Annotated in this window: 97 protein-coding genes and 1 tRNA gene (2 of these 98 only partly in view); 49 read left to right on the plus strand and 49 right to left on the minus strand. The window is 45.9% G+C overall.

The window, feature by feature from the left end; translation table 11 throughout:
• From DF182_RS22590 to DF182_RS22635, 10 genes are all read right to left on the minus strand, one after another.
• Positions 1 to 10484, minus strand: partial view of a LysM peptidoglycan-binding domain-containing protein gene (locus tag DF182_RS22590; RefSeq protein WP_113618056.1) — the 5' portion only. Its footprint begins 1567 nt before the window's first position; only the first 10484 of its 12051 coding nucleotides appear in the window; the start codon lies at positions 10482 to 10484; its stop codon lies off the left edge, out of view.
• Between the two features lie 39 nt (positions 10485 to 10523).
• Complete coding sequence (locus tag DF182_RS22595; RefSeq protein WP_113618057.1) at positions 10524 to 13931, minus strand: hypothetical protein; 3408 nt, start codon at positions 13929 to 13931, stop codon at positions 10524 to 10526.
• Between the two features lie 102 nt (positions 13932 to 14033).
• Positions 14034 to 14777, minus strand: a complete 744-nt coding sequence (locus DF182_RS22600; protein ID WP_113618058.1) for a hypothetical protein — start codon at positions 14775 to 14777, stop codon at positions 14034 to 14036.
• 51 nt (positions 14778 to 14828) lie between these two features.
• Complete coding sequence (locus tag DF182_RS22605; protein ID WP_113618059.1) at positions 14829 to 15509, minus strand: hypothetical protein; 681 nt, start codon at positions 15507 to 15509, stop codon at positions 14829 to 14831.
• 292 nt (positions 15510 to 15801) lie between these two features.
• Positions 15802 to 16218 (minus strand): SRPBCC domain-containing protein, encoded by a 417-nt coding sequence (locus tag DF182_RS22610; protein ID WP_113618060.1) that lies wholly within the window; start codon positions 16216 to 16218, stop codon positions 15802 to 15804.
• 150 nt (positions 16219 to 16368) lie between these two features.
• On the minus strand, positions 16369 to 17187 hold the full coding sequence (locus DF182_RS22615) for an alpha/beta hydrolase fold domain-containing protein (protein WP_161964224.1): 819 nt from the start codon (positions 17185 to 17187) through the stop codon (positions 16369 to 16371).
• A gap of 77 nt (positions 17188 to 17264) precedes the next feature.
• The gene (locus DF182_RS22620) at positions 17265 to 17726 is read right to left on the minus strand and encodes a hypothetical protein (RefSeq protein WP_113618062.1); all 462 of its coding nucleotides are present in this window, start codon (positions 17724 to 17726) and stop codon (positions 17265 to 17267) included.
• A gap of 26 nt (positions 17727 to 17752) precedes the next feature.
• Positions 17753 to 18502, minus strand: a complete 750-nt coding sequence (locus DF182_RS22625; RefSeq protein ID WP_113618063.1) for an SDR family NAD(P)-dependent oxidoreductase — start codon at positions 18500 to 18502, stop codon at positions 17753 to 17755.
• Positions 18503 to 18586: 84 nt separating this feature from the next.
• Positions 18587 to 18871 (minus strand): winged helix-turn-helix domain-containing protein, encoded by a 285-nt coding sequence (locus DF182_RS22630; protein WP_113618064.1) that lies wholly within the window; start codon positions 18869 to 18871, stop codon positions 18587 to 18589.
• A gap of 10 nt (positions 18872 to 18881) precedes the next feature.
• Complete coding sequence (locus DF182_RS22635; protein ID WP_113618065.1) at positions 18882 to 19454, minus strand: hypothetical protein; 573 nt, start codon at positions 19452 to 19454, stop codon at positions 18882 to 18884.
• A gap of 185 nt (positions 19455 to 19639) precedes the next feature.
• Here DF182_RS22635 and DF182_RS22640 point away from each other — a divergent pair, with 185 nt between their 5' ends.
• From DF182_RS22640 to DF182_RS22655, 4 genes are all read left to right on the plus strand, one after another.
• Entirely contained in the window at positions 19640 to 20239 is a 600-nt protein-coding gene (locus DF182_RS22640; RefSeq protein WP_113618066.1) for a Crp/Fnr family transcriptional regulator, read from the plus strand.
• Positions 20240 to 20313: 74 nt separating this feature from the next.
• Complete coding sequence (locus DF182_RS22645) at positions 20314 to 21501, plus strand: DUF418 domain-containing protein (protein ID WP_161964225.1); 1188 nt, start codon at positions 20314 to 20316, stop codon at positions 21499 to 21501.
• 24 nt (positions 21502 to 21525) lie between these two features.
• The gene (locus DF182_RS22650; protein ID WP_113618068.1) at positions 21526 to 22569 is read left to right on the plus strand and encodes a bifunctional transcriptional activator/DNA repair enzyme AdaA; all 1044 of its coding nucleotides are present in this window, start codon (positions 21526 to 21528) and stop codon (positions 22567 to 22569) included.
• A gap of 45 nt (positions 22570 to 22614) precedes the next feature.
• On the plus strand, positions 22615 to 23151 hold the full coding sequence (locus DF182_RS22655) for an RNA polymerase sigma factor (RefSeq protein WP_113618069.1): 537 nt from the start codon (positions 22615 to 22617) through the stop codon (positions 23149 to 23151).
• A gap of 85 nt (positions 23152 to 23236) precedes the next feature.
• Here DF182_RS22655 and DF182_RS22660 read toward each other — a convergent pair whose 3' ends face one another.
• A complete protein-coding gene (locus DF182_RS22660; RefSeq protein ID WP_113618070.1) occupies positions 23237 to 23578 on the minus strand; it encodes a carboxymuconolactone decarboxylase family protein in 342 nt (113 codons plus the stop codon).
• Between the two features lie 80 nt (positions 23579 to 23658).
• Between DF182_RS22660 and DF182_RS22665 the strand changes: the two genes are divergently transcribed.
• Both DF182_RS22665 and DF182_RS22670 read left to right on the plus strand, forming a co-directional pair.
• The gene (locus DF182_RS22665) at positions 23659 to 24222 is read left to right on the plus strand and encodes a Crp/Fnr family transcriptional regulator (protein WP_113618071.1); all 564 of its coding nucleotides are present in this window, start codon (positions 23659 to 23661) and stop codon (positions 24220 to 24222) included.
• A gap of 52 nt (positions 24223 to 24274) precedes the next feature.
• On the plus strand, positions 24275 to 24853 hold the full coding sequence (locus DF182_RS22670) for an NAD(P)H-dependent oxidoreductase (RefSeq protein WP_113618072.1): 579 nt from the start codon (positions 24275 to 24277) through the stop codon (positions 24851 to 24853).
• Positions 24854 to 24859: 6 nt separating this feature from the next.
• Here DF182_RS22670 and DF182_RS22675 read toward each other — a convergent pair whose 3' ends face one another.
• The 3 genes from DF182_RS22675 to nudK all read right to left on the minus strand — a co-directional run bounded on the left by DF182_RS22675 (position 24860) and on the right by nudK (position 26761).
• The gene (locus DF182_RS22675) at positions 24860 to 25234 is read right to left on the minus strand and encodes a VOC family protein (RefSeq protein WP_113618073.1); all 375 of its coding nucleotides are present in this window, start codon (positions 25232 to 25234) and stop codon (positions 24860 to 24862) included.
• Positions 25235 to 25313: 79 nt separating this feature from the next.
• Positions 25314 to 26108, minus strand: a complete 795-nt coding sequence (locus tag DF182_RS22680; RefSeq protein ID WP_113618074.1) for an AraC family transcriptional regulator — start codon at positions 26106 to 26108, stop codon at positions 25314 to 25316.
• A gap of 74 nt (positions 26109 to 26182) precedes the next feature.
• Positions 26183 to 26761, minus strand: coding sequence for a GDP-mannose pyrophosphatase NudK (gene nudK / locus DF182_RS22685; protein WP_113618075.1), 579 nt, complete (start codon positions 26759 to 26761; stop codon positions 26183 to 26185).
• Positions 26762 to 26815: 54 nt separating this feature from the next.
• On the opposite strand from nudK, the gene DF182_RS22690 reads away from it, so the two are divergent.
• Together DF182_RS22690 and DF182_RS22695 are read left to right on the plus strand one after the other, a co-directional pair.
• Complete coding sequence (locus DF182_RS22690; RefSeq protein WP_113618076.1) at positions 26816 to 27574, plus strand: DeoR/GlpR family DNA-binding transcription regulator; 759 nt, start codon at positions 26816 to 26818, stop codon at positions 27572 to 27574.
• 21 nt (positions 27575 to 27595) lie between these two features.
• On the plus strand, positions 27596 to 31621 hold the full coding sequence (locus DF182_RS22695; RefSeq protein WP_113618077.1) for a DEAD/DEAH box helicase: 4026 nt from the start codon (positions 27596 to 27598) through the stop codon (positions 31619 to 31621).
• Between the two features lie 8 nt (positions 31622 to 31629).
• Here DF182_RS22695 and DF182_RS22700 read toward each other — a convergent pair whose 3' ends face one another.
• Both DF182_RS22700 and DF182_RS22705 read right to left on the minus strand, forming a co-directional pair.
• On the minus strand, positions 31630 to 32385 hold the full coding sequence (locus DF182_RS22700; protein ID WP_113618078.1) for an SDR family NAD(P)-dependent oxidoreductase: 756 nt from the start codon (positions 32383 to 32385) through the stop codon (positions 31630 to 31632).
• Between the two features lie 15 nt (positions 32386 to 32400).
• Positions 32401 to 34116, minus strand: coding sequence for an IlvD/Edd family dehydratase (locus DF182_RS22705; protein WP_113618079.1), 1716 nt, complete (start codon positions 34114 to 34116; stop codon positions 32401 to 32403).
• Positions 34117 to 34492: 376 nt separating this feature from the next.
• Here DF182_RS22705 and DF182_RS22710 point away from each other — a divergent pair, with 376 nt between their 5' ends.
• From DF182_RS22710 to DF182_RS22730, 5 genes are all read left to right on the plus strand, one after another.
• Positions 34493 to 37273, plus strand: coding sequence for a TonB-dependent receptor (locus tag DF182_RS22710; protein ID WP_113618080.1), 2781 nt, complete (start codon positions 34493 to 34495; stop codon positions 37271 to 37273).
• Between the two features lie 4 nt (positions 37274 to 37277).
• Complete coding sequence (locus tag DF182_RS22715; protein WP_113618081.1) at positions 37278 to 38024, plus strand: GLPGLI family protein; 747 nt, start codon at positions 37278 to 37280, stop codon at positions 38022 to 38024.
• A gap of 120 nt (positions 38025 to 38144) precedes the next feature.
• Positions 38145 to 38393, plus strand: a complete 249-nt coding sequence (locus DF182_RS22720; RefSeq protein ID WP_113618082.1) for a hypothetical protein — start codon at positions 38145 to 38147, stop codon at positions 38391 to 38393.
• 399 nt (positions 38394 to 38792) lie between these two features.
• On the plus strand, positions 38793 to 39344 hold the full coding sequence (locus DF182_RS22725; protein ID WP_147243508.1) for a hypothetical protein: 552 nt from the start codon (positions 38793 to 38795) through the stop codon (positions 39342 to 39344).
• A 277-nt stretch (positions 39345 to 39621) separates the two neighbouring features.
• Positions 39622 to 40158 carry an AAA family ATPase gene (locus tag DF182_RS22730; RefSeq protein WP_113618084.1) on the plus strand — a complete coding sequence of 179 codons (537 nt, stop codon included), beginning with the start codon at positions 39622 to 39624 and terminating at the stop codon, positions 40156 to 40158.
• Here the strand turns inward: DF182_RS22730 and DF182_RS22735 are convergent.
• Positions 40153 to 40593 carry an acyl-CoA thioesterase gene (locus DF182_RS22735; protein ID WP_113618085.1) on the minus strand — a complete coding sequence of 147 codons (441 nt, stop codon included), beginning with the start codon at positions 40591 to 40593 and terminating at the stop codon, positions 40153 to 40155. The two genes, DF182_RS22730 and DF182_RS22735, sit on opposite strands and share 6 nt — an antisense overlap.
• 271 nt (positions 40594 to 40864) lie before the next feature.
• Between DF182_RS22735 and DF182_RS22740 the strand changes: the two genes are divergently transcribed.
• Together DF182_RS22740 and DF182_RS22745 are read left to right on the plus strand one after the other, a co-directional pair.
• Positions 40865 to 40949, plus strand: a tRNA-Ser gene (locus DF182_RS22740).
• 87 nt (positions 40950 to 41036) lie between these two features.
• Positions 41037 to 41597 (plus strand): hypothetical protein, encoded by a 561-nt coding sequence (locus DF182_RS22745; RefSeq protein WP_113618086.1) that lies wholly within the window; start codon positions 41037 to 41039, stop codon positions 41595 to 41597.
• Between the two features lie 51 nt (positions 41598 to 41648).
• Here DF182_RS22745 and DF182_RS22750 read toward each other — a convergent pair whose 3' ends face one another.
• Together DF182_RS22750 and DF182_RS22755 are read right to left on the minus strand one after the other, a co-directional pair.
• Entirely contained in the window at positions 41649 to 42887 is a 1239-nt protein-coding gene (locus DF182_RS22750) for a trypsin-like serine peptidase (protein ID WP_113618087.1), read from the minus strand.
• Between the two features lie 8 nt (positions 42888 to 42895).
• Entirely contained in the window at positions 42896 to 44281 is a 1386-nt protein-coding gene (locus tag DF182_RS22755) for a hypothetical protein (protein ID WP_147243509.1), read from the minus strand.
• Between the two features lie 293 nt (positions 44282 to 44574).
• Here DF182_RS22755 and DF182_RS22760 point away from each other — a divergent pair, with 293 nt between their 5' ends.
• From DF182_RS22760 to DF182_RS22790, 9 genes are all read left to right on the plus strand, one after another.
• Positions 44575 to 46107: a glycosyl hydrolase family 28-related protein gene (locus DF182_RS22760; protein WP_113618089.1), complete on the plus strand. Its 1533-nt coding sequence runs from the start codon at positions 44575 to 44577 to the stop codon at positions 46105 to 46107.
• A gap of 142 nt (positions 46108 to 46249) precedes the next feature.
• Positions 46250 to 46429, plus strand: coding sequence for a hypothetical protein (locus tag DF182_RS32470; protein WP_161964226.1), 180 nt, complete (start codon positions 46250 to 46252; stop codon positions 46427 to 46429).
• A 409-nt stretch (positions 46430 to 46838) separates the two neighbouring features.
• Positions 46839 to 47168, plus strand: coding sequence for a helix-turn-helix domain-containing protein (locus tag DF182_RS22770; protein WP_113618091.1), 330 nt, complete (start codon positions 46839 to 46841; stop codon positions 47166 to 47168).
• Positions 47169 to 47659: 491 nt separating this feature from the next.
• Positions 47660 to 49183 carry a hypothetical protein gene (locus DF182_RS22775; protein ID WP_113618092.1) on the plus strand — a complete coding sequence of 508 codons (1524 nt, stop codon included), beginning with the start codon at positions 47660 to 47662 and terminating at the stop codon, positions 49181 to 49183.
• A gap of 36 nt (positions 49184 to 49219) precedes the next feature.
• A complete protein-coding gene (locus DF182_RS22780) occupies positions 49220 to 49717 on the plus strand; it encodes a peroxiredoxin family protein (protein ID WP_113618093.1) in 498 nt (165 codons plus the stop codon).
• A gap of 443 nt (positions 49718 to 50160) precedes the next feature.
• Positions 50161 to 50391, plus strand: coding sequence for a hypothetical protein (locus tag DF182_RS32150; protein ID WP_147243511.1), 231 nt, complete (start codon positions 50161 to 50163; stop codon positions 50389 to 50391).
• A 1008-nt stretch (positions 50392 to 51399) separates the two neighbouring features.
• Positions 51400 to 51633 (plus strand): hypothetical protein, encoded by a 234-nt coding sequence (locus DF182_RS32155; RefSeq protein WP_147243512.1) that lies wholly within the window; start codon positions 51400 to 51402, stop codon positions 51631 to 51633.
• An 850-nt stretch (positions 51634 to 52483) separates the two neighbouring features.
• Complete coding sequence (locus tag DF182_RS32890; protein ID WP_113618094.1) at positions 52484 to 52771, plus strand: integrase catalytic domain-containing protein; 288 nt, start codon at positions 52484 to 52486, stop codon at positions 52769 to 52771.
• A 379-nt stretch (positions 52772 to 53150) separates the two neighbouring features.
• Positions 53151 to 53393, plus strand: coding sequence for a hypothetical protein (locus DF182_RS22790; protein ID WP_147243513.1), 243 nt, complete (start codon positions 53151 to 53153; stop codon positions 53391 to 53393).
• A 128-nt stretch (positions 53394 to 53521) separates the two neighbouring features.
• On the opposite strand, the gene DF182_RS22795 is transcribed toward DF182_RS22790, so the two are convergent.
• The 7 genes from DF182_RS22795 to DF182_RS22825 all read right to left on the minus strand — a co-directional run bounded on the left by DF182_RS22795 (position 53522) and on the right by DF182_RS22825 (position 65110).
• A complete protein-coding gene (locus tag DF182_RS22795; RefSeq protein ID WP_113618096.1) occupies positions 53522 to 56176 on the minus strand; it encodes an alpha/beta hydrolase family protein in 2655 nt (884 codons plus the stop codon).
• Between the two features lie 170 nt (positions 56177 to 56346).
• The gene (locus DF182_RS22800) at positions 56347 to 57621 is read right to left on the minus strand and encodes a thioredoxin family protein (RefSeq protein WP_113618097.1); all 1275 of its coding nucleotides are present in this window, start codon (positions 57619 to 57621) and stop codon (positions 56347 to 56349) included.
• 36 nt (positions 57622 to 57657) lie between these two features.
• Positions 57658 to 59106: a RagB/SusD family nutrient uptake outer membrane protein gene (locus tag DF182_RS22805; RefSeq protein WP_113618098.1), complete on the minus strand. Its 1449-nt coding sequence runs from the start codon at positions 59104 to 59106 to the stop codon at positions 57658 to 57660.
• Positions 59107 to 59117: 11 nt separating this feature from the next.
• Complete coding sequence (locus DF182_RS22810; protein ID WP_161964228.1) at positions 59118 to 62408, minus strand: SusC/RagA family TonB-linked outer membrane protein; 3291 nt, start codon at positions 62406 to 62408, stop codon at positions 59118 to 59120.
• Between the two features lie 246 nt (positions 62409 to 62654).
• Positions 62655 to 63767 carry a FecR family protein gene (locus DF182_RS22815; RefSeq protein WP_113618100.1) on the minus strand — a complete coding sequence of 371 codons (1113 nt, stop codon included), beginning with the start codon at positions 63765 to 63767 and terminating at the stop codon, positions 62655 to 62657.
• 199 nt (positions 63768 to 63966) lie between these two features.
• Positions 63967 to 64509, minus strand: coding sequence for an RNA polymerase sigma factor (locus tag DF182_RS22820; RefSeq protein WP_113618101.1), 543 nt, complete (start codon positions 64507 to 64509; stop codon positions 63967 to 63969).
• Positions 64510 to 64909: 400 nt separating this feature from the next.
• Positions 64910 to 65110, minus strand: coding sequence for a hypothetical protein (locus DF182_RS22825; RefSeq protein ID WP_113618102.1), 201 nt, complete (start codon positions 65108 to 65110; stop codon positions 64910 to 64912).
• Positions 65111 to 65208: 98 nt separating this feature from the next.
• Here DF182_RS22825 and DF182_RS22830 point away from each other — a divergent pair, with 98 nt between their 5' ends.
• Both DF182_RS22830 and DF182_RS22835 read left to right on the plus strand, forming a co-directional pair.
• Positions 65209 to 65985 (plus strand): helix-turn-helix domain-containing protein, encoded by a 777-nt coding sequence (locus DF182_RS22830; protein ID WP_113618103.1) that lies wholly within the window; start codon positions 65209 to 65211, stop codon positions 65983 to 65985.
• A 74-nt stretch (positions 65986 to 66059) separates the two neighbouring features.
• A complete protein-coding gene (locus DF182_RS22835) occupies positions 66060 to 67043 on the plus strand; it encodes a S41 family peptidase (RefSeq protein WP_113618104.1) in 984 nt (327 codons plus the stop codon).
• Here the strand turns inward: DF182_RS22835 and DF182_RS22840 are convergent.
• The 4 genes from DF182_RS22840 to DF182_RS22855 form a co-directional block, all read right to left on the minus strand.
• Positions 66990 to 67562, minus strand: coding sequence for a dihydrofolate reductase family protein (locus DF182_RS22840; RefSeq protein ID WP_113618105.1), 573 nt, complete (start codon positions 67560 to 67562; stop codon positions 66990 to 66992). The genes DF182_RS22835 and DF182_RS22840 overlap by 54 nt on opposite strands.
• Positions 67563 to 67646: 84 nt before the next feature.
• Positions 67647 to 69020, minus strand: a complete 1374-nt coding sequence (locus DF182_RS22845) for an MFS transporter (protein ID WP_147243514.1) — start codon at positions 69018 to 69020, stop codon at positions 67647 to 67649.
• On the minus strand, positions 69010 to 69615 hold the full coding sequence (locus tag DF182_RS22850) for an isochorismatase family protein (RefSeq protein WP_113618107.1): 606 nt from the start codon (positions 69613 to 69615) through the stop codon (positions 69010 to 69012). The genes DF182_RS22845 and DF182_RS22850 overlap by 11 nt, the downstream gene beginning before the upstream one ends.
• Before the next feature lie 12 nt (positions 69616 to 69627).
• On the minus strand, positions 69628 to 70056 hold the full coding sequence (locus tag DF182_RS22855; RefSeq protein ID WP_113618108.1) for a MarR family winged helix-turn-helix transcriptional regulator: 429 nt from the start codon (positions 70054 to 70056) through the stop codon (positions 69628 to 69630).
• A 334-nt stretch (positions 70057 to 70390) separates the two neighbouring features.
• On the opposite strand from DF182_RS22855, the gene DF182_RS22860 reads away from it, so the two are divergent.
• Positions 70391 to 71170, plus strand: coding sequence for a hypothetical protein (locus DF182_RS22860; protein WP_113618109.1), 780 nt, complete (start codon positions 70391 to 70393; stop codon positions 71168 to 71170).
• Between the two features lie 58 nt (positions 71171 to 71228).
• On the opposite strand, the gene DF182_RS22865 is transcribed toward DF182_RS22860, so the two are convergent.
• The 8 genes from DF182_RS22865 to DF182_RS22900 all read right to left on the minus strand — a co-directional run bounded on the left by DF182_RS22865 (position 71229) and on the right by DF182_RS22900 (position 78826).
• Positions 71229 to 71804: a collagen-like protein gene (locus DF182_RS22865; protein ID WP_153260010.1), complete on the minus strand. Its 576-nt coding sequence runs from the start codon at positions 71802 to 71804 to the stop codon at positions 71229 to 71231.
• A gap of 28 nt (positions 71805 to 71832) precedes the next feature.
• Positions 71833 to 72300, minus strand: a complete 468-nt coding sequence (locus DF182_RS22870; RefSeq protein ID WP_113618111.1) for a hypothetical protein — start codon at positions 72298 to 72300, stop codon at positions 71833 to 71835.
• An 86-nt stretch (positions 72301 to 72386) separates the two neighbouring features.
• Positions 72387 to 75170 (minus strand): CHAT domain-containing protein, encoded by a 2784-nt coding sequence (locus DF182_RS22875; RefSeq protein WP_113618112.1) that lies wholly within the window; start codon positions 75168 to 75170, stop codon positions 72387 to 72389.
• A 3-nt stretch (positions 75171 to 75173) separates the two neighbouring features.
• Entirely contained in the window at positions 75174 to 76598 is a 1425-nt protein-coding gene (locus DF182_RS22880; protein ID WP_113618113.1) for a S8 family serine peptidase, read from the minus strand.
• 2 nt (positions 76599 to 76600) lie between these two features.
• Positions 76601 to 77311, minus strand: coding sequence for a tetratricopeptide repeat protein (locus DF182_RS22885; protein ID WP_113618114.1), 711 nt, complete (start codon positions 77309 to 77311; stop codon positions 76601 to 76603).
• Positions 77304 to 77906, minus strand: a complete 603-nt coding sequence (locus DF182_RS22890) for an RNA polymerase sigma factor (RefSeq protein ID WP_113618115.1) — start codon at positions 77904 to 77906, stop codon at positions 77304 to 77306. The genes DF182_RS22885 and DF182_RS22890 overlap by 8 nt, the downstream gene beginning before the upstream one ends.
• Before the next feature lie 187 nt (positions 77907 to 78093).
• A complete protein-coding gene (locus DF182_RS22895) occupies positions 78094 to 78453 on the minus strand; it encodes an META domain-containing protein (RefSeq protein ID WP_147243515.1) in 360 nt (119 codons plus the stop codon).
• A 121-nt stretch (positions 78454 to 78574) separates the two neighbouring features.
• Complete coding sequence (locus tag DF182_RS22900; RefSeq protein ID WP_245957630.1) at positions 78575 to 78826, minus strand: ADP-ribosylglycohydrolase family protein; 252 nt, start codon at positions 78824 to 78826, stop codon at positions 78575 to 78577.
• Positions 78827 to 78954: 128 nt separating this feature from the next.
• On the opposite strand from DF182_RS22900, the gene DF182_RS22905 reads away from it, so the two are divergent.
• On the plus strand, positions 78955 to 79797 hold the full coding sequence (locus DF182_RS22905; protein ID WP_113618118.1) for an alpha/beta hydrolase: 843 nt from the start codon (positions 78955 to 78957) through the stop codon (positions 79795 to 79797).
• A gap of 12 nt (positions 79798 to 79809) precedes the next feature.
• Here DF182_RS22905 and DF182_RS22910 read toward each other — a convergent pair whose 3' ends face one another.
• Together DF182_RS22910 and DF182_RS22915 are read right to left on the minus strand one after the other, a co-directional pair.
• Positions 79810 to 80496, minus strand: coding sequence for a LytR/AlgR family response regulator transcription factor (locus tag DF182_RS22910; protein ID WP_113618119.1), 687 nt, complete (start codon positions 80494 to 80496; stop codon positions 79810 to 79812).
• Positions 80474 to 81535: a sensor histidine kinase gene (locus tag DF182_RS22915; RefSeq protein ID WP_113618120.1), complete on the minus strand. Its 1062-nt coding sequence runs from the start codon at positions 81533 to 81535 to the stop codon at positions 80474 to 80476. Before DF182_RS22915 ends, DF182_RS22910 begins: the two co-directional genes overlap by 23 nt.
• A gap of 177 nt (positions 81536 to 81712) precedes the next feature.
• Here DF182_RS22915 and DF182_RS22920 point away from each other — a divergent pair, with 177 nt between their 5' ends.
• Positions 81713 to 83131, plus strand: coding sequence for an alpha/beta hydrolase family protein (locus tag DF182_RS22920; RefSeq protein WP_113618121.1), 1419 nt, complete (start codon positions 81713 to 81715; stop codon positions 83129 to 83131).
• A 6-nt stretch (positions 83132 to 83137) separates the two neighbouring features.
• Here the strand turns inward: DF182_RS22920 and DF182_RS22925 are convergent, their stop codons facing one another.
• Positions 83138 to 83722 (minus strand): histidine phosphatase family protein, encoded by a 585-nt coding sequence (locus DF182_RS22925; RefSeq protein WP_211327189.1) that lies wholly within the window; start codon positions 83720 to 83722, stop codon positions 83138 to 83140.
• 96 nt (positions 83723 to 83818) lie between these two features.
• Here DF182_RS22925 and DF182_RS32355 point away from each other — a divergent pair, with 96 nt between their 5' ends.
• On the plus strand, positions 83819 to 83995 hold the full coding sequence (locus DF182_RS32355) for a hypothetical protein (RefSeq protein ID WP_153260011.1): 177 nt from the start codon (positions 83819 to 83821) through the stop codon (positions 83993 to 83995).
• Between the two features lie 2 nt (positions 83996 to 83997).
• On the opposite strand, the gene DF182_RS22935 is transcribed toward DF182_RS32355, so the two are convergent.
• On the minus strand, positions 83998 to 84888 hold the full coding sequence (locus DF182_RS22935; RefSeq protein WP_113618123.1) for an NAD-dependent epimerase/dehydratase family protein: 891 nt from the start codon (positions 84886 to 84888) through the stop codon (positions 83998 to 84000).
• 117 nt (positions 84889 to 85005) lie between these two features.
• Here DF182_RS22935 and DF182_RS22940 point away from each other — a divergent pair, with 117 nt between their 5' ends.
• Both DF182_RS22940 and DF182_RS22945 read left to right on the plus strand, forming a co-directional pair.
• Positions 85006 to 86079 carry a class I fructose-bisphosphate aldolase gene (locus DF182_RS22940; RefSeq protein ID WP_113618124.1) on the plus strand — a complete coding sequence of 358 codons (1074 nt, stop codon included), beginning with the start codon at positions 85006 to 85008 and terminating at the stop codon, positions 86077 to 86079.
• 459 nt (positions 86080 to 86538) lie between these two features.
• Positions 86539 to 89925: a M43 family zinc metalloprotease gene (locus tag DF182_RS22945; RefSeq protein WP_113618125.1), complete on the plus strand. Its 3387-nt coding sequence runs from the start codon at positions 86539 to 86541 to the stop codon at positions 89923 to 89925.
• A 187-nt stretch (positions 89926 to 90112) separates the two neighbouring features.
• On the opposite strand, the gene DF182_RS22950 is transcribed toward DF182_RS22945, so the two are convergent.
• Positions 90113 to 91360, minus strand: coding sequence for a glutamate-5-semialdehyde dehydrogenase (locus DF182_RS22950; protein WP_245957518.1), 1248 nt, complete (start codon positions 91358 to 91360; stop codon positions 90113 to 90115).
• A gap of 12 nt (positions 91361 to 91372) precedes the next feature.
• Positions 91373 to 92407, minus strand: a complete 1035-nt coding sequence (gene proB / locus DF182_RS22955) for a glutamate 5-kinase (protein WP_113618127.1) — start codon at positions 92405 to 92407, stop codon at positions 91373 to 91375.
• A gap of 190 nt (positions 92408 to 92597) precedes the next feature.
• Here proB and bla point away from each other — a divergent pair, with 190 nt between their 5' ends.
• The 7 genes from bla (at position 92598) to DF182_RS22990 (ending at position 102325) form a co-directional block, all read left to right on the plus strand.
• Entirely contained in the window at positions 92598 to 93485 is an 888-nt protein-coding gene (bla, locus tag DF182_RS22960) for a class A beta-lactamase, subclass A2 (RefSeq protein ID WP_147243516.1), read from the plus strand.
• 37 nt (positions 93486 to 93522) lie between these two features.
• A complete protein-coding gene (locus DF182_RS22965) occupies positions 93523 to 94203 on the plus strand; it encodes a response regulator transcription factor (protein ID WP_113618129.1) in 681 nt (226 codons plus the stop codon).
• A gap of 2 nt (positions 94204 to 94205) precedes the next feature.
• Positions 94206 to 95573: a HAMP domain-containing sensor histidine kinase gene (locus DF182_RS22970; protein ID WP_113618130.1), complete on the plus strand. Its 1368-nt coding sequence runs from the start codon at positions 94206 to 94208 to the stop codon at positions 95571 to 95573.
• A 733-nt stretch (positions 95574 to 96306) separates the two neighbouring features.
• Entirely contained in the window at positions 96307 to 97413 is a 1107-nt protein-coding gene (locus tag DF182_RS22975) for an efflux RND transporter periplasmic adaptor subunit (protein ID WP_113618131.1), read from the plus strand.
• A 7-nt stretch (positions 97414 to 97420) separates the two neighbouring features.
• Positions 97421 to 100501 carry an efflux RND transporter permease subunit gene (locus DF182_RS22980; protein ID WP_113618132.1) on the plus strand — a complete coding sequence of 1027 codons (3081 nt, stop codon included), beginning with the start codon at positions 97421 to 97423 and terminating at the stop codon, positions 100499 to 100501.
• A gap of 5 nt (positions 100502 to 100506) precedes the next feature.
• A complete protein-coding gene (locus DF182_RS22985) occupies positions 100507 to 101766 on the plus strand; it encodes a TolC family protein (protein ID WP_113618133.1) in 1260 nt (419 codons plus the stop codon).
• Positions 101767 to 101770: 4 nt separating this feature from the next.
• Entirely contained in the window at positions 101771 to 102325 is a 555-nt protein-coding gene (locus tag DF182_RS22990; RefSeq protein ID WP_147243517.1) for a PorT family protein, read from the plus strand.
• 82 nt (positions 102326 to 102407) lie between these two features.
• Here the strand turns inward: DF182_RS22990 and DF182_RS22995 are convergent, their stop codons facing one another.
• Together DF182_RS22995 and DF182_RS23000 are read right to left on the minus strand one after the other, a co-directional pair.
• A complete protein-coding gene (locus tag DF182_RS22995) occupies positions 102408 to 102920 on the minus strand; it encodes a hypothetical protein (protein WP_147243518.1) in 513 nt (170 codons plus the stop codon).
• Positions 102921 to 102984: 64 nt separating this feature from the next.
• Positions 102985 to 104073 carry an alkene reductase gene (locus DF182_RS23000; protein WP_113618136.1) on the minus strand — a complete coding sequence of 363 codons (1089 nt, stop codon included), beginning with the start codon at positions 104071 to 104073 and terminating at the stop codon, positions 102985 to 102987.
• Between the two features lie 87 nt (positions 104074 to 104160).
• Here DF182_RS23000 and DF182_RS23005 point away from each other — a divergent pair, with 87 nt between their 5' ends.
• From DF182_RS23005 to DF182_RS23015, 3 genes are all read left to right on the plus strand, one after another.
• Positions 104161 to 105039, plus strand: coding sequence for a helix-turn-helix domain-containing protein (locus DF182_RS23005; RefSeq protein ID WP_113618137.1), 879 nt, complete (start codon positions 104161 to 104163; stop codon positions 105037 to 105039).
• 20 nt (positions 105040 to 105059) lie between these two features.
• Positions 105060 to 105359: an ArsR/SmtB family transcription factor gene (locus DF182_RS23010; protein ID WP_245957519.1), complete on the plus strand. Its 300-nt coding sequence runs from the start codon at positions 105060 to 105062 to the stop codon at positions 105357 to 105359.
• A gap of 146 nt (positions 105360 to 105505) precedes the next feature.
• The gene (locus tag DF182_RS23015; protein ID WP_113618138.1) at positions 105506 to 106270 is read left to right on the plus strand and encodes a glucose 1-dehydrogenase; all 765 of its coding nucleotides are present in this window, start codon (positions 105506 to 105508) and stop codon (positions 106268 to 106270) included.
• Positions 106271 to 106500: 230 nt separating this feature from the next.
• Here DF182_RS23015 and DF182_RS23020 read toward each other — a convergent pair whose 3' ends face one another.
• Positions 106501 to 107931 carry an aminotransferase-like domain-containing protein gene (locus tag DF182_RS23020; protein WP_113618139.1) on the minus strand — a complete coding sequence of 477 codons (1431 nt, stop codon included), beginning with the start codon at positions 107929 to 107931 and terminating at the stop codon, positions 106501 to 106503.
• 49 nt (positions 107932 to 107980) lie between these two features.
• The gene (locus DF182_RS23025) at positions 107981 to 109420 is read right to left on the minus strand and encodes an aminotransferase-like domain-containing protein (protein WP_147243519.1); all 1440 of its coding nucleotides are present in this window, start codon (positions 109418 to 109420) and stop codon (positions 107981 to 107983) included.
• Positions 109421 to 109518: 98 nt separating this feature from the next.
• Between DF182_RS23025 and DF182_RS23030 the strand changes: the two genes are divergently transcribed.
• The 4 genes from DF182_RS23030 to DF182_RS23045 all read left to right on the plus strand — a co-directional run bounded on the left by DF182_RS23030 (position 109519) and on the right by DF182_RS23045 (position 111837).
• On the plus strand, positions 109519 to 109878 hold the full coding sequence (locus DF182_RS23030; RefSeq protein ID WP_113618141.1) for a nuclear transport factor 2 family protein: 360 nt from the start codon (positions 109519 to 109521) through the stop codon (positions 109876 to 109878).
• Between the two features lie 6 nt (positions 109879 to 109884).
• Positions 109885 to 110325, plus strand: coding sequence for a carboxymuconolactone decarboxylase family protein (locus DF182_RS23035; RefSeq protein WP_245957520.1), 441 nt, complete (start codon positions 109885 to 109887; stop codon positions 110323 to 110325).
• A gap of 113 nt (positions 110326 to 110438) precedes the next feature.
• Positions 110439 to 111350: a DNA-3-methyladenine glycosylase family protein gene (locus tag DF182_RS23040; RefSeq protein WP_113618142.1), complete on the plus strand. Its 912-nt coding sequence runs from the start codon at positions 110439 to 110441 to the stop codon at positions 111348 to 111350.
• 7 nt (positions 111351 to 111357) lie between these two features.
• Positions 111358 to 111837 (plus strand): methylated-DNA--[protein]-cysteine S-methyltransferase, encoded by a 480-nt coding sequence (locus DF182_RS23045; protein WP_113618143.1) that lies wholly within the window; start codon positions 111358 to 111360, stop codon positions 111835 to 111837.
• 96 nt (positions 111838 to 111933) lie between these two features.
• Here DF182_RS23045 and tnpA read toward each other — a convergent pair whose 3' ends face one another.
• Positions 111934 to 112377: an IS200/IS605 family transposase gene (gene tnpA / locus DF182_RS23050; protein WP_113618144.1), complete on the minus strand. Its 444-nt coding sequence runs from the start codon at positions 112375 to 112377 to the stop codon at positions 111934 to 111936.
• A 241-nt stretch (positions 112378 to 112618) separates the two neighbouring features.
• On the opposite strand from tnpA, the gene DF182_RS23055 reads away from it, so the two are divergent.
• The 3 genes from DF182_RS23055 to DF182_RS23065 all read left to right on the plus strand — a co-directional run.
• The gene (locus tag DF182_RS23055; RefSeq protein ID WP_113618145.1) at positions 112619 to 114034 is read left to right on the plus strand and encodes a pyridoxal phosphate-dependent decarboxylase family protein; all 1416 of its coding nucleotides are present in this window, start codon (positions 112619 to 112621) and stop codon (positions 114032 to 114034) included.
• Positions 114027 to 114932 carry an EamA family transporter gene (locus DF182_RS23060; RefSeq protein WP_113618146.1) on the plus strand — a complete coding sequence of 302 codons (906 nt, stop codon included), beginning with the start codon at positions 114027 to 114029 and terminating at the stop codon, positions 114930 to 114932. Before DF182_RS23055 ends, DF182_RS23060 begins: the two co-directional genes overlap by 8 nt.
• Positions 114933 to 115053: 121 nt before the next feature.
• Positions 115054 to 115343, plus strand: partial view of a GNAT family N-acetyltransferase gene (locus DF182_RS23065; RefSeq protein WP_113618147.1) — the 5' portion only. Its footprint extends 151 nt past the window's final position; 290 of the gene's 441 nt are visible here — the first part of the coding sequence; the start codon lies at positions 115054 to 115056; its stop codon lies beyond the right edge, outside the window.

A 115343-nucleotide genomic window follows, 5' to 3' on the forward strand; every position in this document is an offset into this window, starting at 1 on the left:
ATACCTTCGGTACGATGGCTCACATCAATCTCATTGGTTACCACTGTATCTTTCCGGGGCATTAAATCATCGCCGTTGGTATCGAGGTAAGGCGGCAGTACATTGACCATCGTTTCACCAACGATTGGCTCTGCAGCTAACACCAATACTACTACCTGTGCGTTGCCTGGATCTACCATGGCGGAATTAACGGTTATTCCGCTTACCACATATTTAGCAGGGTTGGTGGCGTAGGATGGATCAGGAACTTCAGAGAAGAACAACAGCAGCTTCTTCGGATCTTCCGCACTTTTAACGGCACCGAGCAAACGGAATACCTGTATCACATTACCCATCAGTGATGGTGTGGCTGCGGCGCCGGCACTTACAGGCATAGTAAGCGGACCGGTGATGACAGCTCCTCCTGCACTGGTGTAGGTGGATTTTACAGATAACTGTGTATTGCCAGCCACAGGCTGCGCGCTTAACTGCAGCGCTACAAACTGTGCGTTCTGCGTATCTGCTGTTGCTGTTACTACCTTGATGCCGCCCGTCAGTTGATAGTTGGATATATCTTCTGCTACCGTTTTACCGATGTCGCTTGTAAATTGTACAAGGATGGTATTGGTTGTTTTCGGATCGATGTTTACGAAGAAGAGGCGGAAGTCACCGGCTACTACTGTCGCAGCATATTGAACACCGGCTTTCACGGTATACGCATTACTTAACCTTACCAGCAGCTGCTGCCGGAATGCTTCCTGTATCTCCAGCTGGCTACCGGATTCTCCATCAAAGACAAAGGTCATCCATGATTTTACCAGGTTTGCCAGGGCTGATTTGTTGTCCAGCATGGTCTGCAGGAAGGTCGCCTGCTGCTGATTGTCTACCAGCTGTATCGCTGCCACATATTCTGATGTCAGCAGATTATCTATATCTCCGAAAACGCTCTGGGTCCATACATCCATATCAATGCCGGCAAAGTCCAGCGTTCTGTCTGGCGGGGCATTGAAGTCGATTCCCTTGTCGGGGTTGAAGTCCCATATGGGTACCGCCTTTCTGGTCTGGAGTTGTGTAGACACCGGTTTAGGTGCGAAGAGCAGCGGTGGCGTTTTTTGATTGATGGAGTAGGAGATGCTGGTATCCTTGTTCAGGCCAAGTCTTACTACCCACAACTGGTTGCCGGCAGCGTTGGTGAGACTGGCTTCCCGGTCAGTACCTGCGGCCACTTTGAGTTGATATACACCTGTCTGCTGCATGGTGGCTTCGAAGCTCGCTGCAAATTCAGCGAGGCCTGCAGCCATGTCGCCGGCTTTACCTGCAAACGGTGACAGCACACTGCTCACCAGCCGGATATTACCGGTAGTAGAGAGATCGCCCATTACTACGCCGCCGGTGCGTTCAATAGTAAAGCTGAGCTGCAAAGGATAGGTTTCTGCTTTGTTCAGCTTACTGGTGTTCATCGGCAACAGGATGTTGTGTGTAGCGGAAGGAGGAGCTACATTCGTCTGTGCCTGTGCGCGGTCATTGACAAACTTCCAGATGTCTGCAAGCCATCCATCTACCAGTGATGTGACGTCGCCGGTACCTAGGTCAAACACTTCTTCCGTCATGCTGGTGATCACACGGTAACGGATACCCGCAGGGTCGGTGAGCTGATACCACAGCTGGGTGTAGGTTTGCAGATCTCCCGCTGCCTTGTCACGGATGGAAGACGTGGAAGCGCCTGCATCGGAAGGATGGAAGAAAGTGGCTGTACCCTGGAAAGTAAGCTGACTGCTTTGGTCGGTGATATTGTTGATGCTGAGCTGGATCGGTGTTTTTTCAGGGATGTTGCTCACGGTGAGAGTAACAGTCACTAGGTCTGTGTCCAGTACGGCACTCACGACTGTAATGCCATGATCCAGCTGGTAGTTATCTTTTGTTTCGGCAGATACTTTATTCAGCGGTTGTGTAAACACCGCTTTGATAATGGTGCTGCTGGTGGCTGATGCGCTGATCATGCCCTGGTATACAGTGGCATCGAATGTCAGCGCCAACAGGATTGCAGGCTGTGAGGTGTTGGGGACCTTCTGCACATTGTATACTGATGATACAGACGGCCATTGGGTTAATGCCAGCAGGGCATCATTGTAGCCTGTGATCACCGGTGGCCGGTTTAATGGTGTGGCGGCGCCGGCAGCAGGATTGGAAAGTTCGGTGATGAGCCGGTTACCATACAGGTCCTGCCATGCAAAATCTATCTGAAGCAGATAGCCCAAACCTTTATAGGGGCTCTGGCTGGCATCCGGGAGGTCTGCAGCCCGGTTGGCCATCGCCTTTTTGGTGAACTGACTGTAAGGTACCTGTACATTAAACAACCAGTCCTCTCCTTCAGCCAGCAGTCTGGGTGTTCTTACCTTAGAGAGTGTTTGCTGTTCATCCTGTGGCGTAGCCGGATTGGCAGGTAAGCCCAGCTTGCTCTCCCCAAAATATACGTTGTCGTATACCTGGTAAGACAACAGGCTGAACATATTCAGCAGGAAGGTCTTGCCGTAGTCCGGTGCATTAAGATTGTCCGGAATATCCGCTGGTTTGGGCCTTACAGCCTGCCAGCTGATCACGCCCTGTGGTACTGTGGAGGAGGTGATGAATGGACCACTGTTGATTTTTACCTGCTGGTTGTCTGCAAACAGACCTGCTACATCACTGTTGCTGTTAGCCAGGGAAGTAAGGTTTACGCCATACTTGTGAACGATATCAGCCAGGGTCATATTGATATTGACTGAAACAGTGATGGCGGGCAGATAAATGGCCGTATACATGGGCAGCGGGTCCGGCCAGTTTTGCTGGGCTGGGTTGGCTGCCTTGATAGCATCCACCGTAGTACCGAAGAAAGCGGCAATAGAGCTCAGGCTGCCGCCGGGTGCATCAGGCCCTACTTCATAGGTGCCTGCTGTTACCTGGATCTGGATGCGCTGTCTTAATAACAGCCGGTCATTGTCTTTCGCTAATGTTGCTGCATTGGCGTAATAGGCCTGAGACAGCAGTGCCAGCGTCTGTACGTTGTCTGCAGCGATGCTGAGATTGGCTACCGGGTTTGCTTCTGCGTACAATACAGCCCTGTTGGGATCGATGCTTTGTGTGGTCACCACGGCATTCATATAATTGGTGACCGTATTCTGTGTGTTGGTATCCGCTTCTTTTTCGTATAGTACTATCAGTGATAATGAGGCTTCTCCCTTGTCATTGAAGATCCTGTCCGGCAGGCCGCTGTTATTATCGCTGTTATAGTAATACAGATAGAACCCGCCGGCCCTGGTAATGGAAGCTTCCCATAACAACCGGATAAAGCCTGTTTTATCATTCAGCAACGTCATGTTGTCGCCGGGGGCCAGACTCAGTTTGCGGGTGAGCAGTGTTGTATCCGGCCGGGTATCAGTAGACAGGTTTACCTGTGCCAGCCCCATGGTGATGGCGCCGGCATTGTCTGTTTGTATACCGTTGGCCGTAGTGCTATTGGGGTCTGCATTATAGGCGAGTATCAGAGAATGGATCTTTTGATTGTTGTTACCGATACCACTTACGATACGCTCGAGTATATTGGCGCTGCTGCCATCGGCACCCATTACCTCATAGGTAGTCTGGGTAGCAGGGGCTGCTATGTTGACTGGTACCTGTTTCACAGTAAAGGCTACTACAGATGCATATCCATATGCTGTCAGTGGTGTGTCTACCATGCCTCTCAGCGCATCATTATATTCGCCAACCTTCATGGTTATCCGGGGATTTATTTTTCGTGTATCCGGGTCCGGTAGTTCCATCAGTGGGTCGGGCATCATCCATAACTGCATACCTGGTGTGCCCGGAGGCTGTATGCTATAAGGCATGCTGAAAAGAGAGGCGGCACTCCATACAATTTCGGTGGTAAACGACCAGGTGGCTTTTTTCGTGTTGAACATGCCTTCCGTGCCGTTAAACACCATGCCTGTCTGCAGTTTATTGGCAACAGCATAATTTTTAACCAGCGTTATCTGCTTGGCTTCATCGCTGTTAGGTTTGATGGAGATGGTCAGTTTTTGCGGATCTGTTCCGGTGAAGCTGACCCAGTCAACACCATTCTTCAGCATGCTGATATCAAATGCATCGGTGCTGTTGAGGCCAGGGATAGGGAATTGCTGGCCTGTCAATGCATAAAGGCCTGCAAAGTCCGGCAGTTGGTAACTGCCCTGGTTTCCGCTAACCCACATACCTTTTTTCTCCGGCGTGATACCACTGGTGGGCAGACGTAAACCGGCCATATAATACCTCGATGTCATACCGGACAACTGCTGTAAACCGCGGGTATCCTGTATTTCCTGCAGCAGATCACCCACCTTATAGCGTGTGAGATTGGCGATGTCGAGAGTAGGTGTTGTGCTGCTGTCGAACAGGGCCACTATCTGGCTGTTGGCTGCCGGAGCGGCCAGCAGAGCAGGGTCCAGGTGGAACTTAGCGGCAATGCTTTGCAGTGTATCGCCGGCCTGGGTATTATAGGTAAAGTCCGGCAGAAGCAGCGTGGCCACTGGTAAAGGCAGATCAGCCAGACCAGGGACACCGCCTTTGCTGATAAGATCTGAAGTAGAAACCTTCATCGAGGCCGCAACCGTGTTGAGCGACTGGCTGGGCAATACTACATAAGGATCTTTACCGGGATAGCTGATCACTACACCGGGATTTAAAGTATTGTCGATAGCCTGATTAAGTGTGGCCAGCGCGGTACCGGTGAAGGAAGCGGCGAAGTTACTGTTGCCGGCAATACTGTTGAATGTATCTTTCGCCTGCACCAGATAAGTGGCTCCGCTGATGACGATTTTTTTGTTTGCATTCAGCACTACGGTGTTGTTGTCTGCAAACAGTTCTTCTACGGTGAAAGACTCGCTACCGGAAAGACCGGCACCTCTGTTGATCGTATTGATAATATCCTGTACCGATTGGGTATCCTTCAGTAAATATTTGAATTCCTGTAGTGAATCAATGGCTGTCTGAATGATCTGTCTGGAGATCATCAGGAAATAATCATTAAATACGAAGCTGCCCATAGATGGACTGTTGGCGTCATTCAGCGCCAGCAAGGCTGTCCGGTCGCTTTCCTTCCTGGCGTTTACTGCCAGCTGGTCGAAGTAGTTGCGCAGGAATTTACGGTAGTCGGAAGATGTTTTGTTGTATTCTTCAAACGTATAGCTTAATTCCGGATAGCTGCTGCCATAAGCGGGCAGGGAAAGTTTCATGTCAGGCGCCAGCGGGAAGTAGGTCGCATCTGTTTCCTGGTTGCCTGTAGCAGGAGATATTTCCATGTTGAACCGGCTCTTCAGGAAATAACTGATATCATCATTACTGAAGGCGGCAGTGGTATCAGGATCATTCAGAATAGCCAGCACCTGCTGCAGATCGGTCGTGTGGATGAGTAGCTCATCTACTTGTTCCGGTGATACAGGGGTCGGCTGCATGGCTGCTACTACCCAGCGGAAGACCATCTTTGCCAGTGTTTCAAAAGAAGTGTCTCCGGCAGCGGCGGCAACCTTGGTTTCTCTTTCAGGTCCTGGTACTGACTGGATAAACAGCATGGCTACGTAACAAGCCAGTTGCTGTGATACCTGGCTCGCCTGATCACCGGCCATAGTAAGGCCCAGCCCCAGATAAGCAGTCAGCTTATAAGGAACAGTGGCGGCTGTGAGATTACGCCAGTTAAGGGTAACCACACTTTGCAACATGCGGGCCTGACGTACACGGATACGGCGGTTGGCCAGCAACACAGCACCATTGGTGGTTGCAATACGCCATGGCGGAGTGCCACCAATACCTTTAACCTTAACGGTCTGAGATATTTTCGCGGAGAAGCTGAAGCTGATCTTGATTTTGAAGAGACCAAGATTGATGGATATAGATACCGAGATCTCCACTGATGCTGAAAGATTCAGCACAATATCTTCGTAGGGTGCAAAGGTGAAAGATGCCAGTATACGGATGTCTACGTTTACTTCCGCTTTGATGATGGCAAAGTCCACGGTACCGAACAACTTACCGATAATGCCTACGGTACCGGTTACCTTAAAGTAATAACTGGTTTCCAGCTGATCGGTGGTGCCACCTCCTGCGGTAAGGCTGTATGGGTTGAATTTGGCCAGCAGGCCTTCCACGATAGCCACGAGTGTGAGACTAAATCCTGCTTTCAGGATACCGGCATCAAAGCTATATCCCAGCCCGAACTGTATACCGAAGCCAAATACCAGTACAGGGTTGAAGGTACCGTCATCGGTTTTGGGTACCCTGTTGGTAGTGGCGCTGGACAGTTTCCCGAAATAGATACCCACAGAACCCATCACGGGAATGGGTATACCGATGGGCGTCCAGATGAGCGCCTGGAAGGAAAAGGAACGGGAGAAATCGGCTTTCCACGGAAAACCAAGATCTACCTGAAAATCACCATTGGTATAATATTCTATGCCGAATATAGGTAGTGTGATATTGAACTGCCCCATGCGGATAAAACGCATCTTATCCGGCAGGGCTATTTCGGCCTTGTATAATCCGATGGTATCCGTCACCTTTTTGTACATGATCTGGAAGTCCAGACCCTGGAACACTTTGGCGGCTTCACCATCGAGTTTGATCCTCAGTGCGTACAGGTTGGGATCATTGAAGATGATCTGCATGGTGAGCAGATAACCGGTTTTGGCGGGTGGGGCGCCGTTATCTTTTTTGTCATCGCCAAAACGCAGAATGCCGAAGTCCATACCGGTGATCCAGGAGCTATTGGCATCAAGGGTTACCGGCGGAATGGTGATGTTATTATTATCGGGTGTGGGCAGTTTTTTCATGCAGTCAATGGCCATCTGGACATTCTCTGCTGTAGCAAAACAGGGAAGTGTAACATGTTGCCCCATGGCAAGGAGGCGCAGGTCGAGGTATTTGTTGCCCTGTCCTTGCGGCGCCGGTGTGGTTTCCGGGCGGGCAGCATCCCAGCCGAGTGGTTTTTTGGGGTCGTCCTGCCAGCGGAAAGAGCCTGTGAGCTCTACAATCACACCATTATCTTCGGGTTTGGGCTGATTGGATTTATAGGTCACCTTAATCGCTTCAATTCTGGCGAAGCCCATTTCAATAGGACCAATGTTTACATTGATGCCGACTTGTTTGTCCGTGAAATTGTATTCGAGCGACAGGTTGTTGAGCGGTATGGCATTGAGGATATTCCAGGGGGAGCTGAGGCTGAAGGTAGAGCCGGTAGCCCATCCTATCATCAGTTCCACGATACTGCCGATGGAGGTGGATTCTGTAAACGAAAGGGTGGCTATCTGTTTTCCGTTCTTATCTTCGATCTTGCCTTCCAGTCTGCCCCAGCGGATACCATAGGAGGTATAACCGGGTTTGAAATTATAGAATACCGTGAGAGCGATGTTCTGCCATTTGACTTCAGCGCTGAGGGCGCCGAAGTAACCGATGTCTTCCGGTTTTGGGCCCCCGTTGTAACCAGCTGTCAGTATCAGGTTGATGTCTATATCGAGACCGGGAATACGTATAGGCGTGGCCGTTTTCCCGGTGAACATCCAGGAATTGGTGATGGTGGCAATGGTGATACCCAGTCCGTTGATGGCGATATCAAACTGGCTGGTATCCGGCTTCCAGGCTGGTGGCAGGTAAAAGGTAAACAGTTCTATCAGGCTGATTTGTCCGGCCGTTTGTGTAGCAGTAAATGTCCAGCCTTTACCAGTACCCAGATAGGCGGCGGCAACAGTCAGCGCGGTTTCGCTGGCGGTGCCGGGAAGTATTGTGATAGCTCCGCCGAACTTACCGGTGATATCGGTGGTTTTCTGATTGCTGACAGCCAGGGCCATGGCGGAGGCAGCGCTGTCGTTGTCTATCAGCTGGGAAACGGCGGATATGGAAAAAGCCAGTTGTGTGATGGTGAAAATATCGACACCTGCCACCGGGATAGTCCAGTTGGCAGCCACGCCCATCGCAAAATTGTAGGATCCTGCAGGCTGGTCCAGTCCGAATGATAATTCTATAATGGCGATATCTCTGATGGATGCCGGTAATGCTGTTGCAAAGTCTTCTCCAAGGTATTCGGCGATAATGGTTTTAATGGCAATGGGTTTACTATCGGGGGCTATCTGTCCGGTAATCCTTACGGGCGGGAATCTGGCATCTACCGTTACGGTTCCATCTCCAATGCCAAATTGGCCTCCAAGCCCGTAACGGGTCTTTCTTGTTTTTAGATTACCCGGGTTGGATATCCCTATGTTCATCGACATTTTCTGCAGTTCCACACCAGGCACCAGTTTCCAGGTAGCAGTATCGGGAGTGGAAGCCCCTATGGAAATATCTTCCAGGGTATTGGTTTTGTAGTTATATTGAAAACCGAGGTTGGTCAGTTTGATCGCTGTAATGGCAGCCAGCTGGGTGGGTAATAAAGCACGCAGGTTGATACCTCCAACAAACTGGAAGATATCATTGAGGTCGGGCATATCATCCGCAAATACGGTCTGCATTGTCCAGACATCTTTTTGAGACGGGATATCGAGTGATATCGTCATCGTAATCCCGGCTTTCAACGTAGTGCTTAATTTCCCCTGTGCAGGCAGGAGAGAGGTAGGGTCCAGCGTCATTTTGACGGTGGAGTTGTTGGGGAACTGGAACCACTGTGCACCGGAGAAACTGATACCAGGCATATGCATGGTAAGCACCATGACCAGTTCATCGTTGTTTTCTGTAAAAACAAAATCAACCTGTAGTCCGGGGATGGTAAAAGAGGATGTCTTGCCGTTCAGGGTTACTTCTGTTTGCGTATCGTTGATGGCAGACACGGCCTCGTTAACGATCACCGCATTTTTACTACTGGCTTTGAGTAACCAGTTGGTGAGGAATCCGGGGCCCAGCGCTGCCGGAAGGTTTACAGTGGTTTGTCCTTCCAGTTTGCCATATAGTTCAATCAGTTTGGCATTATCTGCTGCGAGCTGCATCGCGGTGGCAAGTATACTTTTTCTTCTGCCCAGCAGCTTCAGCACCATGTCCATCGCTAGTAAGAGTTTATCGTTCTTTACATTGTTAAAGAACTCTTTCAGTGCCTGGAAATAGATATCTGGTTCGTCATCAAAGGCGGCCACGATAATGTCGAAGATCTGTATCACCGGGAAAAAATCACCTGAATCCATTATCCATTGGGAGGGGCAGGTGAAAATAGCTGCAGCGGATTCTCGCCGGTTCCCAGCTCCTACAGATGACTCATCCCGTGAGAGGGGTAAGGTAGGATAATCAAACCTGATATCATCCTGTCCTTTCGAATATTTAAAAAACGGGCAGCCAAAATTAAACACAGTGGCTGCAGTAGCCTGCCCTTCCAAGAAGGGGGGAAAGGTAGACTTAAAAAAACAGTAATCGAAAAGTACCTGTGGCACTTTACCAAAATATATTATCAGCGTTTGACCGTTTTGCAAAGCGTTCACCCGTTGCTGCACCGTATTAAGATCAGGAATATTTTCTGGTCCTCCGAGAAAAAATACCCGTTGGCTGATACGGTATTGTGCGTGAAAGGCCTTGAAAGGTTGTGAGGGAGCGTCTGTTCCCTGTAGTAAATTCCAGTTTTGATCATTAACGAGATTTTGGCAGATGTTCCATTGTGTCAGTGATTCTTCCTGAAATAGCAGTAATACGCAAGGCAGCTGCACGGAAGGCATCAGATCCTGTGCATCCTGCGCAAACGAAATGGATGCACAGAGATTATATAGTGGTCCTGCACTTTCACCGAGGGTGCCGATGCCGTATACCGAACAAAGATTGAGTAAATTGTTATCGATCCTGCCAGCCAGGTATTGCACAATCTGCAGTTTCACCTGGTAGGGAGAGTTGTTTAATACCTGCAGATCAAAGGGCGACAGTGTGACAGGGGTTGGGCAAAAGTAGGAAGACCGATGTAGGTATACTCCTTGCTCCTGACCGTACACGTTTAATCGGGTGGCTTTTTGTGTATTTACATTTATAAACTCTTCCTCTCCCAAATACCAAAGGTATGGCTGTAACTGCATGAAGTATTGCACACGGCAGGCTTGTATGGCTGGTAGCTGGTCATGGCGTTCGTCTTCATCAAAACCACCTGTCAGCCCAAAAAAGATTTCCTGCGGGATATTGGTAATGACATCAATGACCTGTATGTTATTACTGTCGTTAGCTGACAGTAATTTAAATGGTTGGTCCAGCGCCACAAATTGCGGCATTAACAACTGCAATGTATCAATCAGTATTAGCCTTTCCTCTTCGCTACGGTAATACAGACAGAAACTATATAGTATGTTTTCACTATAGCTGACCAGTCTTTTTACAATATTCACACAGGTAGCCTGGTGCCCGAAATTGCGGCTGCCTGTAATGAGTATTCTTATTTCCTGTTGTTGATCAAGAAATGCTTCAATATCATCCAGCAATCCATCAAATATCTCCTGGTTGGAGTCCTCTGATGCGTCCGATAGGCTATCTATTTCTTCAGAAGTCATAGTTAACGATTTATAGTGTTAATCATGTCTGTATTAAAATTATGCTTTGGCATACATGGCGTACCAGCCCAATCCTGAGGCTTTTCCGCCGGCATCTGGGTTGCCGAAAAGATAAAACAGCGTATTGCCGTTGGGAGGTATCTTTAATAATCCCAGGAAACGTAAGGCGATATCTGTAAACAATAAAAGGAAGGATTCTTTGTCCAGGATATATAACAACCGTATCTGCCCGATCGACAGTTTCATCACATTCTGCAAACTGATCATCCTGGCTCCGCTTTCAGTACCTGGCAAAGAAATACCAATAGCCGTGTTGAATCCTGTATTGATCACACTATCAGGTGACCAAGCTACCAATAGCCAGGAGTTGAGATTGATCTTACCGGCCAGCTCACCGGGACTGCCCATGTTCAGTTTCATGCGTAGCCCCCACCAGGGTTTACCTGATACGCCGTTCATACGCAGGTCCGGCAGCACTTCCAGATAACCGCTTTCCTTGGGTGTGGCCTGATCTGTGCCAGCTACCAGTGAATCCAGGTCCAGCAACAGATTGTTGTATAAACTGTTTCTTCTGGCTGTACTCAAAGAAAGATCGAAGGCTATTTCCGAAGCATTAAACACCAGCGTGCTGATAGCAGGGTTGGCAGCTGCAAAAGTCATCAGCAGGCCAAGGTTGGAGAAATTAAGTCCTTTGCGCAACAGGTCCTGTTCCGGTAAATTTCCAAAGGAGAAAATGTCAAAAGGAGCACCCGTGTCCGGATCTTTGAGCGGATAATAATCAATGAAACCAGCTATCGAAAACCAGCAGGTGGTGATGGCATCGTTCCTGCCGGAACGGGTAGACATGGTAACGTTGTTGACTTCTATTTTTGAGATGATATTACTGTCGAGATAGAATGCATCATCACTGCGGCTGCTGAGGATATATAGCGGCACCCCGTTGGTGATCTGCATGGTGCCGGTGAGTAATACATTCCTGTATATGTTTTCGGGGTCGCGCATTCGGCTTACGGGCGAACCGAAAATTTTATTGAGAGTCAGCTGGGCATTGCTTTCGAAGCTCTTTACCGTTGTATTTTCAAACAGCACTTTTAATGATAACAGCCGGTAGTTATAGTCCTCATTGCTGGAAGGGGCAATGGTTTTTACCGGTTGTACATCCCGGAAATCGGGATCTACATAGTAGATCAGGCCGAATATAGAAGATGGTTTGTCTACTTCAGGGCCGTCAGTCCCTTTGCGGACGGGGCTGATATCTATTCCCAGGTGGTGTACATTAAAACCGGCAGGGTAAACAATCCCGGCCAGCATCCCGCTGAGGTTGACCGGTACATGGGTTACATCTACACGGAGAAACAGCACACCTGTCCAGCTATCAGATTGTGCGATGTCATTGAACCGTTTGAAATAAGGGTTACCGGTATTAGCGGCAGCCTTTTCGAAATAAGTTTGCAGCCATTGAGAAAGGATGGTCAGCTCAGCTTCGTCATCGTTGCCGGAGATGGTGGAGGGGATGGCGAAATCCCTGGCCTGTGTCCATTTCAGCGGATTAGCCACCAGGCTGTTCTCCGGTTTTTTAGCATCATATAATTTACCTTTACGGCCTTTGATGATGATCACGTTACGATAGTCGTTGTACCGCTGATTCAGGCCGGTATTGATCTTCATGCCCCAGTCGTTGATGCTCATATCATTCTGGAAATTGCCGGTATAACTGTTATTGGCAATAACGAGCATCACTTCGCTGGACTGAAAGGCCGTTACCAGCTGATCTGCCGGTTTTATGAAGGAGAGTGTGTATTTGATATTGTTGTCGATGTTCCAGCCCAGCAGGATCTCATTCCATTTGGGAGTACCGCGGCCTGGAATGGGTGTTATATCGACAATTATTCCATCGGGAGTGGTATCTTTTTTCTTATCCTCGCCGGGGTTACCTGGGGGCGCGGTACAACCGGCAATGATCTTTCTCCTCATCGGAGCTATGATTGTTTTTTCAATATCGTTGACGGTGGCTGCCGGCATGGTACTACCGGTCTGGATCATGCCAGCGTAAGGAAACATGGGGAAGAACGCTTTCTCACACGACATAAAATCAAATCCTGGTGCTGTGTGTCCCAGCAGGTCGTTGAACTGTGGTTCTATCAGCGCATCCATTCCATAGAATGCAGCACCATCGGGTTGGGAAACGTACATCAGTTTGTTGCCCGAGTTGTTGACGAGCATGGCCCAGGAAGTACGGAATTGTGTATTTAGCGGTGATTGGTTGAAGTCTGTCGGAGCTGCTACCGGAGAGGCAGAAGGGATCGGGAATACAGGAGCATAAGCCGGTTTGCGGGATAAGAAGCGTAGTACATCTCCTTTTTGACTGGTTGTTTGTGGTGTAAAGTTGAAAAACTCTGTGCCAGACATACCACAAAGCAGACAATGGTTGGAAGCGGTTTGCGTGGCCGGTATTGTAATGATGAAGTCTCCTTCCGGGCAGAGATGAAATTCATCGAAAGCATTAGCATTACGGTCACTCAGACTGAATACCAATCTCGCATTGTACGCAGCATTGGCAGGCGTACCCGGTATCAATACCAGAATTTGCCCGAATACGGTGGTAAAGTAGCTGGTTAAGGCAACATCCTGCTCCAGGAAGTTCTTACCGGTAAAGTCAAAAAATGTTCTTCGTGTGGGATAGGCTGTAGCGATGCTGCAATCTTCAGTATTGCAGGGATCAAATACTTCATTCCAGGTATCGGTAGCGTCCAGGGTGATATTAAACCCGATGTATTCGGTAGGTCCTATATTGGGGTTGGAAAAAGGCATCCATTCGGAGCGGGTTTTGGTGACCCCGTCTGATGGTATCAGCAGCTGGAATCCCCATTGCAGGTTAGTGAGCAGGGAGGTGCGTTCAATAAAACCAGTAAACTGTACACAGCCACGATAGCTTCCTATACAGGGTATGGCAGCATTCACTACTTTTTGCATCTGCGGGGTGCTGGGGCCGTCGAAGGCCAGCCGGCCGTTATCCAATAGGAGATTGTTGCCATCATCATCCGGCCTGATATTAACACCACTGCTGATCACAAAATTAAGGGAAGGCGTAAGAACGAGATTGACGGAGGTATCGAAGATTGCGGAGTTGCCGTTTGCCGTAAACCGGCCGTTATACACCACATCTACCAGCTGCATATCCGGTACCCAGAGAAACTGCCGTGTAGTGCCTACGATATTAAATATCTTCTCCAGGAACTTGTCAGCATCGTCTTTGTTTTTGAGATCAGGTCCTTTGGCACCTATTACAAAGGAGCCGGCCCAGCTGTTATTGGTGAGTGCCTCGCTGAGGCTGATCACGTCTTTATCTGGTGGGGTGTCTGGTGTGACAAAGGCCATGAAGCCCCTGTCGTTTGCTGCGTCAATGGCAACAAACAGTTTATCCGTCAGCGTTTTCCTGAAGTCCATCAGTATAAAAAATTGATATGTAGGGGGCTGTACAATAGTATGTACAGCCCCGGATTAGTTTTCATCAGGGGAATTTCCTGTCTGAGAGGATGTTCAGCGTGCTCAGGAGGGCGCTGTAAAGGTAAAGGTGCAGGCCATAGTGGTGAGGGTATTGGGTCTGCCGCCTCCTGCCCATCCGCTCATAAACAAACCGATGGTGTAAGTAGCTCCACGGCCGATGGTGATGCCATTGATATAGGCACTGCCTCTGGCCTTGTCTACCTGAATGTTGTTACTATAATCCGGCTGACGGGTGTAGGAAGCTTGTGATGATTCCCATACGCCGATCCAGGCGCCATTTGTTTTAGGAAATACTCCCGGAGGCAGAATAAAATCAGCGGTCAGAGAGTTACCGCCAATATAACCCACCTTCACGGAAGAAGAGAAGGGTGCTATTGGATCTCCGCCAATGGCAGGCACAAATGCGGTAGCACAAACGTTACCGTATTTCTGTTGACCGGAACCCAGTTCCGGGCCTACTGAATAACCCAATACATAGCTGTACAGGTCGAGGTTGAGGCCTTCAAAGATAGCATCACCGTTGGGGGTGTCTTTGTCTATTTTTTTAGTCTTATAGGCAGGACTGTCCCAGGGAATGGTTTCATCCGCGTTTTGCCAGATGGAGACAGTGTTTCCGTAAGTGGAGGGTTTGTTGCCAGGGAGGGTGTCAAAGTAAATGGAAACAAAGTTTTGTCCCACCTGACCTATGCCCAGGGTAATCCCTTTACCAGAGACGGCCTGAACACGAATAGAGTCTTTGGCCAGCTGGGCCTTTTTCTGCTCCAGGGTTTCCTGTGTTAGTTCCATGATTAAGATAGTTTAGTTGTGAGAAATAAAATATTCCTGTTTGTTACCAGTTTACGATGTTGTGAAATAGAGCATGGCGGCGGCATTGCAAATACACTGTGGCCAATTGGATGATCCTAAAGGCCCCATGAAATAGATAAGTGTATAAGCTGCGTTCGGGTCAATAGTTACATTGGTGATTCCTGCAGAACCCTGGCTGGCGTTGCTTGTGATCACGGTTTGCCCTAATGGCGGTACTGCGAAATAGGGAGAAGCAAATCCTTCCCATAGCCCTACCCAGTTCTGATAGAACCCGGGTAGATAACCAGGTAATGTCACGTAGTTCAACGTGATCGAATTGGTGTCCACTCTGCTTATGGAAATAGTAACAGTGTACGGGACTATTTCCATATAGTCTACAGATAGGATCTGGGCACAAGTGCAGATATCCGATATCATGTTGCCTACACCATAACCCAGGGTATAATTGGTTGGCTTTATAGTTAAACCGTGGATTACAAAATCACCTTGTTCATTGTCACCCGGGACAAGTACATGCTTTATTGGAGTTATATTCCAGGGTATCGTTGCAGAGGGCCACAGCGATACATAGTTCTCATATAAATTAGGCTGGTTACCAGGTAAGCCTTTGTACTTGACAGCGATGGTGTCAGCTGTAACATCCTTTACTTCCAGGGAGCAAGTATACAGCTCAACAGGGGTAGCTATTATTTTACCTGCCTGATATGACATCTTTTTGAAGTGAAAAATGGGGCCATGCTGGTTATCTGAGGTTGTTGCAACATACTATTGGTGACAGCTATTCTGAAGAAGTCTAGCAACTAAAACCATGAGCCTGTATACGAAAGAAGATTATAGCATACAGGCTCCTTTTTATGAAGTTAATACATTATTCAAATAAAAAAGCGGAGTTTCAAAAAAAAATATAGTCCACATGACCCGAGTGTGGATGAGGCTTGCTACTGGTGTGTTGAGATATGTTGAGTCTGATTTTATTTTGATTATGTTAGAAATCCTTATAGTATTATAGTTGCTCTACATATCCTTTGAAGGTGTTTAATACACCTGCACAGAATTCCTGTTGTGCTTCTGCCGGCATGTTGGCATCCGGTTCAAAGAGCTCCGTGATTTTTACGCCGTTTTCGGCGACTTCAAACAAGTCAGTTGTTTTTCTGCCATCAGTAGTGGTGTAGCTGAGTTTCTTGTACAGGACCACTTCATCGTAAGCTCCTTCAAAGTTGAAACCATCGCTGTCATCTTTTGCTTTCATTACAAAAAGGAATCTGCCACCAGGACGAACATCGTTCTCTGCATGTGGTGTATGCCAGTCATTCGATGGGGTGTTCCAGTTTCTGATGTGTCCGGGATCTGTCCAGCAGGCCCATACTGTTTCGATCGGCGCCTGTACCAGCGTTGTTGCGGAAATTAAATGCGTGTTCATATATTAAAGATATATTTACTAAAGTACATGTTTCAATCTGAAAATCCAGGGTGGGATACGACAGAAAAAGGGGCTTTAACGACAACACTATAACAAGACCAGGCCTTTCCATGACAGGAAAGGCCTGGATAAGCATGGCGGAAGGAAAGATTATTTTTCAACGAATATTTTAATGTTTTCCAGCGCGTTGATAGCCGCAACAGAATGGATATCTGTGAGCATCCATACATGTGTCTGATTTTCGAATACCATCAGGTTTGTTTGTGGCTGTATCTTTGACGCTTTTTCATAAAAGGAAAAGCTATCATCAAAGAGTACTTCCTGTGTACCCACCATGATCAGCACAGGCGGTAGCTGTTTAAATATCAGCTGGCTGGGATCTGCTTCTCTGATACGATCTTGTCCGTAATAACCAGCATATTTTTTCATTTCCTCCTGTGTAAGGATGGGATCTTTCCTGGTATGGTAGGATTCGTTTTCACAACTGAGGTCCAGCCATGCAGAGATCAGCACGATGCCGGCAGGAGTTTTCACATGGTTGTTGTAGATATCGTAAAGGCTGGATAACAGAATACCGCCACCGGCGCTGTCACCTATGAGAAACAGGTTAACATCGGGGTGGGCGGCAGCGATAGCAGTATATACGCTGGTGGCATCATTCCTGCCTTGCGGAAAGGGATGTTCAGGTGCCAATGCATATTCTACAAACAGGATTTTCCGTTTTAACGAAGCGGCGAAATGAGTGATCATGGCTTTGTGCGACTGAAAGGAGCCCAGTGCATAAGACCCGCCATGAAGGAATAAAATAATATCCCGACTGTCGATAGTGGGTGGCGTAAACCAGTAACAGGGAACGTTATCAATTAATTCATTTGTTATGGTGACTGTTTCATTCGGAGGGTATATATTTCCCAGCTGATCGAAGAATTTTCTGGTCTCCTGTATTTGAGGAACAAGTGATGTATCCATGTTATGATTGATAGTTTGGGATATTCCGTGTAAGATAGAAATTTTCAAGAGCAAGCTCGTAATGATACTGGTCATGATTATTTATACAAGGCTTTTAATGCCATGATCAATGTTAGCAGAGAGATGAGTTGCAGCAGGTTTCTGGAGGTAGTCCATGTCAGCCATGTTTTACTTCTTTTCAGGAGTTCGGGAGTGGCGGGTGTATCTGCGGACATCTTAGCAAAAGCGAGTATCTCCCTCACAAAATAGGTGGCGGTAGGTATTGCTACCAGCAGAAAAGAGGCGAGGGTAAAGAGCAGGTAAAGCCGTACTGCCGGTAAGGTCCAGTTGGTGATCAGGGTGGTGATGAAGGATAATAAAAATGAGATCTGTAGTGGTATCCAGAACTTCGATGAGTTTTTGGTTTGTTGGTTGATCAGCCCGAAGGAGTGGGGCGGATTTTCAAACCATTTGGGTATCCGGAACAGTCTTTCATAACTGCCGGCGATGAAGATCAGTGTAGCCACGATGGTGGCTGTCCATAGTGCAATGGTGTTCATAAAACTATTGTTGATATGAAGATGGATTATCCGGCGGTGATGCCACCGTCGATGGCCAGTGCGGCGCCGGTAATAAATGCGGAGGCATCAGTCGCAAGAAAAGTAATCATTGGGATGATGTCTTCCATCGTTGCTATTTTTCCGGTAGGCATGGCTGCTGCTATTTTTTCAAACATGCCTGGCTGGGCCGATACACGCTGTAGCCATTGTTCTGTTTGAATAGCGCCAACTACCAGTGCGTTGATCCGTAGCTGATTTCTGGCCTGTTCCAGTGCGGCTGCTTTGGTGAGGCCGATGATGCCGTGTTTGGCAGCCACGTAGGCGGCTATACCCTGGCCAACGCCTTTTACTCCTGCTATGCTGGCGGTATTGATAATACTGCCGCCGGTTTGTTTCATGGCCTGGATCTCATATTTCAGTGCGTGGAAGGTGCCTGTCAGGTGCAGGTTGACCGTATCAATAAACTGTTCACTGCTCATCTGCTCCAGGGGGCCTGTGTACAGGTTGGCGCCTGCATTGTTAAAGGCCACGTCAATACAGCCGTAAAGGCGGATTGTTTCCGATACCAGCTGTTCCACCTGTTGTTCTATAGTCACATCTGCCTGTATAAAGGTGGCCTCCAGTTTTTCGGCTCTGATGGCGGCTTCCAGCGCTTTGCCCTGTTCGGCGCGTCTGCCGCAGAAAACCACCCTGGCTTGTTGTGCTGCGAAAGCTTTTGCTGTGGCGGCACCCAGTCCTGATGTGCCTCCGGTGATTAATACTACTTTATCTTTCATTATTTATGTGTTAATATAGTTTGTGTTGCAAACTAAAAAAATAAAAAACAACTGCAGCTGTTTCCCGGATGAAAAATCATCCTGTTACAGGTGCAGGTACTTTTTGATGTCTTCCACGTATTTTTCGAAGGCTTTTCTCCCCTTGGGGGTTAGTTTGCAAATAGTATGCGGATAATTGCCCTTGAATGTTTTGATCACTTCTATATATTCTGCCTCACTCAGTTTCTTTATCTGATGGCTCAGGTTTCCCTGTGTTGTTTTTGTCACGTCCATCAGATGTCCGAAATCTGCCTGTTTTAGCTTCACCAGCACAGATATTATGGCCAGCCGCACAGGCGTGTTTAAAACAGGATCTAACTCATTATACATCAGTTCCTGATTATGCGTTTGAATGTTTAAGTAAATAGCCGGGAATAAGGTAGCCGGTAAGTACCGCTATCGCCTGAAGCAGTGGCTGGTATTGGCCGGGTACAAATACGCAGGCTGCTGAAAAAGCAAAGAATAATATCCCTCCAATCATCAGTGGCTTGAAACGTAATACCAGCCCGGACACCAGCGTTCCCACACCTCCTATCAGCAGAGTGTAGGTAAAAGGAGGATATTGTTGTTTCAGATTGATCAGCACACTTAGTATAAAGCCAATGCCCAGTACCAACCAGAGGTTTTTCAGATAAAAGCCCAGGTAGGTTTGGGAAACCTGTTGCCCTGATCTGTAATTAACAAGAGAGACAACAATGCCTATTGTCACAAATACCGGAAACGGGAGAAAGAATAATTTAAAAGAAGTAAAAGACTGCAAAACAAAAAACAGCAGGCTGGCAGCGGCAATCAGCCATCCCCATAAAAGAAACAGATAACTGTGTCCTTTAATATTCTCCTTCGTTTGTGCAATCGCCTCCGTAATAATTTTTAATCCCTGTAAGGGTTCCAGGTTATGCTCCATTGTTTCCATCTGAATGCAGACATTTATGACAAATGTAAATGTAGTTTGTGATACAAACCAAATTATTTTATAAGCGGTTCATAATAGCGGGAAATGCAGTACAAAGATCTTCCTCCATCTATGCCTACCTCCATGCTAATACGAATGTTGTCTATAGATAATCCCAGTCCATACTCTTTGGTATTCTAAAACAAATGTTACACTTAATCCCTTATCTTGAACCCATGAAATACCAGGAAGCAGAAATTGTGCAATTGCTCACCACGGCCTTTCAGGACAAAACTGTGCATAACGCCTATTATGAAGCGGCTCAGGAGAAGGCGTTTAAAAAAGGAGACCTGTTGCTGGAACAGGGACAGATATGTCGTTACAGTTATGAAATCCTGTCTGGCTCAGTGAGGGGATATTACCTGAAAGACGGTCGGGAAGTGACTACTGCCTTTTGTTTTGCGGGCGACCCGGTCTTGTCGCTGGAAAGCGCCACCCGGCAAACACCCAGCCAGGAAACGTTTGAAGTGCTGGAGGACGCTGTGATAGAAGTGGTGTCTATAGAGAAACTGTTACAGTTGCGCCAACGTTTTCCGGTATTTGAAAAAGTATGGACACTAAGTATAGAAGCTTATGCCATCTGGCTGGAAGAGAGACTGGCCAGCCTACAGTTTGCCACCGCTAAAGAGCGGTATGATCAGCTGGTAGACAGATATCCGGAGATCATCCGTAAAGCTCAGCTGCAACACATCGCTTCCTACCTGGGCATTACGCTGGAAACACTCAGCCGGATCAGGGCCCGCTGATTATTTGACATATGTCAAATGCCTTGTGGTAATTACCGGGGAACTTTGCCGCATCGAAAAAATGAATGTTTTTTATGCAGTTATCAGTTCCCGTCATTCCGGCACAAGCCGGCCGCATCGATTCACTGGACGCTATCAGAGGGGTAGCGCTCGGAGGTGTGTTGTTGGTAAACATGGGGCTTTTTTCTTTCCCGGCACTTTATCTCGACCCGTTGCAGTATTGGTCTGGCAACTGGAACAAAGGAGTGGCGCTTTTTATCAGCTTTATCGGAGAAGGAAAATTTGTTTCCATGTTTTCTTTCCTGTTTGGCCTGGGTTTTACACTCTTCCTGCGCAGCGCTGAAAAAAAAGGACTTCCGCCGGTAACCTTGTTTTTACGCCGCCTGCTGGTATTGCTGGGGATAGGGATGATACATGCTCATTTTATCTGGTTCGGAGATGTATTGTGCTTTTACAGTGTGTTTGGGGCCATATTGCTGCTTTTCAGGAATAAGTCTCCGGAATCCTTGCTGAAGTGGGCTTTGGGATTGCTGGTGATACCTGTTGTGTTGTTTGTACTGGCAGGCACTATCATAGGACCTGTTTTTTTTGAAGATGTATCTAATGCAAAAGTGGGGTATACTGCCCTTGATATCTATCGCTCCGGCTCTTTCCGCCAGCTGTGGGCTCAGAATGGAATAGACCTGCTAACCACTCGTATCGGTTATCTGATGGAAGGCCCGGTTATATTTGCCATGTTCCTGCTGGGTGCGTATAGCGGGAAAAGGCAGCTTTTCCGTCATCCGGATGTACACATGACTTTTTTCAGACAAGTACAACTTTGGGGTGCTGTTATCGGATGGCCCGTGGCGGTGGCAACGTTGTTGTATACCCCACCAGGACCTGGTGATGCTATGTTCAACTACCTGCAGGTGGCCAGTACCTATATTGCCGGTCCGGCTATTGGTATCTTTTATATTGCCACCCTGACCCGTCTGCTGCAATCTCCCCGCTGGCAGGAGTGGATGCGTCCCTTTCAGGCTGCCGGCAAAATGGCGGCTACCAATTACCTGATGCAGTCGGTTTGCTGTGTGTCTATCTACTATAGCTTTGGCGGCGGCCTCTATGGCTATGCCGGTCCGGCTACCATTTTCCTGATATGGCTGCTGTTGTTTTCGATACAGCTGGTGATCAGCTCCTGGTGGATGTCTCATTTCCGTTTTGGCCCGGTAGAATGGATATGGCGGAGATTGACCTATGGCAAATGGTATACTGAAAAATAATCAGGCATCCGTTAACTTTATGGTATGCTCACAAACGAAGTCATGTATAAAGCGCTGGTGGATAAAGATCCTGTTTACGAAGGGGCTTTTATTGCAGCGGTGAAAACAACCGGTATATTCTGCAGGCCTACCTGTACCGCCAAAAAACCTAAGCTGGAGAACGTAGAGTTCCTGACAACCATCAAAGAGGCTGTTCAGAAGGGATACCGGCCCTGTAAGGTGTGCAGACCCCTGGAAAAACCGGGAGAAACACCGGCATTCATCAGCGGTATCCTGAAGGAGCTGGAAGCCGATACCGGACTGCGGTTCAGGGATGAAGACCTGGTCAGTAGAGGAATAGAACCCAGCAGGATCAGAAGATGGTTTCTGAAAAATCATGGTATCACTTTTCATGCCTTTCAGCGGATGTCGCGTATTAATGCGGCTTTTAAGAAGATACAGGATGGTGCCACAGTGACCGATGCGGCCTTTGGCAGTGGTTATGAATCCCTGAGTGGTTTTGCGGAGTCCTTTAAGACGCTGATAGGGGTGTCGCCTTCTCATAGCCGCGACAAACGTATCATTCATGTTACGCAGCTGGAGACACCGCTGGGGACCATGTTTGCCGGTGCGGTAGAAGAAGGGGTGTGTTTACTGGAATTCGCTGACCGTAAAATACTGGAGCAGGAGCTGAAAGCGCTGAAGCAACTTTTGAATGCCAATATCATCCCGGGTGATCATCCACATTTTGCCGTACTGCGGCAGGAGTTGGAGGAATATTTTGAGGGAAGAAGAAAAGTGTTTTCGGTACCCTTGCTGATGCCAGGTACGGAGTTTCAACAGGCGGTATGGCAACTGTTGCAGACAGTGGCTTATGGAGAAGTCCGGACCTATAAAAAGCAGGCGACCATCCTGCAGCGCCCGGATGCAGTACGGGCTGTAGCCCATGCCAACGGTATGAACCGTATTTCCATCCTGGTACCCTGCCACCGCATTATCTCAGAAGATGGCAGCCTGACGGGCTATGGCGGCGGTATCTGGCGCAAGCAGTGGCTGCTGGACCTGGAAAAAAAATATCTTCATGGGTGATAATCCGTTGATTCCGGTATGAATAGCTGAAAAAACCTTGTTTTAATGAACACAACAGCCGACGGTATTTTAGTAGAGCAGTTGAAAGCCGGTGACAGGGCCGCTTCAGCTGCCTTATATCAACAGTATTTTCCAATGGTGGCCATATATGTGCAGCAAAACAGCGGTAATCAGGCAGATGCCGAAGATATCTTCCAGGAGACCTTACTGGTATTGCTGCAGCAAATTCAAAAGCCTGGGTTTGTGTTATCATCTTCCCTGAAAACGTTTGTATACGCCATCGCCAGAAACCTGTGGTGCAAGCGGCTCAGAGACAATCGTGTGTTTTTGCCGGGAGATGATGCCATCCCTGAAGAATCCTGTACAGCGGAACTTTTCCCCGAGAAGCCTGCTACAGACAATATTAATGGTTGGTTGGACCGTATCACCTACAACTGTAAACGTATACTGAAAGCCCTCTTTTTTTATCAGCAGCCGATGGCACTGCTGGCACGCAGGATGGGCTGGAAGAACAAACATACGGCAGACAACCAGAAATATAAATGCCTGCAGCAGCTGAGAAAAGTTGCAACCCAACGGTAAATGGCTGTCCCGGAGCTGTATCCTATAGTGGTTCTTGAATTCCGGATATTGTCTAAGCAGCTTCGGGACAGCCATGTCCGTTCGTTTATTTGATTTCCGTTCCGGCGGAAAACAACTTCATGGTCAGCAGCCCATAGCCCAGTGTAGCACCCGACCGTACTGCGGCTGCGATCATAATCACTTCGGCCATTTCTTCCTTGGTAACTCCCAGCATACCGGCTTTGCCGGTATGCTTTTCCAGACAATAAGGGCACTGTGTTGTCAGTGCTACCGCTATAGCAATCATCTCCTTGTATTTGGAGGGGATGGCAGATGGTTCCTCCAATGTGCTATGGTCAAAGTCCAGCCAGGCCTTGCCCTGCCGCGGTGCTCCCTGCAAAAGATCTTTGGCAAACAGCTTGTCTTCCGGTGTGGCATAATGTTTCATACAATTCTGTTTCTTCCTTAATACCCGGTGGCAGTAATTATCACCCAAAAACAAAAAAATAAATGTGATCTTTACCCATCATGGATATCAGAAAACTATCACAGCTGGCACTGCTGAATGAAGCCGACTTTGACCAGCTGGACGGCCTGTTGAAACCTGTTCACCTCGGAAAACAGGATTACTTCCTCCGCGAGGGGGCTGTTTGCAAACAGCTGGCTTTTATTCAATCAGGAGCCCTGCGTTCCTATTATGTAAAGGATAATGGAGAAGAGATCACCGACTGTATTCTTTTTGAGGGACAGATCGTAACTGCCTACACCAGCCTCATTATGGGAGTGCCTGCCTATGAACATATACAAGCCATCACCGATTGTGAACTACTGATCCTGGAGCGGGAAGATCTGTATCAACTGTATGATAATAATATCCGCTGGGCCAATACCGGCAGGGTTTTCGGCGAAATGGAATTTGTGATGATGGAACACCGGATCCGTTCCTTTCAACAGCATTCGTCCAAAGAACGTTATGCTGAGCTGGTCCGGAAACATCCGCGAATGATACAGCAGGTGCCCTTACAATACCTCGCTTCCTACCTGGGCATTACCCCGCAGCACCTCAGCCGCCTGCGCAAAAGCATTCTTTGATTTCTTAACATTTGTTCAGTGCCGGAAGTGAGGCTGCTGCTAGCTTTGCGGTATGAAAAAGATATTAATCATCAACGGGCATCCCGATACAGAAAGCTATAACTATGCCCTGCACAATGCTTATAAAACAAGTGCGCTGGAAGCCGGTGCCGAGGTATCAGAGATTATGCTGGGTCAGCTGCAGTTTGATCCCAATCTGCGCTATGGCTACCGTAAACGCATGGAACTGGAGCCAGACCTGCTGGAAGCCTGGGAAAAAATAAAAGCTGCCGAACATATTGTGTGGATATTCCCGCTGTGGTGGGGCTATCTGCCTGCTCTCACTAAAGGGTTTATTGACCGGCTTTTCCTGCCTGGTTTTGCATTCGCGAATAAGGAAAATAGTATGATGATAGAAAAGAAACTGCGTGGTAAAACTGCCCGTATCATCTGTACGATGGACACACCTATCTGGTATAATCACCTGTTTTACCGGAACACGGGCATGCGCGCTTTCCGTAGCCAGACCTTAAGTTTCTGCGGCATCAAAACGATAGGCACCACCTACATTGCCCCGGTAAAATATTTTAAGGACAGCCAGAAGGAAAAGGCTTTACAGAAAGTAGCTACTCTCGGACGAAGTTTGCGTTAACACGATCTATTTTACACTGGTAATCCACCAGATATTACCGCAGGGATCTTTTACACCACAGGTGCGGCCATAGCTCTGGTCGCTGAGTGGCATTACGCTGGTGGCGCCATTGTCAAGTGCGGTCTGGTAGCTGCTGTCGGCATCTTCTACATAAACAAAAAGATTGCCTGGCTGTGCCTTCCATTGTTCCCGGGCTTCACTGGTCATAATGGTGCTACCGCTGATCTGTATTTCTGCATGCCTGATGGTTTGGTTGTCATCATGCAACTCACGAAAGCTGACAGTTGCCTGAAATACTTGCTGGGTAAAGGTTAGAAAGCCATTGGCATTTTCGAGTGTCAGATAAGGCATAACGGCCTGATGTCCTGTGGGGATGTTCATAATATATGTGATTTACAGTGAAATAATAATGCGAAGCTATACCTGTTGCGGCAGGCAAAATTGGAAAAATCCGACATCTTTAGTCCATCCAGGCGGTAGCACCGGAACGGCCGGAGAAAAAAGTTTTGGGATGTTCTCCTGAAAATTCCCGGAAATCATGGATAAAATGGGACTGGTCGTAATAACCACATTCCAGCGCAATCTGTGTAAGAGAAAGAGGGGTAGGGCCATATTGATTGATCGCTGCATGAAAACGAACTATCCTCGAAAACATTTTAGGACTGAAACCTGCGTACTGCAGAAACTGTCTTTCGAATTGCCTTTCTGAAAGGAAATGGTCCTGTGCCAGCTGTTTTACCCTGATGAGGCCCCGGCTGCGAATCACAGTTTGTATCGCCTGGAAAACCGGTGGCTGCGCGTTGTAATGCCTGGATAAGCGCGTCTCCAGGAAGTCTTCTATTATTTTTATCCGTTGATGGTGATTGTCAGCGTGAAAGATTTTTTCTTCCAGCTGCCGGCCGGAGGTCTTCAATAAACCGGAGAGGTCAGGCATCTGGTTGGTCAGTTCGCTGGCAGGGATATCAAACAGCAAAGGAATTGCCTGCGGATAAAGATAAGCACCAAATAAACCAAATCCCTGATCTATATGGAACTTTCGGGTGGAGCTCGATTGTGCGTGTATGCCGGCGGTAAAGGATGATTGAATACGACCGTCTTTCAGGTATTCATTAAAACAGCCGTTGTAGTGAAACAACAGCTCAGGGCACATATCGGCCATGGAATAATGTGTATAAGGCTCGTTGCTTTCAAGTGCCCAGAAAAACCGCACGATGTCCCGGAATTTTTCGGAAGGGGGAAGGGTTTGGTATTTCATTGAATAAACCGTTTAGTGCCGGCAGATAAAGGTAATAAAGTTGTACCTATCTGCCAGCACCTTAGGCATCGGGGTTACAATAGCTGATGCAGCTGTGCGTACTGCAGCAGCATGATGGTTTTGCCATCGCGGATACGGCCGTCTTCAATCATAAGCAGCGCTTCTGTTGCTGATATTTCCAGTACTTCAATTTCTTCCTGTTCTTGCTCCAGCCCGCCGCCATTGGCCACTTTCATAGAGCCGTCGTAGGCTGCTACAAAAAAGTGCAGGATCTCAGTGACAGAACCAGGCGACATATAAGCTTCAAAGATTTTTTTTACTGCAGTGATCCGGTAGCCGGTTTCTTCTTCCGCTTCCCTGCGGATACAGTCTTCAGCATTGTTTTTGTCCAGAAGGCCGGCACAGGCTTCTATCAACATACCATCCTCATTACCGTTGATAAAGGAGGGCAGGCGGAACTGCCGCGTGAGAATAACAGTGTGCTGTACACTGTTGTACAATAATATGACTGCCCCATTGCCCCTGTCGTATGCTTCCCTTTCCTGCCTTTGCCAGGTACCATTTCTCTTCTTATAATCATAGGTCACTTTCCTCAGTGTGTACCAATTGTCCGACAATACTGCTGTATCAATGATTTTTACTTCTGGTGTCATAAAAATGATTATATTTGATCAATATTGATTGTTTTGATCAAAAGTATGTAAAAAATGGGATTTGAGGAAAGAAAACGCAAAATTTTAAAACTGCTGGACCAGGAAGAGAGTAAAGAAGTGCAGGAGATAGCAGACAAGCTGGGCATCTCGGCCATTACCATCCGGCGTGATCTGCAGCAACTGGCTACAGAAGGGCTGTTGGTACGCACTCACGGAGGAGCGATGAAAGCGCCGCCACTGCATCCGTTTTCTGCCTTTGTTGATAAAGCCGGTGTGGCACAGGAAAATAAGCAGCATATCGGTAAACTGGCCGCTGCACAGGTAAAGCCGGGTGATACGCTCTTCATGGACTGCGGCAGCACCGTGTTTGCCATGTGTCCCTACCTGAAAAAAACAGGCCCTCTGAGGATCATCACTAATTCATTGCCAGTACTGGCAGCGTTTATGGATACTGACCAGATCACCGTAAACCTGATTGGTGGCGAGGTAGACAGGGAAAGGAAAGCAGTTCACGGACAGCGGGCATTACAGCATATTGAAAGTTATCATGCTGTCAAAGCTTTCATCGGCACTGATGGGCTATCGGTCAAAAACGGTCTCACCGCTTTCAGCGAAAAAGAAGCCGGTATCAGCAAAGCCATGGCCACACAGGCGGACACGGTCTATCTCCTCTGTGATTCCTCCAAAATCGGAAAAGACAGCTATCTGAAATATGCACCCCTCAGCCTGGTTGATTTTCTGGTGACAGACCATCAGCTACCCGCTACTATGGCCGCACAACTGAAAGCAGGAGGGGTACGGCTTATTTCCTGAAAAACACGCTATTTTTGACGGATGATTAATGAAGCCTGGTACTTGCAGCGGTATCAATCACAGCAGGACGATGTGCGGCTGGTGATAGATGTGCTCTCCATATATCTTTATCCGTTAGATAAACACGCATTGTATGATGCCATTCAGCTGGTAGCGCCCATGACACGGCTGCGGCTGGATGAGGTTATACAGGAACTCCGGGAACAGGAACTGTTACAGTTGAACATCAACGGTCATTTCAGCCTGGCCGCAGCGCTCAACTTCGGCCTGTTCCCTTCCAATATCATACGCCCGGAATATCAGACCGTGCTGGACCGCTCCCGCCGCGCGCTGCATGCGTTTTATTCACTCAATGCACGGCTGCAGGATTTACAACAATTACTCACTGCTTATTTTACAGGCGATCGTTATCTGTTGTCGCCACCAATCAGAAGGATGGAACTGGAGCTGTCGGAGTATCAGCCATGGCTGTCCTATCTGCTCTTTTTCCCTGCTTATGAAGGATTGCTGCAGCTTTTCAGCGAAACTTCCATAGACAGCATCTTTACTTTTGCAGTGAAATATCATCTGTTACAACTGCCTCCCATGGAGGATTTGCAGGCTTTTGAACAAAGGCAGTCGTATCGTTTTCCGGAGTTACAGCTGTTGCAGGGCGATCTGCATACACCTTTCGGAGATATTACAGCTGATGATCTCTATGGAAATGCTGTCGTAGCACTTTACAAGGGAAATCCGGCAGAAGCACTGACCATCTTCGAAAAAGGTATCAAACGTCAACGGCAGTACGATAAAAAGAACACGTTGCCAGTGTCTCCCTTGTTTGCCTTTTATTATGCGCTCACGCTCATACTATTGCCGGGAGAGAAAAGTAATCCCCTCATCACTAAAATCCTCACGGCCTACGAAAGAAAACTATTTCCGGCAGTCACACCTGCCATCTGCCTGTTGTATCTGCATGCCGGCAAAAAGGAAAAGGCCGACAATCTGTTGCTGGTACTGCTGGAACGGAATGATCAACCACTGCTGAGCTATCTGTCTGTTATCACGCTGCAATTGTTGAACTCACGCAGCAAACTGCTGATCACTTTCCGGGTGAATGCCGATGTGTTGTTGCGAAAAGGTATGGAAAGACATTACCGCCTGCTCACTTACGAATACCTGTATTTATTCAGGGATGCCGGTTACGCGGGTTACGCGCCCGCATTTACGGCGGCTGCGGCTGTTGTACGTTATGCACCCGCGCTGTCATTGGTGCGGCATACAGCTGACTGGGAGCGTTTGCTGAATACATTGCTTACACCGGATGATCCTGGAGCTAAGGCGAAAGTCGCGCCTGCCCAGCGATTGATATATCTTGTAGACTTCGATCATTATAAGCTGCAGCCTGTATTGCAAACTGCCTCTGGTGATGGTTCCTGGAGCAGCGGCCGTCAGGTACCACTGAGGAAACTGAAAGAGGGAAGGGCGGAAGCGATGACAGACCAGGACCGTCGTATCGGTTCCGCGGTACAGAAGGACCATTATTACAATCACGATGGTGAAGCTTTTTCTTTTGATAATACTGTATGGGAAGAAATTGCAGGTCATCCTTATCTTTTCCTGGAAGATAATCCCGCTGTTCCGGTAGAGATCCTGAAAGGCGGGCCGGAACTAATAGTGAGTAATAACGGTAAGGGATATACGTTTAGTGCCAATATAGAAGATTATGTCAGTGATATAGTTTTTGTGAGAGAAACACCTACACGTCTAAAAATCATACGGCTTACACCGCAGCAACGACGGGTGTTACAAACACTGTCGCAGGTGCCGGTGGTGCCGGCAGAAGGCCGCGACAAACTCATGCAGGTACTGAAAAGTATCGGCGCACATCTCACTATTCATTCTGATCTGGGCGACGGCGCTATTAACATCCGCAGGAAAGAAGGTGATCCCCGCATAGTGATACAGCTGCTGCCGCTGGGGACCGGCCTGAAGGCGGCCCTGTTTGTAAAGCCTTTTACCATGGATCCGCCTTATTGCAAGCCTGGTGCAGGTGCTGCTCATATTATCGGTGTGAGCAATGGTGAACGCTGGCAGGCAACCCGCGATCTGGAGCTGGAAAAAAACAATGAGGCGCGGCTCACGGAAATGATACAACAGATCGTACCACAGGAACTGCTCGCTGATACACTTGTTTTTGAAGATCCGGTCGACTGTTTGGAGCTGCTGGACCTGATCCGTAGTCACCCCGACCTGGTAAGGGCGGAATGGCCGGAGGGCGAACGGTACAAGGTGAAGGAAGAAGTCAACTTCTCTCATGTGGCCATCTCCCTGAAAGAAAAAGGACATTGGTTCCTCTGTGACGGAGAAATAAGGGTAGATGAAAACCTGGTGTTTACCTTCCGCGAACTCCTGGATACCCGGCGTATTGTAAAAAAACGTTTTCTCGCATTACACAATGGTGAGTTTATCGCACTGACGAATGACTTACGTAAACGCCTCAACGAACTGGCCAGTTTCGCCATCCAGGACCCGAAAGGAGTAGGCATCCCCCGTTATGCGGCCCCCATGCTCGACGACTGGCTGGGAGAGGTTGGCAGAATGGAAGTAGATGCTGCCTGGAGCGCGTTTATCCGTAAACGTGATATGGCCATGGAATTGAACCCTGCAGTGCCTGTCACCTTACAAACTACCTTACGCCCTTATCAGGAAGAGGGCTTCCGCTGGATGGCCCACCTGGCAGCCTGGGGCGCCGGCGCCTGCCTCGCGGATGATATGGGACTTGGAAAAACCGTACAGGCTATCGCGTTATTATTGCACAGAGCCGCAGAAGGACCTGCGCTGGTGATATGCCCTGCATCGGTATTGCCCAACTGGATGAGTGAAATCAACCGTTTTGCTCCTTCTCTCAACATTATACAACTACCTACCGGTAAACGTGCCGCCCTGATCAAAAATGCTGGCGCCTTTGATGTGGTGATCACCACTTATGGTATTTTACAGTCAGAAGCTAAACTATTCGCCGCTGACAAGTGGACTACGGCAGTACTGGATGAAGCACATACCATCAAAAACTACCAGACCAAAACCTCTAAAGCTGCCATGGCCCTGCAGGCCGGTTTCAGACTGATGCTAACGGGAACGCCTATACAAAATCATATGGGCGAAATATGGAATCTCTTTAACTTCCTCAACCCCGGTCTGCTTGGAACATTGGATCATTTCAATGAACAGTTTGTATTCCCCAGCGTGCGTAATCCGGAGAGCACTGTAAAACAGCATCTCAAAAGATTACTGGCGCCGTTTATGCTGCGTCGTACCAAAACGGCTGTGCTGGACGAACTGCCTTCCAAAACGGAGATCACCCGGCTGGTGGATCTGTCTTACGAAGAGATGTCTCTTTACGAAGCTATCCGTCGTAAAGCTGTAGAGGCGCTCAAGATACCTGAAGATAATCTGGGCCGCCGGCAGATGAAAGCCCTGGCGGAAATCAGCCGGTTGCGTATGGCTGCCTGTCATCCTCAGCTGGTAGATGGAGAAAGCAATATCACCTCTTCCAAACTCAATGCTTTTATGGATATTGTACAGGAGCTGGTGTCCAATAACCACCGGGCGCTGGTGTTCAGTCAGTTTGTGCGCCACCTGGAGCTGGTGAAAGCCGCGCTGGATAGGGAAGGGATCACCTACCTGTATCTGGACGGTTCTACACCGATATCACAGCGAGAGCAGCGTGTAAAGGATTTTCAGGCCGGCAAAGGACAGCTGTTCCTGATCAGCCTGAAAGCCGGTGGGGTAGGGCTTAACCTCACCGCAGCCGATTACGTGGTACATATGGACCCCTGGTGGAACCCTGCCATTGAAGAACAGGCCTCTGATCGTGCACATCGTATCGGACAAACCAGACCTGTTACTATATATCGCCTGGTAGCACGACAAACTATCGAAGAAAAAATCATTGCCCTGCATCATAACAAACGTGATCTGGCCGACAGGCTGCTGGAAGGCAGTGATCAATCGGGTCGCCTTTCTGCGGAAGAGCTGATGGACCTGATTGCGGTAGGATACTGATATCCTGTTTAGGGTTGTGGGCTGGTGCTGGTCCATCCGCCGTCGATCACGAGGCTTTGGCCGGTAATATGCCTGGCCTGGTCCGAAACGAGAAACAGCGCGGCCTGGGCTATATCAGCCGTATAAGCGGGTCGGCCCATCGGTGTCAACCTCGACCAGGTATCGGCATAACCAGGTTCGGATAAGGTCCGTTCTGTGAGCGTAGCTCCTGGCGCAATCGTATTGACGGTAATCTTAAAAGGAGACAATTCAATTACCAGGTTTTTAGCCAGCATTTCGAGGGCTGCCTTGCTCATACCATAGGCGGCAAGGTCTTTATGAGCCTGGTGGCCGGTTACGGAGGAAGTAAAAAGTATAGCACCACCTTGTTGTTGTTTTTTCATTTGGTTGGCAGCTGCTTGTGCCAGGAAAAAGGTGCCTGCCAGATTCACCTGCATCACCCGGTTGAAGGCTTCCGGTGTATAGGTGAAGAAATCGCCGAACAATGTGATGCCGGCATTGGCGATAACAATATCCAGGCGGCCATACTGTGTAACGGCGGTGTTGACCATTTGCTGTATAAACACGAGGTCACTGGCGTCGCCCGGAAAGGACATGCACTGGCCCTTTTCAGCTGTAATGGTCTGCGTGGCCTGTTGAGCAAGTGCGGCATCCATATCATTTAAAATGACTGCAATGCCGGCTGCTGCCAGCTGACGGCATATTTCAAATCCAATACCCTGGCCTGCGCCGGTCACAATGGCCACTTTTTGTGCTGTTTTCATAACGGGAATATTTATTTAGTGAGAATCCCGGGCGACATCGCTACCGGAACTTCCTTTCAGAAAATCGAGGTCGGCGCCCAGGTGGGCCTGTTCTACATGTTGCTGGTACAGCTGTACATAACCCCGCTGTGCTACCGGATAGGAAGGTTGCCAGGCTGCTTTTCTTCTGGCTATTTCTTCAGGAGAAATAGCAGCATTGAGTGTTCGTCCGGCTACATCGATGGTGATCATATCACCATCCTGCAGAATGGCCAATGTACCGCCGGCTGCGGCTTCCGGAGATACATGCAGCACTACCGTGCCAAAGCCGGTGCCACTCATACGTCCGTCTGAGATCCTGACCATATCAGTAACCCCTTGTGCCAGCAGTTTGGCAGGCAGCCCCATATTACCTACCTCCGGCATGCCCGGATACCCTTTCGGACCAACGTTTTTCAACACCAGCACACTGTTTTCATCTACCTCCAGCTGAGGATCATCGATGCGGCGTTTGTAGTCATCTATATCTTCAAAGACCACCGCCCTGCCGGTATGCTGCATCAGCCGTGGAGTGGCCGCCGATGGCTTGAGTACTGCGCCCTGCTCGCAGATATTGCCTTTCAGGACCACAATACCGGACACATTGTTGAAGGGTGTTTCAAGAGAAGTGACAACCTCTTTATTATAGCTCACAGCATGGCGGTAATTGTCACCGATAGTATTGCTATTAGCGGTCAGACAGTCTTTATGCAGATGGGGGAGCAGGGCATTCATCACCGCAGGTAGTCCGCCCGCATAATACAGGTCTTCCATAAAATATAGTCCTGACGGCTGGAGATTGGCCAGCAGGGGGATATTGGTAGACCAGCAGTCGATATCTTCCAGGGTTACGTTGACGCCTATACGTCCGGCGATAGCCAGCAAATGCACTACAAAATTGGTAGATCCACCGATGGCGGCATTAACCATAATAGCATTCTCAAAAGCCTCACGGGTAAGGATATCCGAAGGCCGGCGATTGTCCCGGACCATCTTCACGATCTCCATGCCCGACAGATGGGCCAGCACCTTACGGGCCGCATCCGGCGCCGGAATAGCTGCATTTTGTGGCAGCGACAGTCCCAGCGCCTCCACCATACAAGCCATCGTAGACGCAGTACCCATCACCGCACAATGCCCGTCGCTTCTACACATGCCAGCCTCCGCCATCGCCAGTTCCTCGGTGCTCATCTTCCCGGAACGCAACTCTTCGCTGAACCGCCATATGTCACTGGTGCCAATACTTCTTCCCATATGCCTTCCCGTTAGCATCGCACCACCTGATACTACTATCGTAGGCAGATTGACACTGCAGGCTCCCATTACCAGCGCGGGCGTCGTCTTATCACATCCACAAAGTAGTACCACCCCGTCTAACGGGTTGGCACGTACGGACTCTTCCACATCCATGCTCACCAGGTTGCGATACAGCATTGCCGTAGGTTTGATCAGTGTCTCCCCCAGTGACATCACCGGAAACTCCAGCGGATAACCACCCGCCTCTATAACCCCCCGTTTTACCGATTCCGCCAGCTCCCTGAAATGGGAATTGCAAGGCGTTAGTTCAGACCAGGTATTACAGATGCCAATTACAGGTTTCCCTTCCAGCTCGTGGGCCGGAATGCCCTGTTTCTTCAGCCATGCGCGATATATAAAGCCGTCTTTGCCTTCCCGGGCAAACCATTGGCTGCTTCTTAATATTTGTTGCTCCATGATGCTTAATATACAAATTTCCCAGGACTAAAGTCCTGGGCTATATTGGATGGGTTGGTACGGAGGATTTTATTTAACAGGGGGGTAAGTTAAAGTAATGGACTGGATTAGATTTTATCTCAACAAGACATTCATCCATAACTTCCAGCTAATAAATAGCTAGTACATTCTAATAAATTTAAGCTAGCAAAATACCCCTTGCCTAATAAAAACCCCCGTACTAACCCATCCAATATAGCCCAGGGCTTTAGCCCTGGGACAAGATAAATAGGATTTGTATTTAACAGATGTTTATCAGATGGTATATATTATTTTCCATTTTTATTATGGAATTTGGTTTCCCTATCATTTAGTACCAAACCCATAGTAGCCCACGATGAAAAAACTATTGGCATTCATTATTTGTATGTCTGCTATCGGCCTGTGTAAGGCACAGCACGCAACTGTCAGTGGTCATGTGACCGACACATTGAATCACGTCCAACTCCCCAACACGGTAGTAGCCCTTCTTCACGCAAAGGACTCCATTCTGTACCGGTATACCCGTACCAGTGAGTCGGGTAATTTTAAACTGGATAACCTGAAGGCGGGCAAATACCTCCTCATGATCACGTATCCCGCTTTTGCTGATTACGTAGAGCCGGTAACGTTATCAGATACCAGTGTGATAAATTATGCTAAGATCATGCTGACACTCCGCTCCAGACTATTGCAGGAGGTAGTGATTCAGCAGAAAGTGGCTGCCATCAAGATTAAAGGCGATACTACCGAATTTAACGCAGATAGCTATAAAACACAAGCCAATGCTACAGTGGAAGAGCTGTTGAAGAAACTACCAGGTATCCAGGTAGATAATAAAGGCCAGATCACCGCCCAGGGTGAGAGCGTCAAAAAAGTATTGGTAGACGGAGAAGAGTTTTTTGGTGATGACCCTACACTGGTCACCAAAAATATCCGTGCTGATATGGTGGATAAAGTACAGCTATACGATAAGAAAAGCGATCAGGCTGCGTTTACCGGCGTAGACGACGGTCAGAGTACGAAGACACTGAACCTCAAACTAAAAGATGGCAAGAAAAACGGTTACTTCGGTAAGGTAGCTACTGGTGCCGGTCCGCAGGGATTCCACGATAGTCAGGCCATGATCAATATGTTTAAAAAGAAGATGAAGATGGCTGCCTTTGGTATCGTGTCCAATACCGGCAAAACAGGACTTACCTGGCAGGAACAGGATAAATACGGACAGAGCTTGGCCGACAATGCCGTGGCAGACCCTTCTGGAGAAATCTATTTCAGTGGCGCCGGTGAAGAATTTGTGGGGTGGGATGGCAAATATGACGGTAAGGGATATCCGCTGGTACAAACCGGAGGCCTGCACTACAATAATAAATGGGATCAGGATAAAAAGAACGTCAACGGCAACTATAAGTTTATGCAACTGTTTATGGATGGCGATAATACTACCGCTACCAAAAATCTGTTGCCTAACAATACTTCCAGCTACCGCAACATGAAAGAGCATTTCAATAATTATCTCCTCCGCCATCGGATGGACGGTCGGTATGAGGTACAGCTGGATTCTTCCTCTTCCATCAAATTCGACTTCAACGGAGGGTTAAATAATAAAAAAAGCAATAGTACTTTCCTCTCGGAATTTCTCGACGGTGACAGCGCCCTGGTAAACCGCAACAGTCGCAGGCTCACAACAACAGATGATGCCCGTGAGCTGAACAGTAACCTGCTGTGGCGTAAGAAGCTGAAGAAGAAAGGACGTACCATCTCTGTTAATCTGTCTGAAAACTATTCCCGTAATAACGGTGACGGCTATCTGTATTCTTTTACAGAATACTTTGATCATGCTGCAGTAGATTCCACCCATCTGACCGATCAGCGGAAAGTATTTAATGGAGAAAGCCTCAATCTGATTGGTAATGTTACCTATACAGAGCCGTTATCGAAATTGTCCAGCCTGGTGGTGAACTATGGCGTTAACATCACCAACAGCAGGTCGGACCGTACCTCTTTTAATATGAGTACTCCCGGTAAATATGAACTGCAGGACTCTGCTTTTAGCAATAATTATTCCTTTAACATGCTGACACATAAAGGAGGACTATCTTATGTTTTCGTCGGTAAAAAAGTGCGTATCAATGTAGGTAACAATATCGGACTCACAAGCTACCGTCAGGAAGACCGGTATCTTCATACCACAAATGACCGGAACTTTGTGAACTGGTTCCCCTCTGCCGGCTTCAAATACATTTTCAGTCAGCGTCGTCGTTTTACATTCAACTATACCGGTAATACGCAACAGCCTAGTATGTTCCAGTTGCAGCCGCTGCGCTCAAATGAAGACGATCAGGACGTGCGGGTCGGTAACCCCGGTCTGAAACCCTCTTTCAACAATAGTTTCAGGATTTCCTACAGCGACTATAAAGTCATTACAGATCGCAACCTGTGGGTGAGTATGTTCTATAGCAGTACCAGTAATGCTTTTGGCGAGTCAGCTACCATCGATGCTAAAGGTAAAAGGATAACACAGATCGTTAATATTGATGGGAATGAAAATGCCGGCATGAACCTCAATATGGGATGGAAGGTTAACAAAATCAATATTGGGTATTATCTGCGGGGTTACTATTACCGCAATGCCAACTATATAGATCATCAGCTGAACATCACCCGCAGCCTGAATTCTACGCTGGGGCTCAATGTATATGCCAGTAAAGAAAAAAAATACGATCATTATTTCGCAGCAGATGTTACCTATAATGCCAGCAAATCTTCTGTGCAACGCGGTATCAGTACTAACTACTGGACTAGTAACATCGTTTATGCCGCCAATATATTCCTGCCACTGAAGTTTGAGCTGCGTTCTGAAATGAATTACAACATCCGGCAGCAGACAGCAGTATTTACCGGTAATAACAATGCTTTTATCTGGAATGCCAGTGTGAACAAAAAAATTGGCAAAAAAGACGCACTGGAAGTGAATGTATCGGTAAATGATATGCTTAACCAGAACATTGGTTTCAGCCGGTCTGTCAACAGTAACTTTATTTCCCAGAACACTTATTCCACTATCGGCCGTTATGGCCTCGTAACGCTCATCTGGAACTTTAACAAAGCAGGCGGTGGCGCCGTCGCAAAAAATTAAGCTCATGAAAAAATTACTCTTATATATCTGTTTATTGCTTTGCAGCGCAGCACAGGCACAGCATACCATCTTTCTGGATAAGGGAAGAATAGAGTTTGAAAAACGACAAAACGTACACTCGCTGCTGGATGAGATGTGGTCCGGAGAAGTGGATAGCTGGGGTGAAATGCAAAAAAAGCAATTGTCTAAATTCAAGACTTCCTATTTCGATCTTTATTTCTCCGGTAATATCACCTATTATAAGCCCGGACGCGAAGTGGAAGATAACTTCAAACAACAGGAATGGCCTGCCGAACAAAATATTATTTATACCGATCTTGGTCAGCAGCACAGTATCTCCCAGAAGAAGGTATTTGATAAGTTGTTTCTGCAGGATGATTCTACCAGAAATATACGCTGGAAGATCACAGACGAAACACGCAAGATCGCTGGTTTTGACTGTAGAAGAGCGAATGCAGTAATTATGGATTCCATTTATGTAGTGGCTTTTTATACGGATGCAATTGTTACTCCTGGTGGTCCGGAATCCTTTACTGGTTTGCCTGGAATGATACTGGGTCTGGCGCTGCCTCACGAACATGTTACCTGGTTTGCTACCAAAGTGTTGGTAGATGAGCAGAAGCCGGAAACCCTGAAGCCACCTGTAAAAGGCAATAGAGTAAGCAGCGCTGGTCTGACAGACGTTATTACTAAAGCCATGAAGGATTGGGGTAATTTTGGAAAGGTATATCTGAAATCTATTTTGTTGTAGCAGGCTGTTGCGTTAGGATTCCTTAACAAAATTTTATGATAAGGAAATCTTAAAAACGCAGATCTGGCTATAAAAGGCTTCATTTTTGTTTTTCAGCCATCGTACTAAAAAATTTTAACCATGGCTAGACAAACAGTGCAAGCAGTAAAAAGTGAAATACAGGAACTGGCAATCGGTAATTACAGAAGTTATCCGGAGGAGTACAGTTCTACCGAAATCAGCACCCTCAGCAGTATTCAGTCATTGGCGAAAGGGTACTGGGATTGCAGAGAATATAAGGAAGTAGTGCGGGATGAAAAGCTGGGAATTCATCTGGAAGATTATCAGCTCTGGACAAGAGAAGCGCATGCTTTTTTTATAAAAAACTAAGGCTCTTATTATAAGAGAAAAGCGATAAGTCGGGCACTACCGGGCTTATCGCTTTTTTATTTTTTTTATTTTTTTTCTCCGAAACTATTTGTTCATTTGTATTGTTATTCTACTTACCTTCGTAACCTTGTCTTCTTTTACGTCTTCATAACTGATTGCCATCCTCAAGGGCCGGTGTTCTGACAGATACAGTCGGTACATCTTCAAGAAATTTAAATGAGATATTGTTAAATAACTACTGCAGCCGCAACGCTAGGAATATACCAGCCGTAGGTACGTACGGAACAGGGATATTTGTCGAGATGTGCATTTGTTACTATAATGAAAAACCACCTGAGAAATGAACGTTTCGCAGCGAGCGTGCAGTTATTGCCGATAACACTTAAAAATCCAGGTAACATGAAAAAATCGATTTGTTTGTTGATGGTCCTCATTGCAGGACTAGAATCCTTCTCCCAAACGTCATCGCCATCCTACGCCGACTCATTGGTGTATAGTGAGCCCGATCTGGTTACAAAGATCTTTGGAAAAGACAAAGGTGCATTATTTGATGAGTTCCTGCAGATCTCACCTGTAGAACAAAAAGCTTTTACTGCCGCTTTCCTGGAGTACGAAGATGAAAAACGTCCCTGGCTGACTGAACGTATTGCTTTACTAAAGATGTACAACGAAGAATTCACCTGTCTTGATGAAAAGAAGATGAATAGTCTGACCAAACAACTAATTAATAATGATCTTGAATTTGGCCGACTGCAGATGCGTTATTTCCGGCGGATGAACAAGCTGCTGGGTGCTACCAGAGCCGCTAAATTTTTTCAAATGGACAACTACCTGGAACAGTCTTCCAGAGCATATCTGCAAAACGATCTGCCTTTTATCAGAGCGCTGGAATCAGATCGTCAGTTTTCCAGTACCAAACCAGTAACATCCGGCAAACCGGGTATTTACTAATGAACGCAGAGCAGCAAGGACCCACCCGTCTGTTGTTTTTAACTCACCGTTATTTGTTCCCCGATTGTTTCCATTATTGTTCCCCAAAGCTATCATCTGCGGATGATTGATGTTCGTCCATTGTTTGTTTCCTTTTTCCCAGGGCTTTAGCCCTGGGCTATATGGGCTGAAGCCCTGAGCTAACGTGGATGTTACTGTAGTAATTGTTTGTTATCTTTGAGAATATTATAATGTCCTACTGAATTAGGCTTTCTCTTTTTTAATTCACAATTTATTTATGACTAAACAAAACGGGTATGTATTTACCGGTGGCCCGGGTGCGGGCAAAACATCGGTGATTACAGCTCTACAGCAATCAGGATATCCGGTAGTGCCGGAATCCGGAAGGCAGATTATACAGGAACAGATGGCTGGTGGAGGGCAGGCGTTGCCTTGGGTAGATAAGGTATTGTTCCGCGACAGGATGCTCAGTACAGCCCTGCAGGACTTTGAATCAGTAACAGCCGGCGACAGGCCGGTGTTTTTTGACCGTGGCATCCCGGACCTGGTAGGCTATTCCAGACTGGAGCAGTTGCCGGTGCCGGCAGCATTACTACAATATGCTGTACAGCTACGGTATAATCAGCGCGTATTCATCTTTCCACCCTGGGAAGAGATCTACCAGGGGGATACAGAGCGGCGGCAGGATTATGCTACGGCAGTGGCCACCTACGAGGCCATGACCGCAGCGTATACCGCCAGCGGTTATGAACTGCTGGTGGTCCCTAAAACCAATATTGCCGGAAGGGTAACTTTTATCCTTGAAAGATTATGAATTGATTTCCACAAAATCCTCACTGCGGGGGATGGCTTTGAATTTTTCCATCAGCTCAGGTGGGAGCGTGCCCAGTTTGCGGGCGCGGGTGTCCATCCAGGCGCCATCTACATTGACAATAGCGGATTTGGTGCCGTCGCCCCGGAATATTTCGTGGCGGATAGACCAGCGGGAGCCGTCGGGCCTGCATTTGGTCATCTCACAGGAGACCTTTACAGTATCGTTCGGGTTTATTTCGCGTAGGTATAACAGTTCTTCACGAAACAGAATAGGCCCTATCTGCAGTTTCAAAAATTGTTTAGCATCCATGCCCGCTTGATCCAGCAGGGCCAGCCTCGCCTGTGCTGCAAAGTCTGCATAGGCGGAGTGGCGTAGGTGCATATTGGCGTCGATTTGCGACCATAATACAGGTCCTTCAAAGAATATGTTCTTCATCCGCTAAATTTAAGGAAAATGAAAATGCGGACATTCGCCTGCCAACAGCTATAAAAAGGAGCTTTCCGTCTATCAGAAGGTAATTGACTGTAATTCAAGTTTCTATATAAGGATAAAAATGTGGTCATGGCCAAATTGGCTACCATGGCTGTATTGGTTGTATTTTAGCCGCTATTTGTTAGCAGGGGCGGATGATCCAAGCAGAAAATTTTTTAAAAAACCGGGAAGAAAATTTTTTTTAAATCATTTCCTTTTATACATTTGCGCCACTGGAGAGTTGGCAGAGCGGTCGATTGCGGCAGTCTTGAAAACTGTTGACTGTAACAGGTCCCGGGGTTCGAATCCCTGACTCTCCGCTAAGCTTTAAGCTCAGTTGTTGCAAAACAGCGGGGCTTTTTTCTTTTATACCATATCCCGGAAAAATTTTAACCCAAATAGTCACGATGAAAAAAGTTTTACCATTCTTACTCGTATTGTTATCTACCTTTTTATTTTCCTGCAGTAAAAAAAACGATGGTGATAATGCTCCCAACAACGGAGATGGTAGCTGGAAGATGGGCTCTTATACCTATGTGAGAGGAACATCTTCCCAAACATCCGGGCCCGGTGGCAACGGTAACACTATTACCGCTATTGCTGCCAGTACCGTTGGTACCGGTGGCAGCTACGGCGTTTTCTCCGGTAGTGCCCTCACCATCACCTTCTACAGCAACCTGGGTGAAGGAAAGTATACCCTCGGCACCACCGAAATGATGGTAGCCAGTCCTGCTGCAAAAATCATCAGCATCAGCTGCACTATTGGTACAGCAGTGAACACCGGAGCTGTGCTCTATGCTATTGCCGGCGGTGCCGCCACAGTTACCGTGGATGTTACCAAAGACAGCAATGGCAAGTATCATATCAATATGCCCGCCGGGGCTACGCTTACAAAAAAAGTAGTCGTACAGGGCGGTATCGCAGATGCCAAAGACACCTATGATCTGACGATTAACAACGTTTATTGATAACAGTTACTTGTAATAAGGAAAATCCCCCGGTTATTGCCGGGGGATTTTTTATGGAAGTTGCTGAAGGCACTTTGATGTTTGCCGGATGACATCTATGCGAACGGCCTGATTGGCGGCTATTCGGCCGGTACAATCACCATTAAAATGAATACCGGTGAGTTTTTTACTTTTACAGGAAATGACCGGAGAACCGGAAGAGCCTTCGTTGGTGTTGATATTGCTGTAATTGATGGTTGTTTCATCTAGAAAATTCACGGTGCCTCCCCCTATTACTTTAGGCATGCCGTCGGGATGCTGGATAATAAAGATGGGATCATTTTCTATGAGCTCACTATTGCTGCACAGCGGAATGACGCCAAACTTAATACCTGGCCAGGAACTGTCAGCCCCTTTCCCAAGACGCAGGATGGCATAATCGTAACCTCCCGCTTCATTGGGGCCATATTCTACTAATTCCAATATCGGATAACTACAAGTATCGGACCTTATCCTTCCTTCACCGTTTACGTTTAGTGGAAAACGTTGGTCGTATTCGTAATTAAACTGCACCCGCATCAGTTTGCATAACTCAGCTGGTGGCAGTGGCCTGTTTTTCTTCATGGGCATTTCCCAGTTCGGCTGGTGGCTGCTGACACAGTGCGCGGCGGTCAGATACAGGTCTTTGGCAATCATACAACCGCTGCCCCAGCGCAGTCCCTGCATTTTACCAACTTTATCTGTCCTGGGATCAAAGCCACTAAAACGCTCCAGCCACTGCAGTTGCCCTACCTGCCCCATACGCTCCTGTACAAGAGCTTTGGGCACACCCAGTGAACCGTCGTAGAATTCCACCGGTTGATTTGGTGCCTGCTGTTTGCATTGGGTATATCGTTTATACAACAACAATTTCAGGTTGACAATATCATAGGCTGATTTTAGTTCCCGGGTGAACTGCATTTTGATGTCAGGGGGAAACAGTGTATCGAATTGTATGCTTACAATACTATCTCTTAGTATCAGTCGTTGTCTGAGTAATTGTTTGACAGGCAGTGCGGCAATGTTCATGTTCTGGTATTCCTGAGGAATGATGACAGGCGGTTTTCCGAGGTCCAGCTGGTTCAGTATTTCAGCGATATCGGCAACAAAATAGTTATCCCGGAATTCCTTTTCAGTAATTGTTTTGTTTTGCTGTTTGCTGATATAATCCCTGGGCGTCATCGTCTTGCCACCTTTTTCCGGCACTATTTTCTGGGCAGCTGCTGAAAAAGTCAGTAGGAAACAGATATTGCTTAAAAGGAAAATCTTCATATGCCTGTTTATTTACCGGTAAGGTTATACGTAAATGCAAAGAACCATCCCAACCGGTAGAAGTTATCTGTAGGAACCGGGTCCAGCTGCAGATCTGCTTTGACAAGCTGGTCTACTTTATATTGAGAGCTGATCAGTTTGGCCTGTGTTAAAGTAACGCCGGTAGACAGTACAATACGCTGTGCGCTTCCGATAATGGCAGACAGACCGCCATGGTAATTCAGTCTCGTCTGATTAGTGAGGCTCAGACCAAAGGTGCCACCCCAGTTAAAATCCCGTCCTGACCGGCGGTATACATGCAGTAATGCCCCAATAGAAGGGATCGTAATGTTCTTATTGCTGTTTTGAATAATCTTCTTCTGAGAAGGGTCGCCGGGTACAGAATCGAGCCGGTAAGACTGATCAAAGAACTGATTATCCCCGAAACTGAAGTTGAGTAGCAGTCCTGTGCTGAAATCAAATTTCCATCCGCCTTTGACGCTGGCGGTTACTGTCTTTTTGAAATTGGCATAAGGGGAGAGGCAGGGCATAGTTTCTTTAGGATCTATGGAAAAGGAAACGGTCATGTCATCTCCATTAGCAGTGTATTCCGGTGAATAAATGGTGAAGTTGCCTGCATTAATACTCAAAAGCTGATTACATAAAGCCTGGATACCTCCTGTTGTTTCGTACTTAACCACCGCCTCGTGGATCGTGGTAGCCTTGGTCATGGCGTCTTTCATGCGGGAGAAGTCATCGTTAAGGGCATCCGGTTTGGCGTTCTTTTCTTTTTTGGCGATGGCTAAATTGATCTGGGCGGAATCAAATGATGATGCCAGGGAGTCATAGGATTGCTTCAGTTCCTGGACGCTGGAGGTCAAAAAGTTCCTTAATGTATGAATGGCTTCCAGATAAGTAGGTTGTCTGCGTCCCAGAAGGAAGGTATTGGTCTTTTTCAGTGCCAAGGCTTCTATTACAGAAAAGGAGTCAGCGCAGTTTTTCTGCAGGAAACTGATATCGCTCTGAAAAGTAGATAATTCATCCAGCAACGCTGCTTTCTTTTTGTAGTCAGCCATTCTGTCCCAGAATCCGTTTTGTACAGGTGCTTGCTTACTTTCGTTGCCAGACTTGGCCTCACCGGGGAGGGCCTGGCTGTTGAGTGTTGAGAAGATCGCAGGCGGAGTGGTGTTATAGTTGTTGGTGGCTTGTTCCCAGCTAAAAGTATATAACGAGCGGTTCACATTGATAATCCTGAACCTTACCTTTTTCTTGTGCAGGATCAGAAAGTCTCCGGGGGCTTTAGTCGCATCCAGAAAATCATAAGTGATCACCGTGTCTTTTGAGATCAGTGTTTTCTGACTGTACCCGGAAAGGCAGGTCACCAGCGCAGCTAACAGTAGCATAGAGTGTTTCATAAATAAGGAATAAAGGTTAGAGATGGGGCTTGTAGACAGGACAGGGTTAAAACTACTATTACAATAGTATCAGTTATATGCGGGAAATACAATACCTATTAGTGGGTAATTTATAAGGAGTGTAGTGGTTGGAGGATGCGGGAAGGTTGCTGTGATGGCAGGTGTTCACAGAGTGAGGCCTGGGTGATATACTACTATTGGTAATGAGGGTTTTATGTGAATAGTACGTAGATAGAACACGTATTGTACGTGTATGTTTGCAGCGATTATTTGTTAACCTTAAATGATTTGTGATGACATTTACTTCTCTTAGTGCGATGAAAAATGCTGCTGTTGTACCGCAACCTAATGATGTCTGTACATTGCTGGGATATTATGAGCTGGGTGATGCAGGTGCAGGCACTTTTTATTGGGACAGCTTGTCCGCAGAGCAGCCTGAATCAGGCCTTATTGTACCTGTTACCGGACAGCCCACCGGCAGGTGGAAACGTTTGTACAGTGGGCCTGTCAATATTTGCTGGTTTGGTGCGAGGGCTGTTTCCAGTTTTGATAATGCTCCGGCTATTCAGGCGGCGATTAACTATTGTTCCCGGCCCTGGTTTGACCCATCTAATGTGGAAGGTAGCATGTGGGCATGGATATCTCCCATTCAGCTAACATCGGTTTATGTTCCGAAAGGGGTGTTTGAAGTACATCAAACCATTATCCTCAATCCTTATACAAAAATATTCGGTGAGAGCTCTCCATCAACTATTACTACCTCTAATCAGGCATCGGTGTTGCTGGCGGTTAACTTCAACGGCTATATGTTTGATACGGCTAATATGAACTGGCAAACCCGGCAACGTGAGACAGGTATCTATATTAACGGTGGAGACCTGGACAGCCATAAGTATTCCTATGTCACTAATATTGAATTTGACAGCATCAGTTTTTTCAAACAGGAAGGAGCCAATATTATGGGTTATCTAAAACTCTCTGGCGCCACTAACTCGAGAATCCGGCATTGTATGTTCCGCCATGGTAATTTTCCGGTCGTGATCAATGCCAGCTGGGATTGGGTGATAGAAGATTGTTTTATTCAGCCGGAAATATGTGGTATTGTGCTCTACAGAACTATTACCGCAGGCGTGGTTACCAGGACGGAGGTAGCGGGACAATATATCAAAAAGGGAGCTTTTGAGCCAGGATTGCCTTTTGGATTCTCCCTGCCGAATGGTACCGGTACCGGAGCATTTTTTATTGGCCAGGAAACCTGCGGTATTTATCAGGAAGAATCCAATGCCAGTATAAACAATTGTGTGATTGAAATGGGGCTGCATAATGGCATTGCATCCAATAATGCCGGTGGGGCCATCGAACATAACTATATCGAAAGTATTACCAGGGTAGCTTATACGCATATTAATTGTCCTCATCTTGACTACAGACTCGGATACCTGGCCATACCCGATAAGCCACTGTTGGATCTACACGGGTTTTCCCGAGGTAGTATCTATTTCGGAGGCTTGAATCAGCTGTTGCTGTCACTCGGGACTGTTGATCCTTCTTCTGCCATTAAGTTGTACAATCTGCCGGATGCCGGGTTGTTCATTCCCAAGGGGATTGAAGTGGCTGGATTTTATGAAACAACGGTATCCGGAGATATCCATGCAGCTTTGAAACCTTACCAGATAGATAAAAAACTCATTGCCATCAGCGATATTTCCCTGGCATCCGATGATATCAATCTCTCCAAGACCGTTGTCATTCGTAACGGCACTAGTGGTCAGATTAATTTCCTTCCCACAAAACATATCTTCTATCGGAACAGACCTTTTTTTTGATGGATTACATATTACCCTGAATAATCTGCCTGAGCTGTTATCCTTTGTGGCCGGAACAGCCAGTGTAACCTTTAATAACTGTACGATCCAGCTGAATGGAAATTCACATTTGTTTGGGAATCTTTATGCCACCCGATCCCTGGTGAAGATATACTTTAATGACTGTGTGGTGTCCAGCCCGGTACCCACGAGCCTCTTTAATGTAATGGGCCCTAATTGGGAGGGTATGGATGTGGAGATCTATAAGGTGCGGAGCACTTTTATCAATATTATGGTGTCATCCCAGTCGCCGCTGCTGGAGGTTCGGTATAAGAATTTCTAAGTTACTGTTACACTAATGTCGGGCCGTAAACGCTTGTTTTCGGTCCGATCTGTTTTTGTTTATTTTATAAGCTTTCCTAACGAATTTATGTGAGTGTTTTTTGTGGAGTATACATTGTTAATATGAAGAAGGATCTAGTCGTTTGTATTTGCTAGATGTTGTTTAGGTATACGTAGACAGTTGCGCGTATATAGGGCAGGATTTATTCCTATCTTATATACGCGTTTTGTTTAAACTACTGAAATGCCTTATGCGACTATAGTGCAGGCGGAAATGGTTGCTTAAAAAAGTTGTGCCTGATTGTTGAAAATCCACAAAAAAAGCATTAACTTTTAATTGCGATTTACAGCCAGGCTTTAGAGTAACGTTCATCGCGGATTTATTGCCAATACCCTCATAACCATAATTGATGAAACTTACAAAGTTCCAGGAGAAAGCTATTGTTAAGACCAAATCATTTATAGACGAAAATCCCCAAAAAAGAATAGATATACAACACCTGGTCAGTTATTCGGGTCTTAGTGAAAGCAAACTTACAAAAGGATTCAAAATGCTCTACCAAACTACTATCTATCAATACCAGCTTGAGAAAGCTATGAACTATGCCAAGACATTATTAGATGAAGACCATCAGGTAAAAGAGGTGGCGATAACACTGGGATATAGTACATCCGGTAGTTTTGCCAGGGCCTTTTATCGGGTGTTCCAGGAGAGGCCTGGTGAATATAAGTTGCAATGAAAAGGCAGCTGTTCCACGGTTTCGGTGAGAAGGTTACGGTTTTTGTTGTCGGGTTGTTGTTGGAGTATATTGCGGAGTTTCTTAATTTGCATGAAGAAAATAACCATTGAACTGATAAAGAATATTCCATGTAATGACGCAACCTTTTATGCTGCTTTAGTAGTTGTTTGAATGGAAAATTCTTATCCGGATTGTTGTAGGAAACCCGTTATTATTTGTTGCATAAACCTCAATAAAACTGTGTTATTAGATTAATCTTTAAAACTTTAAATCACCTTCTGATTATACATTATAGGCTTGTGTGTATTACCGGATTTTTGATATAAGTATGTTTCTATCCTGGCTTCGGGGATGTTTCTTCCGAGTGCGGATTAAATGATTATTTATTTATGAATCCTGTAATCTTAACAACTGTTAATGTTGATATAATAAGACTTCTTTTCCCGTTAAGATAATGTAATTCCCTATTCGTAAAATCTGATGATACTATTATGCAAGAAACATTAGAATTTATACGTACAAGCAGCAATGCTGCACCTTCTGTTCCGTTTAAGGATTTTCTTCTGAAGGATAAGTTTAATCGGTTTGCTCTTGTGTTGTGCGCGGCAATCATTATTATAGAGTTCTGTGTATTTAAGTATTATTACCCTTATGCTGCGTTTATAAGTGGGGATTCTTTTGCGTATCTGGAAACGGCTTTCTATAACCTTTCAATTAATACTTATCCGGTAGGGTATTCGATGTTTTTGCGGCTGTTTAGTGTCTTTACATCCAGTGATACTGTGCTTGTTGCATTCCAATATATTTTTATGCAGGCAAGCGTATTATCTCTAATCTTTACCATTACCTATTTTTATGAACCCAGGAAATGGATCAAGGTGATTATGATTGGAGCCGCTGTATTGAGTCCGATATCTTTGTATATGGCGAATTACGTGTCAAGTGATAGTTTGTTTTTCTCACTAAGTGTCACCTGGTTTGTTTTGCTGATCTGGATTCTGCATCGTCCTTCTATGTGGCTGATTGCGATACATTCTATTGTTATTTTCCTGGCTTTTACGGTGAGATATAATGCTATGTATTATCCCGTTATTTCGGTTTTGGCATTCTTTCTCAGTAAAGAGAAAATTAAAGAGAAAATCATAGGCGTGGGAATTATAATGATGTTGATCGGATCATTTGTAGTGAATACTTCTTTACATTATAAGAAATTGACTGGGAAATTTCAGTTTTCTCCTTTCACAGGTTGGCAAATGGCAAGTAATGGATTGTTAGCATATAGGCATATTGACTCTGCACAGCGAAAGAACTTGCCAGTTAAATTTAAAAAACTGGATCAGGACGTAAGGAGGTATTTTGACTCTACTCGTAAAAATCTCTTTGAGCAGTTTCTTGTACATACTATGTATATGTGGAAGCCTCAATCCCCACTAAGGGCATATATGAGAGATGAATTTAAAAATGATAGTACAAAGCAGGAATTTCAGAAGTGGGCAAGCGTTGCTCCTTTATTAAAAGAGTACGGATCTACTTTGATTAAAGAGTATCCGTTGACCTTTACAAAGAAATATCTGTGGCCAAATTTTCTTAAATATTATGCTCCTCCTGTTGAGTTTCTTGAAACATATGGGTTTAATGTTGATACAGTAAGCCCCATTACGAAGAGATGGTTTGGATATAGCACTAATAAGGTTTATCGTCGATTGGCAGGTAAAAATGTCGAAATCCTGAGTTATTATCCGATGATATGTGGGGCCATGAATGCAGTTTTTGTGATGGTAGGATTATCTTTTTTGATTTTGGGAGGAAGAAAATCCGAAGGTAAATTCTTTCAAAACTGGGTGTTATTCGTTTTATTCTGGCTAGTGAACTTGGCTTTTAGCGTATTTGCTGCACCGATAGCATTGAGATTTCAGGTTTTCCCGCTCGTTATATGTTTTACTATTAATTGGATTCTAATTGATTTTATAATTAAGAAGGCCTTCGCCGCAGAAACTAAGGATGTAAGTGCTTGAGCTGACTATATTCGTAAATAAACTAAAAGTTTTATAATGAACGTAAAGTTGATTTTGCTTTTGTCCTTCTTTGTTCTTTTTTGCGCCTGTAGAGAAAAGTTGCTTGACAATGGACATGTTGTAGGAGAAGATATGCCGTCAATAGAACTACAACTTACGGATAGTATTACATTGGTGAATTTAAGAAGTGTTTCACAAAATAATTCAGTAGTTGCTATCTACTTTGATCCTTATTGTGATTTTTGCAGAGCGGAAACCGAGAGTATACTTAAAAATATAAATAGGTTTGGGAGTACTCAGATTGTCTTCATAACCAGTTCTTCATTAGATAATATGGTTATGTATTCAAAGAAGTATGGTCTTGAGAAATACTCAAATATTCATATTGGAAGAGATAGAGAACGTAAATACTCTAAAGTATATGATGTAAAAGGCTTTCCTCATATTAGTATATTCTCAAAAGATCACAAGTTGAATACCCTTTATTTTAATGCTGTAGGAGTTGAAAAAATATTAGCGGGTTTAAGTGAATAAGGAGTTTAACTTTTTGAGTAATTGAATTGATTAAAAATGGCTTTATTTTAACGGGTATATGCCTTTGCGATATTACGTCGAGTACTTTAGCCTATAAAAAGGGATGTTGGAATATGTATGAGTTGTGGATGCCTTTTCCCAGATTCTGAATGTATCATACGGTTAAGTGGTTATGTAGATAAAGTCCAACCTAGCCTGTAGTTGCCAAGTGCATGCTGTCTATGCTGGAGAGTAATTGATATGCTTCAGGATTAAAATTAAAGCTTTGTATAAGATCAGTAATGATTGTTTAGTTACAAAATATATGTGGTAGTTCAATAAAGTATATATATAGAAATTCAACACTGAAAAGGTACCATCATTGTTGATTCTATTATAAAGGGAAGTGCCGAAAACCCTCAAAAAAGAGTAGGCTATTATTAATACCTTCAAATATTACAATTATGAACAAGGCTAAATTTTTATTGTCAGCTGTTGCTTTAGTTGCAGTTATTGGTGCGATTACATCTAGTGTAGCTCAGCCTAATCAGAGAATTCATACCACCGATGTGCCTGGTCCTTGCACTGCTACTATCGCTGCAACATTGGCTCCAAATTCGAATTTCCTTTTTAATACTTATGCATCATTGGACGCTGTTTGTCCTGATAAGAATGATGTTTACATAAGTCTGTAATATTGTGTAATTCAAGCAGGGGAAACGGTTACGTTTCCTCTGCTTATTAAGTAGGTTTGAACGGTCAGGTATGGGAATGGTTTTGTAGTCTGACAACTTAAAAGTATTGGAAGTATCCCTCAGCAAATAGAAGGTTATTGTCTTTTCCAACTCTTCCAAGGAAGTACATCAAAATAGATACTCTTATTTCCCTATTGTTTATTGGCTGTTTGCCAACCGATCTGTAAGAAGCCTGTCTTTTTAAGACCTTGTGCAACTGAGTGTGGTTATATTCTAGTTGTCATCATGAATATTTGACATATTGTTTATGTGTTTGAAAATGCCTGCAATCTCCAGACATTTTGCTATCATTCTTGATTCTATATAACAAAGGGAATTACCGAAAATCCTCAAAGAAAGAATAAGCCATAATAATACCTTCAAATATTACAATTTATGAACAATGTAAATTTTTGTTGTCAGCTGTTGCTTTAGGTGCAATTATTTTCACTAATTATCGAATAGATTTGAACGGTCGGGAGGAGCTAATGGTTTGATAATTGAAAAATTATTGGAAGAATCCTACTTAGTATATAGAGGGTCGCTGAATTTTTGCTAATTCTTCCAAGTTTGTTGTTTGCTTCTAAAGCTACTGGCGTTGTAAGTGAGATTCCCTTTTCCCTTATAGAATTTATTGGTTGTTTGCCAGCCGCGTCCGTATAAAACCTGTTTTAGGACCAATGAGAATGGTTGTGATATTCTAACTGTTGACATAAAAATTTCTCACATCATCACATCATTGCATCATCACATCTCTTACCTAATACATCATTCTTAAATACAGGATTAATTTGAAGTATATACAGATAAGCTTACTAATGATTAACCAGTTGTAAGTTCTGTATATGTATCGCTGATAGGAATTTGACATTAAATAGGTACTGTCATTGTTGATCCTATAATAGGGGGAAGTGTCGAAAACCCTCAAAGAGAGTAGAATATCATTAATATCATTCAAATAATACAATTATGAACAAAGCTAGAGTTTTACTGTCAGCTGTTGCTTTATCTGCAGTTATTGGTGCGATTACATCTAGTAAGGCTATGCGGCCTGGAGATAAAGTTTTTATAACAGATGAGGCTGGTCCCTGCTCTAAAGGTATCGATGGAACATTGACGACAAATCCAAATTTTCTTTTTAATACTTATGCATCATTGGTCACTGTTTGTCCTGATAGAAATGATGTTTATCAGGCTCTGTAATGTTGTATAATTGAATTAGTGAAAACGGTTGTTTTCACTAGTTATCGGGTAGATTTGAACGGACTGGTAGAGAGGTGCTGATTTTTGTTAATTCTTCCAGGTTTGTTGTCTGCTTCTAAAACTGCTGGCATTCATTAATATTGAATAATTGAGGTGAAGAAATAGTTATATTTTCTCTATTTCTCAAATGGATTTGACTGATACTAGGTTCTTAGTGGATTTGTCGGACTCTATAATTTTAGTGGTTGTGAAAGCTTCCCATTAGAACGTAACGGTTAAAAAAATTGAATAATCGTTAAATTTAATAGGTGTGGAAAGATCAAAATTCAGAAATCGGGCAAATCAGTAGTTGATATCTGTCGTGATCATGGTATAAGACAGGGGGCATTTTATCAGTGAAAGTCCGAGTATTCGGGGTTTGAAGTTAATCAACTAAATAAACTGGATGAGCTGGAAGCAGAGGAGGAGCAGTACGAGAAAATAGTTTCTGAACAAACCTTTCGGATCACGATAATGAAAGATGTTATGGAAAAGCTTTAACGTCTGGGATTAAACGAGAGTCGGTAAATTATGTTCGCGATAGTCATAAAGCGAGTGTCCGTCAAGAGCTTCAGTGGTTTAAGGTTCATCTATCGAGATATCGTTATAAAACGTTACCAGACAGCGATGGTGTAATTGGGGAGAAACTATCTGATTATCCCAATTACATAGTGGTTGGGGCTTCTGGATGATGCTTCATTATCTACGTAATCTGAATCACAAATGGAGCCATAAAAAAGTTCACCGGATTTATACTGAAATGAGATTGAACCATGAGGCACAAGCATAGAAAGGGGGACCAGCCAGGATAATGGAGCCTTTACTCCAGCCAATACAACCGAGCATAACCTGGTCTATGGATTTTATGCATAATACAGTCGACGAAAGTATCACATTTAGATCATTCAATATTATCGATGATTGCAGCAAGGTGGCATTGAACATCACAATTAATACTAGTCTAACCAGTAAACGGGTAATCAAACAACTGGACCAACTGATTGCATGCCGCGGACAACCGTTAAAGATCAGAGTAGATAATGGGCTTGAATTTGTAGCGAAGGACGCTTGCCAACTGATTAAACAATCGTGGCATTGAGCTTAAATTCATCTAGAAAGGTAAGCCTTTTCAGAATGGATACATGGAACGCTTCAACAGATGTTACCGAGAGTAAGTACTGGATGCCTTCTGTTTTATGTATTTAATGAAGTTCAATTGCTCTCAAATGTCTGGATTTAAAGACCTCATCGGGTGTCGGAATACAAATCCCCATTGATTTTTGCACCAGCGTCAGAAAACAGAGCACTTCCCGATCCTTCAAAAAGACGAAGGATTTGAATGGAATACTCTGATAAAAAATCTTGCGGTCTGAGGGAAGCTTTTAGTACCCCTCTTGGTGGTTTTTTTATAAAGGGAAGTGCCGAAAACCCTCAACAAAAAGTAGGCAATTAATTTGATACCTTTAAATTTTGCAATTATGAAAAGGGCTAAGCTTTTATTATTGGCTGTTGCTTTGGCAGCTGTCGGTGGTGCAGTTACAGCTGCTAAATCTACGCCTGCGCAGAAAATTTATACTAGTAATATTCCTACTTTCTGGCCTTTTTGTGTTCAAATCAACGCAACACTTGAACCAAATTCTAATCGTATCGGAGAGGCTTATGCAACAGAGATACCAGCTGGTCCTTGTTCTGTTTTTACCGAGTTTTATCAGGCGCTGTAATATTGATTCATATAAGTAGAGGAGACAGTTATGTTTCCTCTACTTAGCGTTTGATCGCCTAATAAGGTAATGTTTGGGTAACTCCTTCTTAGGTCGTTAGAGGCTTCTATTAAGCTGAAATTTTATGATCAATCTGTTGGTTTTATATATTGTTTCATCCAGCCTGGCTCTGATGAGTCTCTTAAATGATAATCTAAAAATGATTTAAGTTTTACTTTGTAGTCAAGACAATTGTCAGGATTCATGAAACCATGCCCTTCCCCTTTATAAGAAAGTAGCCAAACTGGCTTGCCAAGATTTCGTAGTTGAATGAAAAATGCTAGCGATTGATAAATAGCGACATTTTTGTCCTCTGGGTTATGCCACATTAATAGAGGTGTGTTTACGTTTTTGGCATAAAAAAGCGGAGAGTTTTCAATATATAATTCAGGGCTTTCTGCAAATGATTTTTCTAGTTTAATTGGACCATACCGAACATAAGGAAACATATCATTCCCATTAGTGTTTGGGGTAAAGGCAAGCGATACAATATCACTGATTCCTGCTCCAGAAACAGCTGCTGCTAACGGTTTTTTTATGTGTGTGATTATATAATTTGTTTCCCATCCTCCAAAACTTTCTCCTATTAGCGCAATTTTATTCCGATTTACCCATGTAAATCGGGATAAGTATTCAATTGCTGAGTTAATTGTGTTTACAAGACCTTCTCCAGGTTTTATTGGGAAGTATTGCATATCTGGTTTAAATATTAGGTATCCCTGACTTACCATATAAGCTAGGTCAATTGTTCCCCCTCCCAGCTCGACTTGGTGGAACGTATTTAATTCGTGACTGAATTGCTCATAATAATTAATGATGAGAGGATAGTTTTTCGAGGAATCGAAATTTTCAGGTTTATATAATACGCCTTGGTATTTGTTCCCAAGGCTGTCCGTATAGGTATACAGTTCTGATTTTATCCAATTGTAAACTGCTTGTGGCTGTAAATTTGATAATGGTTTAAATGTCTTTAGGTCTTTACTATAATAATAGTTCGGGGCTTTTTCGCATGATTCTCTTCTCATTAAATAACCATTTCTCCTCTTTGATTCTATTAAATCTCCTGGACTTATAAAATTGTATTTATGCATTATTGTTCTTATGGCAACATCGTCCATCGAAAGCTCGATTAGATTAAATGGATGTTTTAATGATAGTTGATAGAATCCAAATTTTTTGTTATTGTTATTGAACGCCTTTAAAATAATGTTTTGACCACTTTGATAATCGGGATTCTGCCTAGGGGTGTTTTGCATGGAGTTTTCCATTGGGTAAAAGGTTATATTATTCTTTTTCCCAATTCCATTTGTTATGTTTATGGGATGACTATCTCCAGTAACATCTAGTGCCCATATGTCATACGAATCACTAATTAGTGCTTTTACACCATGATCTAACCAGCCAACAACTTCCGATGGGTCTCTTTCAGGAGCGGCAGAACTTGCGCCTCTTTTATCGAGGAAGAGAATCGGGATGTCTTTATTAATGCATAGTTCCTGATTGGTTTGTATATTATAAGAATAAAAGTTGTGGGTTGATACTTTGTAGTATATTACATGTTTTTGATCTGGAGAAAAAGTAAATCTTAATACAGGTTTTGTACATTGATTGTCTATAATTGTTTTTTTACCGGTTTTAATATTACAGATTCCAAAACTAAATCTTTTGTGTTCTAGTGAATTCAAATCAAATTCTATATTAGATGTATAAATGAAGTAGTTTAAATCATCTGTTCTGAAGCTAAAGGGGTCAAGATTTTCTCCTTTATTTTGAAGCTTTCTTATAATACAGTCTTCAACATTAATGGCTGATAAGTAAGTTAGTGGCCTAAAGTTAGGGATCGGTCCAAATGCCCCTTTAAATAAGCTGGATAAATATAAATCCCTATAGTTCCATATCTCTGGGTTGCTTGGTAAAGTGGAGGGTCTATTACGTTCTGCCAGGTTAAACAAAATTAGTTTACTATCAGGGCTGAATCTCCAAGGGCCAGGCTCTATTAACAAAGTCGTGTCAATCTCATTGTTGATGGGGGGGAGTAATTGTTTGGTGGTATTGCTATTGATTGAAAAGAGCCAAATAGACCTTTTTTGTTTTTCTCGCACGAAGAAGGCTATCTTCGACATGGTTTGGTCAAAAATAAACATTTCTGCACCAATACCTTTATATATATCCTGAGTCCTAAAATTCGCCAAATTAAGGTAGCTGACTGTTTCTGAGTTAGCATTTTCCGGAGTGCTTTGTTTTAGAATAATCGACTTTTTATCCGGACTTAAGTAGTAGGCGATAACAGATGTGATTTTATGATTAATTTTACTATTTAAACTTTTAATAATTAAGTTGTTGTTTTTTTCTTTATATATCAAAATATTTGTGTTTTCGAAAGGAATCAAACTATAGGGTCCTACAGTTGTTATTTTTTCTTCTTTTTGGTTGTCTAAATGAAAAATTATGAGTGTGTCGCCTCGTTTACCCGTAAATATTTTGCTGTCATCTGAAAAACTTTCGGTACTTAAGTTTTGAAATTTAATTTCCCATTTTTTTCCTGTTGATACTAGAGTTGTTGTGCTTTGACCTATTGGTTGATTTGTTATTTTATAAGAGACATATTCCCCATTGCTGGAAATGGATCCCCCCTCAACTTGAGGCCAGGTTTTATAAGCATATAAATCCAATGGGGGCTTTTGTGATTTTAGTTCCAAATGGAGTGAGATGAATGTTATGATTAAAATCGTGTATTTTTTCATATAGCTATTTTTAACTTCTGAGAGGGCAACAAAAGTTAATATTTTTTATTTATTTTTTTAGGTGTTTTATTTACGTTACTGTAGTGTACTTACAGTAATAAATACTTTCTTTTGATGAAAGATTGTAGCCTGTAATGAAGCAATGGCTCTGATTGGAAATACCTGGAATTTCATTCTAACCATGAAGGATCTTCCTTTTGCATTTTTTTAAGCCTGATTAGGAACGTTTTTTTTGCTTCCTGGTCATTACTTTTTTCTGCCATAGTTAAAGCTTTTTGCTCTGTTGCTATTGCAAGTTTTTTTTCTCCTGATTTATATAATATCGATGCATAAGTGTCTAATTGATCATAGTTATTTGGATTGCGATCTGTATCTTCTTTCATGCATTTCCCTGCTTGCTGTAATAGATTGGGATCATCGCAATGGAGAACAAATGTTTCCCAGAATATATTATTATCGAAAATTGTAAATCCTGATTTCTGAGTCTTTTCAATTTGATATTTTGCAGCCTCATTCCAGTAATTGTTTTTTTTGTACCAGTTTATCTTGGAGTCTAAAACAGTACGATGTGCTATTCGAGAATCCCATTGTTTTGATATTTTGTACTCTATTTTATCCCAGTCTGGTTTTGTCGGTTGGCGGATGGAGTTTAGTTCGGGGGTAATCATATCTCTTTTAATATAGGCTTCAAGTATTCTGTCTGTAAATGAAGGAAATTTCAGTGCAGAATCAGTTTCTCTCTTATTTTGATATATATACTTTGTTAAAGAATCATTTATTGTATATAGCCTCGAGAAATTTTGGAATACAGGTAAGATATCAGCAGTAAGTATCGTTTTAAAGTCTCGTTTCTCAAGGTAACTATCCTTATACTTTTTCGCCACCCAATATGCTAAAGAATCATTTCTAAAGATAGTTAGATCAACAGCGAATTGTAACAGTTCTTTCTCTTTTAAAGAGTTGTTTTTTACGCTATTTAATCTTCCTGTGAAATTATCGTTATGATCTAGAGCGATTTTACCATTCTTAATAAGTTGATCAGTTGATAAATATCCTTTAGTCCAGTGTGTCAGGTTTCCTGCTGTATCCCAGAATAAGAACAAAGGAGAAGCTGTAATTTTTAACTCTTCTTTTATTTTATTCATGAGTTGTGATTGCTTATAAGTAGAGTCATTGGTTGGAATGATTTGAATTTTAATGGAAGTAAAATGAGCATTCATGTACTTTGCAACTGAGTCATTTGAATAAACTGATTGATCCATTTTTCCGCACGCATCGCAGGGAGGAGAAGATACTTCCATGAATATTGATTTTTTTTCTTTTCGGGCAATGTTTGTTAGTTCATTAAAATTTAAACCATCTAAAAATTTAATGACGCTGTAATTCTGGGAGTTTGTATTGGTTGCAACCAGGAGATATGTTAAGAATAATATGCATGCTTTCATGACTGTTAATAGTTTTATTGTTACGAACTTATTGCCCTAGTACCCTGGATTTTGCACTAGTTTATTGTTTAGTAGGATTCCATCATTGGGTATAGGATATAGTGCTTTGTAAGATGCCCAGCTTCCTCCTTTGTACAGTTCTGCTTTTTGCATTTCAGTATCAATATTCCCTCCTCTCTTAAGATCTAACCAACGATGGCCCCATTCTGTGAATAGTTCTACTCTTCTTTCATGTGAGATAATCAATCTCAGGTCATTGATGTTATTGGCTGTTGAAATTGAAAGCCCGGCTCTTTGCCGTATTACGTTTATGTCAGAAATTGACCCAGGAATATTATTTTGTTCTGCTCGCGCCTCTGCTCTTATTAAATACTGTTCAGCTAAGCGAAATACCACATTGTATTCTGTTACACTTGCTGTGGTACTGACATCTGCTTTGTATTTAGCGATATATGGGTAAGTAATGTTCCCTATTATTGTGATACCAATCCAATTAGATTTTCTTAGGTCTCCTACTTCGAAGCTATTTATTAGGAGAGGGGAGGCGTAAAATAATTTTAGGTTATTGTCAGGACCTTTAGGCATTAAAAATACATTGGCCTCGTTAGTGTTATACCCAGTCTTTACGGGTTGAAGGGCCCATATGGTCTCTTTGCTGTTTTTTAAGAATACTTCATTTAAGGGTAAAATTTTGTACAAATTGTTTGCGTTAATTACTGTAGTGGCCGCAGATTCAGCTGCAGAATAATTTTTCCTGAACAGCTCGACGCGGGCTAATAAAGCGAGGGCGGCAAATTTATTTGGCCGTACTCGCTCTGTTGTTGTATTGAGGATACTACCGTCAATATAGTTTTCGTTTAGTTGGGATATTGCTTGCTGTAGATCTGATGCTATTTGGTTGTATACCGTATTTACAGGGCTGCGTTCCAAAGTACTATTAATCTGGTAGGGGGTAGTCAGTGCTAATGGAGTGTCTCCGATTAGATTTACCAGATAGAAATAATAAAGAGCTCGTAGAAAAAATGCTTCACCCAATAACCTTGTTTTTACAGTTGAAGTGAGGGCCGTAGATTTTGTTAGCCCCTCAATTGCTGCGTTAATTGTATATAGTCTCGGGTAGAAATTACTGAAATAATCTCCATTCCCAAATAATTTTGTGTTTGTGTTATTCGCATCTAAAATGTTTCTATAATAGGCCAAGTAACTCAAGTTAGTAAGATCATATAAAACAAGATTGTCTGCAGATAACTCTGTAAGTAGTGAAATTGATGTTATTCCTCCGGCGTTGAAGTCAGAGTTCATCATTTGGGCATATAATCCTGTTAATACTGCTGCTGCTGTATAATCTGACTGATATACATTTTCGCTGCTGATGCTTGTCGGGGAAGTCCCGACGTCTAAAAATTTTTTACAACTTGTAAGTCCCAAGATAGAAAATACCCCAATGGTAAGGTATAGATATGTTAAGTGATTATTTCGTTTCATTTTTTTTTTTTTTAAAGATCAATATGCGCTCCTATGGTAATTGTCCGAAGTGGTGGTATTGAGTTAATATTCTGGCTTTCCGGGTCAATTCCGAAGTAGTTGGTGATTGTGAACAGATTTTGTCCTTGTATAAAAAGCCTCATTGAGCTTATTTTGATTGTTTGCAACCATTTAGGATCTAATTCATAGGTTATTGACGCGTTTTTTAGTCTGATAAATGACGCATCTGCGTATTGTGCTTCGCTGCTAAATAGCGCGTTGTATGCAGTGTAACTGTCGGCTGTGGTGGAGGCCTTTTGGTATATAGCATTGTCTCCAGGAGACTTCCAGCGGTTATTGTCTATGATGGTTGGTATATTTGCCATTTGGCCTGGTACTGTGCCTGTTAAGGTCATTTTGGAGCTGATACCAGTTTGTTTGACAAATTGAAAGAAGATGTTAATGGTAAACCTTTTTACACTTATTTCATTGGTGAATCCACCGTAATATTTGGGATTAATATCAACTAGTTTTGTTCGGTCGGTGGCTAAATTCGGTGCTGAGGTTTTCTTGCCGTCAATTGTTAAGTATTCATAAAGTCCGGTTTGATTATTAACTCCTACAAACGGATAAACTTTTTGAATGTTAATTGGTTGGCCTACTACATATAAATTAGCAAGAGTTGTATTTTTGAGATCGTCAAAGCGCAGAAGTTTGTTTCTGTTTATAGTGAAATTTAGGTTTGTGTTCCATTGTATTTTACTTGTTTTAATTAGGCTAGCTTCGATTTGGAGTTCGGTACCAGAATTTTGGATGGTAGCGTTAACATTACGATTTATGCTTGCAAATCCGGTAAGATACCCAAGCGGATAATATATTAATTGATTGTTTGACCTGTTTCTGTAATAATTAGCATTGAGTATGATTCGGTTGTTTAATATGCCAAGATCAATTCCAATATTTGCTTTCTTTGTTAATTCCCATTGTAAATTGGGGTTTGAATGCCCTGAGGGCTGAATTCCCACAGTTTGTTGATAAGGTATATTGGTTGGTATGTTATTGTATAATGTTAAGTATTGATAATCTCCAATTTGATCATTTCCAGTTGTCCCATAAGAGAGTCTCAATTTTCCAAAACTTAAGAAGTTTAAGGTGTTTTTAATAAAATTTTCATCAGTGAATACCCAGGCTCCTGCAATGGAATAAAAGTTTGCGAATCGGTTAGCCGGGCCAAATCTACTGCTTCCATCCCTTCTTCCAGCTAGCGTAAGCAGGTATTTGTTGTGATAGTTGTAATTAATTCTGCTAAAAATGGCGTTATACCTATATGTAGATTGTAATAGTGTTGGAATTGACAAAACCGGGGCTGATTGAAGGTTACCTAGCTGAGCATCATTTGCAAAGCCTGTACCGGTGATTGCGAGCGCGTAGCTTTTTACTTGCTGAAATGAGCTACCAGCTAGAATTGCAAAATTCCCAAAAGCGAAATCCTTCCTATAACTTATCTGTGGTTCACTAATCCAACTGCTTATTGATTTATCTGCATTCTTTGCGTTTCTTAGATTAACGGTCATCAGATTTGGGCTAAATGATGCTTGGGGTGTTATACTTGTTTCGTTTGTTTGTAGATAGTTATATCCAAATGTGCTCTTTACTTCCAGACCAGGTAACAATGAATAGGTGATATCTGCGTTTCCAATTAAGTTATTACTACTTCCTTTATATTTTCTTAGCAGGAATGCTAATGGATTGAGGTAAACTCCTGAGAAACTATACATGTTTGTGTTAGCTATGGGAGCCCAATTCAATGTTCCATCACCGTTGTAAAGTGCAGGGGCATTGGGAGGGAGCGAAAGGGAAGTGCTCATTAGATCTACCAGTGGTAATGTGGTGTTATCCTGTAGGTAAGTTGCAGCGATATTAAGTTTGAGTTTTTTATTGTAATGATTAATGTTGATGTGTGCATTGGCCTTGCTATTATTTAGATCTCCTGGGAATACTGTTGTTTCTTTCGCATATCCACCTCCGACAAGAAACTGAGTGTTGGGTGAGCCACCAGAGCAGGATACTTGTAAATTGGTAAATCCCGCAGTCTTGCCAATCAATTCTTTTTGCCAATCTGTATTCCTTGTTGAATCCCAGGTGCCATTTATGTCATAATCAGTCGCAGTGATGGGGGAGTTATCATTTTTTTTCCCTTCGAGCCGAAGTGCTATGTAATCTTTTGTGTCCATTAGATGTAATCTTCTCGGTGCTTTGGACCAACCTGTTTGTAAGTCAAAATTAACCCTCGCCATACCTGATTTTCCTTTCTTGGTTGTAATAAGAATAGCTCCATTGGCAGCTCTTGATCCATAGATCGCGGTGGCATCGGCATCTTTTAGTACAGTAATACTTTCTATGTCATTGGGATTAATGTAACTTAACGGACTGGCACCACCTGCTAATACAAACGACAGATTAGGAGATAAGCTTTGAGCACTATATGGCACTCCATCTACTACATAGAATGGAGCGGTACCTTTTTGCAGGCTATTAGTACCTTGAATACTAACAATTGGACTTGATCCTGGGATTCCATTCTTCTGTTGAATGAAGAGCCCAGCTACTCTACCTTCAAGTGCAAGCAATGGATTCAATACTGGCTGCCTCTCAATCGTCTCCGCTGTTACAGTAGCAATACTCCCTGTACTCGTCCTCTTTGTCGTCGTTCCATACGCAATTACCTGCACCTGGTCCAATGATGTATTCAGCTGTTGTAAAACCACATCAATATCTCCCTGAGAAGCTTTGATCTCCTTCGTCAGATAACCGATATAACTAAATATCAGAGTCGCTGCCGCATTGGTTTTGAGAATGTAGTTACCGTCTGCATTGGTCACGGTGCCCACGCTGCCGCCTTTCACCCTGATACTAACGCCTACTAATGGTTGTCCTTTATCATCCTTAACCTTGCCTTGTATATGGACTACCTTTAGTGAGTCTGGTCCACCGTTGTTGAAGGTGAGGAAATCAGCGGCAGAGAGGTTATCACGTTTACGGGTGACAACAATAACTTTATTCTCTATAGTATAGGAGAAGGGCTGGTTCTCGAAGACTTTTTCGAGGGCAGCGGTGATGGAAGCTTCCGTGAGGTCGAGGTTGACCGGCTTGGAGTCGCGGAGGTTATCCGATTCTACGAAGAAGGAGTAACCGCTTTGTTTGCGGATGGACTGTAATACATCCCGGAGCGGTGTATTGCTGGCGGTAAGGGATATCCGCTGGGAGTATACGCTGGCGGCCACCTGGAAGTTGAATAAAAACAGTAATGCGATTATTTTCATAGTCACTATGATTTTTAGAGCGTGACGGCTCAGCGGGGAGGGGATTTTCCGCAAAGAAAAAACCATTCCCACCTTGATGGGTACATTATAATCCATATCTTTGTGAGGTTGAAGGTTATAAGATGATTGTTACGAGCAAGATTTTTATAAAGTTTGACCGTACCGGCAGTGTTCCCGCACTTCCGGTTTTTTTGTGTTTAGATCGTTCTGTGCTGTATTAGATTTTTGACTGTTAATACTGGTTGATTATTGAACGGTGACCTTCCTTCCGTCAATCCTGAACTTGAGTTTACTGCTCACTTCAATAATTCTGATTACTTGCAGGAGGTTAAGGCTCCTGGGAATTTCGGCGTCGAATCTTCTATTGGGAAGGTTGCTGTCGGAAAAGTCCACATCATACCATCTGCCAATCTGTTTTAGAACTTCTTTTATCGGGGTTCCGTTGAACACAAACAGACCATCTTTCCAGGCTGTCGCATCATCGGTGTCTACTTCCTTCACTTCGAATTTGTTCTCTGTAAGGATAGCTTGCTGACCAGGCTTAAGCGGGCGGGTCGCGGATGAATGGAGCGGGGATATTTCTACGCTGCCCTCTGCAAGTGTAGTAATATCAGGCTGGTTTAGATAGCAGCATACATTGAAATGTGTGCCGGTCACCTTAATGTTTTGTTTTTGGCTGGAGACTACAAAAGGTTGCTGACGATTCTTGGCCACTTCAAAATAAGCTTCACCATTTAATTGGACCCGGCGTATAGACCTTGTAAAAGGTACAGGGAAAGTGATACTGCTCTCAGCGTTTAGAAAAACCCTGCTGCCATCTGGAAGGACCACCTGGTACTGACCGCCCCGCGGGGTGGTAATCGTATTGTACACAGGCTGGTCTTCCGATAGTTTTAATGGTTGCCTGGTGGTGATATAATAATTCAATGATCCTTTTTTGTTCTTTTGTGCAGTAATGCCTGGAGCGGCATTAATAGCATCTCCTGCTTCATCAAGGTTAATCCTGCTTCCATCGGAAAGGGTAAGGGTAGCTTTGTTGCTGCCTGGCCGTATTGCGGCCATCAGCTTCTCCTGTACAGGGACCCGGGTATGTTGCTGCATGTACCTCGTATAGGATAATACTGACATAAAAACAATTGCAGCGGCCATCAGATACCAGGCGTCCGGTGATTTACCATTGCCTATCTTCAGCTTATGCCAGATCTCTTTCTTGATCCGGGAGTAATCCACATTATATGCTACTGGTTCCTGCTGCCGGCAAAGCTCAAGGTACCAGTCTTCTACCAGCGCCTTTTCTTCAGGTGTGCAATCACCCCGCTCTACACGATCTAATAAATCCTTGGTTTCCTGGTCGCTCATACAACGTTTAAGTTAGATGGTATACATTCACATTGTTTCATCTCAACAACTGGGATTCGATTTATCTTTTTATTTTTGCATTCTCTCACTTATACTTATACTACACGCATGTTAAAGGACGGTTGTACTTAAATTATCAAATCTTTAACTTTTTCGGCTTAATGCATTTTTTATTTACAATTGGTTCGGAAATTCCCGCCTAGAAGTAACTGAGCTTCGTACGAAGAATACGGATTGCATTATGAATCTGCTTACGCACCGTCTCTGTGGAAGTACGCGTTTGCTCCGCAATCGTTTTATAATCGAAATGCTGCTTACGGCTCAATTCAAATGTTAGTCGCATCCGTTCAGGCAACCTGGATATCTCTGTCTCAATAAGCCGCTGCAATTCCCGCTCCCGTACCTGATTGTCCGTACAATCAGCTACCGGCGTATGTGTGCGCAACGATGCCAGGTATTTCTCCCGCACCTTCCCCCGCCGGTAATCATTAATGATCCGGTTCCGGATAGTCGTATATAATAATAGACGAAGCGGAATCGTTTCCTGAATATTCCCATGACGGATCAGCGAATGAAATGTCTCCTGGACCACGTCCTGAGAAGCATATTCATCGTGCAGCATCCGTAGCGCATGCCGGTATAATATGGCCCAATAACGATTGTAGATCTCATTAAAACAACCAACATTGCCCTTGTTATAACCGGCAACCAAATCACTATCACTTAATTCTGTGTACGTCATATCAAGAAAATAGTTTGGTGGCAGGAATAAATTTTTGAGTGCCACTTTAACCTAGGAACGTGTACCAAAATTGCGCGGTTGTAAGGCAATTGTTAATCCGAAGGAGAGGGGAGGTTTATTAATAAACTATAAATGAGGGAAAAAGCAGGCTAACAAAAACAGAATTGGCCACCATGGCCGACAAATAAAAATTACCAATCAACGTTATCCTCCGGCGGGCTACAGATTTTTGTTAACAAAAAGAGGAACCAGATCTCGCCCGACCTAAAAGTTTGCATCTATTGAAATTCGAGCATCACCTTTATCTGTTCATTTCTGAACAACGGAACACCCTTGCCTAACACTACCGGATGCACCTATAAATGATACTCGTCTACCAGTTCCTCCTGTAGACATGCACTCACCAACCGCCCGCTGCTATATACCAGGATATTTTCTGGCGCGGCGCTTTCAGTATACCCTCAATAAACTGCAGAGTGCCCTTCACCTGCCGGCTGTTGCTCCAGGTCAGCTGCTGCGGCGCTTTGGAATACACCACCTTCAGTGAGGTCCCGTTCAAGGCAATAAAAGATAAGCCTTCCAGTTCAAAAGTAGCTATCATCAATGTACCTTCGGGTAATGGCGCCCCGGCGCCGGAATTATAATAAGGAAGCAGCCGTGTAAGCCAGCGACCGCTAAATCTTTTAAAACAGAGCCTGTATGGACCAACTGGGTACCGGAGCCTTTCTGGGTGTCAGCAAAGCCAACTATCACCTTTCCGGCATCATACTGTCGGAAATCGTATATAACTCCCGTGTATCGGAAGAATGGCATCATCATGCCAATCCGCATTGTTCGCTCATTCTGGAAGGTGGTAATCTTGAACACCGCCAGCACCGGCAGCAGGATGCCCTGCCAGGGCAGTTGCTTCGTTATGCTGCCGGCGAAGTACACCGTAACCTGCATACACTGCATCCTTCGCGTAACCTTAATCTGGAACTGGAACCTACTTTTTTCAAAACCTATGATTTGCCGGAAATGACCTGGGAAACTATTGCGGAGCATGACCTGCAACTGGCTGTGCTGAAGTTGTACCACGCATGCAGCATGCAGGAAGGTACCCTGGCACATACATCCCTGCTCAGTTTGTGGGGGCAGCAGCCGGAGCGCCCGGGTAAAGGTTTGCCGGCATGGGCCGTCCGCATCAGGGAGCTGTTACAGGACCAATGGGATACTCCTTTTACGCTGGCTTCTCTGTCAGCGCAGGTGGGTGTACATCCGGTAACGGTGTCCAGGTATTTCCCTTTATATTTTCATTGTACGCTGGGAGAATATCTCCGGAAAATAAAAGTAGCACATTCACTGGCACTCGTGCGCAATAAAGAAAATTCACTGACGAATATAGCCCTCCAATGTGGCTTCTACGACCAGAGCCATTTTATCCGCAGCTTCAGGCTGTATACCGGGTACCGCCCGGGAGTGTTCCGGAAATTATGACGTGAGGTCACGCTAATCTCATACAATTTTTCCTCACAGGTACGTGATAGCTTTGTGATATCAATTCTGTCTACATGAGAATATTACCATGCCTTGTAAGCCTATGTCTGTGCTTATCGACTGCATCTGCACAAATACTGTCTGAAAAACAGCAACGGGAAGTCCTAATCCGTTCTGCGGAATTAATGGAGCAACATTATGTATACCCCAACAAAGGGAAGTTGTTGTCTGCGGCTTTGTTAAAGGCTGGCAAAGACCGGGCATATGCTGCTATTGACAGCGTAAAAGCTTTTTCCAGCGCGGTAACTGCTTTGTTGCAGCAAACGGTGAAAGATGGCCATATCTATCTGCGATATGATCCTGCGGTGGTGAAAGACCTGCAGGCGCCCAAAGGGAATACAGATAGTTTACCAGACCCGTTTTATTATGGAGAAAGGGCAGAGAAGAATAACTATGGTTTTCAGGAGATAAAAATCCTGCCGGGTGGTGTGGGTTATCTGCGTTTGTCGGAAATAAATCTTTCTGCTAAGAGTGTTGTGATGTTAAAGGCAGCGATGGAGCTACTGCGGCATACGCGGGCACTGGTGCTGGACCTGCGTGATAATGGCGGCGGGGGCAGCGATATGGGATTGGTGCTGGAAGGCTGTTTTGTGCCGGCAGGCACTCCGCTGCTGGAGGTGCAGAAAAGAGAAGGAGCTGTAACGCAGGAGAAAGCTGTGACGGCTGGCCCGGAATATAAGTACGAACAACCTCTGTATGTGCTCGTCAATGGCAGAACCGCTTCTGCAGCAGAAGCTTTCCCATTTGTTATGCAGCGGCTGAAACGGGCGGTGATAGTAGGGCAGCGCACAGCGGGGGCTGCACATATGAATGAGTGGTATCCTGCCGGAAATGGTTTTTTCCTGTCTGTAGCAGTTGCTGCACCGGTGTTTCCCGGAACAGATATTTCCTGGGAGCGGACCGGCGTACAGCCGGATTTTGTTACTGTCAACAGAGAAGATGATCTACCCCTGGTGTTGCGGCTGATAGCAGAGCACCACGATGCCGCACGCAAATGAGGTGGTGCTAATCAGTTTCATGGATAATTTTTGTTCCAGCAGATGGAAGATGGGCAAGCCTTTTCCGAGTGCAACAGGATTTATGAAGAGATGGTATTCATCGATGAGGTTGCGGGTTATAAGACTTGCGGCCATGCCACTGCCTCCATAGGTGATGATATCTCCTCCGGAGGATCTTTTCAACCGGTTGATTTCTTCTTCCAGATTTTCATTGATCAGGACGGTGTTTTTCCAGCCATGTTCTGTTTGTGTACGGGAGAAGACCACCTTTTCCGTATCATTCATTTTATGGGTGAAGATGTCGGCCACATCAGGATCACCGGCGCGGGCTGCCCAGGTGGGAATGAAGTGGTCGGCCAGCTTACGGCCGATGAGGATGAGGTCTACCGGAGCTGTGAGCTCCATCACATAGTTTTTCAGCTCCTCGTCCCAGTCGGAGATAGGCCAGTCCATTTCACCATTGGGACCGGCAACAAAACCATCAATGCTCACCTGCATCTGTAGCTTCAATTTTCTCATAGGATATTGTTTGTACTACAAACTTACAGGATCTGAATCGTTTCAACGGGGGGCTAATACGCCAAACTTGCGGCATAAAAACATTTATCGCAGGATCTCTGCTGCCAGCTGTTTTTTACGGGATATTGACGGCAGGAAGAGCAGGATCATCAATACACAGCTGGCAACGGCAAACCATGCCATCAGATGAAAGCTTTTGTCTGAGATGCCTTGGCGGTATAGTGTTTTCAGCTGTGAGCCGGAAAGGATGGCCCCCAGATAACCGAAGGTGCGGTATAATCCGAAGGATATACCTATTTGTCCGGGTGGTGCTTCGGCATACAACGAAGCCTGGTTAGCAATAGGATTGATACCGGTGGATAGTCCTACCAGCAGGGTGATGCCGGTGAGCAGATAAAGTGATATGTCTGCATGAACCGCAAATAAAGCTGCGCAGGTCATGGCTGTACATAGGATACCGGCCACGTTTTTCAGGAGCAGGCTATCGTATCGGGAAATGATTAGTCCTGCAGCTGCGGATGCCAGCGACATGGGTAATAACAAAAGACCGGTGTGCGCGGGAGAAATATGCTTCACGCTTTCCATCCATTGCGGCAATGAAAATAACAACAGGTACATAACGTAACTGGCGGCCATGCCACTGATATATACCATTAACAAAGATGGTTGCCTGGCAAACAGGCGTACATCTATGAATGGGTTGTTTTGCCGGCGTTCCCATATGACGAGTGACAACAGCAGTGCCAGCAGCAGGCCTGTGCCGCTCCAGGAAAAGGTAGGACGCAGTAACAACAATAACAGTGTTAATAAGGTGCTGCTGAAGAGCAGAATCCCGGGAGCATCCAGTCTGGCGGGCAGCTGGCGTATGCTGATTGGTTCTGCTGGCGGGGTATCCGGCAATGCACGGGCTAGCCAGAGGGCTACTAATACCCAAGGAATGTTGATGAAGAAAATACCTTTCCAGCCCAGTGTTTGTGAGAGTAGTCCGCCCAGTACGGGGCCCAGGGCCATACTTCCCAGCCCTGCTACGGAAATGATACCGAGTACAGAGCCGGGTACTGCCCGGCCTTCATCTGCATATTTTTTATTGACCAGCGCCATGGCAGATGGGTAGGCGGCAGAGGTGCCGAGTCCCAATATTACCCTGGAGACGATGAGCCAGCTGAAGGATGGTGCGAAGGTGCCGATTATGCCGGCCATCAGCACCAGCAGAAAGCCGAGCTGGTTTATTTTCCTGGGGCTGTAGAGGTCTGCCAGTCTTCCCATCAGTGGCAGGCCAATGGTGGAAGTGAGGTACTGTGGCGTGATAAGGAAGGCGCCGTCGCTGATGTTCCTGCCGAACGACTGGCAGATGGTTGTGAGTGCTGTTGCCAGCATGGTGGAGTTAAGCGGGTTCATCATGGTGCCGAGTACCAACGGCGCCATAAACTTAACGGATATACGATCTTTATTTTTCACTTACGCTCAGATGATGCAGGATGTCTGCGGTGGTGCCTGTTTCTCCGATGCGGGGGAAGATGTATCGCAGGCTGTTTTCGTGGCATGCGAGCTGGGTGTCGGTCATGGCGTCGGTGGCAAAGGTGATGTTGAGTCCGTTTTCGTTGGCTGTTCTGGCGGTGCTTTCCACGCCAATGCTGGTAGAAACACCTGCCAGCACAATGCCGGTGATGTTTTTCTCTTGCAGGATGCTGAGCAGTGGTGTGTGGGCAAAGGCGTTCCAGGTGGTTTTAGTGATACGGATGTCTTCGGGTTGTATATTGATTTCCGGCACGATGTTGAAGAATCCGCCGGCAGTCATCGCTTCCAGGCGTTGTTTTTGTGCTGCCGGATCTTTAGGCATGGAGCTGACTTCAGCTCTTACCATCATAGCAGGAGAGCCTATCGGGTTTACATGTACTACCACTACTGGCAGTCCGGCTTTGCGGAAAGCAGCCGCCAGCAGGGCGGCGTTGTGTACAACGGCGGCTATAGGGTGGGCTAAAGCCATGCTGGTGACGCCCAACTGGAAGTCGATGAGCACCAGGGCGGTGTTTTTGTCGATACGGGTTATCATGGTCCGTTTGTTTTATTTATAGTCAGCTATTTTGCTGAGCAGGGGCAACGCTTCTGCCAGCATCTTTTTTTCTTTTTCCGTGAGGGTGTTGTTGATGGCGGTGGCCAGCCATTCGTCGCGCTCAGACCGGGATTTGTCTACCATCTTTTTCCCTTTTGCAGTAATGGATACCAGCACTTTACGCTTGTCATCTTCAGAAGGTGTACGGACGATGAGTGTTTCCGCTTCCAGGTTGTTGAGCATCTGTGACATGGACTGGTTTTTTACTTTCACCAGCTCTGCCAGCTCAGAAGGGAATAGCGGCCCCTGGTGGTAAACATGAGACATGACAGTCATTTCACTGAAAGACAGTTCTCCCGTAGAATACACCTGCTTGCGCAGCCGTTTGGTAAGGTGGGAGATGCAGGTACGTAGTGAAGATGCTGTTGCTAATGTGTTCATATTTATATTATGTAGATAAACTAATAAGTTTACCTTACAAAATTACTGAGAGGATTTTTATCTACCAAAAAAAATAAAAACAGCAGGGGAGCATCTCTCTATAAAAAACATGGAAAGCTTCTCCATAAAACAGCAGGTTTCTCTATAGAAGTACAAGGTAAACTTCTCCATAAAGCTTCTCTGTTCTTAATGGCTCCAAAATTCCGCTTTTCAGCGCTACCATTTTCGGCAAGAAGTCAATCTCCTTAAAACATAAGGCCAATAAGCATTCCCTCTGATCATCCTCCGGTAAAAAGAAAAAATAATTACCTTAAGGGCACTAAACTGTTTCCCTATGCCGATCATCAGGATGATCCTATTACTATTGGTATTTTGTTGTATTGGCAAAGTGTATGGCCAGACGATCCAGCAGGCTGAGTTTAATAAACTGGGGCTGATCGTAAAGGAGGAAAGGTCGGTATCCCGCCTGACTAAACGGTTAGACACTTTGCTGAAGCACTATATGCCTTCCAGAAGTCAGGTGGTAAAGAATATTCACAGACCACTGGATGTAGGTTTTTACCATATCCGCTATCAGGTATCTTACTGGCCGATGAACTATTTTATAAACATGCTGGTGAGAAATGATTCCGTATTTATGCTGACGGCCTATAGTTGTGAGGACCTGTGGAGGAAAGCGTCAGATTACAAAGATGCCCCTGAGCCGCTCCGGCTTTATCAGTACGATAGTGTGGGTGCTTCCACGTTTCTGCGGCTACGCAACCGGATATACGGATCAAAGAAAACACTGAATGACCTGGTCAATGAATTATCTGCCAACACGATGTACGCTATGAATTGTGGTTTCGCGAACCAGTTAACAAGCAGAGGTAAGTATATTCATGCATTGATTGAAGAAGAGAATTCATTTCCTGAAATTGCGCGCATGCTACAACACCTGTTGCCCGAAGAACAGGCCTATGGCGTGACAGCCATAGATATACTGCTCAAAAGAGGAGTAGATATTGATGACAGGAATTATCTGCTTTACCAACATATCAGAAAGCGGAATACGGCTGTTTATAATTGTTTTGGTTGTTTAGCAGGGCTGGTAGAGCCGCTATATAATAATTAATTAAAACGGGGAAGCCGTCTCCCTGATGAGAGGCGGCTTCAATTTTTCAGTCCGGGTGTTAATTCGGTATATTATATAATCTACACACCTCTTCATAGCTCATTTTGCTATAATCGGTGGCGGCGGTACGTGTGTTGGCTACACCGCCGGGTATAATCACGTACCGTACCATATTGGTGGTGGCGGGACTTCCATTGGGCACCACATCACAGATCACTCTGACGATATTCAGGAATAAGCCATACTGAAAGCGGTATTGCATATCTGCTCCGCCAAGGTTATAGTATATACTGGGCAGCAGTTTTGCAATGCCGGCTCCGTCGGGATCTGCTATGAACTTCATATATACGAGCACGACTCCTTTATCGATAACATCTTGTGTCACTTTAGGATCGTTTATGTCGAAATAGAAGGTTTTTTTGCCGGTGCCTGTGGAGGTAGTAGAAGCGGTCCAGGTAGCAGTGGGCACCCATGGAGAATAGATGACATTGGCGCTGCCGGCCGGTCCTACCGGACCAGTAGTTCCGGTAGCCCCTGCAGGTCCTGCGGGCCCATCACTGCCTTTCTTACAACTATTGAGTGAAAGGGCTAGTATACTCATGAGGAGTACGCATGAGATGAATAAATTTCTCATTTCAATTAACTTTTACGATTAAAATAAACTACTGGGAGAGCTGATCCAGACCGGCTTTGATCAGTATGTTGGCAGATGAATGAAAGGCACGTTTTAATGTTTCTACCTGCGCATGTTCTGCTGCAGTCATTAATTCATAACCTATCACCAGGTAATCGAGCGCATCGAATTTCGGATGCGGCTTTTTAGGCCTTGGGCAAAGGTCATCCACAACATCGTCCATGAATTTGGACACTGACTGCGGATTGCTGTAGTGAATTACCTGAGTGTTATTGATGACATTGAAGGCAATGGCACGTGCATATGAAATGCCACTGTGTGCAATGTGAGTACCGTTTGCAGTAATATGGCCTATGCCACGGATCACAGGGCCATAAGGACCATAAGGGCCATTATCATCGGGGTTTGGGAATTTGTCTATCAGGATCTTTACGAATGATAACACCTGGCGCTGCAAGGAGAACTGTAAATTTTCTAAAGTGCTAACGTTTTCCATTGTAATTTTTTTGGAGTGTAAATAATATATCCGGAGTACCGGTTAATAGTATTAGTCGGTGCAGGAGGAAAAAAGGGAAACAACGTTTACCTGTTTTTTTTCAAAATAAAAAAGATGGACACAGAAATGGCTACCAGGGCGGCTAGTATGTAAATAAACGTGTGTCCGTTACGGTGGGAGGTAACAGCAGGTATTGGGGAAGTATCTCCGATCAGGATGCTGGCAGCCCAGAAATAGGGTAGCTGTCTGCCGCTATCATTGTTTTTTAGAAATAGAAGTTTGGCTTGCTGGAGGGCAACATCCTTTCGCATGCCCTGTTGCAGAAAATGGTGGAAGTTTTCGGTGAGTGCATAGGTAGCTTCATTATCTACCTGCCATAAAGTGGTCACAATAGCGGGAATGCCGGTGAGTGCAAATCCGCGGGCGAGGCTGAGTACACCCTCGCCATGGGCCTGCCTGCCTACGCCGCCTTCGCAGGTAGATAGGATAATGAGTGCCGTGACAGGGTTATGCAACAGTTGTATCTCCGGCAGGTAGAGAGCAGAGTCTGACAGGTATAGTACTGGATCTTTGTCTGCACTGCCGGCACTGGCATGGGAATATAGCTGTACAATACTACTACGGGGCAGCTGTTCCAGAAATTGTTGCCGGCTGGCGTGCTGTGTATAAAGTCCCAACATGTCATCATAGTTTTTACCAATCCTGCGTAATGATTGGTCCGCACCCTGCAGTGGTGACTGTTGCAGATAATCCGCATATTGTACCGGGGCGATGCCCAGCAGCGTATGAGCGCCTGCGGTTCTTTCCTGACGGCCTTTCAGGAGAGAGGCGGCTGCATAGGTGTAACTAAAGGCATATTGTTTCAGGAGATAACTACCCGGATTTGTACTATCGGATTGTAATATTTCAAAAGGGAGAAGATATTCATCGGGAGAGATGATCACACTGTGGCCTGACAGCTGCAGCGGAGCAAACAGTTGTTTATACAACTGGTGTGCCAGCTGGAGGTAGCGCTGATGCTGCGTTTCCAGCAGTGATGAATGGGTGCAGAGCTGCAGGAATTCCTGTACTTCTTCACTATGGAAGCCGGTTTTCAGCAACCGGCAACTGTTGGCTGAAATGCTGAGTACAAAGGTGCTGCTGTCTCCTGTAAAATAGGTTAACAGGGTGGTGCCTTCTGTCAGTAATTTTTTTTGTATATCCGTTACTGTTACTACTGCTGTATCATATTTATATTGATAATATGCCGGATGTTGTTTTTCGAGATTTCGTATAAAACGTTCCAGCGCATTACGTGCATTCAGCAGTTGCTGGTACAAGGTTTCATGGGCGGGTGTGTTGGGTGCTGCGGCATCCAGTTGCTGTTGCAGGGATACCGTTCGTATCCGTAATTCCTGTTCCTGGGCGAGGTCTGCGGGCGATAAATATTTACGGGCGCCCAGTTCATTTAATTTATCATTTAGTAGTACCGCCCTGCTTTTTTCGAAAAAGCGAAGTGCTGCGGGTGCATCCTGTAGCAGGTAACAGGTTTCGATGGCCTGCTGGTACATTTTCCGGGTGCGGTTTCTCCAGAAGAGGTAGGTGGGCTCTCCATACTGCTTCCAGCGCATCAGGTCTACCGACATATCGGCCGCCTGGAATGCTGAGAGGGCAGCATGCAGCCAGCTGTTGTTTTTTGTGGAATGGTATAGTGCCAGCAATGATTCGCCTTTGTTGGCCAGCAGGGTATATACAAAATAGTCATTGGCAGCCTCGCGTAATTGAACGTAACCGGGGTTATATTCCAGGTTTGTAGCGGTAAAGTGAATGGGAAGGGTGTTCAGCCCCTGCTGATAATAATCGAGTGCTTTTTTGTACTGATGTTGTTTCCAATAGGCAGTACCGATATTGTTGTATACGCCTGCCAGCAGATAGGGATCACCTGATTTTTGGGCGAACCCGATGCCTTCGCGGTAGCAGCCAATGGCTTTGGTTGTTTCTTTGAGATCATCTGCCCATAGGTTGCCGATATCGATCAGGTTGAGGGCACATTGATTCCATCGTTGTTGCGTGCGGTTTACTTGCAGCGCTTGCTGATAATAGGAGAGTGCTGCTTTATACTGTTTTTCTTTTCCCAGGATACTGGCATAAATGGTATAACAGGTTACCTGGTGAGCTGGTAAAGCGTTGGCGGGTAATAGTTGTAAAGCTCTTCTCATGGTGGCGCCGGCGGAGGTATCGTCGATTGCCACCAAAGCCTGTGCTTTCTGCGCCAGCATAATCATTTCTGACAAGGTATCCTGCCTGTTTCTGGACAGCAATATGCCCAGTTCGGAGGTAGCGATAGCCTGCTGGTAATTACCATTTTCATACAGCGAAAAGGCTTTGGCTTCAGCGGCCATCAGTGCGATGGCGGTTTTTTCGGGGTACTTCGTCCCGATGAGGATGCAGCTGTCGTAGTAACGATGTGATTCAGGATAGAGATAAAGTTTGTTGTAGAACAGTCCCAGGTTGAAATAACTGTTGGCCAGAAAGGCAGTGCTGGCGCCTTTTCCACTGCTGTTTACTGCTATGGCTTCTTTCGTATAGGTGAGGGCGGGAGTCCAGTTACCTTCGAGGTGATAGAGGTTCCCCATCCGGTGAACGATGCGGGCATAAATACTGTCCTTATGTGGAAAACAATGCAGACAAAGCGTTCGCAGGGAATCCAGCTGCCGGAGTTTTATGGTGTTGGGGTCGCTGCTTTGTTCAATGGAGGTGATTTTTTCCATGAAGGTAGTCGTAGCCGGGCATTGAGACCAGGTGTAACAGTAGCAGAGCAGGCAACTGAGTGTTAACAGTTGCCTGCAGCATATTTTCAGTATGATTGTTATCTGCCGGGAGGATAACATATATTATTGATGTTTGATGTATCTTCCCTGCTTCACTTGTCCTTTTTGTATGAGTTTGGCGGACTGCAATACGTCTGCACCAAGGGAGTCGATAAATGTTGTCTTATTCAATCCTCCTTTGAACAATGCCGGTGAGCAGTTGGCGGCGATTTTGCCGGTAGCAATAGCGGTGGCAAAAGAGGAGCCGGAGACAAATACCGGTTGTCCGGTTGTAAATGGTACCTGGAATTTCAGGTAGCCATTTTCCAGGGTATCTGCCTGTACGCCCAGGTCAACGTATTTTTTGGAATGGTTCTGAGTGGGACTTACCATGGAGTCAACGGTGGTAGTAACTACCAGGATGTTGTTTTGTTTGCCGCCTAAACATGCGGGATAGAAATGATGTATATCCAGGTTTCGTAATGCGGCCAGTGGTATACCGGCTTTCACGGCGCTATCATCTGCTGCTTCCATTTTATTGCCGGCAGCGGTGATGAAGAGGATTCCTTTTTCTGCAAGCAGTTGTGTGATAACGGAATCCAGCGGATGCCAGGGTGCATGCTGACTATAAAATCCCCAGCTGGCATTAATAACATTCGCACCTTTATTAGCTGCATAAAGGAGCGCGCATACGATATTAAACAAACTTCCTTCTGCTTTATGGTCGTGTGTTTTCAGCGTCATGAGCTGTAGTGTGTTGGTATTGTTGCGGCGTAATTCGTTGAGTATGAACAAGGCTATATGTGTGCCATGGCCATTGTAGCTGTCGTCGGTGAGGACATTGTTACGGGCTACAAAGTTCCAGCCATTGATATCATCAGCGAGGCAGTTGCCATCATCGTCTTTGCCGTTGGCAGGTATTTCTCCGGGGTTTTTCCAGAAAAATTCCGGGAAGTTCATCAGGTAAGGATCTATGCCGGTATCCAGGATGGCCACTTTTATAGTATCTTTTTTATGCGAAGGGCCCGAGCCGGTGCCGCGTCTTATATAGAAGGAATCGCGCCGGGTTTTGGTGGGCATATCGGGTGGTGAGCTGATGATATAGTTTTGAGTGTAGTATGCGAGACTGTCTTCTCCAACGCCATTACTGCCGGTGCCGGTGCTGGCGCCGCCTTTCACGTTTTCTGCAACGGCGTAGGTTTCGATTTTAGGGGCTTGCCAGAGTTCTATTTCAGCATCGCCGCAGTTATCACAATGTTGGGTGGTGATAGCAGCGGTGTCGATCCCGTTTTTCTTCATGTTGGTTTTGATGGCGGTTAAAGCGGCGGCTGAGGGCCGGTGTTTGAAGAAGATCACCAGCTGATCGGTATAATGACGGGGAGTATCGGCCGGCGAGCCGGGATTTTCAGGGGTGGCCGGACTTTTACAGTACCGGAGTAATAGAATAATGATCAGCAGGATGATGACTGCCAATATCCAGAAGAAGGGGTTCATCTTTCGAGATGTCATGATTATATATGTTTAAGCCATTCAATAGCTTGTTGGTTGCCGGGCAATTGGTTGTCGCGTACTTTTTCCAGCAGAGATCCGGCCTGTTGCTGGTCGCCCGGACGGGCGCGTTGCAGCAGTGCCAGTGCTTTGTAAAAAGGCCCGGGGTTGGCGTAAATGGGGTATTGTATCAACCGGTCGAACTGCACGATAGCGGAATCATATTTTCGGGTGACGAGGTACAGGAGGCCCAGATATTTCACGGCATCGGGGGCGCTGGCTTCCTGTGTGGAGAGTGACAGAAATATTTTTTCGGCGTGGTCGTAGGCTTTGTTGTTGTAGGCGGTGATGCCCATTTGCAGGCTATCGGGGCTACCCTGCATGGTTACACTGAGTTGCAACAGGTGTTTGTTGATATAAGTGGCGGATAGCTGCTGAGTAGAAGGTGGTTTGATAAAGAGCCACCAGCTGGCGAGCAGGATACCAGCCAAAATGGCTGCAGCTGTGAGATAAGCCGGGAGCCGCCTCATCTTTGGGCGGGCAGGTGTTATCGCTTTGAACTGCTGCTGTTTTTGTTCGCGCAGCTGTTGCTTTAGCAGGGTGCGGCTACTCAGATAAAAAGCTACTTCCCGGGCAAATGTCTGTTCGGCAGCACAGCGTTGTTCAAACACCTGCCGCTCTTCCGAGGATAAGACGCCGGTAAAGTAATCATCTATATAATCCAGCTCACTCATAGTATTGATTAAAAGGGAGCATTTTTTCTTTGAGTTTTTCCATGCATCTGCGCCGGCTTACTTTGGCAACATCGGGGGAGTTGTATTCCAGCATAGTGGCTATATCCCGGTCGCTATAGCCATCTTCAAAAAGCAGTAGCAGCTGTTTACATTTCTCACCTATTTCCTGCATTTTTTTCTCCAGCAGGGAATGATTGCTGTTATCTATCAGTTGTTGTACCACATTACGGGCGTTGTCCGGTAACATGGTAATGAATGTATCCAGATCATGTGTTTGATGAACCCTTTCCTTATTAGTCGTAGTTTTTCTTTTCAGGTCAACACATTTATTGGAAAAAATCTGATAAATATATGATTTAAGGGAAGACCTGCCTTCAAAGCGGTTGTATACGATATTATCTATCACACTGATAATAGTGTCTGAATAGGCACTGGCACTGTCTTCCTCGTTGAGGCGATATTTACGCACCCCTTCACGGATAAAGTAATAAAACAACAGGTATAACTGCTCTTCATAAGAGCGTCTTCGGGGGCCTTCCTGTTGCAATCCGCGGAGAATTTCCTCCTCCCTGCTGCTATTGGATGAGCGGATCATAACTACCAATGATCTATACAAGATACATAAAAAAAACTCAAATAAAATTAAATGTTTCTTTGAGAGAGGGGATTGATGGAGTGGCTTTGAATGGAGGATAAAATTGGCTATAGGGATGGTATAAGTTGTTTTTTGTAAAAAAATCCAGTGACGGATTTTATCATCGGCCACTGGATTAATTTATGGATTAAGCACCTTTAAAACCAGCTAACTCTTTGTCTTCATTATACAGTTTTAGTTCGCTGTCATTGAGCGTAAATCTGGTGACAGCATGCATATAACTCACTAAACGCATAACGGTTTCACCTGGCCATATCCTGGGGTAAGGCGCTAATATAAATTCAATATCATTGCCGGCGACATTGGAATCACCACGTATTGGAAGCGGGCCAAACCGGCCCTGAAATGACCCATCCTGTGATATGGTAAAGTAGGGCATTTCCGGGCCCATCATTGGATCGCTGTTGTTATTAACGGGCTCGCCTTCGAGGGTTGCCAATGACCATTTGGTGTCGTAAATAGTGTCGGTTTTAACTGCTGTTGCCATGATGAGAAATTTTGAGGTGAAGAAATGCATGTAACGTCATAAATAACACGGCATCCTTCAGTTTTGTTATGGCTGATTTTCGGATGGAAGAAGCTGCCAGCTTATGTTTCAGGCAGGTAGCCTATTTGTAGAATATGGAGGTGTCGAACTTTTCCACATGTAGAGTCCACGCTTCAGGGACCGTATTTTCCGGGGCATATAACACAACGATACTGCCGGTGATGGCCGCAATAGTATCTCTGTCACCAAGTCCGCTAACGGCGGTCCAGATAGCTTCTTCGAAATCGTCAAGATGATGGGCGGCGCACCATAATGCAAACGGTACTGTATCCTGGGCGGTGAGCCCGGCGCCGTTGCCCAAAAAAAGTTTCACCAAAGGCATCACCAATTGATAATCCCAGTAATGATTTTTTTGCCAGTTCCAGTTGTTTGTTTACCATTGCCGGTAAGATACAGTAAATTCAATTACTTTAGCATCCATAAGGAAATAACTACTAATCAATGAAAAAAAGTATCATCATTCTGTTGTTGTTCATCAGTACTTTCTCTTTTGCACAATCCGAAAATGCCATCGTCATCGGCCACAGCCAGGAAATTCAATCGAAGGTTTTGAATGAGAAAAGAAAAATAAATATCTATCTGCCGGAAGGGTATAACCCCAACGATACTACGAAGTATCCTGTGGTTTATATTATCGATGGTGGGGTTGAAGAAGATTTTTTTCACATTACCGGTATCATTCGGTTTAATACACAGCCCTGGATTAATCGTCTCCCAAAATCAATTGTGGTAGGCATTGAAAATACTGACCGGAGAAGGGATTGTTCCTTTGCTGTTGATAACCTGGATTTTCTAAAGAAGATGGGATTTAAAAAAGAGCAGCTGCCAAGTTACGGTGGTTCCGCTAATTATATAAAATTTATCGCAACGGAATTGCAGCCTTATATCAATAGCAGTTACAAAACCAACCATCACAAAACTGTTATCGGCGAGTCTTTTGCCGGATTGTTGGCTACAGAGATTTTGCTGAAGCATAGAGATCTTTTTGATACCTATATCATTATGAGTCCAAGCCTTTGGTGGGGAAATGAATTGCTTTTAAAGGAAGCACCTGCACTGTTGGCAGCAAAAAATAAAACCAAGGTAAAGGTATACATCGGCGCCTGCAACAAGGATGAGAACATCATCATGCACGAGGATGCAATAGCCTTGCGTGATGTGCTGAAAAAATACGGAGGAGCGGAGACGACTGCATTCTATGACTATTTGCCGGATGAGGTACATGCTACCATGATGCATCAATCGGTGTATAATGCATTTAAGATGCTTTATCCTAAAAAATAATTTAATACTACTTCATTTTTTATTCAACCGATCCAGAAACTGTTGCCGGTAGGTCATGCCTACCGGCAATGTTACCTGATGTAAGCTTACCATATTTTTTTCATACATGGTTACCTGAGGCAGGGATATGACATATGATTTGTGTATTCTGATGAAATCCTGTGCCGGCAATAGTTCCAGGAGTTCGCTCATATTCATCAGGGCAAGTAGTTTCTTTTCCTGGGTATGAAAACACATGTAGTTTCCGGCAGCTTCGATGTATAGAATGGAATCTGTTTTTATTCTATGGAGTTGCTGCCCGCTTTTAATGATTATTTCTTCCGATGCTTTTGTGCTGGCGGGTTTGGTATTTGTTGCTGCAATTGCTTTATTGACAGCTTTGAGGAATCGCGGGTAATTAATGGGTTTTAACAGATAGTCGAGTGCATTGTATTCATAACTTTCCGCGCCAAATTCGGGGTAGGCAGTTGTAAAAATTACCATGGGCGGTACAGGTAATGATGCCAGCAAATGCATGCCGGATAAGCCTGGCATATTAATGTCGAGGAATAAAAGATCCACTTCTTCGCGCAGCAGATAGTCCATTGCTTTGTATGGATTGGTAAATCTGCCAGACAATTGAAGTAACGGTGTTTGTTCGATATATCGTTGTGTGAGGGCCAGGGCAAAGGGCTCATCATCTACCACTATACATTTCATGGGTATTCAGTTTTATCTCCAGCAATATGTCAAAGTTTTGATCATCCTGACGGACATGCAGCTGGTGGCCGGATGGGTACAGCAAAGCCAGTCGTTTTTTTACATTCTCAAGTCCTACGCCACCAATATGCGGCTCCGTCATAGGCACTGCACCAATACTGTTTTTTACAGAGAAAAGTAATTTGTTCTCTGCCACTTCCAGCAGTATGTGAATATAAGAAGGATCATCCAGCCGGATGCCATGTTTGAAAGCATTCTCCACGAAAGGTAGTAACAACAGCGGAGCAATATAATGCTGATTGTCCACCTGATGCTGAAACCGGATATCAGCCTTGATTTCATCAGAGATGCGATGTTGCTGCAGCTCAATAAAATTTTCCATGTATCTGATTTCCTGCTGTAATAATACCTGATCTTCATTGCTTTCGTAGAGCATATACCGGATCAGGTAACTCAGTTTATCTATAATACCTGCAGTGCGTTCATCTCCATACAAAGTAGCACTGGCGTATGCTGTATTTAATGTGTTAAAAAGAAAGTGTGGATTGATTTGTGCCTTCAGGAAATTCAGTTCCGTCATCAGCTTTTCCTGGAGTATCACCTGTTGTTGCGCTTCCTTCTTCAGCCATGTACGGATAAAACCGTATGCCATGGCCATGCTGAGTAGGATAAAATCAAATACGATATTGATGGCTATCTGCTCTATGAATGGTTCTTTTTCTGTGGATACAATACTGGAGAAAAAGAGAAAATCGATGACAGACTTCAGGAAGGTAATGCCGGTAAAAAGTAGTACCAGTAATAATATCAGCGTTTTTATTCTTTTTGCGGCCGCATACCTGGGAATTACAATCAGTGCGGCCGTATAAAACAGAACTGCATTGATCAGTGTTCCAATTGTCAGCGGATAAAAAAGCGTTTGCTGTGTATTGCTAAAAACGCCAACAGTATTGGCGATCAGCGCAAATAACAGATAACCAGCTATCCAGATGGCAATATGAATGATTATTTCAATCCGTCTTTTTTTCAAGTACTGCATATGGGTGCTGAAAATAATGGTATTCCTGCTATTTCTTTTGAAGAATTGATGAACATATGTTTTTTTTATGTGAACTGCATTGAGAGCAAGGATGGCCCTTTGTAAATATCGGGGTATGTTGTTTGCAGATTAGCCACCATCGGTGCGCAGAAGGCTGCTAAGTTTGTAATAAAAAACATGAAATCGACTTGCACATTATTATTGTTGCTTATTACTATCTCTTTCTCTCTGCAGGCACAAAATGTAAAAGGTGTTTGGATAGGTACATTAAAACTGGAAGGCGATCCGCCGCAGGTAGCCTTTGAAATCTTCGAAGATATAGAGGGTGGGTTACACTCGCTGATGCATGTCATCAATCAGAAGAACTTCAATATAAAAGTAGAAAACCTTCGTGTTACCGGTAAGGATTTACAAATGGATATTCCAACAATGAGTGCGCACTTTGAAGGGCAACTGGTAAATGATAGTACGATCGCGGGGTTTCTGTTAATGAATGATAAACGTAAGTTTACATTGAATCTTACCAGAACTGCCGCGTTGCCGGTAGTTAAGCTGAGAAGGCCACAGGAGCCTGTTCCGCCCTTGCCATACCGGGAAGAGGATGTTGTATTCGTTAATAAAGCTGCAGGCGTATCGTTGGCAGGTACGCTCAGCTTACCACCGGGGGGCAGCCGTTTTCCGGCAGTGGTGCTTATCTCTGGTTCCGGTCCCAACGACCGTAATGAAACTATCTTTACGCATAAAGTATTTCTTGTGTTGGCAGACTACCTTACCCGTGCTGGTATTGCCGTACTCAGGGTGGATGACCGGGGTGTGGGCAATAGTACAGGTGATTATGAATCCGCTACCAATGAAGATCTTGCGGCTGATGCATTAGCGGGTGTACAGTATCTGCAAACAAGACATGAAATCAATCCGCAGGCGGTGGGCTTGATAGGACATAGTCTGGGTGGAGAAATAGCCCCTATTGCAGCGCTTTCTCCTGAAGTGGCTTTTGTTGTACTGATGGCTGGCAGTGCTTGTCCGGCAGAGGTTAGTTATTATGAAGGTTGTGAAGCAGTGGGTAAGCTACATGGAGCTACTCCTCAGGGTATTGCAACAAACAGGAAGGTGTTGGATGCAGTTTTTAATATCATTAAAACAGAGCCCAATGATAGCATTGCAAAATTGAAGCTGGCGGCCCGTTTGAAGGAGCTGGACCCGGAAGTGGCAAAACTTTCGGCCAAGGACCGATTGATCATGGAGCTTTCCCATCCCCTTCGTGTAGAAGACTTTCTCAGTTTGTTATCTGTCCCTCGTCGTGCAGATTTTGCCCGCGACCTGGTTGCCATCGTTAAACAGGTAAAATGCCCGGTGCTGGCCATGAATGGCAGTAAAGACCAACAGGTAATGCCTTCGCAGCTGAAACGTATTGAGAAGGCGCTGCATGCCGGCGGCAACAAGCAGGTGACTATTAAACTTTTTGAAGGGAAAAACCATCTTTTTCAGAATGCAAAGACAGGGTCTGTCTCCGAATATGAAGAGATAGAAGAAACGATTGCTCCTGATGTCTTGGCTTATATGGCCACATGGATTAAGCAGCGCCGTATAAAATAACGGTGTTTATACTTCTTCCAGGTGTGTCACAGAGTTAAACAGATGGCAGGTCCATTCGCCATTGGCATATTCGAGCCGGGTGACGGAGGTATTGCCCATAGGAGGTGGTGGTGGCATCTCCGGGAGCAGGTAGGCCAGTATCTGGCGGATAAAGCTGCCGTGGGTGACGAGCACGATTTGTTTACCTTCTTCGGTGGTGATGAGGTCTTCCAGAAAAGACAAGCCTCTTTCCAGCACGTCGGTATTGGTTTCCATGCCGAGGTCCATTTGTTTCCAGTCTGGCCCCCATTTGGCGAGGCGTTCGGCTTCAGTGGTACCTTCGGCCTGGCCGCCACCGGCCTCACCGATACGGATATCCTGCCAGATGCTGTCAATGCCCAGTTCTTCGGCTACGATAGCAGCTGTCTGGCGGGCGCGGATCAGGTGGCTGGAACATACGACGTCCCATTGTTCGCTGGCCAGACGTTGTCCCAGTTTGCGTGCCTGTGACAGCCCTTCATCATCGAGGGGAATGTCTGAATACCCTTGCAGGCGGCCGGCTTTGTTCCAGGATGTACAGCCATGACGGATAATTGCGATACGGGTCACCATATGTTTACTTTGTTTTTTCGGGGAGCAAAGATAAACAACAATGATGGTATATTCAGCTGCTGTAGGAAACCAAAGGATATTCCATATTTTTGCTATATGGAAATGATGATTATACCAGCAGAGAACGATTCCAGGCCTATAGACCCTGAAACACAGCCATTAGCCCCTGAAACGATTATTCATGATGGTTCCGGTGGTGCATTTGAAGGAACGGAGACTGTTTCAGAAGAACGGGAGGAGAAGCCGGAGAAAGGGGCTCCCCGGGCTTATTGATGTTAGTCATGTTCAGTCTTCACAATAGTAGACAGCAGGTTGTTGTGCAAAGGTAACCAGCCCAGGCTGCGTGCGGCCACCGCCGATACGATGCTGTTGGACCCCATCCCGAAGTGGGCGCCTTCCATCCCCCATAACGAGATGGCCTCTTCGATGGAGAGTGATTTTGTTTTACCACCGAAGCCCAGCGATTTGCTGACGGCGGCAGCTATCTCCTTCAGGGAGTTGATACCATTTTCTGCATAATAAAAACTACCGGAAGGGGCTTGTTCCAATACCAGTAGGTATAAGTTGGCGAGGTCTTCTATATGTACGTTGGACCAGCGGTTTTCACCGGTGCCGATGTATACGCCGCAAGCGGCTGCTCTGGCGGCTTCGGTAAGCATAGGTACCTGCGCCGAATCTTTTTTGAGGCCCATGCCCGTACCATAAATCATAGTAGGGCAGATGACCATATAATGTCCATCGGCGGCGAGTACGGCCCTGTCTATCGCTACACGGGCTGCTTTTTCCAGTCTTGGGTTTTTAGGAATGAAAGTAAATGGTTCGATAATGGCATAGGCACCTTTTGCTTTATCACCTGCGATGCTGGAGCCTGATGTATGGATGAACTTTTTATGGGTACCGGCCAGCGCTTCGAGGATAGTGGCCACTACATAAGGGTTGTCTGCCGAAGCGGTGTTGATGACTGCATCAGCAGATTCGGCTGCAGAGGCAATAGTGGCTTCATCATCCAGCGTACCGACTACTGGCTGTATACCAGCTTCTATTAATGCGGGAAAGTCCTTTTCATTTCTTGCCAGTCCGTTTACCCTGTAACCGGCTTTGATCAGCCTGGCCGCTATGGAACCACCGATATAGCCGGTGACACCGGTCATAAATATTGTTTTCATCTAATGATTACTTTAAAGTGGATAATGCGGTAGAAGTGAAAGTCCTGGAATTTTCCTGGCTACGTTTTTGTGCAGGATTAAATCCTTACATTTAGTCTAACCAAAAAAGAACCTGTTATGTTATCCTTGGAAAAAATCAGCGAGTTGCTAGGTAAAGATAGCGATATACTTTTACAACATGAAAGTAAAACCATCTCCAGAGATTTACTGCATCTTCCCGGTCCGGATACCGTTAACCGAATTTATCGGCCTTCCAGCCGTAACCCGCAGGTACTGCGTAGTCTGGGACAGTTGTTTAATTCCGGCCGCCTCGCCGGAACGGGTTATATGTCTATCCTCCCGGTAGATCAGGGTGTGGAACATAGTGCAGGCGCATCTTTTGCCAAAAATCCCGCTTACTTCGATCCGGAAAACATTGTGAAACTGGCCATAGAAGGTGGTTGTAACGCTGTTGCCTCTACCTTCGGTGTATTGGCAGCTGTATCCCGCACATATGCACATCGTATCCCCTTTATCGTAAAAATCAATCATAACGAACTGCTTACCTATCCTAACAAAGCAGACCAGGTAATGTATGGTACCGTACAGGAGGCATGGAACCTGGGTGCTGCAGCTGTTGGGGCTACTATCTATTTTGGTTCCGATAACGCTGACCGCCAGCTGGTGGAAGTATCGCAGGCTTTTGAACTGGCCCATGAGCTGGGCATGGCCACCGTCCTCTGGTGTTATCTCCGTAATGAAGCTTTTAAAAAGGATGTGGATTATCACCTGGCCGCCGATCTCACCGGACAAGCCAATCACCTGGGCGTTACTATACAGGCGGATATTATCAAACAGAAACTGCCGGAAGTAAACGGTGGCTATAAAGCGCTCAATACCGGCAGCTCTTCCTATGGTAAACTGGATGAACGTATCTATACCGAACTCACCACTACTAATCCGATAGATCTTTGCAGATACCAGGTGGCCAACTGCTATATGGGGCGCATGGGACTTATTAATTCAGGCGGCGCTTCTCAGGGAGAGGCTGATCTGGCAGATGCAGTAAGATCTGCTGTGATCAACAAAAGAGCCGGTGGTGCGGGCCTTATATCCGGACGTAAAGCATTCCAACGACCTATGAATGAAGGCGTTGCTCTGTTGAATGCTATCCAGGATGTATATCTCAGTTCAGCCGTTACCGTTGCATAATTGTGTGCTGATGTCCCTGATAAACAGATAATAGTAGGAATATTTAAAAAACGTGTAGCCATTGATGTTGTCAATGGCTACACGTTTTTTAGTATAAGTTTGGATTCCTACAAACATACCTGGTTAATATCCGGGAAGAAGTAATCAATTTCAGGGTAGCTATTTAACGCATGCTCTTTTAAATTCGTGATAGCAATTGCTGTTTTTACCACGAGCACAATAGATGAATTAACGCCTGTCATATCAACCACAACGAATCAATGATACAATACTTGTATTTCCTATGCTTTCCAGGCACTTAGCGCCTGGCAATGTTATCCTGATTAACCATTTTTATCACTAAAACCATTTTATGAAATAGCTCTTCCCTCTTCTCAGGTGATCCCTGATTTTGCTGCCATGGGCAGCTATTTGTTATTGTTTAACTCATTCTTCTAGTCTACACATTAAAACATTTATATGCTACATTTATCGCGAAAGATAATGATGCTATTGTTATGCCTGGTCATCACCATGGGAGCGATAGCTCAAAACAAGGTGCTTGCGCCGTTGCCTGATCACTGTTCGGCTTCGCGCGCTATGCAGGAGTTGTATAAAAAACATCCTGCTTCCCTGAAAGTAGCCGCCAGTCAGGAGGCCAATATCCGTAAATTCATTGCTAACATGAAACAACAACGGGTAGCACAGGACGCTGCGCCCACACAATACACCATTCCGGTGGTATTCCATGTTAATGATGCAGCTAATCCATACAAAGTAACGATGGACCAGATACGTTCTGCGATTGATATTCTTAACCAGGATTACAACCTGTTGAACGCGGACTATCCATCTATAGATCCCCGTTTTATCGGGCTGGCAGCCAATCTGCATATTACTTTCCGTTTGGCGGATATTGACCCGCAGGGTAATCCTACCACCGGTGTTACCTATCACTATAATGACCTCGACGGCCGTTCTCCCGATGGTTCCGGTGCTGCGGTGAAAAGTGTTTCCTACTGGCCGGGCGAGAAATATCTGAACATATGGATTGTGAGCGAAGTTGAACAAAAGGGTGTGTATAATAATTCAGGCTGGACCTATCTTCCGGATGACTGGGTAGCTTCTAATCATCTGGATGGTGTGGTATATAACTGGAGATACCTGGGTGCAGAGGGAGTAGGAAGCTCTGAAATGGGACAACCTAATATGAAACGGGTACTGACGCATGAAGTGGGCCACTTCCTGAACCTGTGGCATACTTTTGAGAATGATTGTAATGCTCCGGGTGATGAAGTGGATGATACACCGCCTACACAATCCAACTTTGGTGGTTGTAATCTGAATGCCAACTGGTGCGGTGTGGTGGCCAATGTAGAAAACTACATGGACTACTCTTCCTGTACAAAAATGTTTACCCTTGGTCAGCGTGACAGGATGCTGGCGGCATTGAATAGTAGTGTGGCGCAGCGTAATAATCTGTGGTCTGCAGCTAATCTGGCAGCAACCCTGTTACCCGATTCTATGAAACGTATCGTACCTGCTTTTACGCTGTTTTATGAAAGTGATGCTAATAATGGAAGTCTGCCGGTGCCTGATACCCTGAAGATACTGGGTGCTGGCGGTTTTGCCGTTAGTAGCGGTAATTTGGTGGCAGGTACTCATTACACTATCCAGAATGTGCCGGCAGGATTGACAGCATCGATACAGGTGCTCAATAACACTACTGCTGTTTTATCATTAACGGGTCAGGCTACGCAACATACTACAGCCAACAACACTGACAGCCTGAAAATAACCTTCCTGGATGCGGCTATCCAGGGTGGGGCTGCTTCACTTTATCACAGCAGCGTTGCATTTGGCACACGCTTCCTGGATCCTTACAAGATCGTTTATAACGATATTCCTGATATTGTGATCAACAGTAGTAATCCCTGGCAGTATCTCTCCTTTAATGCCGGAAATGCTGTATTCGGAGGATGGTTGAATAGCAATAAACTGCGGTTTGAAACTTATATGAAGTCTGCTGTATGCGAAGGCACTTCCCGTAATATCTCACCGGTGGCGGCTAATACGGTAATAGGGGATACTTCTAATTTTGTGGCTGGTGGAGATTATCCGGATGAACATGATATCTACAGCAGCAGTTATACAAAATGGGCAGGAAAAACCGCATATATCGGACTTAAGTTCACCCTGGGTGGAAAGCCACGCTATGGCTGGCTACGTATTACAGTAGCTCAGGATGGTAGTAGTTATACAATCAGGGACTATGCCTGGAACCAGGCGCCTGGTGCTAGCATTAAGGCCGGAGAATCAGGTAATGCCGCGCTTTCATGGTCAAGGTCATTAGTCAGGGAGGGAGTTGCCAATGACGGCAGCATTCAGGATACAGTGAAAATAATTGTTCGGGCAAATACATTGGCCATCAGGTCAGGAAACTTTACCAACAATGTGCATTATACAGTGAGTAATGTGCCGGCGGGCCTTAACGTACAGCTGACGGCTCTGGATAGTATTACTGCGCGTTTATCCTTCACCGGTAAGGCAACGAATCATGCTGCTGCAAATAGTACCGCTGTCACGGTTAATATCCTTCCTGCTGCCTTTACTACCCCTAAGACGGCCGACAGCAGCCAGAACCAGATAACCATCAATTTCCGTGATCCGTACGGAATTAAATATGTAGATGTAAATGATACGGTGTATACCATTAATGCTACAAATCCCTGGTATTATTTTCTGGTAGATAATATCCAGGATGCCGCCTATGGTCTGTGGTCAGATAGCGGAAGACTGCGGTTTGAAACCTATCGGAAACCGATGGTATGTCAGGGTACCACTAAAAATATTTCGTTGCTGACACCAGGCACCATCATTAGTAACTCGTCTAACTTTAGGGCTGGTGGTGATTTCCCGGATGAGCATAACCTGAATACAACCAACTACACTGTCTGGAAAGGCCAAACCGGTTATGCAGGATTCTCGTTTACCACTTACGGTGAAGTATACTATGGCTGGTTCCGTTTTAAAGTGAATGCTAACGGTGACGCCTATACTTTAATGGATTATGCCTACAATACTCAACCCGGTGGTAGCATCAAAGCCGGACAAAAGGATACTGTTGCAGCTCCGGCTGATACTGTGGCGCATGTACAGGATTATTGTACCGCCAGCACTGCACTGAATTACAACACCATCACAAGGGTACGGCTGGCTAACCTGGACAACAGTTCACAATGGGATGGCTATAGGGACTTTACCGCCCAATCCGCCAATGTCGCCGCCGGACAATCCTATCAGCTGCAGATCAACCTCGCCATCGAATACTGGCCTGATATTTCCGTAGCCGCCTGGATAGACTGGAATGGAGATAAACAACTGAATGATACCACAGAGAAAGTATTTGTTAGACGCGGCAGTGGTCCATTTACACAAACGATCACCGTACCGGCCAATGCTAAAACCGGTGCTACACTGATGCGCGTGAGAATGGGTTATGGCAGCAACGTGAAACCCTGTGGTGTGGATAGCTACCAGGGAGAAGTGGAAGATTATACCGTGAAAATAAGCGGAGGCACGGCCACATTGCAGAAAATGAACACGGAAACACCTTCTTCTCTGATTGCTACCAATCCTTTCTCAGACAGGATCAACATCAGCTTCCAATCTACCTTTGAAGGCCTTGGTACTTTACGTTTGTATGGTCTCGACGGACATGTTAAGAAAGAACAGAAAGTACAGGTGACAAAAGGTATGAACAGACTGCAGATGGAGAATCTGTCCGGTTTGCCTGCGGGTATCTATCTGATTGATATCACCCACGGATTGTATGACAGGATGACCATTAAAGTCATCAAACCATAACTGTGATTGATATGATACCGCTGATTTTTCTCATAAACGGAGATTAACATATTCATTGATGTTTTTTGGTAAAAATGAAACAGCCATTGATCACCTGATCAATGGCTGTTTCATTTTTATCTTCATACTAATCTCCGCTTTAATCTTCGCTCATCAGGAACATCAGTATTCATCATATAAATCACAGTTACTGTCTCGTTTGGCCGCTGCCATATACAAACCATTTCTCTGTGACCAGTTTTTCGAGTGCAAACGGGCCTCTGGCATGGAGTTTTTGTGTGGAGATGCCTATTTCGGCACCGAGGCCAAATACGCCACCATCGGTGAAACGGGTGGAGGCGTTGACATATACGGCGGCGGCATCTACCGTGTTGAGGAATTGTTCGCTTACGATCGGGTCACGGGAGATGATGGCTTCGGAGTGACGGGAGGAATATTCCTGGATATGTTCCAATGCGGCGGTTGTGTTGGGTACCACTTTGATGGAGCATTGGAGTGACAGGAATTCCCGGCCGAAGTCTTCAGCACTGGCGGGATGAAGGTGAGGGTAGTGGTTGGCCTCCAGCAGGGCGTAGGCTAACGGTTCCGCATATATGTCCACATTATAGGCGGCCAGCTGCGGTGCGAGCAATGCGATGAAGTCTGCTGCCACGGCCGTATCTACCAGTACGGTGTCGAGTGCATTACAAACGGAAGGTCTGGATACTTTGGCGTTGGTGACGATGGCAGCGGCCTGTTCGAGGTTGGCGGATCGTTCCACGTAGGTATGACATACGCCGGCGCCGGTTTCTATTAGAGGCACGCGGGAATTGGCGCGTACAAAGTCGATCAGCTGCTGGGAGCCGCGGGGGATGATGATGTCGATGTATTTGACGGCGGTGAGCATTTCGGTCACCAGGGCGCGATCGGGAGGCAACAGTTGTACCGTGTTTTCGTCCGCATCAAATTGACGGAGGGCGTCCTGAATGAGCGCTACCAGACAAGTGTTGGTATGAATGGCATCGGAGCCACCGCGTAGCACGCATACGTTGCCGGAACGGATACAGAGGGCAGCTACATCCACTGTTACGTTGGGGCGTGATTCGTAGATGACACCTACAACGCCGAGGGGGACGGTTTTTTTCTGTACCAGCAGTCCGTTTTCTAGGTGGTTTTCCAGCAGCAGCTGGTTGACCGGGTCGGGGAGGCGGGCAATATCGTTGAGGCTGGCAGCGAGGCTGCGGATACGTTGTGCGTTGAGTAGCAGACGATCTTTTTTAGGGTCTTCGTCCGGCATCAGGTCCAGATCTTTTTTATTGGCGGCGATGATAGCCGGGATGTTTTCGGTAAGTGACCGTGACAGCTGTTGCAGCAGTGCCTGTTTCTGCGCGTCCGGCAGGGTGCGGATGGATTCCGTGGCCTGTCGGGCTTTTTCGAGGAGGGGTTGAATAGTCATGATATATTACATTTATAACAGCACAATATCATCGGCATGCGCCACTTCTATATTCTGTGCCTTATGATTATTTTCCAATATGTCGGATGATATTTTGGCCCTGCCCACGGCAATGGCGATCATTTCTTCGTTGACGATCTCTATCACTTCTCCGCATTCAAATTTCTCCAGTACTTCTTTAACACCCACTGCGAGCAGGCTATGGCGTTTTTCGATTGCTTGTTGTGCGCCGGTATCTATCTGTATCCTGCCGGTCACCAGACAGCCGCTGGCCAGCCATTTTCTGCGTGCCGGCATGCTGCATGGCTGTGGAAGGCATAACGTACCTGTTTTACCAGCTATAGCATTGAGGATACCGTCAGTAGTACGAATACCGAAAATTACCACACGGATGCCCATACGGGTGGCCAGGCGGGCAAAGGTAAGCTTGGACACCATGCCACCCAGGCCCAGCGCGGATTTTTCCTTGTCGGCCAGTGAAAGGGCGGATTTATCGATCACATCTAACTGTGGCACTACCTGTCCGTTGCGGTCCAGCACACCGACCACGCTGGTACTGAACAACAGCAACGATGCCCCGAAACCTACGGCAATCAGCGTGGCCAGCTCGTCGTTGTCAGAAAACTTCAGCTCCAGACTGCTCACCACATCGTTTTCATTGGCGATGGGAATAATGTTGCTGGCCCATAATTCTTCGTAGGTGCGTTTCAGTTGCAGAAACTGATCCCTGTTGGAAAAATGTTGTCTTTCACATAAACTCTGTGCTACTGCAATATTGTAGGGTGCAAAGTAACGGCTGTATTTACTCAGCAATAAGGGGTTGCCGATGGCAGCAGCGGCCTTGCGTTCGCTGATAGTACCACTGTACTGAGTGAGATATTGTTTGCCGGCAGCTACCGCTCCGGAAGATACCAGCACGATATGATACTGTTGATGCAATTCGGCAACCTGCCGCGCTATGCCTGCTATAACGGTCTCGTCCAGATCACCATTGCCATGCGTGATAGACGCCGTGCCGAATTTTATAACTAATATTGGTTTACTCAAAGCCTTTCTTTTTGAGGATAAAAATAATATCTGTAAAGCTAAATTCTAAGTGCAAAATGCCGGATGCTGCAGTCGTCTGTCAAAATTGTACGCTTTCTTGATAAGTAACCATAAAATCAAAGGATTACGCCAGTCCGCTTTTTATATATTTGTATATTCTTTTACATATATAGTTTATTATAATTTATTTATGATTTACCAACGTTTGTCGCTGTTCATTACAGTGCTCTTGGGCCCACTTGTTGCTATGACCCAGCAACCACTGACGAAGAAATTTGAAGAAATCGCTGCCGGCTCCAAAGGCACGGTAGGCGTATGTGCCACCATACTGGAAACAGGGGAGACCGTAGGATTGAACAGTAAGATGCGATTCCCCATGCAAAGCGTGTATAAGTTCCCGATAGCCATGGCGGTACTGGACCAGGTAGATAGGGGAAAACTTTCTATGCAACAGCAGATACGGGTACTGCCTTCAGACTATATCCCTAAATCGGGACACAGCCCGCTCAGAGATGAACATCCTGCCGGTAATATGGACGTATCAATAACAGAGCTGTTACGTTACAACGTGGCTGAAAGCGATGGTTCTGCCTGCGATGTATTACTACGCGTCATCGGTGGCGTAAAAGTAGCCGACAAATATGTGCACCGCCTCGGGATCAAAGATATGCGGATTGCACTCACAGAACAGGTACAGGTGCCCAATGAACCGATGCAATACCAGAACTGGTCTACACCGGAAGCTATGACGGCCCTGTTTAAAAAATTCTATACCGGTCATGTTTTATCAGACAGCAGTTATCATTACCTGCTGGACATCCTCGTGAATTCAGCGCCCGGCGCCAGAAGACTGAAAGCTCAGCTACCCAAAGGTACTGTGGTAGCGCATAAAACAGGCACTTCAGGTACAGTGGAAGGCCTTACCCGCGCCACTAATGATGCCGGTATCATCACGCTGCCCGACGGAAAACACCTGATCATCACCGTCTTCATAAAAGACTCCTATGCTGACCAGGAAACCCGGGAACGTACTATCGCCTCCATCTCCAAAGCTGCCTGGGACTATTTTGTACGGTAGAAAAGGAAAAAATGGATAGCTTTGACTTTTCTGTATCATGAAGATTTTAATCATAGAAGATGAAGAACGTGTTGGGACACTGATCCGGCGCGGGCTGGAAGAACAGGGCTATACCGTGACACTGGCATGGGATGGTGAAGCAGGACTTAAACTGGCATTGGGCGGTGGCTTTGATCTGGTCATCACCGATATTGTACTGCCCCGTATCAATGGCCTGGAGCTGAGTCGTGCAGTCAGAGCGGCCCTGCCATCTATTCCCATCCTCATGCTGACAGCGCTCGGCACCACCGACGATAAAGTAGAAGGTTTTGATGCCGGCGCTGATGACTACCTCGTAAAACCCTTCGACCTGCGCGAGTTGCTGGTACGTATCCGTGCCCTGCTAAAACGAAATCATGGCGTAGCAACGCCACAACCGGCCGTATTACGTTATGCAGACCTGGAAATGGATCTGCAAACCAAAAGTGTGACCCGCAACGGTATGGAGATCAATCTTACTCCCAAAGAGTTCCGCCTGCTGGAATATATGCTGCAAAACAAGGAAAGGGTACTGTCGAGAGCCGAAATAGCGGAGAATGTATGGGAAACCCATTTCGATACCGGCACCAATTTCATTGATGTTTATATCAACTATCTCCGTAAAAAAGTAGACAAGGCATTTGAGGTAAAACTGATTCATACCAAACCCGGTATGGGGTTCATTTTTAAAGCTGGTTGACCATGAAAATCCGTAACAGGCTGACCCTCTTATTCACTGGTATGATCGCAGCCCTGCTGCTGGTATTTGCGTGGGTGGTATATATTTCGTACTCCCAGGACCGTGAAGAAGAGTACTACAAAAACCTGCAACAGCAGGCCATTACCAAGGCCAACCTGCTCCTCGATGCTAAAATAAGCCCTGAAGTATTACAACTGATCTATAAGAATGCCGCCGGCTCCCGCTCCCAGGAGGAGGTGGCTGTTTATGATACAGCCTTTCACCTGTTATATCACGATGCCGTAGACATAGACAAGGTAAAGGAAACCAAACAGATGATCCGCGAGATCACTGAACAGCGGCAGATTGCCTTTCATGAAGGGCCGCTGCAGGTGGTAGGATTCCTGTTTAACCATAATGGAACACCTTATATCGTCACCGCCGCAGCCCAGGATGAATACGGCCTGGGGCAGCTGCAGCACCTCTTCTGGACGCTGGTGATCACCTTCCTGGTAGCCGTCGTGTTTGTATTCCTGGCAGCCCAGTTTTTTTCGCATCAGGCCCTGAAACCGGTATCTGATATGGTGGATAAGGTAGAAGAGATCACCGCTACCAACTTGGACCTGCGGCTGGGAGGTGCAGAAGGGAAAGATGAAATCGCAGAACTGGCACAGACCTTTAACCGGATGCTGGATCGACTGGAACAATCTTTTGATGCACAGAAACAATTTGTTTCCAATATATCCCATGAGTTGCGCACGCCGCTCACCGCTATGATGGCTGAGCTGGAGATCACCGCTTCCCGTGAACGGCCGGCAGAGGAATACCGGCAGTCCATGCGTCATGCCATCAGCGATGCACAGCGGCTGGTGAAGCTGTCGAACAGCCTGCTTGACCTGGCTAAAGCCAGCTACGACCCCACAGAAATCAATTTCCGTGAAATACGTCTCGATGAAGTGCTGATGGATGCCCGCGGCGATATCCTGCAAGTACACCCCGAATATAAGATCAATGTGGTATTTGAAGAAGATACCGATGATGATGACGTTGTGTCCGTAAATGGCAACGAATACCTGTTGAAAGTCGCTTTTATCAACCTCCTCGAAAACGGCTGCAAATTCTCCCGTCCACCTCAAACCACTGTTACCGTCACCTGGTTTAAAGGCCATACCATCCTGCGTTTTACTGATGAAGGCATTGGCATTGCCAAAGACGATCTGCCTCATATCTTCACCCCTTTTTACAGAGGCAACAACCGCCCTTATGCCGATGGCAATGGTATCGGTCTTTCGCTTGCACTTAAGATTATCCGGCTGCATAAAGGCAATATCAGCGTTGTATCCAAGCCTGGGAGTGGCACTACATTTACTGTTGAATTGCCGCATATTTAGCCCCAGGGCTGAAGCCCTGGGCTATGTTTGTATTGGCAGGTGCGGGGCTTTATATTATTGCCTCGTGCCTGTGTCTGGCTTGGTTTAATATTGTTTTAGCCGGCGTTTTGTTGTCTGAGGGCTGAAGCCCTGGGCTATGTTTGTATTGGCAGGTGCGGGGCTTTATGTTATTGCTTCGTGCCGGTGTCTGGCTTGGTTTAATATTGTTTTAGCTGGCGTTTTGTTGTCTGAGGGCTGAAGCCCTGGGCTATGTTTGTATTGGCAGGTGCGGGGCTTTATGTTATTGCTTCGTGCCGGTGTCTGGCTTGGTTTAATATTGTTTTAGCTGGCGTTTTGTTGTCTGAGGGCTGAAGCCCTGGGCTATGTTTGTATTGGCAGGTGCGGGGCTTTATGTTATTGCTTCGTGCCGGTGTCTGGCTTGGTTTAATATTGTTTTAGCTGGCGTTTTGTTGTCTGAGGGCTGAAGCCCTGGGCTATGTTTGTATTTGTGTTGGTGCGGGGCTTTATATTATTGCCATGTGCCTGTGTCAGGCTTGGTTTAATTAGTATCCCGGGTTTAACCCATCTACACATTTATCCCAGAGCATCCAATATAGCCCAGGGCTTCAGCCCTGGGACTCTAATATGTTTCTAATAATATTCTAAATCGTTTCTAACGGCTGCATCCGCGGGCTGTTTATACTTTTGCGGCGGTTACGGTTAACTGTAACAGATACACGAAAAAAATATCGTCATGAAAAGGTTCACTGCAGCTTGCGGCGTGGTGTTGATCGCTGCGTCCTGTCACCATCCGGACAAGGGAAAGGAAATCGTAACATTTGAAGGCAGGGGAGATACCGTCTTTGTGCCTGCCGCTTCTCCTTTATCGGCCAAAATACACCTGCATACGATAACGGAAGCCCCTTATCAGCTGCAATTGCTGACGGCTGGGATCGTAAAAGCGATTCCCAATAACTATGCGGAGATAGCCCCGCCTTTTGCCGGCAGGGTGGTGAAATCGTATGTGCGTTTGGGTGATAAGGTACATGCCGGCTCTCCTTTGTTTGCTATTTCCTCGCCCGATTTTTATACGGCACAGAAGGCCTGGTTCCAGGCGCACCAGTTATATGAACAGGCTGTACTGGCACAGAAAAGGCAGCAGGACCTGCATCAGCATGCTGTAGGCGCAGCGCGCGATCTGGAAGAAGCTAATACCAACCTGGCTGTGCAGCGGCAGGAGCTGGAGAATGCAGCTGCGGCACTGAAAGTATTTAATATAGATCCTCAACACCAGGTGCTGGGTGAACCGCTGATTGTCAGGTCTCCTATTGGTGGGGAAGTGATCAGTAATAAGTTGGTCTCCGGACAGTTCCTGAAGGCGGAAGACGGTGCAGTAGCGGTTGTGGCACAGCTGTCGCAGGTGTGGATTGCAGGCCAGGTGAAGGAGAAAGACCTTCGTTTTATCCACGAAGGTGATGCGGTGAATATGGAGGTGACGGCGTTGCCAGATACCGCTTTCAGTGGAAAGGTGTTTCATGTGAGCCGTGTTATTAATGAAGAAACAAGGGCGGCGGAAGTGCTCATGATCTGCGAGAATCCTGCCCATCAGCTGAAACCGGGCATGTATGCCAGCGTTAACTTCCAGGATGCGCCGGAGAAAGTAATAGCAGTGCCTGCACGCGCGGTGATGCAGGACAATAATTCAAGTTATGTGTTTGCTGAAGTAGCCCCTGGTACTTATGTCCGCCGGAAAGTCGTGACCGGTGAAACCAAAGGGCCGCAGCTCATTATCCGCAGTGGTCTGAAGCCGCAGGATAAAATAATAGGTGAGGGCGCCTTCTATCTCTCAGCAGTAAAATAAGAGGCTTATGAAACAATTGATCAATACAGCTATACAGAAACGTTGGCTGATGGTAACCTTATTTGTGTTACTCGCCGCAGGAGGATATTATAGCTGGCAGCAACTGGCCGTGGAAGCCTATCCCGATATTGCTGATGTTACCTCACAGGTGGTCACACAGGTACCCGGACTGGCGGCAGAAGAAGTGGAGCAACAGATTACGATTCCGCTGGAGCGTGCGCTCAACGGCATGCCGGGCATGCATGTGATGCGTTCCCGCTCCACCTTTGGTTTGTCTATGATCACCCTCGTGTTCAATGATGGTGTAGATGATTATTGGGCAAGGCAGCGTATCAAGGAGAGACTGGATGATGTGACGCTCCCATATGGCGCCAAGCCCGGCCTCGACCCGCTTACATCGCCGATAGGAGAAATATACCGGTACATCATAGAAAGCGACAGCGCAGACCTGCGTGCACTCACCGATCTGCAAAACTGGGTGATCATCCCCAGAATCAAACAGGTAACCGGCGTAGCCGACGTGACCAATTTCGGCGGCATCACCACGCAATACCAGGTGGAGCTGGACCCGAAAAAACTGGAACAGTACCATCTTCCACTGAGTACGGTGACAGCGGCCATCAACAATAACAACAGCAATAGCGGGGGCAGCGTGCTCCAGCGCGGTGATCTGGGTTATGTGGTAAGAGGTATCGGTCTGCTGAAATCATTGGATGATATAGGCCATACCGTGATACAATCACCCCAGGGGGTGCCTTTGTTTCTGCAGGATATCGGTCAGCTTCGTTATGGTAACCTCGAAAGAAAAGGTGTACTGGGCTTCACAGACCATGAGCGTCAGTATAGTGAAAGCATTGAAGGGATTGTATTGTTGCTGAAGGGCCAGAATCCTTCCGTAGTGCTGGACGGTGTACATAAAGCCATAGATGAGCTGAATAACGGTCTGCTGCCGGCGGGTGTCAAAATACATCCTTTCCTCGACAGAACTGCGCTGGTCAATACTACACTGAATACGGTGTCGCATACACTATTAGAAGGAATGGCACTGGTAGTGCTGGTGCTGATTATTTTCCTGGGCAGCTGGCGTGCTGCTTTGCTGGTAGCGGTCACTATTCCATTGAGTTTGTTGTTTGCTTTTATCCTGATGCATTTCACGCATATCCCTGCCAATCTGCTGTCGCTGGGGGCGATAGACTTTGGTATCATCGTGGATGGTGCGATTGTGATGGCAGAAACGATGTTGCGGCAAAGGGAAGATCATCCACTGGAGATGCTGGAAGAACAAAGTTTTATGAAGAAGGCGCAATCGGTGGCCAGACCTGTATTTTTTGCTACGCTGATTATTATCACCGCTTACCTGCCGCTGTTTGCTTTTGAGCGGGTAGAGAAGAAGTTGTTTACACCGATGGCTTTTACAGTAGGTTATGCGCTTTTTGGCTCTCTGGCAGTGGCTTTGTTGCTGATTCCGGGTTTAGCGTATATGCTTTACCGTAAGCCTCAAAAACTGTATCATAATCGTTGGCTGGAGAAGCTGACAAGCGCTTATCAGCGGCGGATGGAAAAAATCATGGAGCGTCCGCGTAAAGTGTTTATACCGCTGGCGGTGGTGCTGGTGGCTGCTGCAGGGCTGACCATCACGGTAGGTAAAGACTTCCTGCCACCACTGGATGAAGGCTCTATCTGGCTACAGGTGCAGCTGCCGCCGGGCGTGTCGCTGGCTAAGGCCAGAGAGATGGCAGACAGTCTGCGTATCCGCACCATGCAGCATCCGGAGGTGACGTATATGATGACACAAACGGGTCGTAATGATGATGGCACTGATCCGTTTACACCTTCCCATTATGAATGTTCTATCGGTCTGTTGCCTTACAAGGAATGGCCTTCCGGTAAAACCAAGCAGGACCTCATCAATGAGCTGGCAGCGGATTACGCCACCATGCCGGGTTATACGGTGGGCTTCAGTCAGCCGATGATTGACGGTGTAATGGATAAAATTGCTGGTGCACATAGTGAGCTGGTGGTGAAAGTATATGGCAAGGATTTTCAGGAAACACGACGTACAGCCGAGGCCGTGATGGCCACATTGTCTCACGTACCTGGTGCGGTAGATCTGGCCATCGATCAGGAGCCGCCTTTGCCTCAGCTGCAGATACAGGCCGATAGGGCTGCCATTGCCCGCTATGGTCTCAATATCGCCGATGTGGCTGACCTGATAGAGACAGCAATCGGGGGAAAAGCCGTCGCACAGGTGTTTGTCGGTGACCGGGTGTATGATATCAGCTGCCGCTATCAGGAAGATGCCCGCAATACTCCGGAGAAGATCGGGAACCTGATGCTGACCAATGGGGATGGTGTGAAGATACCGCTGTCGCAGGTCGCCAAAGTGCAGCTGGCGACCGGTGAGAGCACTATTACCCGTGAAATGGGAAGACGACATCTCACTGTGCGGCTGAATCTGCGCGGCACAGACCTCACCACTTTTCTGCAAACCGCACAGGAACGAATAGAGAAAGAAGTAAAATATGATAAGGACAAAACCACGATTGCGTGGGGTGGTCAGTTTGAAAATAAAAACCGTGCCTACAGCCGGCTTGCGGTTATTGTGCCGGTAGCACTGGGGCTGATGTTTGTGTTGTTGTATGGAGCGTTTGGTGTAGCGCGTCAGTCGGCTCTTATCCTCTCTATTGTGCCGTTGGCACTGTTTGGAGGCATGCTGGCGCTGAATGTACGGGGCATGACGCTGAACGTATCATCCGCAGTAGGTTTTATTGCTTTGTTTGGCGTAGCTATACAAAACGGTGTGCTGATGGTATCGCATATGAACCAGCTGCGTAAAGAGATGGCTTCCCTGAAAGAGGCCGTGATACAGGCTGCCAGGGACCGTTTCAGGCCGGTGCTGATGACCGCCACCGTGGCCATGCTGGGATTATTGCCTGCATCGATGGCTACCGGCATAGGCTCTGATGTGCAGCGGCCTTTGGCTACAGTGATCGTATATGGACTGCTCTGTTCTACACTCATCACGTTGTATGCCCTGCCGGCACTGTATTACCTGACTGAGAAAAAAGCTGTTAACGAAACAAAATAATTCTTATGAAGAGGAGATGGCTGCTGCCACTATTACTGCTAAGTGGTCTTATGGCTGTTGCACAGGAAAAACAGCTGGACTTTGCCACTTATCTGTCCGGTGTGGGACAGCACAACCTGGGCTATGCCGCAGAAAAATTCAATATGGACATTGCCGCTGCCAATGTGCTGATGGCCAAAGTATTTCCTGACCCGGAAATCAATGCCGGCTTATTTGATAATGGTCAGCGCAGAATGCAGCAAGGATACGGACTCACTACTGGTATCAGTTACACGCTGGAGCTGGGTGGTAAAAGGCGTGCCCGTATTAATCTGGCCAGAAGTGAGCAGGAAGTAACCCGGCATCTGCTGGAAGATTATTTCCGTAATCTGCGCGCAGATGCTACCGTAGCTTTTCTGACCGCTATGCAACAGCAACGGTTATACGAAATTAAAATGGAAGCCTATCGTTATATGCAACAGCTGGCACAGGCCGACAGTATCCGTTTTAAAGCAGGTCTTATTACAGAAACAGATGCCCGTCAGTCACGTATTGAAGCGGGTATGCTGCTGAATGAGGCTTATGGTGTGGAAGCAGAAATGAAAACGGCCTTTGTGCAGCTGCACAACCTGATGGGCACCTACCGGGGAGATACCCTGGTAGCCCCGCAGGGGGATGTGAGCCGTTTTGAACGTGTTTACTCCCTGCCGGAGCTGGTGACAAAGGCGCAGGATGAAAGGGCTGATCTGCTGGCTGCATTGCGTCAGAAGGATGTATCGGTAAAAACGCTGCAACTGGCCAAAGCGGCCCGTATCATTGATCTGGGGCTTAATCTCGGAGTCAATAATGCTACACAGGTTACTAACGTGGTGGCCCCTACGCCGTCTATGAATACCGTTTCCGCGGGCATCAGCCTGCCGCTGAAGTTTTCCAACCGCAACAAGGGAGATCTGATGGCTGCCAATGCGGGTGTAAAACAACAGGAAACGGTATACCGGCAAACATTGTTGCAGGTACAAACAGAAGTAACTACCGCCTATTTCAGCTATCTGGGTGCAGGGCATCAGCTACACCAGTTTGACAGCGGGCTGCTGGAAGAAGCCAAAAAAGTGCTGGAAGGACGGCGTTACAGTTATCAGCGGGGAGAAACTTCCCTGCTGGAGGTACTGAATGCACAACGTACCTACAACGATGTGCAGCAGCAATATTATGAAAGTGTGTATAGTCATGCTACAGCCCTGGTAGAACTGGAAAGGGCTGCAGCTATCTGGGATATTCAATTCTGATTTTATGAAAAAAATTTGCAGCACTTTTTTACTTATCTGTATGGTGTTTTGTGCCGCAGCACAGGATATATCATCTTTCTCCCTGCAGGTAAAAGCTGGTATACAGTTGCCTGGTGTATACGGAAGAGAAAAAGACAGCGTTTCAATGACAAATAAAACCGGATTGGTAGCCGGGTTGAGCGCAGTGTCGCCGATTAGTCGTCATTTTGTATTGAAGCATGATATATGGGCAGCTATTAACAAAGACCAGTCAAGGCTGGATGTTTTTCCGATCAGTGCAGCTTTTCGTATGGCCAATGCGGAATTGTTTGCCGGGCCTTATGCCGGGATGCTGCTGAGGGCAGACAATTATGGAAATGGCAGTATGCAAAGCGGATATGCTACTAAAAATGATATTGGTTTTACTATCGGTGCCGGCTATACGTTCAGAAAAAAGATCAGTATTGATGTAAGATATGTACGGGGAATGATCACATTGATAGAAGATCCGGGGAACAAGGAGCAGCTGAAGGCTTATCGGCAGTATGTGGCTGTTACGCTGGGGTATGTTTTATTTTGATATTTTGTCATTTAGCTATTTTGATATTTGGGATCTCTTATTCGAAATATCAAAATAGCTAAATGACAAAATATCAGGATTTCTACGGTTTCATATACTTTTCATATTCATTTTCAATGTCTGAAATATCAGCATTGGTAACGGTTTTACCGTTGAACAGAAAAACCTCCCAGGTATATTTTTCGTCGTTGAGGTTGATGGTGGTGGTTTTACCATCTTTGGACGTAAAAGATATTTTCCCTTTTTGAGCGGTAACGGTTTTTACGCCTTTACTTTCAAGGAAAATATTGGAATCGGCAAAATAATTCAGGTTGTCATCTGTGATGGTGTAAAATGCTTCTTCTCCGTTTTCCTTTTTTATTTTTTCCAGTTTGATGCTGTCAGGAGAATAAAAAACAGCACATGGTTCTGTGATCTGTAAGGTATTGGATGCGGTGGTTGCATTTCCGGCTTTAGCCGCTTCCTGTGCGGGAGGTGCTGCATCAGTGCTTTCAACAGGTGTTTTGGTTTCATGGCAGGCGACGATGGCCAGAAAAGAAATAGGAAATAAATACCGATTTTTCATGGGATACATGGGCAATAATTTGTTTGGCATATAAGCATTGCGTTGTTACTTATGTAACAACGCAATCTCGTAAAGATAAGTAAAAAAATGCCAGTTACAATTTTTGCGCAGGTGTCAGATATGGGTAGTCAATGAATCCTTTTTCTTCTCCTTCATAGAAGGTGGATTTGTCTGCAGGTGCCAATGGTAGCCGTTGTGCGATACGTTCCACCAGGTCGGGATTGGAGATAAAAGGTCTGCCAAATGCAATAAGATCGTTGTTAAAACGTTGCATGGCTGCTGTTGCACTATCGGTATCATAACCACCGGCAAGTATCAGCCATTGATGAAACTGTTCGCGCAGCAGGGAGATAAAAGCAGGAGGAATAGGCGGGTGGCCGTTGGTAGACTGATCCGACAGATGAATATAACGGATATTCATCTTGTTGAGTTTAGCAGCAAGATAAAGATAGGTAGCGGTTTCTTCTTCATAAGCAGAAAGTCCATTGAGGGAAGCAAACGGAGAAAAACGGATACCAACGCGGTCTGCGCCGGCAATGCCGATGATTCCTTCTGTGATACGAAGCAGGAGCCGGCTTCTGTTTTCGATGCTGCCGCCGTATTCATCACTACGCTGATTGGAGGCCGGATGAATAAATTGTTCCAGCAGATATCCATGGGCAGCATGTATTTCTATCCCGTCGAAGCCGGCTTCCAGTGCGTTTTTTGCGGCCTGCAGATGTATGTTGTATATCTCTTCGGTATCCTCGGGGGATAATGCGGTGGGTACCGGTAACGGCTGTACGCCGGCCGGGGTGCTGATAGTGCCGGCAGCAGCGATGGCAGAAGGAGCCACAGGAGAGGCGCCGCCAGGGATGTTGAGTGCATGGGCGATTCTGCCGGCATGTACCAGTTGCAGAAATATTTTTCCATTCTGCTGATGTACTGCAGCGGTTACTTTTTTCCAACCTTCTATTTGTGCTTTGCTGTAGATGCCTGGGAGGCGTGAAATACCCATGCCGCCGGGACTTATCACGGTACTCTCGGCTATGATCAGTCCGGCGCTGGCGCGCTGGCTATAATAAGTTTTCATTAATTCTCCGGGGATACCCTCTCCGGTAACTCTGCGTCTGCTCATGGGAGCCATTACAATTCTGTTCTTTAAGGTGAGGGTGGGGGCGGCAATTGGTTCCAGTAATTTCATGTCTTTAATCTTTATAACACAAAATTAGGATGGCTGGGAAAGGTACAGCAGGTATAATTCGGGGATTCTATTGTAATTTTGGAGGCTATGGGACAACGAAATTTACATATGCCCTTTGAATTGTTTGAGGCAGACATGAGTGAGTGGAATTCCCGCCCACTGATATATTATTTTTTCGAGATCATACATATTAAAGAAGGACATGGTGTACGGGTGATCAACCAGAACCGTTTTCCTTACAAGCCGGGTAGTATTATATTATTCACACCCCGCGACTGCCGGGGGTTTGAAGCAGAAACGCCTACGCGTTTTACTTCTGTGCGTTTTTCGGATCATTTTCTGGAGAAACAACATTCAGCGGAAGAGCGCCACCGGATTGGTGAGTGGCTGAAGCAGCTGGAGTATGTTTTCTTTCATCACAACAGGCATCAGCCTATTCTGGTAAAACATGTGAATGACTGTAAAATGATCACAGCCCTTATTGCGAATATGGCGCAGGAGTTTCAGTCGAAGTGTTCTTATTATGAAACGAATCTCCAGCATTATGTGTCTTTACTGCTGAATATTATTGCCAGGAACGTATCTGAAGAGGTGGGTGTTACAGATAAAGAGGATAAGGAGCCGCTGATAGGACGGATGATTTCCTATATCCGGCAGCAGATCTATCATCCGGATCAGCTGAAGCTGGAGGTAATGGCGTCGAAATTTAATCTGTCATTGAATTATATCGGCGAATTTTTCAAGAAGCAAACAGGGGAGAGTGTACAGCAGTTTATTATTTCCTATAAGCTGAAGCTGGTGCAGTTAAGGATGGAGAACAGCGGACTGACTATTGGAGAGATCGCTGATGAACTGGGATTTACCGATGAAAGCCACCTTAGCAGGCTGTTTAAGAAATATTACGGGGTGAGTCCGGCGGCATACCGGCGAAACCGGCTGACAGCCAAAGCGGACGTGTCAGAATAAAAAATCATTGAAAAATTTCAATGTTTCAAAAAAAGTATTATTTTTGTGTCATGGATGTGGGAATTATAGAAAAAGCAGCAAATGCCATAGCCGATAAACACAGATTATCAATTATTATGGAGATTGCCCAAAAAGGCAGCATAGTATGTGGTGATGTTTGTTGTCTTTGTTCTTTGTCTCAACCTACAGTTTCGCATCACGTAAAGATTCTGGTGGATAGCGGTGTATTGAATTCTGTAAAGAATGGCCGTGTAGTGGAGCTGACCATTAATAAAGAGATGATGAAACAATTATCATTATTCTTTTTACAGTTGAGCTGAGTGCAGACATATTGGACGCATACAGCTTTTTTTATCGGCTGAAACATCGATGTTTTTAAATAAATAAATAAGTAGAGACGGGCATCTCTATTTTTTTATCTTAAAACATTGATACTTTTAAATAAATCAATTACACTTAATCAGGCATGGACCAGCTTAAAAACAAGATTGCTATTATCACGGGTGGTAATAGTGGAATAGGATATGCAACAGCAGCGGAATTTTTGTCGAAAGGAGCAAGGGTATTGATAACGGGTCGTAATCCTGGAGCGGTACAACGGGCCGTACACGAACTGGGATTTCCGGCGGAAGGGTTTACAGCAGACCAGTCCAGCCTGGAAGACACGAAAAAGCTGGCAGAATATGCGCGTAGTCGTTATGGCAAAGTAGACATTCTGTTTATCAACGCAGGTGTCGCGAAATTTGCGCCTTTTGAAGGTGTGACGCCGGAGCTGTTTGATGAAGTCATCGACGTTAATTTTAAAGGGGCTTTTTTCACTGCGCAACAGTTACTTCCTTTATTGAACGATGGCGGCAGTATTGTTTTTCTTTCAGCCATTAACGCCTACGCCGGCATGCCGGGGACAACGGTGCTGGCAGCCAGCAAGGCTGCGCTCAACGCGATATCCAGAACACTGGCCAGAGAGCTGGCTCCCCGCAAAATCACGGTGAATGCGATCAACGCTGGGCCTATAGATACGCCTTTAATTGAAAAAATAGGCGTCAGCCATGAAGAGGCAGGCGCAATCAGAAATAAAATGACGGCCAGTGTTCCGCTGGGAAGATTGGGAGAGGCAACAGAAGTGGCCAGTCTGGTGTCCTTCCTCGTATCTGATGACGCAAGGTTTATTACCGGCGGAGAATATACTATAGATGGTGGATTATTGGTCCACCCAGGGCTTCAGGGTTAGACTGGTTTAGATGATTACAGGTTTTAAAAGAAGAATAGAAGAATAAATGATCAACAGTCCGGTAATCATCCAAACCGGTTTAATCCTGTAAAAACCGGCAGTTCAGATTTTTCAGATATTTTGATTTACAGTTGTTAAGTTACAGGTTGCCATTGAATTGTAAAACCCAATTCTTTGCTTGCCGGATGCTGGTAGATACCAGTGTCCGGCAGCAATGTTTTTAATCTCTCCTAATTCATTTTACGGATCAGTTTACCGATTGTTTTAAGGCCTTCATCCACCTGTTTACTCCAGGGATTGCCATAGCTGATACGCAAACAGTTGTTGTAGCGGTTTTGCAGCGAAAAAAGACGCCCGGGACAGAAGCTGATTTTATGTTTTAAAGTTTGTTGAAACAGTTCGAAGGTATTGATATGTTCTTCCAGTTCCACCCATAATACACAACCACCTTGTGGCCGGCTAACGCGTGTGCTTTCCGGAAAATATTCGCAGATGGCCTGTGAGTAGCGCAGGCTCTGGGTATGTAGCATCTTACGCAGATTGCGCAGATGGAACTCATAGCGGCCTATCTCCAGGAAATGTCCTGCGGCCGCATGGGTAAGTGTGGTGCAGGATATTGCATGGTGATGTTTCATGCGCAGTACCTTGTCTTTGTATTTGCCAGGCATGGTCCAGCCTACACGGTAGCCTGGTGCTACTGATTTTGACAGAGAGTTGCAGAGCAACACATGCCCATGTTTATCGAATGTTTTACAGTTGGCCGGCCTTTGTTTACCGAAATAAAGATCTCCGTAGATATCATCTTCTATCAGTGCAATATCATGTTTCTCTACAATGCGTACCAGTTCCTGCTTGTTTTTGTCCGGCATACAGCAGCCCAGCGGGTTGTGGAAGTTAGTCACAAAAAGACAGGCTTTGATTTTATGACGGGGAATGGCTTTGTCGAGATAGTCAAGGTCTACACCGGTAATAGGATTGGTGGGCACTTCCAGTACTTTGAGGCCCAGTCCTTCTGCCAGTTGTAAAGCACCGTAATAGGAAGGGCTTTCCAGCGCGATGGTATCGCCGGGCTGTGTGGTAGCGGTCAGACAGAGGGTGAGGGCATCCATACAACCATGGGTGGTGACTATATCATCAGGTGTGCATACTTCGCCCCATCCGAGCGACAGCCGGGCTATCTGGCCACGTAACAGCTCATTGCCCTGCAATGCTTCGTAACCAAGACCGTTGCCATCGAGGTCACGCATAGCCTGTACTACCGCTTTAGCCATTTTGGCCGAGGGCAATAGTGAAGATGGCAGCGTGGCTACCGAAAACTTCAGGATGCTGTCGTCGGAGCGGTGGTTGAACACTTCCAGCACGATATCGCTGACTGTCACGTCGCTGGCCGGTTTGCGCACAGGGGCGCAGGTGCCGGGCATGGGGGCCAGATGCCGTTTGTTATGGCAGATATAGTACCCCGATTTAGGCCTTGATTCGATCAGTCCTTTGGCTTCCAGATGATAGTAAGCCTGGAAGGCAGTGGTGAGGCTGATACCCTGCTGTTTGCTGAGTACACGCACAGATGGTAGTTTTTCACCCATTTTCATGACGTCCTTTTCTATCATCTGCTCTATTCTATCGGCTACCTGCAGGTAGAGATGGTCGGCTGTCTTAATCATGTCGGTAAAAATCTGATCTGGTTCAAAAGTACGGAATGTAATCTGATATTTAACTGCCGGAATCGAGCTGTTTTTGTATCAGTTTACCCAGCATCTGTATCGCCCAGGTCTGGTCGTCATCCAGCGGGTTGGCATTGGAAAGCCGCAGGCAGTGATTGTATTTATCCTGGCTGGAAAAAAGGGTTCCCGGCGTAAAGGTGATATGATGGTCCAGGGCCTGCCGGTGCAGTGCCCAGCTGTCGACTTTCCGCGGCAGCACCGCCCAGAGGCTCATACCGCCCTGGGGTCGGGTAAGCCGCGTATCTGCGGGGAAATACTGTTGTATGGCCCTGGTCATCTGTAGCGTTTGTACATGCAGGGCCTGTCGTAATGGTTTGAGGTGTAAGTCCATCCGCTGCTGGTCCAGGAATCTGGTGAATACCAGCTGTGGCAGCATACCCGTACCTGCGGAAGACATGAACTTCATCTGCGCCAGCCGGTCATGATAGCGCCGGTTGATGATCCAGCCTACCCGCAGTCCGGCAGCAATATTTTTGGAGTAGGAAGAGCAATACAACACGAGGTCGGCGCGATCATAACTTTTAATAGCCCGCGGCCTTTCAGGAGCAAAATGCAGATCTCCGTATACATCATCTTCAATCAGCGGGATATTATATTTCTCAATCATCCGCGCCAGCTGTTTTTTGGCATCATCCGGAATAAGGCAACCGAGAGGGTTGCTGTAGTTGCTGATAAACAGGCAGGCCGCCACTTTTTTTCTGCGGAAAGCATCTTCCAGGTGGTCCAGGCTGATACCGGTGACAGGATCGGTGGGTATCTCGAGCGCTTTCATGCCCAGGTTTTCGATGGCCTGCAACAAACCGAAGAAGGTGGGGGACTCAATGGCAATGGTGTCGCCGGCTTTGGCTATTGTCCGCAGGCAGATGGTGATTGCTTCAATGGCGCCGTTAGTAACCACCATGTCATCTGCGGCTACGCTGCCGCCCCAGGCGAGCGAATGCCGGGCAATATGCCGACGCAAAGGCAGATGTCCATCGATATCACCATAAGGGATATACGTAGTTTTCTCTTCCCGGGCCGCCTGCCGCAATGCTTTGTTTAGTTTGTTCACCGGCAGCAGGGACAGATGTGGTGAAGCACCGATGAGTGATATCATTCCTTTGCGTCCGGTAGTATGGCGTATGATGGCTACCCGTCCGCTGATATTAACGATGGAGGCGGTTTTAGCCGGGTCAGATACTTTTGGCAACCGGGGCATCGTTTCCCGCGAATAATGAACGTAATACCCCGATTTCTCGCGGGCCTCTACCCATCCTTTGCGCTCCAGATGCAGATATACCTGCAGGGCAGTACTGATACTGACACCATGCTCTTCATGCAGACTACGTACTGACGGCAGTTTGTCGCCAATCGTATAAGTGCCGTTGCTGATCAGTGCTTCTATCCGGTCTGCCAGTTGCAGGTATAAAAAATCTTTCCTGGTATTCATCTTCCTGAAAAAAAATCTGTTATGGTCAAAATTACGTAATTCTGTATCTGTTCTGGTGCGGGTTTTTGTGATTATTTTGTCATACAAATACTGATCATATGAACGGACCTATTCACCAACTGGCACAACAGCTGGTAACACTTTGCCGGGACTGGAAATTCCTGGAAGCACAATCTACCTTGTTACATGAAGAGGCTGTCAACATAGAAGCCGACGGCAGAATCACCCGTGGACAGGCCGCCATCATGGCCAAAGAGAAAGCTTTCCTGGAAAATATCGAAACCATTCATCTGCTGGAGATATCAGATCCGGTAGTGGCAGATGGTTTTTTTGCGGTGCAGTTTCATTCGGAGCTGACCATCAAAGGAATGACGGAACGTCGTAGTCGCAACGAAATTATCGTATATGAAGTGCAGGACAACAAAATCATCCGTGAACAATTCTTTTATCGTTTTTAAATCAGTATGATGGAATCCAGAATGGACATATCCCAGCTTTTTCCGGAAGGCTTTAATGCAATGCTGGCACTGGAAGGAGCTATGCGTAACAGCAGCATCGATAAAAAATTATACAAACTGATCAAGATAAGGGCCTCACAGATCAATGGCTGTGCCTATTGCATCAATATGCACACACGTGAAGCCAGGGCCGCAGGAGAGACGGAACAGCGCATCTACTGTCTGAATGCCTGGGGAGAGGCGCCGTTCTATACAGACCAGGAGCGGGCTGCACTGGCTTTAACAGAATCGGTGACCCTGCTGGCCAGCACTCATGTGCCGGATGATGTATATGCAACTGCTACCGCTGTTTTTACAAAAGAAGAGGTAGCCATCATCACCATGGCCATTGTAGTGATCAACGCCTGGAACAGGATCGTAGTGACTTCCCGCACCCTGCCTGACTGAGCCTGAAAGGTTATCCGGATATTGCTTTACGGGCCTGCGATATCCGGGTAGCTGATTTGTTAAATAGCAAGATTCGGGCTTGCTGCATTTGTGTGTTTGTGTACTTTTGTCGTATGACCAGGCAAAAGATAAAGATTGCAGTGAATGATCCGGCCAACTTTTCCTTTCAGGAATGCCTTCATTTTCTGGGCAGATCAGATAAAGAATGCCTTCACTACATTACAGACGGAAAGTTACGCCGGATGGTACTGGCAGATGGAGAACCTGTGGTAATAGAGGTTGCACCGGGCACCAGGCCAGACCATTTGTTGGCCACTGTATTGGCACCTGTAAATAATATATTTCAGGAAGATGACATTCGTCTGTTTGTAACCCGCTGGCTTCACCTCGATGCAGACCTTCAACCTTTTTATGACTATACGTTGACAGACCCGTTGCTGAACGGTCTGGCTACCGACTACCGCGGGTTGCGGCTCGTCGGCATGCCTGATCTGTTTGAAGCCATCAGCTGGCCTATCATCGGGCAGCAGATCAACCTGTCTTTCGCCTATACGCTAAGACAGCGGTTCATACAGGCATTTGGCTTCCATCAGTCTGTAGACGGAACGGACTACTATTTGTACCCGCATCCGGCAGTCATCGCTGCATTGTCACCTGCCGATCTCGCTCCGATGCAGTTTTCCCGCAGTAAAGCGTTGTATCTTGTTGAAACAGCCAAAGTTATGGCCAGCGGTGAATTATCAGCGCAGCTACTGGCCCCCCTTAGCTACGAAGAAGCCCGCGACAGGCTGGTAGCCCTGAAAGGGATCGGTAACTGGTCAGCTAATTATGTGCTGATGAAATACAGCCGGTTTCCACAGGCCCTGCTGCTGGAAGATGTGGGTTTACAGAATGCTATCCGCCACCGGCTTGGCCTCCCTGCAAAACCTTCTATGGCCGAACTACAGCAATATACGCGTTCATGGCAACAACATGCCGCTTACGCCACCTTTTATCTGTGGCGCTCTTTATTATCTCCCATTTAATCATAATATGGAACTGGCTCATCTTCGTATAGACACCCCCGTAGGACCGCTGCTGATCAGCGGCACCAATGATTTTATACAGGCTGTTTCCTTCACGGAAGAACCGGAAACAGCTTTTCCGCAACCTCCACATCTGGTGCTCGACTGCGCACAACAACTGCATGAATACTTTGCCGGAAACCGCAAAGTATTTGACTTACCTATTCAACAGCCCGGCACCGATTTCCAACAGACCGTATGGGAACAACTCACCCGCATTCCCTTCGGTCAAACGATTTCATATCTGCAACTGGCCCGCCGCATCGGCAATCCCAAAAGCATCCGCGCGGTAGGCACCACCAACGGCAAAAATCAGCTGGCCGTCATAGTCCCCTGTCACCGTGTTATCGGCAGTAACGGCACGCTTGTCGGATACGCCGGCGGGCTATGGCGGAAGCGCTGGCTGCTGAATCATGAACGCCTGGATTTATTTTCAGCCCAGGGCTGAAGCCCTGGGCTATGTTAGATGCAGATTACATGCCCTGGATTATGTTGGAGACACTGCGCTTTTGATACGGCCCTGCATCAATTATAGCCCAGGGCTTTAGCCCTGGGGATCATAGGGGATGTTGAATTTATTGAGTATTGTTTTGTGTTCTTCGAGAAATGTTTGTTTCTGGTGATGCTTTTCCTGGTTTTGAATATACCGGATGACGACGGGGATCTGCGATTGAGAATAGGAAAAAGCACTATAACCTTCCTGCCATTTAAAGTTTTGTTGACGACAATATTTTGCATTGATCCATCTTGATGAACTCCCTTTAATGATCTGCATCAATGAGGATAACGATTCTGAAGGATGCATCTGAAGAAGTATATGGATATGGTCTGGCATTCCATTAATGATCAGACAACGATGCGATCTGTTGTTGATGTTAGCGGCCATATATCCGTACAGTTCATGTTTAAAGTTGTCTTCAATAAGGGTCGCACGATATTTCACTGCAAATACAATTTGCAGATTTAGTTGGGTATAACAATGGGTCATTGGAGTTAACTATTTTGTCTTAAGTTAAATAAAAAACTCCATCCGGAGGTCACAAATAGATTACTCCTCTTCAAATATCATCACAAATAACCTCTATTATAGCCCAGGACTTTAGTCCTGGGAGAAAAAAATCTGATATGCTCAAAAAACACAAAACTGAATCTGTTTTGTGAATTTATTTATGTGCAATTTTGACCTTTGAAAGCAATAAACCCATCCTTTCCAAATTAAACCGCCACCCATGACGAAGCTCCAGGATGATTTGAAACATACTGACCAGCTGTTACAGTTGACAAAGGAATTCAGCAGCGAATTTTTATCCTCACTCGATAGATTGGCAGCAGACAAGGTAACGCAGGTGGATATACGACCGGTTATGCCGGAAGAAGGGGTGGGAGGTGCTGAGGCGCTGGAATTGTTCCGGCAGCAGTATGGTGATGCCCTCACAGCGGCGGCTGGTCCGCGCTACTGGGGCTTTGTGACGGGAGGCGTTACGCCGGCAGCCCTGATGGGTGACTGGCTGACAGCCGCTGTAGACCTCAATGCCGCAGATAAAAGCTCAGCCACGTTTACAATAGAAACGGAAACCATCGCTTTTCTGAAACAGCTCTTCGGCTTGCCGGAGGAGTTTCTGGGGAGTTTCGTGACAGGAGCCACCATGGCTAACTTTACCGGTCTGGCAATGGGACGGCAATGGTTGGGCAAACAACGGGGCATTGACATCGGCAGAGATGGGATGGCCGGACTGCCGGATCTGCAGGTAGTTTCCTGTGTACCACATTCCAGTACCGCCAAATCTATGGCTATGCTGGGTCTCGGGCGTAATAACATAGTGAAGATACCGGCACTGCCAGGAAGAGAAAGTATAGATGTGGCGGCGCTGGAGGCTTTCCTTGCATCAAAAGAAGGGCAACCGGTCATTTTTGTAGCCAGTGCAGGTACGGTGAATACAGTGGATTTTGATGATATCGCAGCTGTGGTGGAACTGAAACAACGATACCCTTTCTGGTTGCATGTAGATGCGGCTTTTGGCGGATTTGCGGCTTGTAGCGAAGAACATCGCCACTTGCTGAAAGGCTGGGAGTATGCTGATTCCATCACCATCGATGCACATAAATGGCTGAACGTTCCGTATGATGCGGCGATGATATTTTCAAGGCATCCTTCCCTGCAGGTGGAAGTGTTCCAGAACGCGGGTGCTGCCTATCTTGGTGATCCGGCGGCCAACTTCAACTTCATCAACTACGGACCGGAAAACTCACGTCGTCAAAGGGCGCTGCCTGCCTGGTTTTCATTGATGGCCTACGGCAAAGAAGGATACCGGCAGATTGTAGACAACAACGTGAAGCTGGCACGACAGCTGGGAGAGCTGATTGTAGCCAACCCGGATTTCCGCCTGCTTTCACCGGTCAGGTTATGTGTAGTGTGCTTTACGTTAAACGTAGCGGCGGATGTACAGGAAACAAAAGTCAATGAGTTTTTAGACGCGCTGAATGCTAGCGGTGTGGTATGTATGACACGCACCGTCTATGCTGGTCAGCCTGCCATCAGAGCGGCGCTGGTGAACTGGAGAACAACCGGGGATGATGTGCAGATGGCCTATCAGGCAATGACGCAAATAGCAAATACGATTCTGAATCAACATACATATGCGTAAGTCAAATACAAATGCTTATATAGCGCTGGCCATTGTAAGTATTTTCTGGGGTACCACCTACCTGGCTTCAAGAATTGGCGTGCGCCATATTCATGGTATCATGCTGGCTGGTATCAGACAGGCCACAGCGGGGTTTGTGCTCACAACCTTCTTTATCCTGAAAGGTTATAAGCTGCCGGAAAAAATTGTGTTGTCCAAACTGTTTGTGATGGGGCTGTTGATGTTGTGTGGCAGTAATGGTTTGATGACCTGGGCCATGCAATACATACCTAGTGGGCTGGGCGCCATTATCAGCGCTACCGTGCCTATCTGGATCACTATCTTCAGTTATTTTCTGGTGAAGAAAACCCGTATCAGTATACAGCTGATTGTGGGGATGCTACTGGGTTTGGCCGGAGTGGCTGGTATTTTCTACAATTATCTGTCGAGTTTGGTCAATCCGGATTTTCGATTTGGTATCATGTTGTCCATCTTCGCCTGTATCTGCTGGGCGCTGGGATCGGTGCTGACGGCCAAATGGGCGCTGGGGGTGAACTATCTCTTTGGTGCAGGATTTCAGATGTTGTTCAGCGGTATTATGATGTTGCTTATTGCAACGGTGTTTATGGGACAACATTTTGATGCGGGCAGCTTCACAACAGAGTTGTGGGAAAGCCTGTTATATCTGATCCTGGTGGGATCTCTCCTCAGTTATTCGGCCTATGTATATACACTGAATAATTTGCCGCCGTCACTGGCGTCGGTATACGCTTATATCAATCCTATTGTGGCGGTATTGCTGGGATGGGTATTGCTGAAGGAAAACCTTACCTGGCTGATGGGTTTCTGTAGCCTGGTAACGATTGGAGGCGTATATCTTGTCAATGATGCGATCAACAAGAATAAGCAATTGCAATAAATATTTAAGGTAGAAGTTAAGTCCGATGCTCGCCCCGGTGTTTACCGGATGAGCATCTTTTTTTTGTATGATGAAATGAAGTAAATTTAATCTGGTTCTCTCGAAAAATAAATAATAGCATATGGAAGTCATTCAGGCATCAGGGATGCATACAAATGAAGTGGCCGTATTATTTGATGCTTACCGCAGTTATTTCGACCAGGTACCTGATTTTAAAGGAGCGCTGGCATTTGTGAGTGATAGGATAAAGTTGGGTGATAGTGTTATTTTTGTGGTGTTTGAAGGAGATGAGATTATCGGATTTGCGCAGTTATACCCGTTGTTTACTTCATTGGGTATGAAGCGGGGTTGGTTACTGAATGATGTGTATGTATTGGAAGAACACCGGGGCAAAGGCGCTGGTGGAGCGTT

It is taken from the genome of Chitinophaga flava (assembly GCF_003308995.1).
Classification (GTDB): domain Bacteria; phylum Bacteroidota; class Bacteroidia; order Chitinophagales; family Chitinophagaceae; genus Chitinophaga; species Chitinophaga flava.

What these genes read in the sequence shown, in the direction of transcription:
- DF182_RS23015 (WP_113618138.1), top strand. Translation starts at nt 105,506, where the DNA reads ATGGACCAGCTTAAAAACAAGATTGCTATTATCACGGGTGGTAATAGT.
- DF182_RS23010 (WP_245957519.1), top strand. Translation starts at nt 105,060, where the DNA reads ATGTTTCAAAAAAAGTATTATTTTTGTGTCATGGATGTGGGAATTATA.
- DF182_RS22825 (WP_113618102.1), bottom strand. Translation starts at nt 65,110, where the DNA reads ATGATAGCTACTTTTGAACTGGAAGGCTTATCTTTTATTGCCTTGAAC.
- DF182_RS22615 (WP_161964224.1), bottom strand. Translation starts at nt 17,187, where the DNA reads ATGGATACATCACTTGTTCCTCAAATACAGGAGACCAGAAAATTCTTC.
- DF182_RS22730 (WP_113618084.1), top strand. Translation starts at nt 39,622, where the DNA reads ATGACTAAACAAAACGGGTATGTATTTACCGGTGGCCCGGGTGCGGGC.
- DF182_RS23040 (WP_113618142.1), top strand. Translation starts at nt 110,439, where the DNA reads ATGACCAGGCAAAAGATAAAGATTGCAGTGAATGATCCGGCCAACTTT.
- DF182_RS22690 (WP_113618076.1), top strand. Translation starts at nt 26,816, where the DNA reads ATGGGATTTGAGGAAAGAAAACGCAAAATTTTAAAACTGCTGGACCAG.
- DF182_RS22850 (WP_113618107.1), bottom strand. Translation starts at nt 69,615, where the DNA reads ATGATAACCCGTATCGACAAAAACACCGCCCTGGTGCTCATCGACTTC.
- DF182_RS22705 (WP_113618079.1), bottom strand. Translation starts at nt 34,116, where the DNA reads ATGGAGCAACAAATATTAAGAAGCAGCCAATGGTTTGCCCGGGAAGGC.
- DF182_RS22660 (WP_113618070.1), bottom strand. Translation starts at nt 23,578, where the DNA reads ATGAAACATTATGCCACACCGGAAGACAAGCTGTTTGCCAAAGATCTT.
- DF182_RS22735 (WP_113618085.1), bottom strand. Translation starts at nt 40,593, where the DNA reads ATGAAGAACATATTCTTTGAAGGACCTGTATTATGGTCGCAAATCGAC.
- DF182_RS22830 (WP_113618103.1), top strand. Translation starts at nt 65,209, where the DNA reads ATGGACCAACTGGGTACCGGAGCCTTTCTGGGTGTCAGCAAAGCCAAC.
- DF182_RS23025 (WP_147243519.1), bottom strand. Translation starts at nt 109,420, where the DNA reads ATGAATACCAGGAAAGATTTTTTATACCTGCAACTGGCAGACCGGATA.
- DF182_RS22970 (WP_113618130.1), top strand. Translation starts at nt 94,206, where the DNA reads ATGAAAATCCGTAACAGGCTGACCCTCTTATTCACTGGTATGATCGCA.
- DF182_RS23055 (WP_113618145.1), top strand. Translation starts at nt 112,619, where the DNA reads ATGACGAAGCTCCAGGATGATTTGAAACATACTGACCAGCTGTTACAG.
- DF182_RS32155 (WP_147243512.1), top strand. Translation starts at nt 51,400, where the DNA reads ATGAACAAAGCTAGAGTTTTACTGTCAGCTGTTGCTTTATCTGCAGTT.
- DF182_RS22975 (WP_113618131.1), top strand. Translation starts at nt 96,307, where the DNA reads ATGAAAAGGTTCACTGCAGCTTGCGGCGTGGTGTTGATCGCTGCGTCC.
- DF182_RS22840 (WP_113618105.1), bottom strand. Translation starts at nt 67,562, where the DNA reads ATGAGAAAATTGAAGCTACAGATGCAGGTGAGCATTGATGGTTTTGTT.
- DF182_RS32890 (WP_113618094.1), top strand. Translation starts at nt 52,484, where the DNA reads ATGGAGCCTTTACTCCAGCCAATACAACCGAGCATAACCTGGTCTATG.
- DF182_RS22790 (WP_147243513.1), top strand. Translation starts at nt 53,151, where the DNA reads ATGAAAAGGGCTAAGCTTTTATTATTGGCTGTTGCTTTGGCAGCTGTC.
- DF182_RS22935 (WP_113618123.1), bottom strand. Translation starts at nt 84,888, where the DNA reads ATGAAAACAATATTTATGACCGGTGTCACCGGCTATATCGGTGGTTCC.
- DF182_RS32150 (WP_147243511.1), top strand. Translation starts at nt 50,161, where the DNA reads ATGAACAAGGCTAAATTTTTATTGTCAGCTGTTGCTTTAGTTGCAGTT.
- bla (WP_147243516.1), top strand. Translation starts at nt 92,598, where the DNA reads ATGATTTACCAACGTTTGTCGCTGTTCATTACAGTGCTCTTGGGCCCA.
- DF182_RS22890 (WP_113618115.1), bottom strand. Translation starts at nt 77,906, where the DNA reads ATGATCCGCTCATCCAATAGCAGCAGGGAGGAGGAAATTCTCCGCGGA.
- DF182_RS22875 (WP_113618112.1), bottom strand. Translation starts at nt 75,170, where the DNA reads ATGTTATCCTCCCGGCAGATAACAATCATACTGAAAATATGCTGCAGG.
- DF182_RS22725 (WP_147243508.1), top strand. Translation starts at nt 38,793, where the DNA reads ATGAAAAAATCGATTTGTTTGTTGATGGTCCTCATTGCAGGACTAGAA.
- DF182_RS22895 (WP_147243515.1), bottom strand. Translation starts at nt 78,453, where the DNA reads ATGGCAACAGCAGTTAAAACCGACACTATTTACGACACCAAATGGTCA.
- DF182_RS22945 (WP_113618125.1), top strand. Translation starts at nt 86,539, where the DNA reads ATGCTACATTTATCGCGAAAGATAATGATGCTATTGTTATGCCTGGTC.
- DF182_RS22990 (WP_147243517.1), top strand. Translation starts at nt 101,771, where the DNA reads ATGAAAAAAATTTGCAGCACTTTTTTACTTATCTGTATGGTGTTTTGT.
- DF182_RS22925 (WP_211327189.1), bottom strand. Translation starts at nt 83,722, where the DNA reads ATGGTGACCCGTATCGCAATTATCCGTCATGGCTGTACATCCTGGAAC.
- DF182_RS22610 (WP_113618060.1), bottom strand. Translation starts at nt 16,218, where the DNA reads ATGAACACGCATTTAATTTCCGCAACAACGCTGGTACAGGCGCCGATC.
- DF182_RS22915 (WP_113618120.1), bottom strand. Translation starts at nt 81,535, where the DNA reads ATGCAGTACTTGAAAAAAAGACGGATTGAAATAATCATTCATATTGCC.
- DF182_RS22810 (WP_161964228.1), bottom strand. Translation starts at nt 62,408, where the DNA reads ATGAAAATAATCGCATTACTGTTTTTATTCAACTTCCAGGTGGCCGCC.
- DF182_RS22605 (WP_113618059.1), bottom strand. Translation starts at nt 15,509, where the DNA reads ATGTCATATCAGGCAGGTAAAATAATAGCTACCCCTGTTGAGCTGTAT.
- DF182_RS22880 (WP_113618113.1), bottom strand. Translation starts at nt 76,598, where the DNA reads ATGACATCTCGAAAGATGAACCCCTTCTTCTGGATATTGGCAGTCATC.
- DF182_RS22600 (WP_113618058.1), bottom strand. Translation starts at nt 14,777, where the DNA reads ATGGAACTAACACAGGAAACCCTGGAGCAGAAAAAGGCCCAGCTGGCC.
- DF182_RS22835 (WP_113618104.1), top strand. Translation starts at nt 66,060, where the DNA reads ATGAGAATATTACCATGCCTTGTAAGCCTATGTCTGTGCTTATCGACT.
- DF182_RS23005 (WP_113618137.1), top strand. Translation starts at nt 104,161, where the DNA reads ATGGGACAACGAAATTTACATATGCCCTTTGAATTGTTTGAGGCAGAC.
- DF182_RS22870 (WP_113618111.1), bottom strand. Translation starts at nt 72,300, where the DNA reads ATGGAAAACGTTAGCACTTTAGAAAATTTACAGTTCTCCTTGCAGCGC.
- DF182_RS22755 (WP_147243509.1), bottom strand. Translation starts at nt 44,281, where the DNA reads ATGAAACACTCTATGCTACTGTTAGCTGCGCTGGTGACCTGCCTTTCC.
- DF182_RS23035 (WP_245957520.1), top strand. Translation starts at nt 109,885, where the DNA reads ATGATGGAATCCAGAATGGACATATCCCAGCTTTTTCCGGAAGGCTTT.
- DF182_RS22905 (WP_113618118.1), top strand. Translation starts at nt 78,955, where the DNA reads ATGAAAAAAAGTATCATCATTCTGTTGTTGTTCATCAGTACTTTCTCT.
- DF182_RS22645 (WP_161964225.1), top strand. Translation starts at nt 20,314, where the DNA reads ATGCAGTTATCAGTTCCCGTCATTCCGGCACAAGCCGGCCGCATCGAT.
- DF182_RS22675 (WP_113618073.1), bottom strand. Translation starts at nt 25,234, where the DNA reads ATGAACATCCCCACAGGACATCAGGCCGTTATGCCTTATCTGACACTC.
- DF182_RS22855 (WP_113618108.1), bottom strand. Translation starts at nt 70,056, where the DNA reads ATGAACACATTAGCAACAGCATCTTCACTACGTACCTGCATCTCCCAC.
- DF182_RS22595 (WP_113618057.1), bottom strand. Translation starts at nt 13,931, where the DNA reads ATGGACTTCAGGAAAACGCTGACGGATAAACTGTTTGTTGCCATTGAC.
- DF182_RS22770 (WP_113618091.1), top strand. Translation starts at nt 46,839, where the DNA reads ATGAAACTTACAAAGTTCCAGGAGAAAGCTATTGTTAAGACCAAATCA.
- DF182_RS32355 (WP_153260011.1), top strand. Translation starts at nt 83,819, where the DNA reads ATGGAAATGATGATTATACCAGCAGAGAACGATTCCAGGCCTATAGAC.
- DF182_RS22650 (WP_113618068.1), top strand. Translation starts at nt 21,526, where the DNA reads ATGCTCACAAACGAAGTCATGTATAAAGCGCTGGTGGATAAAGATCCT.
- DF182_RS22995 (WP_147243518.1), bottom strand. Translation starts at nt 102,920, where the DNA reads ATGCCAAACAAATTATTGCCCATGTATCCCATGAAAAATCGGTATTTA.
- DF182_RS22655 (WP_113618069.1), top strand. Translation starts at nt 22,615, where the DNA reads ATGAACACAACAGCCGACGGTATTTTAGTAGAGCAGTTGAAAGCCGGT.
- DF182_RS22800 (WP_113618097.1), bottom strand. Translation starts at nt 57,621, where the DNA reads ATGAAAGCATGCATATTATTCTTAACATATCTCCTGGTTGCAACCAAT.
- DF182_RS22715 (WP_113618081.1), top strand. Translation starts at nt 37,278, where the DNA reads ATGAAAAAATTACTCTTATATATCTGTTTATTGCTTTGCAGCGCAGCA.
- tnpA (WP_113618144.1), bottom strand. Translation starts at nt 112,377, where the DNA reads ATGACCCATTGTTATACCCAACTAAATCTGCAAATTGTATTTGCAGTG.
- DF182_RS22795 (WP_113618096.1), bottom strand. Translation starts at nt 56,176, where the DNA reads ATGAAAAAATACACGATTTTAATCATAACATTCATCTCACTCCATTTG.
- DF182_RS22620 (WP_113618062.1), bottom strand. Translation starts at nt 17,726, where the DNA reads ATGAACACCATTGCACTATGGACAGCCACCATCGTGGCTACACTGATC.
- DF182_RS22805 (WP_113618098.1), bottom strand. Translation starts at nt 59,106, where the DNA reads ATGAAACGAAATAATCACTTAACATATCTATACCTTACCATTGGGGTA.
- DF182_RS23000 (WP_113618136.1), bottom strand. Translation starts at nt 104,073, where the DNA reads ATGAAATTACTGGAACCAATTGCCGCCCCCACCCTCACCTTAAAGAAC.
- DF182_RS22865 (WP_153260010.1), bottom strand. Translation starts at nt 71,804, where the DNA reads ATGAGAAATTTATTCATCTCATGCGTACTCCTCATGAGTATACTAGCC.
- DF182_RS22640 (WP_113618066.1), top strand. Translation starts at nt 19,640, where the DNA reads ATGTTACACTTAATCCCTTATCTTGAACCCATGAAATACCAGGAAGCA.
- DF182_RS22750 (WP_113618087.1), bottom strand. Translation starts at nt 42,887, where the DNA reads ATGAAGATTTTCCTTTTAAGCAATATCTGTTTCCTACTGACTTTTTCA.
- DF182_RS23045 (WP_113618143.1), top strand. Translation starts at nt 111,358, where the DNA reads ATGGAACTGGCTCATCTTCGTATAGACACCCCCGTAGGACCGCTGCTG.
- DF182_RS22775 (WP_113618092.1), top strand. Translation starts at nt 47,660, where the DNA reads ATGCAAGAAACATTAGAATTTATACGTACAAGCAGCAATGCTGCACCT.
- DF182_RS22920 (WP_113618121.1), top strand. Translation starts at nt 81,713, where the DNA reads ATGAAATCGACTTGCACATTATTATTGTTGCTTATTACTATCTCTTTC.
- DF182_RS22910 (WP_113618119.1), bottom strand. Translation starts at nt 80,496, where the DNA reads ATGAAATGTATAGTGGTAGATGATGAGCCCTTTGCCCTGGCCCTCACA.
- DF182_RS22635 (WP_113618065.1), bottom strand. Translation starts at nt 19,454, where the DNA reads ATGGAAACAATGGAGCATAACCTGGAACCCTTACAGGGATTAAAAATT.
- DF182_RS22695 (WP_113618077.1), top strand. Translation starts at nt 27,596, where the DNA reads ATGATTAATGAAGCCTGGTACTTGCAGCGGTATCAATCACAGCAGGAC.
- DF182_RS22780 (WP_113618093.1), top strand. Translation starts at nt 49,220, where the DNA reads ATGAACGTAAAGTTGATTTTGCTTTTGTCCTTCTTTGTTCTTTTTTGC.
- DF182_RS22760 (WP_113618089.1), top strand. Translation starts at nt 44,575, where the DNA reads ATGACATTTACTTCTCTTAGTGCGATGAAAAATGCTGCTGTTGTACCG.
- DF182_RS22815 (WP_113618100.1), bottom strand. Translation starts at nt 63,767, where the DNA reads ATGAGCGACCAGGAAACCAAGGATTTATTAGATCGTGTAGAGCGGGGT.
- DF182_RS22885 (WP_113618114.1), bottom strand. Translation starts at nt 77,311, where the DNA reads ATGAGTGAGCTGGATTATATAGATGATTACTTTACCGGCGTCTTATCC.
- DF182_RS22965 (WP_113618129.1), top strand. Translation starts at nt 93,523, where the DNA reads ATGAAGATTTTAATCATAGAAGATGAAGAACGTGTTGGGACACTGATC.
- DF182_RS22625 (WP_113618063.1), bottom strand. Translation starts at nt 18,502, where the DNA reads ATGAAAGATAAAGTAGTATTAATCACCGGAGGCACATCAGGACTGGGT.
- DF182_RS22820 (WP_113618101.1), bottom strand. Translation starts at nt 64,509, where the DNA reads ATGACGTACACAGAATTAAGTGATAGTGATTTGGTTGCCGGTTATAAC.
- DF182_RS22940 (WP_113618124.1), top strand. Translation starts at nt 85,006, where the DNA reads ATGTTATCCTTGGAAAAAATCAGCGAGTTGCTAGGTAAAGATAGCGAT.
- DF182_RS22630 (WP_113618064.1), bottom strand. Translation starts at nt 18,871, where the DNA reads ATGTATAATGAGTTAGATCCTGTTTTAAACACGCCTGTGCGGCTGGCC.
- DF182_RS22700 (WP_113618078.1), bottom strand. Translation starts at nt 32,385, where the DNA reads ATGAAAACAGCACAAAAAGTGGCCATTGTGACCGGCGCAGGCCAGGGT.
- DF182_RS22950 (WP_245957518.1), bottom strand. Translation starts at nt 91,360, where the DNA reads ATGACTATTCAACCCCTCCTCGAAAAAGCCCGACAGGCCACGGAATCC.
- DF182_RS22745 (WP_113618086.1), top strand. Translation starts at nt 41,037, where the DNA reads ATGAAAAAAGTTTTACCATTCTTACTCGTATTGTTATCTACCTTTTTA.
- DF182_RS22720 (WP_113618082.1), top strand. Translation starts at nt 38,145, where the DNA reads ATGGCTAGACAAACAGTGCAAGCAGTAAAAAGTGAAATACAGGAACTG.
- DF182_RS23060 (WP_113618146.1), top strand. Translation starts at nt 114,027, where the DNA reads ATGCGTAAGTCAAATACAAATGCTTATATAGCGCTGGCCATTGTAAGT.
- DF182_RS22985 (WP_113618133.1), top strand. Translation starts at nt 100,507, where the DNA reads ATGAAGAGGAGATGGCTGCTGCCACTATTACTGCTAAGTGGTCTTATG.
- DF182_RS23030 (WP_113618141.1), top strand. Translation starts at nt 109,519, where the DNA reads ATGAACGGACCTATTCACCAACTGGCACAACAGCTGGTAACACTTTGC.
- DF182_RS22670 (WP_113618072.1), top strand. Translation starts at nt 24,275, where the DNA reads ATGAAAAAGATATTAATCATCAACGGGCATCCCGATACAGAAAGCTAT.
- DF182_RS22980 (WP_113618132.1), top strand. Translation starts at nt 97,421, where the DNA reads ATGAAACAATTGATCAATACAGCTATACAGAAACGTTGGCTGATGGTA.
- nudK (WP_113618075.1), bottom strand. Translation starts at nt 26,761, where the DNA reads ATGACACCAGAAGTAAAAATCATTGATACAGCAGTATTGTCGGACAAT.
- DF182_RS23020 (WP_113618139.1), bottom strand. Translation starts at nt 107,931, where the DNA reads ATGATTAAGACAGCCGACCATCTCTACCTGCAGGTAGCCGATAGAATA.
- DF182_RS22860 (WP_113618109.1), top strand. Translation starts at nt 70,391, where the DNA reads ATGCCGATCATCAGGATGATCCTATTACTATTGGTATTTTGTTGTATT.
- DF182_RS22665 (WP_113618071.1), top strand. Translation starts at nt 23,659, where the DNA reads ATGGATATCAGAAAACTATCACAGCTGGCACTGCTGAATGAAGCCGAC.
- DF182_RS22710 (WP_113618080.1), top strand. Translation starts at nt 34,493, where the DNA reads ATGAAAAAACTATTGGCATTCATTATTTGTATGTCTGCTATCGGCCTG.
- DF182_RS22680 (WP_113618074.1), bottom strand. Translation starts at nt 26,108, where the DNA reads ATGAAATACCAAACCCTTCCCCCTTCCGAAAAATTCCGGGACATCGTG.